Genomic DNA, 114,128 nt, shown 5'->3' with positions numbered 1-114,128 from the left:
GCACCGCGGCGAGCAGCAGGAAGATCCGCTTGAGCGCTTTCACCGGACCCACACGATCGGCGAGTTTGCCGCCCCACATGTTGCCGGCCGCGACCGACACGCCATAGGCGACCAGCACGATGCTGACCTGCGCAGGCGTGAAGCCGGTGATCTGTTCGAGCAGCGGCGCCATGAACGTGAACGCGATCAGCGAGCCGCCGTAACCCACCGCGGTCATCGCATAGACCAGCACGAGACGCGGCTGCGCGAGCACGCCGAACTGCTTGAGCAAACCGGCCGGACGCGTATGCGCGAGATTGCGCGGCACGAACGCGAGCGCGCCGAGAAACGCGATCAGGCCGAACAAGGCGACGATCAGAAACGTCGCGCGCCAGCCGAAGTGCTGACCGATGAAGGTGCCGAGCGGAATGCCCGCGACGAATGCCACGGTCATCCCGCTGAACATCGTCGCAATCGCGCTGGCCGCTTTCTCTTTGGGCACGAGTGTCGTCGCGATGATCGAGCCGACCGAGAAGAACACGCCGTGAGCGAGCCCGGTCAGCACGCGCGCGACGATCAGCGCTTCGTAACTGGGCGCGCGCCATGCAACGAGGTTGCCGATCGTGAAGAGCGCCATCAGTCCCGCAAGCAGCAGCTTGCGCGGCACGCGCCCGGTCAGCGCGGTGAGCAACGGCGCGCCGACCGCGACGCTGAGTGCATAGAGGCTCACGAGCAGGCCGGCGGACGGCAGGCTGATCGCAAGGTCGGAAGAGATCGTCGGGATCAGTCCGACGATCACGAATTCGGTCGTGCCGATGGCAAAAGCGCTGATGGTCAGCGCGAGTAACGCGAGTGGCATGGTGTCCTGTATGGCATCGAAGAAGATGGGCGCCAGTGTGGACTCTTTACTTTTGCGGAAAAACTCGTCTATAAACGAATCTGTTTTGATTTCAAGTCAACAATGAAAATCACTCTGGATGAGCTGCAGGCTTTCGTCAGCGTCGTCGATTCCGGCTCGATCACGGCCGCGGCGGAGCAACTGGGGCTGACGATTTCGGCGACGAGCCGAACGTTGGGAAGGCTGGAAGAGAAGCTGAAGACCACGCTGCTGCGCCGTACGACGCGCCGCCTCGAATTGACCGAGGAGGGCCGCGCGTTTCTCGCGGACGCGCGCGCGATCATCGCGTCGGTCGAGGGGGCGGAGGAACAGATGGCCGCGCGGCGCGAGCGGCCTTCGGGACGGCTGCGCGTGGACGCGGCAACGCCGTTCATGCTGCATGTGATCGTGCCGCTCGTGCAGGGTTACCGCGAGCGTTATCCTCAGGTCGAGCTGGAACTGAACAGCAACGAAGGGATCATCGATCTGCTGGAGCGGCGCACCGACGTGGCGATCCGCATCGGCGCGCTGAAGGATTCGACGTTGCACGGCAAGCCGGTGGGGCGCAGCCGCGTGCGGATTCTGGCGAGCCCGGCTTATCTGGAAGCGCATGGGCATCCGCGGCGCGTGGAAGACCTCGCAAAGCATGCGCTGCTCGGTTTCAATCAGCCAGAAGGGCTCAACGTCTGGCCGATACTCGGTCCCGACAGGGAACCGTATCGCATCGCACCGGCGATCTTCTCGTCGAGCGGCGAGACGCTCAGGCAGCTCGCGCTGGCGGGCACGGGCATCGTCTGTCTGTCCGACTTCATGACGGCGCGCGATCGCCACGACGGCACGCTGGTGCAGCTGTTTCCGCGCCAGACCCAGGAGGTCCGGCAGCCGATCAACGCGGTCTACTACCGCAATACCGCGATTTCCGCGCGGATTGCGTCGTTCGTCGACTATCTGATCGAGGCGGTGCGCGGCACGGAGTTCGAGCGGTAGCGCGGGCTATGGCACGATCCGCAACGTCACCGTCACCGCGAACGTCACCGCGCACGCGGCGCCGCGGTCGACGCGCGGACGATCAGCGCCGGCTCCGACGAAACCCGCATCGGCACATCGTCGGCGCCGCGTTTGGCCTGCCCATACGACGACTCGATCAGCTCGCGCAACAGCTCGACCGCCAGACCGGCGACCTCGACGGTCGGCACCGCCACGGTGGTCAGCGCGGGACGCGACTCGCGCGCGAGTTCGATGTCGGTCACGCCAACCACCGACAGATCGTCGGGCACCCGCAGCCCGAGGTCCGCGGCCGCGTGCATCGCGCCGAGCGCGGGCAGGTCGTTGGTCGCGAAGATCGCGGTCAGTTGCGGGTCGGCTTCGAGCAGCGCGCGCGCCGCGACGTAGCCGCCGTGGATCGTATCGACCGCGTGCCGTACGCGGTTCTTCGTGACGCCGGCCGCGCGCAGCGCATCGACGAAACCCTCGTAGCGCGCCGCGTGTATCCCCGACGCCTTGCTGCCGACGATCGCGCCCATCCGCCGATGACCGAGTTCGAGCAGGTGCTTGCCGGCCAGCTCGCCGGCCAGCCGGAAATCGACCGCGACGCACGGCAAACCAGGCGGCTCGTTGGGCCGCTCCCACATGCACAGCACGACCGGCGTGCCGCGCGCTTCGGTTGCGTGCAGGTCCACCAGATCGAGGTTCGCGTTGGTCACCAGCACGCCTTCCGACAGCGTGCCGGCGATCTGGTCGAGATACGCGCGGCCGGTCGTCGGATCTTCGTTCGTATTGCAGATGATCACGAAGTGGCCGCTCTTGCGCGCCGCGCGTTCGACCGCGAGCGCGAATTCCGGATAGAACGGGTTGGCGATGCTCGACACCATCAGCGCGAGGGTCGGCGCGCGGCCTTCGGCGAGCGCGCGGGCGGCCAGATGCGGCCGGTAGCCGAGGGCTTCGACGGCGTCGAGAACCCGCTGGCGGGTCGCCGCGCCGACCCGGCCGCGGTTGCGCAGCACGTTGGAAACCGTCGCCGGCGTGACGCCGGCATGACGCGCGACTTCGTTCAGTGTGGGCATGATGATCAATATTTGGGATGGTTGTCCGGCATTTGCATCGCGGCGCAAGGCGCGGCAACATCTGTCGCAACCAAACATACAAACGATATCGGAGACAGACCAACGATCGCTTGCGATCGATTTTTTTGGTCTCGCTGATTAAGCGCTTAATCTCCGACTTCGGGCCGATTAAATCACGGAGTCGATGCAAATGGCGAGCATTTCGTTACGAGGCGTGCAGAAGGCGTATGGCGACGGCGCGGCGGTGATCCGCAACGTCGATCTCGACATCGGCGAGAACGAGTTCTGCGTGTTCCTGGGGCCGTCGGGTTGCGGGAAGTCCACGCTGCTGCGGATGATCGCCGGCCTCGAAGACGTGAGCGACGGCGACCTGTCGATCGGCGGGCGCATCGTCAACGACGTGCCCGCCGCGCAGCGCGGCGTCGCGATGGTGTTCCAGAGCTATGCGCTGTTTCCGCACATGACCGTGTTCGAGAACATGGCGTTCGGTCTGAAGCTCGCGAAAACCCCGAAAGACGAAATCGACCGCAAGGTGCGTGAAGCCGCGCGCATTCTGCAACTCGAAGCGCTGCTGGAGCGCCGGCCCAAAGCGTTGTCGGGCGGCCAGCGGCAGCGCGTCGCGATCGGCCGCGCGATCGTGCGTGAGCCCGGTGTGTTCCTGTTCGACGAGCCGTTGTCGAATCTCGACGCGACGCTGCGCGGGCAGACGCGGGTCGAGATCGCGCGTTTGCATAAGCAGTTCGCGAAGGCGAGCGTGGTCTACGTGACGCACGATCAGATCGAAGCAATGACGCTCGCCGACAAGATCGTGCTGCTGCACGCCGGTAAGGACACCGAACGCTACGGCAGCATCGCGCAGATCGGCGCGCCGCTCGAGTTGTATCACCGCCCGAAAAGCCGCTTCGTGGCTGGCTTCATCGGTTCGCCGCGAATGAATTTCCTGCCCGGCGAGATCGCGCAGATCGACGCGCAAGGGGTGCTGGTGACGCTCGATCACACGGCCGAAACCGTGCGCGTGCCGGTCAGCGGCGCGCGCCTGCAACGCGCGCAGCCGGTCACGCTCGGCGTGCGTCCCGAACATCTGGAATTCGTCGATGCAGCGAGCCTCGCAGCGCCGGGCGCGGCGCGCGACGGCGTGCTCACGCGCAGCGTGTCGCTCGTCGAGCAGCTCGGCGAACACAGCTACGTGCACCTCGATCAGCCCGGCGGCGGCGCGCTGATCGCAAAGGCGCCGGGCGACACGCGCCTCGCGCCGGGCGAGCGCGCGAGCCTGCGGGTGCCGAGCGGGGCCTGCCATCTGTTTACCGAAGACGGTTTCGCGGCGGCGTCGCTCGAAGCCGTCGAACACTACGCTTGAAGAACCTTGGGGACATAGGATGCGTGTTGGAGTCTGTTATTACCCGGAACACTGGCCGGAATCGATGTGGGAAGACGACGCGCGCCGCATGAAGGCGCTCGGCATCGAACAGGTTCGGATTGCAGAATTTGCGTGGAGCCGGATGGAGCCGACGCCCGGCGAATACGACTGGGCCTGGCTCGATCGCGCGGTCGACGTGCTCGGCGCGGCCGGTCTGAAAGTGGTCATGTGTACGCCGACCGCGACGCCACCGAAGTGGCTGATCGATCGTCATCCGGAGATTCTGCCGGTCGGCGCCGATGGCCGGCCGCGCGCGTTCGGTTCGCGGCGTCACTACGATTTTTCGTCACCCGCGTATTTCGAAGCGTCGCAGCGCATCTGCACTGCGGTGGCCGAACGCTACGGCCAGCATCCGGCGGTCGCTTTCTGGCAGACCGATAACGAATTCGGCTGTCATCACACGGTGGTCAGCTATTCGCAGGCCGCGCTCACGCGTTTTCGCGAGTGGCTGAAGGCGCGTTATCAAACGATCCAGGCATTGAACGAAGCGTGGGGCACGGTGTTCTGGAGCATGGAGTACCGCAGCTTCGACGAGATCGACGCGCCGGTTGCGACCGTCACCGAGGCGCATCCGTCGCACCGGCTCGACTATCGCCGTTTCGCGTCCGACGAAGTCGCGCGCTACAACCGCATGCAGGTCGAGATCATCCGCGCGCATTCGCCGGGCCGGCCGGTCGCCCACAACTTCATGCAACTGTTCACGGAGTTCGATCACTACAAGGTCGCGGCCGACCTCGACATCGCGACGTGGGACAGCTATCCGCTCGGCGCGCTCGAAGAGCAATGGTTCGCGCCCGAGATCAAGGCGCGCTGGCTGCGCAGCGGTCATCCGGATTTCGCGTCGTTCAATCACGACGTGTATCGCGGCATGTCGAAGTTGCCGTTCTGGGTGATGGAGCAGCAGCCCGGCCCGGTCAACTGGGCGATGTGGAATCCGGCGCCGCTGCCGGGGATGGTGCGGCTGTGGAGCTGGGAAGCGTTCGCGCACGGCGCGGGCTGCGTGTCGTATTTCCGTTGGCGCCAGGCGCCGTTCGCGCAAGAGCAGATGCACGCGGGGCTGAATACGCCCGATAACCGCCTGGACGTCGGCGGTAACGAAGCGGCGCAAGTGGTCGACGAAATTCGCACGGTGCTTGCTTCGAATGCCGACGCGAACGCGTCGATCCGCTCGAAAGTCGCGCTGGTGTACGACTACGAAGCGAAGTGGCTGTTCGAGATCCATCCGCAGGGCGCGGACTTTCACTATCCGCGTTTCGCGTTTGAGTACTACTCGGCATTGCGCGCGCTGGGCCTCGACGTCGACGTGGTGCCGGTCGATGCATCGTTCGACGGCTACAGCCTGATCGTCGTGCCGCCGCTGCCGGTCGTGCCGGACGATTTCGGCGCGCGGCTCGCGGCGTCGGGCGCGCAGGTCGTGTTCGGGCCGCGCACCGGGTCGAAGACGGGCGACCTGCGGATTCCGGCCAACCTGCCGCCCGGTGCGTTGACCTCGGTGCTGCCGGTGCGTGTGTGGCGGGTCGAGTCGATGCGGCCGAACGTGACCGAAGCGGTCGCGCTCGCGCAAGCGGGTTCCACTGGCGGCCTCGCGCGTCACTGGCGCGATTTCATCGACAGCGATTCGGCCGGCGCACTCGACGTGCGCGCGCGTTTCGCGGACGGTCATCCCGCGTATGTGCGCGGCGGCGCGTTCCACTATTTCGCCAGCCTGTTCGACGATGCATTGACGGTGCGGTTGTTCGAGCGAATCGCGCGGGAAGCGGGCCTCGCCACCCACGCGCTCGGCGACAGCGTGCGGATCGGCCGGCGCGGCGCGCTCACTTACGTGTTCAACTACGGCGCCGATCCGTACACGCTCGATAACGTTGCCGACGACGCTTTTGTGGTCGGCTCGCGCAAGGTCGCGCCGCAAGGCGTTTCCATCTACCGTTCGTGACGCAGGTCCGGCCGCGTCGATTTCCACGCAGTAACGACAACGACGTACATAACCGCGAAATATAGGAGACAGTCAGAATGAAACTGAAACCACGCAAGATTCTGTTGGCGCTCGCGATGGCCGCGGTGGCGGCGGGCACCTGCGTCGTCAGCACCGCGCAGGCGGGCACGCTCGCGCTGAACATCGCGTACAAGGGCGCGAGCCAGCGGGCGGTCTGGCAGCAGGTGGTCGACGAGTTCAAGAAGGCGCATCCCGGAATCGACGTGAAGGTGTCGTTCATCGACGAAGAAGCGTACAAGGTGCAATTGCCGGGCTGGCTGTCGACGGTCGCGCCCGACATCGTCAACTGGCACGACGGCGAACGGATGGCGTACTACGCGCAGCGCGGGCTGTTCGAGGATCTGAGCGGCGACTGGCAGAAGAACGGCTGGAACCAGATGTATGCGTCCACCAAGGAGGCGTCGTCGTATAAGGGCAAGCAGTATGCGGCGCCGACCGTGTATTACTCGTGGGGAATGTTCTATCGCAAGGATCTGTTCGAGAAGGCCGGCATCAGGAGCGAACCGAAAACCTGGGATGAATTTCTCGACGCCGCGAAGAAGCTGAAAGCCGCCGGCATCACGCCGATCGCGGTGGCGGGGCGCGACGCGTGGACCCTGGCCGGCTGGTTCGACTATCTGAATCTGCGGCTGAACGGCAATGCGTTCCATCAGAAGCTGATGGCCGGCGAAATTCCGTACACCGATCCGCGCGTGAAGAAGGTCTACACGACGTGGAAGCAGCTGATCGACGACGGCTACTTCATCAATAATTCGCTGTCCTACGATCTCGACGCGGTGCAGCCGTTCCTGTTCCAGGGCAAGGCCGCGATGATGCTGATGGGCACGTTCATCACGGCCGGCTTCCCGGAGAACGTGCGGCCGCAGATGGGCTACTTCCAGTTCCCGATCATCGATCCGAAGGTGCCGACCGCCGAAGACGGTCCGGTCGAATCGCTGCATATTCCGTCGAAAGCGAAGAACAAGGCCGACGCGCATACCTTCCTCGCGTTCGTCGAAACGCCGGAGATCGGCGCGCAACTGGCCAAGGGCCTGGGCTCGCTGTCGGCGAACAGCAAATCGCCGGAGCCCGACGAGCCGATTTCGAAGATCGGTTTCCAGATCCTGTCGAATACGAAGGGCGGCATCGCGCAGTTCTACGATCGCGACATGACCAAGGAGATGGCCGACGAAGGGATGAAGGGGATGCAGCAGTTCATGTCCGACCCGTCGAAGATCGACGACATCCTCGCGCAGCTCGAACAGACGCGCCAGCGGATCTACAAGAAGTAACTACGAGAAGTGCGCGGCGGCCGCGCGGACGTCGGCGGGCGGCCGTCGGCGGTTGCCGGAGGGCGCCGGTCGCGGTCGCGGTCGCGGGTGGTCGCGTTGCAACTGATTGTATTGGCTTGATCGGATCGGGAGATTGATCGTGTCGCATTCCGTTAGCCGGCAAACTGTCGGCGGTCCTGTGGAACCCGGCGGGCCGAGCCTGCCCGCGCCCGGCGGCGCGCTGCCCGGCGCATCGAGCGCGCCGCGCCGGCGCGGTCCGACGCCGACCGCGCGGCGGCAGCGGCGCGCCGCGTTCCTGTTTCTCGCGCCGGCCTGCTTCATGGTGGCCGTCTACGTGGTGTGGCCGATCCTCTCGACGATCCGTCTGAGCTTTTTCAACTGGGACGGCATGACCGAGCCGAGCTTCATCGGTCTTGCCAACTACGTCGAACTGTTCCATACGCCGACCTTCTATACGGCGCTCAGGAACAACCTGATCTGGCTGGTGCTGTTTCTGCTCGCGCCGCCGATGGGGCTCGCGGTCGCGCTGTATCTGAACCAGGCGGTGGGCGGCATTCGCATCGTCAAGTCGCTGTTCTTCGCGCCGTTCGTGTTGTCGGGCGTGGTGGTCGGGCTGATCTTCTCGTGGTTCTACGACCCGACCTTCGGCCTGCTCGCGATGATTCTCGGCCACGGCGTGCCGGTGCTCGGCGATCCGCGCTACGCGACGTTCGGCATCGTCTTCGCGGCGCTGTGGCCGCAAACCGCGTACTGCATGATCCTTTATCTGACTGGCCTGACCGCGCTGAACGCGGAGCAGATCGAAGCGGCGCGGATGGAAGGCGCGCGCGGCTGGTCGATGCTGTGGCACGTGATCCTGCCGCAATTGCGGCCCACCACGTTTATGGCGATCGTCGTCACGATCATCGGCGCGTTGCGCAGCTTCGACCTGATTTCGGTGATGACGGGCGGCGGTCCATTCGAGAGCTCGACGGTGCTCGCTTATTTCATGTACGACCAGGCGATCAAGTACTACCGGATCGGTTATTCGGCCGCGATCGCGGTGGTGCTGTTCGCGATCATGCTGGTGTACATCGTCTACCACCTGCGGCGGATGCTGCGGACCGAGCAATAAGGAGCCGCTGATGTTTCCCATTCCTATCGATAAATGGAAGCCGGCCACGCGCCGCATGTACAAACTGACGTTGCCGATCGCGCTGCTGATCTGGCTGCTGCCGATGATCGCGGTGCTGGTCACGTCGGTGCGTTCCACCGAAGAGTTGAGCGAAGGCAATTACTGGGGCTGGCCGAAGCACTTCGCGATGTTCGACAACTATCGCGAAGCGTTGACCACGTCGCCGATGCTGCATTACTTCTGGAACAGCGTGCTGATCACGGTGCCGGCGGTGGTGGGCTCGATCGCACTCGCGGCGATGGCCGGTTTCGCATTGGCGATCTACAAGTTTCGCGGCAACTCGACGCTGTTCGCGACGTTCGTCGCCGGCAATTTCGTGCCGATCCAGGTGCTGATGATTCCGGTGCGCGATCTGTCGTTGCAACTGGGGCTGTTCAATACGGTGAGCGCGCTGATCCTGTTTCATGTGTCGTTTCAGACCGGCTTTTGCGCGCTGTTCCTGCGCAACTTCATCAAGCAGTTGCCGTTCGAACTGGTCGAGGCGGCGCGCATCGAAGGCGCGAACGAGTGGACCGTGTTCTTCAGAATCGTGCTGCCGCTGATTCGTCCCGCGCTCGCCGCGCTGACGATTCTGGTGTTCACGTTCGTGTGGAACGACTATTTCTGGGCGTTGTGTCTGACCCAGGGCGACGATGCCGCGCCGATTACCGTGGGCGTCGCCGCGTTGAAAGGGCAGTGGACCACCGCGTGGAATCTGGTTTCCGCCGGGTCGATTCTGGCCGCGTTGCCGTCGGTCGCGATGTTTTTCGCGATGCAGAAGCATTTCGTCGCCGGCCTGACGTTTGGCGCGACCAAGGGCTGATGCCTGGCAGCTTCTATTAGCGGATATGGACCGGCTCACGGTTGACCCGCTGCATCGCGACACGCAACGCGGCGCGCGCACTATCGAGCGGCCGCTTGCCTTCGCTCGGCGCGCTCGCGAGCGCGGCGGCCGGCGCCATCCACGGATGGGCAAACGCGACGACAGTCGCACCTTTTGCGTAAGCGTCGCTGGTGGCCGCGGCAATCGCCGCGTAGCACGCATCCGTCTCGCCGCTTCTGAACGTCGCCCACACCTGCGGCACGTGCACGATCTCCACCGACGCGCGAGCTTCGCTCGCATGCGCGGCGAACAGTTTCCGGTTCGATTCGAGCGCGGCTTCGGCCGCGCATAACACGACGATTTTTCCGCCGTTCCCCGCGGACCCGGCTGCCGACGCCGCCAACGCGGCATCCGCTCGAATCACCGGCACCGGCGAATGCGTTATTTCCGCCACCACCGGCCCCAGAGTCGCGCAAGTGACGACGACCGCATCGGCGTCGGCCGCGAGTTCGAGCAGACAGGCGCGGGTCTGTTGTTTCAGTTCGGGCGTGAACGTCCCCGCGCGTTCGATCGCTTCACGCAGATCGACCCGCACCGTATGGCGCAGATCGTCGGACGCTACACCCAATTCGGTCGCGGCGTGTTCGAATACCTGCCTGTTACCGTCGATCGTGTGCAGAAAGGCAATGCGCATGGCTGTCAGTTCCGGTGAAGTTCAGTGAGTCGGTTGGTGGTCGGATTCATTGCGTCATTCAATGCATCGAGCCCGCATTGTTCCGATCTCGCCCCGCCTTAACAAGGCAACTTTTCCTACCGGTATCACGGCTACCCGCCTTGGCCCGCAAATAAAAACCGGCCTTCCCGATAACGGGAAGGCCGGCAAATCACTACCGGTGACAACGCCAGTCGTCAGGCCGGATCAGCGTACTTCAGCGTCCACGAGAACGTGCGGTTCGCGCCACCCGACAGCGCGAACGGATTCGTCGTACACGCGAAATTGCCGTGCAACTGGCCGATCGGCGTTGTGGACAGCGGGTTCGTGACGCCGTTCACGGTATCGAATTGCGACAGCGCGCAAGTGTCGAAGCCGGTCGTCGCGTAACTGGTCGCCGGGCTGTTCGTGTAGTTCACCGAGACGCCGTCGCTATTGGCCTTGCTGTTCTGGAAGTCCGCGAACGACGTGTAGTCCGTTTCGACCGCCAGATTGCCGGTCAACGTGGCCGAGCTCAGCGTATCGGTGCGCGTCATCGTGCCGTGGCTGAACGTCATCACCGTATGCACCTGCAGATCCAGATCGGTCGTGTAGGCGGCATTCTTCGTCGCTTGACGGAACTTGGTCGTGTCGAACGTGACGACGACCTGACCATTGCTTTCCTGCACGTTCAGGTTCTTGTAATACGTGACCGGAATATAGGTCTTGCCGCTATAGGTGACCTGCGGAATCAGCAGCGCGTACGCGAGGTCGGTCGTGCCATAGGCGAGATTGTCCGAAGCCGGCGCCGGGTAATACGGCGTGAACGAGTTGTAGTCCGGCGCCTGGCTCAGGTTCAGGTTGATCACGCGCCGGCCGTCGCGCACCGTGATCAGCGCCGCGCTATACGGATGCGCGGTGTCGGTCGGCTGGTTGTACCAGGTCAGCGTGTAATGCGGTTTGGTGTCGAGATAGGCCTGCATCTCGGCATCGGACAGCGGCGCCTTGCCGTTGAAACCGAGCTTGTCCCACCACGCGTTCACATACATGTACTGGTGCAGCAGGCTGAAGTTCTCGCCCATCACCCGCGGTTTGCCGCGATACGTGTCGGTGCCCCGGCCCTTGACCCACATGTTCACCGACGGCGTCGGCAGTGTCGGGTCGTACCAGAAGTTGCTGAAGCGCAGCGCCGATTTGTAGATGTACGTATAGGCGACTTTCATTTCCTGATCGGTCAGCACGCCGGCATTGGCGGCCGCGGTCAGCACTTCCATGAAGGCCGAGTCGCCGTACGGGCCGATCGAGCGGCCGTAGTTGAAGCCCTGACCGTTGGTGTTCAGCTGCGGCAGAATCAGATCGACCGATTTACGCAGATACGATTTCAGCTCCGGTGTCAGGTTCGCCTGATTGCCCATTTCGAGCGTGCGTTCAGTCACTTCGCCGATCAGCAGCGTGCTATAGCGGTCGTAGCGCGCCTGATCGTAATAGGTCGTGTGCGTGTTCGACGCTTCGTCGGAGAAGCCGCCGCTCGAATCGTTGCGGATGTGTTTGGTGAGCGTATAGAGCAGTGCGTCGCGCGCGTTCATCGTCGCGACGCTTGCGTCGGTGGTCGACGAGAACGTCGGGTTGCTCCAGCCGAGCTTCTGACGCAGGCCGGCAATCCCGTACGACACCGCGTAGTAGTTCTGCGCGGTATTGAGCGACGCGACGTCGATCGGCGTGCCGGCGCTCGGGCAGGTGTTGGTTTTGCCGCTCGCGTCGGCGCCGAACATATCGCAGAAGGTCAGGCGGGTTTGCAGCGTGCTCAGCATCGCGTCGCTGAACACCTCGTTCAGCATCCCGTGCGCCTGGAAGTTGTTCAGCGCGACCAGATAGTAGTACTCGCCCCAGGACGTATTCGCGTACGTGTAGTTGGCGCCGCTCGACTGCATCATCGCGGTCGTGATCTTCTGATAGGTGGCCAGATAATCCGCGTAAGCCGGATCACCTTTCGTTTTCATATCGATCAGGATCCACGACAGACCGAGTGCGAGCTTGCCGGGCAGGAATTTGTCGCCGGTGTTCGTATCGAGCACGTGGACCGGACTGCCGTCGCCGAGATCCATCACGACCTGGGTGAAATCCGGCGATTTGCGGATCAGGTCGAACAGCGCTCGCATTTGCCCCATCATCGTGATCGGAATGCCGGCCTCGGGCGGCACGCTGGTGTCGGCCGCGCCGTAGACGATGCCGTGCAGCGAAATGGCGCCGTTTTTCGACGGATCGGACGCAGCAGGGGGCGCGCTGGAGGAGGGCGGGTTCGCCGTCGCGGACGGAGCGTTCTCGTGCGTGCTGCCGCCGCAGCCGCTGAACAGGAGCGCGGTGGCCGCGCCAAGGGCAAATGCAAGCGTAGTTTTTTTCGGTGAAAGCATTTTGTCTCCAGATTTATTAATTAATGCTGTGGTGATCGAGTTTCTAATTTTGGTGATTTTTATTTAGCTCCTTTTTAATAATTTCCCTTGGCTGTTGGTGATTCTCTGCTAAGTGTTCATTTTCAAAACATCAGTCATCATATGACTTTGGGGGGGATAAGCGAAACGATCCTTCTGCGACGGGCCTATTAAGCCCCGAGGTTGCATCTGCCAAATCTCATACGAGCCCCTTTGTTGCTGGCCCTTTGGCGCAATTAGGTCGCTGCGGCGCACCATCGCAATCCGGTCAACTTCTTCCCGTGAAACATGATGTAAGTCGTAGGAGATCATATCTCAAACGGAATTGCAAGCAGCGTCAAAAGCGCGGATGGTGAAGATATGAGCCGCCCAGAGGTGGGGGCAGCCACGCATAAGACCTTCGCGGGCGCTTTCAAAGTTAATGATTTTGGGGGCAATTGTGCTCGTAAATGCTCGGTCGATTTTTGATTTGAAGATTAGTTAGGGTGACGAAGCATCGAGACAGCCGCGCAGCACATCGTTGCTTTCGTCTAGATCGCGGCTTGATTCGAAATCTATTACACGGTGGGGCGTTTTCGAACCGGCGGGAGGTTGAAGTTAAACGTTTTCCATCATCGGGCGGACGCGCGACCGACGCAAAAAATTAGCTAGGATTCCTCGATTTCGAGGCCGTCGGATGCACCGTGCGCCGGCCCGCGAGCCGGGTCCGCCGCCGTTCCGCTAAGATACGGCCCGCCATGCATTTTTTAGAACAGAAGGAGTGGTTTCAATGATCCAACCGAGCAACGTTTTCAAGGAAAATCTCGCCCAGATGCCGGCGATCGACGGCATTGCGCGCATCGATCTGGTGGATGGCGCGGGCGCCGTGGTCGCCGGCATCGAGAACAAGCCGGGCAAACAGGGCTCGCTCGCGGTGTACAACTACCTGCACGGCGCGTTCGGCACGCTGGACGCGAAGGCCGCCGAACATGGCCTCGCGCTGTTCGCCGAGCATACGGCCGACGCGCGCAACCGCCCGGGCGCGCATCCCAACATCGACATCCTGCTCGCGATCGCCGCGGGCGGCGCACCGCTGCGCATCGTCGTCGTGCCGGCGGTCTAAAGCCTGTCGTAGCGTTTTTCCAGGCGGCAGGGTAGACGTTTTCCTGCTGTCGCCGCGACCTCGCCTATGCCCAAGGGACTGGGTCGCGGTCTCTCTAACCGGTTTCGGTAAAAAATCCTTGTTTTTCAAAGACCTCGGATTGGCTTCGGATTTGGCTTCTATTCGACGAATTGAAAAGCCGGCGGCCGGCGCACACTGATTTCGTGCCATCGCGCCTTTTCGCCAGGAGCCTCAGATGTCTTCCCGCCACGACAAATCCCACCCGTTCGACGCCGACCTGCCGGACTACGGCGGTGAGCCCGTGAATTGCCCGTCGTCGCCCGGTCCCGACGCGGACGCGATGCGCGAGCTGAAATGCGGCTCGGAAGCGATCCTGCGCCTTGCGACCGATACGCATGCGGCGGTTGCGCGCAGCGATGCGGCCGGTGCGGAGGCCGCGCGCCAGGCACTCGAGAAGCAGTTGACGCTGACCACCGATCTGATCGACCAGTTGCTGTTCGGCGCTCCCGACCGCTCCACGCTGCATTGACCCACCGCGCGGCGACCACCGCATTCACCGTATTCCTCCGTTTCCGGAAACTGACATGAGCACCTTGACGGTCATTCTTTGCATCTGGGCGATGCTCGCGCTGTGCGCGGTCCTGTTCATCCGCGGCGCGAGTCCGCGCGTCGAGCGCGAGATTGCGCGGCCGAAATCCCGCCCGTCGCGCTATTCGATCGCCGAGTAACGGCCCGGGAGCCACGGGGTAACATGAGGTGCGCCGGCGCTCTCCGGCGGCACCGACGATGTTCCCTCCGGAGGTTCTCGTATGGACACACATTCGATTCTCGGCATGTTGCATGCCGAAGAGGCTTTGCTGGTTTCCATCGTGCGGTCGCTGCCGGCAGACCTCAAACGCAGTATCGCCAACGACTTCCACGAGCAGGCGCTGCTCGCCGAAACCTCGCATCTAGAGCCAACCACCGACCGCGAAGCCAGCGACGCGTTCAAGACTCACGTCCGGCGTCTGTCGAACATGCTTGCTTCGTTGTCTTGACGAAAGCGCGTGCCGCGCGGGCAAAACTGAACCGAGCCCCTGCGGCACGCCATCCCACGCTCCGCCGCGCTTAATAGGGGCAGCTTAAGGTTGACTTAAGAAAGCGCCCCTAGGCTTCCCCCAGCCTCATGCAGCGTTTCATGCATTGTCTGGAAACGCTGATTCAACGAAACCACCTCGTCGTGCGTGCCTCGCGTGCATGCGGCGGTCGACGCTGTCGTTAATCAATGCCTCTATCTGTAGCTCGCTTCCTGCCGGGGCGTGCCAGCAAGGTCATTGCTGTGTGTGCAATGAGCTCGGTGTGCGCGGCTTATCTGGTATCTCATCCACGCGCGTGGCGCGACGAAGAACCCGACGTATCGCTGGTCAGCAAGGACTCGACGAGGGTCGGCGCGCGCGCGCCGGATCCGGCGGCGGCGCCCACCGGCGCGACACCCACTGCTCCTGCCGCGCCGGCACCGGCCGCTCCGCTACCGCCGCCATTCACGGTCAAAACGGCGCCGATCGAGCGCACCTTTGCGGCGGCCGCGAAGAGCATCGGCGTCGATGCGGGCACGACGGCAATTTTGTCGCGCGCGTTTCATGACGAACTCGATCTGTCGCGCGACCTCAAACCAGGCGATCGCGTCAGCGCGGTATTCGACAACGCCGCGGCCAATTCCGCTAATCCCGCCAGCCCCACCAGTTCCACCAGTTCCACCAGCAAGGAAAACGACCGCCCGGCCGCCCGCGAGCCGCTCGCGGTGCGCATCGTGCGCGGCGCACAGACCCATGACGTGTTTCTCCACAAGGACCTGAGCGGCAAGCCGTTTTACTACTCGAAAGACGGCGTGAGCGCCGGCCCCGTGTTCGAGCGCTATCCGCTCAACTTCACCCGAGTGTCGTCGGAGTTCTCGTTGCGCCGCCTCGATCCGGTTGTGCATCGCTGGCAAAGTCACGACGGTGTCGATCTGGCCGCGCCCACCGGCACGCCGGTACGCGCGACCGCGCGCGGGGTGATCCGCTTTATCGGCCATCAGACCGGCTACGGCAACGTGGTGAAGATCCAGAACCCCGCGCCGTATTCGACGACGTTCGCGCACCTGTCCCGTTTCGCGAAAGGTCTGCGCAACGGCAGCCACGTGAAGCGCAACGAGGTGATCGGCTATGTCGGCGAAACCGGCTGGGCGACCGGGCCGCATCTGCATTACGAGGTTCACGTGAACAACGTGCCGCGCGATCCGCTGAAGGTCGATCTGCCGCAGAAAACCACGCTTGATGGCGATCAACTGAAGCACTTCGAAGCGCGCGTCGCGCAATTGACCGCGCTGCTGTGAGCGCGTTGCCGTCTCAGCTTTGCGACATCCCTGTCCGCACCAGGTAAGTGCTGCCAACCCTGCCAGGGCGCCGGCAATTCTGACCGGCGCGGCCTGCAACCCTTGCCAGCCAGCCCACGCTCGGGTTTTCCCATGCGCGCCGAAACGACGTGGGCGACGCCGACCGCGCGTGTCGCCGTCGCGCGAGGCGTCTCAATTCCGATGCATCGCCTGCGCCTGATCGCGCGCAGCGCCCCGTTCACCGGCAGCGGTCCTTGCCTGGCAAGGCTTTGACCCGTGATGGCATAGCCATTGCGATAACCGCCTCACAAGAACTACAGCTTGCAGCCGGACACAAACGAAGTGAATAAATGCCGACAGCAGCAGACGTCTTCGTGATTCGCGCTCGGGGAGGAAGACGCGTGTTACGAGGTGCGGCGGGGCCAACATAAAGCGGCTGTCGATAAAAACGGCGACGCGAGCGGGCGATACGGCAGCAGATATCGGCCACTCGCGATCGCGACGGCGTAAAACGATGACCTCGCCGATTTTTTTTGTCCTTCGGACGACGCTGAATTCGTTGCGTTCGCGCTGCGCCGCGTGGGCGGGGGCAAGAGCGAGCGAGGGCGAGCGGTAGCGGTCGAAACGGCGCGCCCTCCCGCGGATCCGCCGCGGTGCGCTTGCGCGTATCGGCTGCTTGCGCGCCGGCCGGCGGGCTGCGAAGATCACGCTAACGCTGCTGCCGTTCCCGACTCTCCGCTGTTCCTGACATGCATGCTCGTTCGAGCGATGCGGCTCGACGCCATTCGCGGGCGTTCGCGTCGTGTTGCGCGGGCCGGCCCGCGAATGCCCGCGCAGGATCGCTTACTACGCATGCATGCATGCGCCGTCCGGGGAATTCCAATGTTTGCGTCGAGCCCGCTTTCCGCCTTGCTGCACCACGCGAGCCTGTGGCTGCAAGCGTATGCGCTCGTGCTGGTGATGATGGGTCTCGGCGCGTTGCTCGAGCGTCGCTGGCCGGCCACCTTGCTGCAATCGCGCGCGGGGCAGCGGCTGAACATGGCGTATGCGGGTTTCTATATCGCGCTCGTCGAAGCGGTCAAACCGCTGACCGCGGCGGCCAGCGTCGCGATCGTGAATGCGTCCGGCGGCGGCATGGTGCCGCTGGTGTCGCGCGGGTGGGGCGCGCTCGCGTCGTTCGTGATCGTGCTGCTGACGATCGATTTTCTCGAATACGCGTTTCATCGATTGCAGCACACGTGGCCGCTGCTGTGGAAGCTGCATTCGCTGCACCATAGCGCGGTGGATTTCAACGTAACGATCACGTTACGGCATCACTGGCTCGAAGTGCTGATCAAGGGTTGTCTGCTTTATCCGATCGTCGGTGTGCTGTTCAAGGTCGAGCCGTGGATCGTAGGTGCCACGTCGTTCGTGTTCATGTTCGGCAATTACTTCGCTCACCTCAATCTGCGCGTGGACCTCGGGCGCTACGTCACATGGGTCAACAATCCGCAGTATCACCGTCTGCATCACTCGATTCGCGCCGAGCATTTCAATCACAACTTCACGCAGTTGCTGCCGCTGTGGGATCACGTGTTCGGCACGCGCTGGGTGCCCGCGAAACACGAGTGGCCCGCCACCGGTCTCGACGACGGCACGCAGCCGCGTTCGCTGCTCGGCGCGTTCAGCTGGCCGCTGGGGCAGCACGCGGTGAGCGCGGCGGCGCCCGTTCACAAGCCGGTCGCGGCCCATCGAGCGGTGGCGACGCCGGCTCATGCATCGGTCGCGGTGTCCGCGCGAAAACCGGTAGTTGTACTGGAGAAGAAAGAGAAGTAACGCGCGGGCTACGCCGGCCGGGTGCCGCGTACCGCGTTGCCGCCCAGCAGCGACACGATCAGCGTCGCGATCACGAGCACGCACAACGCGACGCGCAAGCCGAGTAGACCTGCGCCGAAGCCGATCAGCGCCGGCCCGATCAGAAAACCCGCATAACCGGCCGTGGCCGCCATCGACACCCCGACCGCGGGCGTCGCGCTCGTGCGGCCCGCCGCGCTGAAAATCACCGGCACGATGTTGGCGAGGCCGAGACCGACCAGCGCGAAGCCGATGCACGCGGTCAGCACCGTCGGCAGACTCAGCACCAGTGCGAGTCCGGCCAGCGCGAGCAGACCGCCGAGCGCGACCACCCGGCTCGAACCGAAGCGCCGCACGGACGCGTCGCCGGCGAAACGGCAGGCCGCCATCGAAAACGCAAACGCCGAGTAGCCGATCGCGGCGACGCTGGCCTGCTGGTTGAGCGTGGAGCGCAGATACACCGCGCTCCAGTCGGCGATAGCGCCTTCCACCAGCATGCAAAGAAACGCGAGCATGGCGAGTTTCATCACGCCGCTGTCGGGCCACGCGAAGCCGCTCGACGCGGCCGCTGCGCGCGGACCGATGTCGCGCAGCGCCAGCACGGCGGCCGCCATGATCAGGACAGCGATGAAAATATCCGGCGCGAGCAGGCCGCCCACGACCCCCACGCCGCTTTTCTGCAGCAGCGCGCCGGTCGCCGCGCCAAGCAGGCCGCCGGCACTCCAGGCCGCATGAAACGACGACATGATCGGCGCGTGCCAGCGCGCTTCGAGCGCGCTCGCGTGGCCGTTCATCGATACATCGAGCGCGCCGTTCGACGCGCCGAGCACGAACAGCACGCCGCACAGCGTGACCATGCCGGGCGCGAGCGCGGGCAACGGCAACGCGATCGCAAAGGTCACGCCGAGCAGCGCGGTCGCGCGGCCGCTGCCGAAGCGCGGCGCGAGCCGTCCCGCGAGCGGCATCGCGACGATCGCGCCGAGCGCGAAACAGAACAGCGCGAGACCCAGCGACGCGTCGCTGAGCGCGAGGCTTTCCTTGATGCGCGGAACTTCGACCGCCCACGCGCCGATGCCGAAACCGTTGGCGAGAAATACGCCGAGCGTCGCGATGCGCTCCCTGACGAGTGCGTTCATGGGCGTGCCACCAGTACGTTGCCGCAGACGCTTTGCAGACTCGCGATTCGCGCGGCCGGTACGTCGGCTTCGATACACAGATAATCGACCGCGCTCGCCGCCGCCACCGCGAACGGTGCTGCCGTCAGCAGTTTTTCCGAGGTCAGCGCGATCGCGAGCTGGCCGCTCGCCTTGACCATCGCGCGCTTCAGTTCGGCATCCTCAGCGTCGAATGCGGCGACGCCTTCGACGGGATCGAACGCGCAGGCGCCGAGAAAACACAGGTCGGCGCGAATCTGCTGGATTTGTAGCAGCGCGGTCGTGCCGAGCGAGCCGGCCGCGCCGCGCGCGAGGCGGCCGCCGATCAGGATGACCTCGAAGCCGGGCCGGTTCAGCAGGCGCGCGCCGGCTTCCGGCGAATTCGTGACGACGGTCAGTTCCGCGTCAGCGGGCAGCGCGTCCGCGATCGCGATGTTGGTCGAGCCGGCGTCGAGCAGCACGATCTGCTTCGGACGCACGATCGACACCACCGCGGCGGCCAGCCGGGCCTTGCGGTCGACCGCCTCGTGCATGCGCAGCGCCGCCGGTTTGTTGGAGGGCGACAGTAGCAACGCACCGCCGTACACGCGCTTGCACAGGCCCTGGTCGGAAAGCTCGCGCAGGTGGCGGCGTACGGTGTGCTCCGAGGTCTGCAGTTCGGCGGCGAGTTCGGCCGCCAGCACCCGGCCGTGCGCGCGCAGCCGTTCAAGAATCAGCGCTTCGCGCTGTTCGGGCAAGAGCCCGTTTATCGCTTCCTGCCGGGTTCGCTGCATTGCCGTGCCTCGCTGTCTGGGATAATCGATCATAAACGAGCATAAAGTATCGTAAACGATCATGGCTGGCAAGCGGGCCGCAAAATCAGCCGGGGCGCGTTCCCGCGCGCGTTGCCGCCCGCCCAAACACCAGCCAGTCGAGCAGCCAAACCACCACCAGCGTCAGCCCCATCAGCGGAAACACGAGACCGAGCAGCACGAGCCCGGCTTTCCAGCCGCGCATCGGCGGTGCGCCGCGTTCGCGCGACGGCGCGCCGAGTGCGCCGAGCGCGAGTTGTGGCCGGCGCTTCCACCACATCACGAAGCCGGTCACCGCGAGCGCGCCGAGGCCGAGCGAAATCAGCGCGCACAGTAACTGGTTCGCGACGCCGAAATAGCGGCCCATATGCAACGACGTGCCGTACGACACCGCCTTCGCGATCGCGCCATAGTCGTCGTAGCGGATGTCCTTCAGAATCGCGCCGCTGTACTGATCGATGTAAAGCGTGCGTTCATCCTTGGGATTACCAGGGAAATACGAAATCGTATAGACGCCGGTGCCGGAGTTCGGCAGCACGATGTTGTAGCCGTCCGTGATGCCGAGCGATGCGGCAAGCGCGACGATCTGGGCGAGCGATAACGGCGTCGGTGTATCCGCTTCGGTCGTGGCCGGCAAGCCGGAAGAGGGCACGCGCGAATTGCTGGCGGCCCACGGCTTGAGCGGCAACGGCAGATCGTCCATCACCATGCCGGGCATCGAATCCATCTCGGCGTGACCGGTATGAGCGGCATGTGCATCGTGCCCGGTGTCGGCGGTGGCCGAGCCGGACTGCTGCGCGGCGCCGGTAGGCGCAGTGTGACCAGCGTGCTCCGAGCCCGCGCCCGGCAAAACCGACCGCAATGGCAACCCGCCCCACGCGCCCGGCGGCGCGCCGAGCTTCGTCGCGGTCGCGAACGCCTTGAACTGCTGGCCCCACGAACCGGTCCACGGCAACCCGCTCAGCACGAACGCGAGTGCGCCGAGCGCGAGCCAGATGCCGAGCACCGCATGGACGCTTTTCCACAGCGGCCGTCCTTGGAGCGCGAAGCGCGGCACCAGCGCGCCGCGTACGCTGGCTTTGCCGCGCGGCCACCACAGCGCGATGCCGGTGCCGAGCATCACGAGGGTCCAGCAGGCGGCCAGCTCCATCAGCAATTCGCCGGGTTTGCCGAGCAGCAGCTTGCGATGCAGCATCCGCACCACCTGCATGAAGCGACGCTCGACGCTCAGCGTGCCCAGCGCGTCGCCGGTGTACGGATTCAGATAGACGCTTTGCTGCGTGCCGTCCGCGAGACGAAACACGAATTCCACGCTGCGGCGCGGATCGTTGCCGATCGCCGCGGTGGTCGCGGTCGCGTCGGCCGGCATCGCCGCGCGCGCCTTTGCGAGCAGCGCGTTGTGCGAAAGCATGCGCACCGCCTGCGGCGCGACGACCAGCTTCTGCGGGTATAGCAGCGGTTCGAGTTGCGGCTGGAAGCAGTACAGCGTGCCGGTGATCGCCAGTACGAGCAGAAACGGCATCACGAAAAGGCCCGCGTAAAAGTGCCAGCGCCACAGTGTTCGATAGCCGGGATGGACCGCGCTGGTAGCGGTGTGGGCTGTCGTCGTGTGGTCGGCGCGCGAGCGTTCGGTGGTTGGAGTCGTGGACATGAGATTCTCGTCGGACGGAAAAGCGCGCATCGTTCGATGCACGCGGATCGATTTACAGCGCGACTGCTACGTGGCTAGATTCGCGGCTAGATGCGCAGCTTCGCTTCCAGATAGAACGTGCGGCCCGGATACGGGTGATAGACGAAGTAACGCGCATCGAACAGGTTGTCGACGCCGATACCGATCTCGCTGAGCTTGGTCGGCTTGAACGTGAACTTCGCATCGGCCACCGTATAGCTGCTGGTGCCGCCGAATACGTTCGGATTCGTGTCGGTATTGGTGAGCGTGTTGTACTGGCGGCCCGAATAACGCGCCGCGAGCGTCAGCGCCGCGCGTGCGTCGAAGTGATAGGTCGCGGCGACATTCACGCGCCACAGCGGAATCCGGTAGAAGTACTTGCCGACCGAGGCCGGGTTTTGCGCGTTCTCGAGAATCTTCGACTGCGTGTACGCGACGTTGGCGATCAGATCGAGACCGCGCACGAACACGTCTTCGCCGGAATAGCTGGTTTCGACGCCGCGCGAACGAACCTTGCCGATGTTCTGGAAGTTCGTCACGTTCGGGATCACTGTTGTGTCGGTCTGACTGAAAATCGTGTTCTTCACGTCGTCCTGAAACAGCGAGAAGCGAAATACGCCATTCCAGTGCGCCCATTCGGCGGTCAGTTCTTTCGACAGCGCGTTTTCGGGTTGCAGATTCGGATTGTTGTTGACGATCGCAAAGCCGTTGATTTGCCCCTGGAACAACTCGCTGACCGTCGGAAAACGGTAAGCACGCCCAATCGATGCGCGCAAGGTCAGATCGTCGCTGACGTCGAACGACAGCGATGCTTTCGGCGAAAAGTGCTGCTGGCTCACATCGCTGTACCGCAGCGTCGTGCCGGGCAGCGACTGCGCGCCGTCGTACGCCTGCCAGTCCTCATAGCGCACGCCGTAGACGAGCTTCCAGCGCGGCAGGAAGCGCCATGCGTCCTGCGCGTAGAGCGCCTGGGTCTGGGTCTTGCCGGCGAAGCCGTTGGCAAACGCGTTGGCGGCGCCGTCGCGCCAGTTCAGCGTGGTGTAGCTGCGGTTGTCGACGAAATAGTTGTCGTAGTGATAGCCGAAGCTCAGCGCGTGATTCGCGAGGCCGGCCTCGTGGTTCGCCGGCGTATACGTGCTGCGCAGATCGAGCGTTTTCCAGCCGGTGCCGTCGCCGAACAGCACGGTGCCGGGACCGTTGTTCGGGCCACCCGCATTCGCGGTGCGCGCGACACTGTTGCTGACGTCGTAATACGACGCGATCGCTTCCGCGTTCCAACCGGTCGCGTTACGCGTTTTCAGCGCCAGCCCGTACAGCCAGTTCTCGCTGTAGCCGCGGCTCGGCGCCATTGCGGCCGCCGGAATCGTGTAGTGATAGCCGTTGATCGACACGTTGCCGCTATAAACCGGATTGCCGTCGGCATCGCGCAGGAACGTCGAGGTTGCGCTGTCGTAGGTCTGATGCCAGTAGCCGAGCGTGAACGCGCCTTGCAGCGTCGGCGTGAAGTCGTACTGCATCTTCAGCTTGAACTGGTCCTGCACCGTATGTTCGATGCCTTCCCCGTTCACGCCGAGCACGGCGGTCGGCGTATTGGTCTGGTTGTTATAGAAGTACGCGCCGCTGACCGGCGTGTCGCCGGCCTTCGCCGGCATAGTCGATTTCGCGAGGGTTGCGAATTGCAGGGGCTGACTGGTGCTATCCAGATGATTGACGCCGAGCCGCCAGGAGAACTTGCCGACTTTGTCGCCGATCGACGCGCTCGCCGACGCGCCGTTGAAATTGCGGTTCACGCCGAACAGGCTGAAGTGCTGCGTGAATCCCTTGACGTCGGCGTTCGCTTCGAACTGCTGCGGCATGCGTGTGCTGATCAGTACCGTCGCGCCGAGCGAATTGCCCGGATAAAGCGCGGAAAACGGTCCGTAGATCACGTCGACCTGCTGGATTTCCTCGGGCGACACCATCGACCAGCGCGGCGGAAACGCATAGCTATTGCCGAGCAGGTTGCTCAGCAGCATGCCGTCCGCGTACACGAGGCCGCGCGCGCTTTGCGTATTACTGGTGCCGCGTACCGCGATGATCGAATTCAGATCGCCGATAAAGCGCTTGCGTACCGCGAGATTCGGCATGTACTTCAGCACGTCTTCGGTATTGACGACGTTCCAGCGCGAGAACTGTTCGCGCGTGACGGTTTCGACGGAGGCCGGCAGATTCGGATCGAGCGCGCGTGGCGCGGCGGTGGTGGAGGCACTCGCGTTGACGCTGACGGCTGGCAGCGTGGTGTCGGTTTGTGCGTCGTGGGCGTGCGCGTGGGTGGCGGCGAGCATCGGCACGAGGGCCGGCAGAAGCGCCGACACCGGCGCGCTCCAGCGGGACGGGCGCCCTAGCTTCAGCGCGTGAGAAGTGGAACAGGTGGAACGGCCGGCGTCGCGGTGGGCGTGCAGCGGGAGCCTTCGCGGGGCGAAGTTGAACATGGGTGTTTCCTTGATGCATTGAACAGACGATCGCGGGCCTCGTCGGCGGTAGCGACGAAAACGCGATCAGGACTGGCAGAGCTCAGGAAACGACAGGTGGGGCGCGTGGGCGTCCCGACGGGAACGCGCCGAGCGGCGTGAAGCGGGTGGACAGCGTGGGCGGCACGGTGCCGGTCAGCAGCAGCGCGGCTGGCGGCGAGGTGGCGGCGAGCGTCGGCATTGCGACGTGATGCTGGAGCAGATTGCAGTAGCCGCAAGCGCCGAATGCATCGTCGTGGCTCAGATGCACGGGCGCGGGGTTCGCGTGACTGGCGACGCTCGTGATGGTCGCGCTGTTCGCATCGAACGCGCCGGCCGGATGATGCGTCGAGCAGAGCGGCGCAAGCGGCTCCTGCGCGCGAGTTGCTTCGAGCAACTGACTGACGAGCGGCGCGCACACGACCAGCCACATGGCGACGAGGCCAAGCCAGGCAGTCAGGCGGTTGCGGGAGCGTGCGGTCATGATGGTCGAAAGAGAGACGGGGGCGATTCTAGCATCGCCGCGCGCCGGCGTCTGCGTGGCCGGCACTACGCGTTTGCCGCAAAATAGTTAAGCCAACTGATTAACGGCGACCGCTAGCCCGCACCGATGCTGACCGTGCGCGTCACATCGACGACGGACAGCCGGATCGCATCGATCAACGCGCGCGCGGCCGGCGACGGCGTGCCGGCCGCGCGCATCGTCAGGCCGATGTCACGCCGGGTGTTGTGCAGCGGCACGTTGAGCACCGCCAGTTGGCCGGAGCGGATCTCGTGGTGCAGCTGCTGCGCGGACAGCGCGGCGGCCATATCGGTGCCGAGCAGCAGCCCGCGAATCACCGCGAGGTCGGCGGTTTCGACCGTCGGCAGCGGCGGCTTGACCTTCAGCCGCTTGAATTGCGCTTCGAACAGCGCGCGCGCCGGTGCATGGCTGCGCGGCAAAATCCATTGCGAGTCGCGCAGTCCCATGATGGTCAGATTGGCAATCCGCGTGAGCGGATGATCGCGACGCACCAGCACCACCATGTCTTCCGACATCAGCCGCTCGTTTTTCAGTCCGCTCGTCGCATCGTTATCGCGCAGCGCGCCGAGAATGAAGTCGATGTCGCCCGCGCGCAAACCGGCGACCAGCGTTTCATACGAGCTTTCATCGGTGACCACGCGCACGCCGGGATGCTCGGAGGTCATCCGCGCAATCGCTTTCGGCAGGATCAGCGTGCGGCCGAGCGGCAATGCGCCGACCGTCACCGAGCCCTGAATCTTGCCGTGCAGCGCGGCGATATCGTCGGGCACGTGACGCAGTTCGTTCAGCGCGCGGCGCACGTGCAGCAGAAAGGTTTCGCCCTCGGCGGTCAGCAGAATGCCGCGCGGGCTGCGATGAAACAGGCTCAAACCCGAGCCGCTTTCGAGCACGCGAATCGCGGTGCTGACCGCCGGCTGGCTGATGCCGAAGGTTCTCGCCGCGCTCGGCATATGCCGGTGGCGCGCGAGCGCGGCGAACAGTTGCAGGCGTCGCGTGTTCAGCAGATAAGCGGGCAACGTGCCTTCCGCAACGGGACGGCGCCGCGTCTGCCGGGCCGCGCACCACTGCGCGAGTTCTTCGAGTTCCACGAAGATGCGCTCGCAGCGCTGCAGCACCGCGCGGCCGACGGGCGTCGGCAGCATCCCCGTCGGAGCGCGATCGAACAGCGGCTCGCCGAGCGCGAGCTCGAGTTCCTGGACCGAACGGGTGACCGCCGACTGCGCGCGAAACAGCGCGGCGGCCGCGCGCGTCGCGCTGCCCATGTCGGCGACGAGCCGGAACGCGCGCAGATGCGCCAGATTGAGCAGGTCTTTGCTGGTGATCGACAGCGGCGCCCTGGCGGGCTCCTGACCGCTGTCGGTCGAAATGATCTCGTCGGTCATGTGGCGTCCGCGAGCAGATGCAACGACGGCAGCGACAGCTGCTGGCGATACGAGTCACGCAGCAGCGTGCGCGACACGCCGAGCCATTGCGCGAGTTGCGCTTCGACGAGCCGCTGACTGGGCGACAGTTTGCCCGCGAGAATTGTTTCGCGTAAGGACTGGACAATCGCCGGCTGGGTCGTCTCGTTCATTGTGGTATCGCTCTTCGGAAGCACCGAAGTATAGCCACCCGCGCAATGCTGCACCAAGACTAAAAAACCGCGTTGCGAGTTGTTTTCCGGGCCATCTGTTTTATTTATCGAAGTGCGTTGCTGGCGCGTTCAGCAACGGGCCAGCTGGCCGCGCCTGGGATACCGCTCAGGCTATGCGCAGCGGGCTCGCGGCTCTGGCGCCGGTGCCGTGAAACGCCCGTTGGTGGGGTTTTCACTGGTTAATCGGGCTTTCTGTGAGGTTTACCCGGGCTTCCGGTATCGAGGCACAATTCCTATCTTTGTATCCAACACGGTTGCGCCGGCTAGCGCCGCAAAGCCGCCGGCCTATCTGATTGGCAAGCAGCACGAAGTGAACGACGAGAGCGAAATATGGCAAGGATCATTGGCGGTATCGGCACCTCCCACGTACCCACGATCGGGTTGGCGTTCGACAAGGGCAAGCAGAACGAGCCGGCGTGGGCGCCGCTGTTCAAGGGCTATGAGCCGGTCGCGAAATGGCTCGACGAGCGCAAGCCCGACGTGATGGTGATGTTCTACAACGACCACGCGAACAGCTTCTTCTTCGACTGCTATCCGACCTTCGCGCTCGGCGTGTCGGCCAATCACGAATTCGCCGACGAAGGCGCGGGCAAGCGTCCGCTGCCGGACATCGCCGGCCATCCGGATCTGGCGATTCACATCGTCGAGCAACTGGTCGCCGACGAATTCGACCTGACCGTGTTCCAGGATCGTCCGCTCGATCACGGCTGCAATTCGCCATTGTCGCTGATGCTGCCGCATGAAGGCGGCTGGCCGATGTCGCTGGTGCCGCTCGAAGTGAACGTGCTGCAATATCCGCTGCCTACCGCGAACCGTTGCTACCGGCTCGGCCAGGCGCTGCGTCGCGCGATCGAATCGTTCGAGCAGGACCTGAAGGTCGTGGTGGTCGGCACAGGTGGCTTGTCGCACCAGGTGCACGGCGAGCGCAGCGGCTTTAACAACACCGAATGGGACATGGAGTTCCTCGACCTGATCGTCAACGATCCGGAACGTCTGGCCGCGATGAAGCACGTGGACTTCGTGCGCCTGGGCGGCGCGGAGAGCGTTGAAACGATCATGTGGCTGGCAATGCGCGGCGCGCTCGGCGGCAAGGTTCGCGAACTGCACCGCAACTACTATCTCGCGACCAGCACCGCGATGGCCGTGACGCTTTACGAAGAAGAGGTCGCTCGATGAATCCGCAACTGGTTGGCATCGAAGAACTGACGGGTACTTACCCGTTCGATATTCGCCAGAGCATGAAGGCGATGCGTATGAACCGCTTTTTCTGGCAGATGCGCGAGGCGTCGGCGCGCGCGCTGTGGCTCGAAAACCGCAGCGCCGCGTATGACGCGGCCGGCCTGACGGCCGAGGAACGTACGCTGATCGACAACACCGACTGGATCGGCATGATCCGTTATGGCGTGTGTTTCTTCGTGCTCGAGAAGTTCGCGCGGGTCGTGAAGATCACCAATCTCGCGGTGTATGCGAGCATGCGCGGCGAAACGCTCGAAGCGTTTCTGAAGACGCGCAAGGTGCCGGACGCTGTTTGAGCACGGCAAGCCTTAATGCCCGCCGGTCGATCCGGTAAGCGCTATTTCAGAGGTTCTTTCGCAACACCAGGCAAAAGCCGGGCTCGATCTAGCCCGGCTTTTTTTCGTCTGGAGAACGGCAATTGCGGCGGCGATTCGACAAGCGCGGCGCAACGCCATACAGTCTGCAACGTGATTGCCCGGCAACGCGCCATCCCGGCGCGGCGGGTCACCTGCAGGAGAACGCACCATGGCATTAGAAAAAGTGGCACTCGTCACCGCGGCGGGCAAGGGTATGGGCGCGGCGATCGCGCGGCAACTCGCGGCCGACGGTTACCGCGTCGCGCTGATGTCGCCGTCCGGCGGGGCGGTGCAACTCGCCGCGGAGCTTGGCGGTTTCGGCTTCACCGGTTCGGTCACCGAGCCGGCCGATATCGACCGGTTCGTGCAGGATACGTTGCACAAGTTCGGTCGTATCGACGCGGTCGTGAACAACACCGGCCATCCGCCGAAGGGCGATCTTCTCGCGCTCGATGACGAGCAGTGGCACCTCGGGCTCGACCTGATCGTGCTGAACGTCGCGCGCGTGTTGCGCCGCGTGACGCCAGCGTTTCTCGCGCAGGGCGGCGGCGCGGTCGTGAATATTTCGAGCTTCGCGGCCGATGCGCCCGAGCAGGCGATGCCGGTGTCGTCGGCACTGCGCGCGGCGTTGAGCTCGTTTACACGGCTGTATGCGGACCGCTACGCGAAGGACAACATCCGGATCAATTCGGTGCTGCCGGGCTTTATCGATAGCTGGCCGGAAACGCCGGAGATCGTTGCGCGTATTCCGGTCGGGCGTTTCGGCAGGACGGAGGAGATTGCCAGGACGGTCGCGTTTCTGCTGTCGGATGGGGCCGCCTATATCACCGGGCAGAACATTCGGGTCGACGGTGGGATCGTGCGGGCGCTGTGAGCGCGGGTGGCCACCTTGTGATCGCTGCGATTGGGGATGCGCCGATCACTGACTGGACTCCTCGATGCCGCTTTGCGCATGGACGCACGCATTCACGCCCGCATTCACGACTAGCGTCGCGGCATCCGCAAGCGGCTTTTCCTGCATCCGCATCGCGCGTTCCCGGACCACCGCGGGCGCAGCGCGAACCGGCGGGAACCGGTGCGGTTCAGCCGCCGGCGACACCCGCCGGTTCGCCGCCGGCAATCATCAACAAGCGCGAAGGCAGCGCGGCGGGATTGCCAGGTTTGAACCAGCTCATCTCCGGGATCCGCGAATCGGTCAGGTAGATCGAACCGTCCGGTCCTTCCGCGAAAGTGTCCGGCCAGCGCAAGCCGGGCTCGTGCAGCAGCGTGACCAGCGACTCGCCGTCCCACACCTTCACCGCGTGTTCTTCGACCGCGCTGATCAGCAGACGGCCGGCACGGTCGAAATGCAGGCCGTCGGCGGGGCCGTGCTCGAGTACCTTGTCGACTCGCCGGCCCACTTCGTCGCATGACAGCGCGGGATCGCGCAGCGCATCGGTCGGCACCCGATACAGCGTTTTGCCTTTTACCGCCTGCCAGAACAGATATTGGCCGTCGCGGGTCAGCGCGATGCCGTCCGCCGAGAATTCCACCCCGCGTCCATCGGGACGCCGTAACGGCGCGCCGTTCGCGTGGACGGTGACGCTGGCGTCCATCTGGGTCGACGGATGGCCGTCGAGCACCCGGCGCATCTGGCCGCTGCCGAGATCGATTACGACGAGCGCGCCCTGGGTGCCGGAATCCGTGATGTACGCGGTAGTTCCGTCGGGGCTGATGCGCACGTCGTTCAGATAGCTGCCCTGACGCGCGATGTCGGGCGCAAACGCGATGCACTGAGCGACGCTGTCCGTCGCCAGATCGATGCGCACGAGTTTCGGCGCGCCGGGCACGACGAACGCCTGGGCTGGAGCGCCGGGGTCCAGCACCCACAGGTTGTTTTGCGAGTCGCAGAACATCGCCTGCACGCAGACCCAGCGATCGTGCGGACTCAACTGATCGCGTTTGGCGTTGCGCCAGCTATTCCAGCGATCGTCCGGGTACGGGCGCACGTCGCCTTCCGCCGTCAGCACGCCGACCGAAATCGGGGCGTCTTCGGTCCAGCGCGGGAAGTTGACGAAGATCCGGCCGTCGTGGGCGACGGCCACGCCGGTCACCTGGTGGGCAAACGACGCGATCTCGCGCAGATGCAGCGACGAGTCGTGCTCGCCGCTGGCCGCTGTCGATGCCGGCGCCGCGGTAAGCGGCACCCGCTCCGCGGCGGATGACGGGGTGGTGCTTTTCATGGCTGTCTCCGTTCAGGGTTAGACAGAGGTAATGAGCAATACGGATGCCGTGGGTAATGGCGCTTCGAAGTTCTCAAACTTTGCCGCCATTCATGCTAATCGTCGTGCTTTCGCATGAGCAGAGAATGGGCGGTTATGCAATAGGGAAACCCGAGTTGCCGGTCGGTGCGAGGCGACCCCGGCGCTTGCAAACGCCGCTTGTGCAGCGTGTCCTCCTACGCAACACGAATCAGTCTTCGGCCGGCTGCGGACCGGCTGGGCCGATCGCGCAAGACCGGCAAATCTGTCTCTCAGGGTTTGTCCCGGCGCGGGTTAGGCACGGCACTGTCAGCCGTGCGCTACACCGCTCTTTTAAAAAGAAAAAATAATGCTCGCGTCTGAGGAATGTGCTAGAAATAACCATTGCACGCGCACGAGAATTAGCCGCACGGGGCAAGTAAATTTTTCGGCTTTCACAACTCTCAATTCGGCCGCGAGGTGGATCATGAGAACAAGAACGTTCTTGGGGATCGGGGTGGCGACAGTCGCCTCGGCGCTGACGCTCCACGCGTATCCGGCATGGGCCGACGGACCCGAAGCCGCGTATGCGTCCGAAGACGAGGTGCCGGCCGGCTCGCTCGGTGCAAACGAATATCAGGTCAACGCCGACGGCATGAAGGAAGATCCGAAAGCGAAGATGTCGGATGTGGCGCGCGCGTATCGCAATGGCTATCTGAATCGCGGCAAGCAGGATCAGGCCGATTATCAGGCGATGATCGACTCGCGTAACCACGGTCAGCGGCAACCCGCGAAGACCGACGTCGCGCGGGTCGACGTGCCGCCGCTGCCGGCCGGCGTGCCGGAAGACGACAATTCGAAATACACGAGTATTCCGCCGCAGCCGCGCCAGTACGCGCAGCGCCAGGTACCGCAGCAGCCCGTGCAACAACCGCCGCAACAGCGCTATCAGCAGGCTTACCAGCAGCCGCAATACGCGCAGCCGGCCATGCCGATGCAATATCAGCAGGCGCCGGCTTACGCGCAGATGCAGCCGCAAATGCAGCCGCAGATGCAACCGCAGATGCAACCGATCTACGCGGACAATCAGCCGATGTACGTGCGGCAGGACTATGCGCCGCCGCCGGTGCAATACGTGCCGGTCTACCCGCAGGCGCAATACGATGAAATGCCGGTCGTCGAAACGATAATGCAGCCGGTTGCGCCGGTCGCGTATCAGGTTTACCGGCCGCCGGTTTATTGGGCGCAGCCGCAGATGTATGCATACCGGGCGCCCGTCGTCGGTTATCGCGTGTGGCGTTGAACTGCCGGGCGGTTGTCGCGCGTTAAATAGCGGCCGCCGTAATGAAGACCCGGCAATTTAATAATCGATAAAAGTACTCGGCCCGGTACGACTGTACCGGGCCGAGTACTTTGTGCGAGCCGTTCGCGGTTGTGACGGATGGCAGCGCATCAGTGCGCTTTTTTAATGTCCGCTGCCGCCGCGGGTGCGCACGTTCAAGCGGTTTTGCACGCGTCTGACTCCGCGCACCGAACGGGCGGCATTGGTCGCGCGTTGTACCTGCGAGCGGTGCGGTACCCAGCCGGTCAAGGTCACGACGGCCTGGTGCGACTGTACGTGAATGCCGCTTGCGGGCAGGTTCGGCGTGCGGTTCAGCGCGCGGCGCACTTCGCGCACGAGTTCCGCATCGGAGCGGTTTCGAAATGAAGATGTCGCGACCGATGGATTCGCCGCGATCGTCTCGACCGGCGGGGCGCCACTGGGTTGCGCATTCGCATAGCCTGCCGCGCCCATTGCGATGGCGGCTGCGGCAATCGCAGCGATGATTCTCGCGCCGTATATTCTCACCTGACCTCCTGTAGCGATTGTTGGACGCTGCGAGCGGGCGCTGCCGTCAGCGCGTCATCCCGCGCATGCGCTCGACGTGATCGTCGAGCCGAGCGGCCGAATCGGCGAGGAACTTGGCGCGCGCATCGAGATGGAACACCGCGAGGGTCACCACCAGAATCACGATCGCGGCCGGAATCACCGCCGCCGCCAGCCGCTCGGGCCGGATGCCGCCGGCCGCGCCGCAAATCGAGTCGGCCGGGAAGTTCGCCGCAGCCATGCCAGTGTAGTGCATGCCGCTGATCGCAACACCCATGATCAGTGCGGTGGCGATGCGTTTGTACGTCACGTACTGGCGCTCCGCGGTTCGCATGCGCAGCGTGTAGGCGCTCCACAGCGCGGCGGTCGACGCGGCAATCGCGATCACGATCGACGCGGCCAGAAGCCCCGGGTCGTAGTGAATCGCGGGCGTCATCAACATCGCGGCCATGCCGACGTAATGCATGCTGGCGATGCCGATCCCCATCAGCACGCCGCCGGCGAACAGCCGAAGGACGCCGAGGCGTTTGCGCGTGACGATCTGCAATGCGAACCACGATACCCAGACTGCAATGAACAGCGAGTAGAGCGTGATGCGCAGATCGTAGCCGACTGGAATGTTCAGCGAGAACGACAGCATGCCGATGAAGTGCATCGACCAGATACCGACGCCCATCGCCAAGGCGCCGCCGGCGAGCCAGAGCTGGCGCGTTCGCGCATAAGCGAGCAGGGAGATCCGGTCGGCGAGATCGAGTGCGGTGTAGGAGGCGAGAGTCGCAATCAGCACGGAGACCGCGACCAACCACAGGTTATAGGTACTTTGCATAGTCGATGGCTTGGAGCGCCTGTTTAGTGATTATTTTCGGCCGCACGGATTTCCGCTGCCAACTACGCGTATCGGAAGTCCGGTCTCGCATACCGCATTGGCCTGTGCGGCGGGTGTTCACTATGTGCTTTTTCTTGCGCCGGACCTTGAACGGCTGGTACGGATCTGCTGCGACGGACTGGCTGCACGACGCACTCGCCGAAAGTCCACTCCCCGGGGCGTTTCGGACGCCGTGTCGTACCGCTTCGTCACCGCAAGCGGGTTCGCAAAAAAGTACTGTCGAGTGTAATACAGCCCGGTCGAATGTTAATTGACGAATTCAGGCATTAAAAAGGCTTTTTTTAGAGTGATGCCGGATGCATTCGAAAAACATGCGGGAAAATGTTAGTGGTTGCTTAAAAGGGCTTACTCGGCAGGTGCGGGAATGCTTTTGCGGATTTACTCGATTAAACGACCGCGAGTAGATCAAATGCTTACGTTTGGTTTTATTCGTGCAATCGAAGATTGCTTGAGGAAATAAAGGCGCTAGTTTTCTTCGCTCAAAAGCTTATCCGCGGTTACGACGGTGCAGTACTCGCCGTGGAGGTTGGCTAGCGACATGGCTTGCCGATGGTCCGGAGACTCTACCCCATGGGCCGTCGTAGCTGTGATCGAAGAATTGCGGCCAGTACGGGCAGACCCACGATAGCCATCCGAAGAGCCTGTATGATGGCGGGCTCGCATCCGGACCGGCCCCGCGTCAAAGCCGCGTCGCCCGGACACCAACGATCCATTCACGATGACCCAGAGGAAGACCGCCATGACGGCAGCAACGCAATTCGACCAGGTTTCCGTTGTCAAACGAGCCAATGTGTACTTCGACGGCAAGTGCGTGTCGCACACCGTGCTGTTCGCCGACGGCACGCGCAAGACGCTCGGCGTGATCCTGCCGGCCACGCTCAACTTCGGCACCGACGCGCCGGAACTGATGGAAGTGCAGGCAGGCAAATGCCGCATCCGCCTCGACGGCAGCGACGAATGGAAAACCTACGGCGCGGGCGAGTCGTTCTCGGTGCCGGGCAAGAGCCGCTTCGATATCGAAGTGGTCGAAACGCTGGATTACGTTTGCAGCTATCTGTAAGCGGCTGACATAGAGCACGTGCGGTGGTGTCGACGCCGCCGGCACGTGCCTGTTGGCAGGAACAAGTCAGCTGGCACACGTGCGCTTCGCGCAGCGCATCGGATTCTATTGGCCTCGATATCGCAGGCTTCACCGGTCTTTCGAAAACGCCGGATTTTCCGTAACGATAGTTAGCAGGAAATCCATTACCGCTCTGACCTGAGGCGAACGGCGCAGGTCACGATGAACCGCGATCCAGATATCCCGCGAAAACGGCGCGCTGTCGCAGTCGACACGCTGTAGCTTGACGTCGCTATCGCCGAGAAAACAGGGAAGACCCGCCACGCCGGCTCCCGCCAGCGCTGCCGCGAGATGTCCGTTGATATCGTTGATTTCGCAAGCGATAGATCTTCCTTTTACCGCGCTCATCAACCACTTTTGCTGCGGTATCTGCGCAAACCGGTAGTCGTAGGTGATGAATTCCCATGCAGACGGATTGTGCAGCTGGGGATAATCGCGGCTCGCATAGAAGTCGAACGGCATGCGGCCGAGTTTGCGTGCCACGCTCGTTGCTTCTGTGGGCCGAACCAGCCTCAGCACGATATCGGCTTCGCGCCGGCTGAGGGACACCTGGCGTGCCTCTCCAGAAACGGACAACTGTATGCCGGGATGAGCGCGGCGGAATTCGGCCAGATGCTTTCCCAGAAAAGTGGCGACCATCACCGGCGGCGCACTTAGCGCGACCTTGCCGCTCAATGGAGAACGGCTAGCGTCAAGAAAGCGCTCGACCGCGTAGGCATTTTCTTCCATTCCCTGGGCCAGTTCGAACACGCGCTGGCCTACGGGCGTGAGTTTGCAGGCTCGCGGAAGGCGTTCGATCAGCCGGGCGTTGATCTCCTCCTCGAACGCGCTCAAACGCCGGCTTACCGTCGCGTGATCGACGCTCAAGCTGCGCGCCGCTCCTGAGAGCGTGCCGATCCGGGCTACAGCCAGAAAATGGCGGGCATTTTCCCAATCGAACATCTGTGCGTTTTCTCAAGGTTGGGTTGCGGTTATACGGAATATTCGCACAAAGACGATACGCCTAACATCGGCAGTTACTTCAATCGTTAGGGCGATTCCGATGAGTACTTCCATGAGCCGCGAGCAACGCGGCACATTGACCGCGGCCGGATTGGGATTCGTTGTCGTTCTGCTTGACGTCAGCGCGGTCAACGTCGCGCTGGGCGCATTGCGATATCGCTTTGCCACCGATATCTCGGGCCTTCAATGGGTGGTCAACGCCTACACGCTGGCCTTCGCATCGCTACTGCTTACGACCGGGACGTTGGGCGACCGCCTTGGAGCGAAGCGCATTTTCGCTATCGGATTCGTCGTCTTCACGTTGGCATCGATTGCGTGCGGATTGGCTAACACCTTGTCGTGGCTGGTGGCCGCACGCGTTATCCAGGGCATCGGCGCGGCACTGCTGGTGCCGAACTCGCTAGCAATGTTGCGCCAGGCGTTTCCGGATACGGAACAGCGAAATCGCGCGGTGGGCTGGTGGGGCGCATTAGGGGCCATTGCGCTTGCGGCGGGTCCGGTGCTGGGCGGCTTGCTCGTCACCCAGGTCGGCTGGCGGAGCATTTTTCTGATCAATCTTCCGATCGGTGTTGCGGGCGTGGTGCTCGCTATCCGCTATGCGGCAGCGGCGGTCACGACGCCGGGCCGAGGTATTGATTTTCCCGGACAACTGACGGCTGTTTTCGTGTTGATCGGCGTGACCGTATCTCTTACCGAAGCGGCCCAGCTTGGCTGGCATCATCCACTGGTATATGGCGGGCTGCTTGTCTCAACGGCTTTCACGATGCTGTTCCTATGGCTGGAGTCGTCTAGCGCCGAGCCGATGTTGCCGTTGCAGCTGTTCCGGACGGCGACCTTTTCGACCGCGACCGTGGCTGGCGTCATCGTCAACTTTGCCTATTACGGTTTGATCTTTGTTTTTAGTCTTTTCTTCCAGCAGGAGCAGCTGTTGTCCGCCCAGCAAACCGGGTTTGCATTCCTGCCGATGACGGTTGTTTTAATGGGCGTCAATATTCTTGCTAGCCGGTTGCTCGGACGACTGGGTGCGAAGCGGCTCATGATCGCCGGCATGTTGATCGCGGCGTCCGGTTATCTGCTGTTATTGCCGGTCAGTATCAGCGGCTCTTACTGGACGCTGGTTGTCCCGATGGTGATCGCCGCAAGCGGCATTGCCGTAATAGTGCCCACCATGACGAACGTGACGCTCTCGTCGGTGGCCGGCTCACGCTCGGGGATCGCGGCGGGAATCCTTAATTGCGCGAGACAGATCGGCGGACTGCTAGGGGTGGCCGTATTCGGATATCTGGTGCGCGATAGCCGTCCTGACGCATTTTTGCGTGGGATGCATTTATCACTGACGATCGCGGCGACGACTCTATTGTGTGGCGCAGTAATGTGTTTGTATGGAATTGCGGTGCACAGGCAAGTATCCAGCGAGGCGAGCTGCAAGGCGCTGGGTTCCGGCAGTTGAGTACTTTTTTGGCCGACGTGTGTCGGCATGTCGAGCGCCAATCCTGTTCTGACCCGGCCGCCGCTCACAGACTTTGCAGCAACAACACACACGCGTTGGCGAGCGCATGCGTGAGCCAGGTACTGACCACCGGTCGCCCATTGCGCTTTCGCAGCAACGGGCAACCGCCAATAAACCCAACGCCGCTTACTCCGCGCCTTCAGCGACGATCTGTTCGATCGCCTGCACGAATTGCTCGACCGGCTGTCCGCCCGTCACCAGAAAGCGCCGGTTGAAAATGATCGACGGCACCGACTGCAAACCCATTTCCTGATTGTTCTTTTCGGCTTCGCGTACCTCGTCGGCATACAGGTCGCTCGTTAGCACCTCGCGCGCTTCGACGCCGTCGAGACCGACCGACTGCGCCGCCTCGACCAGCACGTCGTGGCTGCTCGGGTCCTTGCCGTCCGAGTGATACGCGCGCAGCAGCGCGAGCTTCAGCGGCAACTGCGGACCCTTGAGGCCGGCCCAATGCAGAAGACGGTGCGCATCGAAGGTGTTGTAAGTGCGTGTGCGCGGGCCGAAATCGAAGCCGACGCTCGCGCCGCGTTCGCGGATCATCGCCTGGGTTTCGGCGATCTGCTCGGGTGTGCGGCCGTATTTCTTGCCCAGATATTCGACGATGTCCTCGCCCTCGGGTCCCATCTGCGGATTCAGTTCGAACGGATGCACGGCGATCTGCGCATCGACGCTGTCCCGCAGCCGCTCGAGCGCGAGCTGTAGCGACGAGAGGCCGATCGCGCACCACGGGCACGCGATGTCCGAGACGAAATCGATGGTGAGCTGCTGTTTCATGGCGGTTCCTGACTGAATTGAAATGCGTTGCGCCCGGCTGATCCGGGCGCGACGAATAGCGGTAGCGTAACGTGAATCGCGGCCCCGTGCAGACCGCGCGAATTGGAGCGCAAGACCCGGAGTGTTTCCGCGCCGCCGTGCTCGTACACTAAAGTCTGTTTACAAATGGAAAGCACGGGCGACGGACCCGGCCGCCCCTCGAACCGACGATGACCTCACACCACCCAGCAACCACCGCGCTCCCCGCCGCACCGCAAACCGACCAACGCACCGGCCAACCGATCGAGCGACGCGTCAACGCGCTCGACTGGCGTCGAATCGAGCACGACCTCGACCAATACGGCTGCTCGGCCGTGCCGCAACTGCTGACGCCGAGCGAATGCGACGCGCTGAGCGCCCTCTATTCACGCGACGACCTGTACCGCAGCCGCATCGTGATGGCGCGTCATGGCTTCGGCCGCGGCGAATACAAGTACTTCGCGTACCCGCTGCCGCCGCTGATCGGCGCATTGCGCGGCGCGTTCTATCCACATCTCGTGCCGGTCGCGAACCGCTGGAACCGCGCGATGGCGATCGACGTGCGTTATCCGCCGGACCACGAAGAGTTCATCCGCCGCTGCCACGACGCGGGCCAATTGCGGCCCACACCGCTGATGCTGCAATACGGCGAGGGCGACTATAACTGCCTGCATCAGGACCTGTACGGCGAACACGTGTTTCCGCTGCAGGTCGCGATCCTGCTGTCGGAGCCGGGCCGCGACTTCACCGGCGGCGAGTTCGTGATGACCGAGCAGCGTCCGCGCATGCAGTCGCGCGCCGAAGTCGTGCCGCTCGCGAAGGGCGACGCGGTCGTCTTCACCGTCAACAGCCGGCCGGTGCAGGGCACGCGCGGCCCGTATCGCGTGAATCTGCGCCACGGGGTGAGCCGCTTGCGTTCCGGTCACCGGCACACGGTCGGCATCATCTTCCACGACGCGCAGTAGCGCCAGTGGCGATGGCGCAACGCCGCGCGCCGTGAGACGATTCATTCCATCATTCCAGCGACTTTCGCCGCGCGCGCTTCCCCTCCGATGGAAAACCTGCTCAAGAAACTCGATCTCACATCGCTACGTCTGTTCGTCGCCGTTTGCCAGGAACGCAATATCGCGCGGGCGGCCGAGCGCGAGTTCATCGCGTCGTCGGCGGTGAGCCGGCGCATCGCGGAGATCGAGGCGCTAATCGGACTGCCGGTGATCCAGCGGCAGTCGCGCGGCATTACCGTGACGCCGGTCGGCGAAACCGTGCTGCGTTACGCGCTCGCGATCCTCGGCAACATCGAGCAGATGAGTGCGGAGTTGTCGCGCTTTTCGTCGGGTGTCAAAGGGCGCGTGCGGGTGGTCGCGAATCTGTCGTCGATCGTGCAGTTTCTGCCGGAGGACGTGGCCGCATTCGGCCGCGCATATCCAGATGTATCGATCGAACTCGAAGAAGAAAACAGCTCGGACGTATTGCGGCTCGTCGCCGAACACGGCGCGGACTTCGGCATCTGCAATCCGGTCGCGGGCAGCGAGGCATTCGAGCAGATCCCGTACCGCCAGGACCGGCTCGCGGTGCTGGTGCCGGGCGCTCACCGGCTCGCCAACGCGACCCGGGCCGGCTTCGACGAACTGCTCAACGACAGCTTCGTGGGCCTGCGCAGCGAAAGCGCGCTGACGCGTCTGCTCACGCAGCAGGCGGCGGCAGCGGGGCGGCAACTCGACGTGCGCATTCGCGTGAGCAGTCTCGACGCGCTGTGCCGGATGGTGCATGCGGGACTCGGCATCGCGGTCGTGCCCGAGCAGATCGGACTGCTCTATGTGAATACGCTCGACGTGCGGCTGCTATCGCTCACCGATGCGTGGGCCGAGCGGCATTTGATCATGATCTTCAACGCACGCGAGCAGTTGAGCGCGAGCGCTGCCGCGCTGGTCGCGTTTCTCGGCAATCTGCCTGGCAAGCAATCCTGAGCGGCATTTCCGCGTGGCGCTGTCATGCGGGCCGCACCGCTTGACCTCGCCCGACCTCGTCCAAGGCCTCGCGAAACGAGACGGCAGCGTTGCCGCACCGGCACTTCGGCATCGACGTTGCGCGCCGTATAGTGAGCGCAAGGAGAATGCATCGATGAGCGATACGATTCGTTTGGACGGCCGCGTGCTGTACCTTTCACAAGAACCGGCGGTGATCGAAGCGCAACTGGCCGGCCAGAATTTCACGCGCGAGAGCGCGGGGCCGTTGCGCGATAACGTGTCGACGGACGAGATCACGCCCGTGACCGTGATGCTGACCTACGACGAACGTCTCGGCCAGTATCCGTACGTCGGCTTCAAGGCCGGCGAGCGCATGCCGATCGGCCGCAATGCGGTGAAGGACGGCGGCTTTCGCGTGACGGTGGCGGGCAAGCGCTACGGCAAGGGCTCGTCGCGCGAATCGAGCCCGCTCGCGGAACTGTCGGCGGGCATCCGGCTGATCGTCGCGGAAAGTTTCGAGCGCATCTATCAGCAAAATTGCGACAACATCGGCATTCTGACCACGACCGATTTCGCGGTGCTCGATCGCCTGCTGGCCGGCGAAGATGTACCAATCGACGAATTCCTCAAGGGCCGCGACGCGCTCACCCAGCAGATCATCCGCAGCGGCGGTCTGCTCGCGTACAGCCGTTTCGCGGACTGGCCCGCGCCGGGCACGCAGCGCGCGGCGCAGGCGAATGCCGGAGCAAATCCTGGTGCGAATCCCAGTGCGAATTCCGGTGCGAAAACCGCGCCGAAGACGCTGGTCGAGAAGATCATCGACCGTCATCTGCATCCGGGCACCGCGAGCGCTGAGCGCGGCGACGGCGTGTTTATCGCCGCCGACTGGCGCTTCAGCCACGACTATTTCACCGGCATGTGCGCGCATCTGATGCACCGTGCGTTCGGCAAGCCCGCGCCGTTGCATGCGCCGGATCACATCATCGCGTTCCAGGATCATCTGGTGCTCGCGCCGCAGAGTATTCCGCACGTGCGCGACGGTCTGCTGCCGGGCGTCGCGAATCTGATGGAAGGACATACGTCGTTCTCGCGCGACTATCCGGTGCGCTCGCACGGCGCGCTCGATGGGCTGCCCGGTTCCGAGGGCATCTGTCACGCGCTGATGGCCGAGCAGTATGCGTTGCCGGGCCAGGTCGCGTGCGGGACCGATTCGCACACGCCGCATTCGGGCGCGCTCGGCTGCCTCGCGTTCGGCGCGGGCGCGACCGAGATCGCCAACAGCTGGGTCACCGGTTACGTGCGCTGCAAGGTGCCGGAGACGCTGCGTATCGAGATCGACGGCCGTCTGCGCGATGGCGTCACCGCGAAGGACGTGGTGCTGCATCTGCTGCAAATGGATGCGATCCGCTCGGGCGGCGCGATCGGCCTCGTGTTCGAATACGGCGGCGCGGCGGTGCGCGCGATGTCGATCGACGAGCGCGCGACGCTCACCAACATGGTCGCCGAACTCGGCGGCTTTACCGGCATCGTCGAGCCGGACGAGCGCACGGTCGCATTCCTGAAGGAGCGGCGCGGCATCGATTTCGCGCTTGAAAGCTGGATGAAAAGCGATGCGGGCGCGAGCTATCGCGACATCATTCGCATCGACGCGAACCAGATCGAACCGATGCTCGCGCGTCCGGGCGACCCCGGCAACGGCGTGCCGGCGCCGCGGCTCGACGAGGACGTCGCGATCGATATCGCGTACGGCGGCTCGTGCACCGCGGGCAAACGCGAGGACTTCGATTTCTACCACGAGGTGCTGCACTGGGGTGTCGAGCGCGGTATTCGAGTGCCGGAAGGTACGCGGCTGTATCTGCAATTCGGCACGATGGCGGTGCGCGAGTATTGCGAGCAGCAGGGCTATCTGCCGGTGTTCGAGCGCGCGGGCGTGACGCTCGTGATGCCGGGTTGCGGCTCGTGCGCGAACTGCGGACCGGGTCAGTCGGCCAACGACAACGATGTGACGATCAGCGCGATCAACCGCAATTTCCCGGGCCGTTCGGGGCCGGGCGACGTGTGGCTCGCGAGTCCGTTCACGGTCGCGGCGAGCGCGCTGGCCGGAAAAATCACCACCTTCGAACAATTGAAGCGCGCGCACGGCTAGAATGCTGGCCGGATTCCGGCCGGGCAGTTTCGTAGTGCGTGCGACGCGCGATGAGCCGCAAGGCCGGCAGAGAACCGGCCACGGCGAACCATGTTTTTTTGCATGGGACAGCGTTGCATGAGACCGGAGTTAGCGCGATTGCGTGGGACCGGAGTAGGTGCGAAAGCACCAACTCCGGATCGACATGCTGAAGCACCGGCTCCGATCGACAGCTTCGACACAGGAGACAAACAAGAATGGCACCCCCAGATCACCCGGCGTCCGTCGCGCGCAGCGGCGGCAACGCGGCTCGCGCCACCGGCGCGCCCACTCACTCAGCCACGCTGACAGAGGCCGCCGCACTGAGCGCCGGCGGCATCTCCGCGCGTCTTGACCGCTTGCCCGCGACCCGTTCGATCTGGAAGCTGGTCGTGCTGCTGAGCCTCGGCTTCTTCTTCGAACTCTACGATCTGCTGTACTCCGGCTACGTCGCGCCTGGCCTCGTGAAAAGCGGCATCCTGACCGCGACCACGCATGGTCTGTTCGGCTCGACCGGCGTCGCGAGCTTTATCGCCGCGCTGTTCAGCGGCCTCTTTATCGGCACGATCGCGTGCGGCTTTCTCGCCGATCGCTTCGGACGCCGCGCGGTCTTCACGTATTCGTTGCTGTGGTACACCGCCGCGAACGTCGTGATGGCCTTTCAGGAAACCGCGACGGGTCTTAATTTCTGGCGCTTCGTCGCCGGTGTCGGCATCGGTGTCGAACTGGTGACGATCGGCACATATATTTCGGAACTGGTGCCCAAGCAGATTCGCGGCCGCGCGTTCGCGTGCGAGCAGGCGGTCGGTTTCACCGCGGTGCCGGTGGTTGCGTTTCTTTCCTATCTGCTCGTGCCGCGCACGCTGTTCGGTCTCGACGGCTGGCGCTGGGTCGTGCTGATCGGTGCGCACGGCGCGCTGTTCGTCTGGTGGATTCGTCGCGAGTTGCCGGAAAGCCCGCGTTGGCTCGCGCAGCAGGGACGGCTGGACGACGCCGATCGCGTGATGCGCGCGCTCGAAGCCAAAGTGCGCCGCGAATACGGCCGCGAATTGCCTCCGCCCGCCGCGCCGGTGCCGGTCGCGCCGCGCGGCAGTTTCCGCGACATGTGGGTGCCGCCGTATCGCAGCCGCACGCTGATGATGACGATCTTCAATATCTTCCAGACGGTTGGCTTTTACGGCTTCGCGAACTGGGTGCCGACGCTGCTGATCAAACAGGGCATCACGATCACGACGAGCCTGATGTATTCGAGCGTGATCGCGCTGGCCGCGCCGATCGGTCCGATCATCGGGCTCTTTATCGGCGACCGCTTCGAACGCAAGACGGTGATCGTCGTGATGGCCGGCGTGAATGTCGTGTGCGGGCTGTGGTTCAGCCAGGCATCGGGCGCGGTGCTGCTGGTGAGCCTCGGCGTGTGTCTGACGCTGGCCGGCAACATTATTTCGTACAGCTACCATGCGTATCAGACCGAGCTTTTCCCGACCAGCATCCGCGCGCGGGCAGTGGGCTTCGTCTACTCGTGGAGCCGTTTTTCCGCGATTTTCACCGCGTTCATGATCGCGGCGGTGTTGCGCAACTTCGGCACGACCGGCGTATTCGTGTTCATCGCGGGCGCGATGCTGATCGTGATGCTGGCAATCGGCTTGATGGGTCCGCGCACGAAAGGGCTCGAATTGGAGAGGATTTCCAAATAACGAGCGACGGACCCGACAGCGTTCAGAGTCTGCTTGCCTGACGTGGGTAAGCAGACCTTATAGCCAGCGCCAGATGCCGGCGGCCCATCCGGCGAGCGGCATATGAGCCCAAGTCGCGACGAGCCACACCACCACGCCGCCCGCCAGCGCGTGCATTCCGAAGCCGCCCAGCCGCGCGCGGCCGGCGGCGATCGCCGCGAACGGCAGATAACTCGTCTTCGCTTCCCACGCGGGCCACAATTCAGGTTGCAGTTGCCGCTTCTTGCGGTCTTGCAACGCGGCGCCGGCCAGCGCGAGGACGATGATCGCGCCCGCGAGCAAGAGGTTCCGGGTGGTCGGCAGCACGGCGAGATGACAGAAGCCCCATAGCGCGAACGCCCACATCATCGGGTGACGGGTGATCGCGAATACGCCGCGCGCCGTCTCGGGCAACGCAGCGGGGCGGCCGCCGGTCGGCAACGCCGGATTGCGGATCAGAGAACCCATCAACAGGATCGACGCGAGCAACATCAGCACGGTCGCCACTGCCCATAGCGTGTCACCGACCGCCCATAGCGGCGCGGAGACGGGCGCCCGGCGGAACGCCATCACCATCCAGCCGAATGTCAGGATCGCAATCAGCGAATACAACCCCTGGAAGCCCCGTTCGCCGATCGCGCGAACCACGCCCGCGCGCAGCGGATGGGACAGAAGAAAGTGGCAACCGACAAAGGTGACTGCCGCCACGACAAGTGCGTCGATGCTTCCCATCAGCCTGGCTCCTCGAGTGAGATCGTCGTCGACCGGGTGCTGGGGAGAATACTACTTCGGGCGACGCGGCGACTGCGTCAGGTGACGGTGGGCGGCGAAGAGGGACTCGAATCCGCGTTTTCCGCGGGACTTCGCGTCCGGCGAATCGAATGAGTTCCTGCTATCTGCGGTCACCGTCTGTCGTATCACGACAATTCTGTCGTTTGGATTGCATTCTGGCCCGGACCGCCTATAACGCTGCATAAATAACTCTGTCCGTATTCAAGGGAGAGGGTCATGTTCGCAATCGTGAGAGGTGTTCGGTTCCTGTGGCTGGTCCTTGTGCTCCTGTGTATTCCGCGCATTCTCTATGCACAGGGGACGCGTATGGAAGTCATTCCATTCGAGTCGATGACGCTGACAGACGAGGCGTTCCTTGCAGGAAGCGAAGACGGCAAGCACGTGACGATAGCCGGTGAATTGCGGCTGCCTCGAGCTGGAACGGACAGGCTGCCCGCGGTCGTACTGCTGCACCCGTCCGGAGGTATTGGCGGTCAGGTTACGGACTGGGAGCAGTGGTTTCTGTCATTGGGTGTTGCCACTTTCGTTGTCGACAGTTTCACGGGCCGAGGGATAACAACCACGATCAATGACCAGAGTCAGCTCGGCAGACTCGCGCAGATAGAAGACGCATATCGCGCGCTCAGCCTTATTTCCAGGCACCCTCGTGTCGACCCGAGCCGCGTGATGCTGATGGGTTTTTCTCGCGGCGGGCAAGGCTCGCTCTATGCGAGCATGATCCGCTTCCAGAAAGCGCATGCCGATGCGGCCACGCCGGGATTCGCAGCCTATGTTCCGCTTTATCCGGACTGCAGTGCTCACTACCTGGATGACGATAACGTTGCGAAGGCGCCCATTCGCATATTCCATGGAAGCGCGGACAACTATGACCCAATTGCACCGTGCAAGGCCTATGTAGAACGGTTGAAGGCCAAGGGGGCGGACGTCGAGCTTACCGAGTTCGCCGGGGTCAATCATATTTTCGACGGGCGCGCCTTCGCACATCCAACACCGCTTCCGAAAGCGCAAACCGTGCGCAACTGTGCATGGGAAGAACGCAGTGCGGGGCAATTGCTGAACGTCAAAAGTAACCTGCCGTTCTCCTATACAGACCCATGTGTCGAACGAGGCGTGATAATCGGGTACGACGAGAACGCGACGGAGCAAACGAAAAAGGCAATCGCCAATCTGGTTACCACTACGCTCAAGCCGACCCCGGCCCCGGCACCTGCCCCGTAATTGCGGCCAGAGCGGCGGAAATAGCATCGCGTCAAGCGGCCGGCGCCGTTCGTGTGGCCCGCGCGGGTCTAGTCGGCGCGGCGCGCCTGTGGCTGGAGAGCGCGATCGGGATGAAATCTAGAACAACTGCTTCTGTCCCGACATCAGCGTCGTGAAATCGTCGCGCAGCAGCGGCAGAATCGCGTCGGCGACCGGCTGCAACTGTTTGCTCAGATAGTGCTCGTAGTCGATCGCCGAACGCAGCGTTTCGAGCGGCTCGGGTCCAGCGACCGTGATCACGTAACTGATCCAGCCGCCGTTCTGATATTGCAGCGGACGGCCCTGCTTGCGATTGAAGTCGTCGGCGACCCGTGCCGCGCGCACGTGCGGCGGCACGTTGCGCTCGTACGCGTCGAGCGGCCGGCGGACCTGCTTGCGATAAACGAGCCGGTCGTCGAGCCGGCCCGCGAGCGTATCGCGCACATAGTCGCGCACGTAGTCCTGATACGGCTGCTGCCGGAAGATGCGCCCGTATAGCTCCTGCTGGAATTGCTGTGCGAGCGGTGTCCAGTCGGTGCGTACGGTTTCGAGCCCCTTGTAGACGACGTCCTCGCTGCCGTCCGGCAGTACGGTAAGACCGGCGTAGCGCTTCTTGCTGCCTTCCTCGGCGCCACGCACCGTCGGCATGAAGAAGCGCCGGTAATGCCGCTCGAATTGCAATTCGAGCGCGCTGGCGAGCCCGAAACGCGCTTGCAGTCTGTCCCGCCATGCCGCGTTGATATGCTCGACGAGCGCGCGGCCGATGCGCGCGGCGTCGGTCTCGTCATGCGCATGTTTGAGCCACACGAAAGTCGAATCGGTGTCGCCGTAGATCACCTCGTAGCCCTGCGCCTCGATCAATTCACGCGTCGTATGCATGATCTCGTGGCCGCGCATCGTGATCGACGACGCGAGGCGCGGATCGAAAAAGCGACAACCCGTCGAACCGAGCACGCCGTAGAACGCGTTCATGATGATTTTCAGCGCTTGAGACAGCGGCTTGTTGTGTTCGCGCTTGGCCGCTTCGCGCCCTTGCCACACCTGCGCGACGATCGACGGCAGACAGTGGCGCGTGCGCGAGAAGCGCGCGCCGAGAAAGCCGGGCACCGAGTGCTCGTCATCGGGATGGAGCATCCCTTCGACCAGACCGAGCGGGTCGATCAGGAACGTGCGGATGATCGACGGATACAGGCTCTTGTAGTCGAGCACCAGCACCGAATCGTAGAGGCCGGGGCGCGAATCCATCACGAAGCCGCCGGGGCTCGCGGCGCCGGCGACGTCGCCGAGATTCGGCGCGACATAGCCCTGCCGGTGCATTCGCGGCATATACAGATGCGTGAACGCGGCGACCGATCCGCCGCTGCGATCGGCGGGCAGGCCGGTGACGGTCGCGCGTTCGAGCAGGAAGCGCAGCAGCTCGGTCTTCGCGAAGATGCGCGTGACGAGTTCGCAGTCTTTCAGGTTGTAGCGCGCGAGTTCGGGCTTGTCTTCGTCGAAGCGGCGCTGGATTTCGTCCATGCGCTGATACGGGTTGTCGATCGCCTTGCCTTCGCCCAGCACCGAACGCGACACGTATTCGAGGCTGAACGACGGAAAGCTCCACGTTGCCGAGCGCAGCGCCTCGATGCCGTCGATGATCAGCCGGCCGGCCGCGCCCGCGAAAAAGTGATTGCGCGTGACGCCGTGCTCGCGCCATTCCATCACGGCTGCGCCACGGCCGATTCGCAACGGCACGCGATACTGCTCGGCATGCTGCTGCAATACCTTCAGATCGAACTGCACCAGATTCCAGCCGATGATCGCGTCCGGGTCGTGCCGCTCCATCCACGCGATGAATTTCTCCAGCAGTTCGGCCCGGGTTTCGCAGTACTCCAGCTTGAAATCGAGGTCGCGGGCTTCGGCGTTCGGCGGCCCGAGCATATAGACCTGGCGTTCGCCGCAGCCCTCAAGCGCGATTGAATACAACTCGGCGTGTGCGCTGGTTTCGATATCGAGCGAAACCAGCTTCAACGGCGGCCGATAATCGTTGGCGGGTTTCAGTTCGCTATTCAGTAGCGGGCCATTTTGTTGCGGCTCACCGCCGAAATACACCGGCGCGGTGATGAAGCGCTCCATCATGTAGCGCTCGGGCGGCTGCACGTCGGCTTCGTAGACGTCGACGCCGCCTTCCCGCAGGCGCTTTTCGTAACCCTTCAGCTGGCGATATTGCGGGCAGTAAAGGCCCATCACCGGGCGATGCTGGAAGTCGCGCAGATCGAGCGGACGCAGATCGAGCGGGGCGTCGCGGCGCAGGATCGTTTCCGCGCGCTCGCGATGTTCGACGGGGACGAACGCGACCGACGGCTGGGGGCGCAGACGGATGTGGCGCGGCCCGCTGTCCGTGGCCAGCCAGAACTCGATTTCCGTGCCGGCGGGGGTGTCCCGCCAATGTCGGGTCAGAATGAAACCCTGCTCAAACTCAGTCAACTTTTACCTTTCTGGCCGCTTGATCGCCTGGCGGGATTTTACCGCCGCGGCGCCGCAACGAAGATCGAGCAAGATCGGCTAGGCAGGGGCGCGAACCATCGGCGAACATAGCGCAACTCACACGATCCAGACCATGCTAGTTCACGCTAATGCTGTCACCGCCTATACCCGGCGCTTCGAGGCCACGCTTGCCTACATCGACGCAAACCTCGACGGCGATCTGTCCGTCGATGCGCTCAGCCGCGTCGCGAACTTTTCGAAGTTTCATTTTCATCGGCAGTTCGCCGCGTATGTCGGGGTGCCGGTCGCCCGCTACGTGCAACTAACGCGCTTGCGCCGAGCCGCCCGCCGGCTCGCCGCGCGCGAGTCCTGCACCGTACTCGATACCGCCGCCGATGCGGGCTTCGATAGTCCCGAAGCGTTTAGCCGGGCATTCAAGCGCTCGTTCGGCGTCGCGCCGAGCGCGTTCCGGCAGCAGCCGAGCTGGCAGGTCTGGAGTGCGAACTTTGTCGTCCCTTATCTTTCGAGGAAACTGAACATGCAGGTACGAATCGTCGATTTTGCCGACACGCGGGTTGCCGCGTTGGAACATGTCGGGCCGCCCGGGCTCGTCAATGAAAGCGTGCGCAAATTTATCGATTGGCGCAAGCAGAGCGGGCAATCGCCGCCGGCGTCGAATCGAACCTTCGGCATCCCGCGCAGCAATCCGGATACCACGTCCGGAGAAGATTTCCGCTTCGAAATTTGCGGGGAGATCGACGAGCCGGTCGTGCCCAATGCGTTCGGCGTGCGGGAACTCGTGATTCCGGGCGGCCGCTGCGCGGTGGTCCGGCATTCGGGCTCGACCGACCATATCGGCGAGACGATCTATCCGATCTACCGCGACTGGCTACCCGGCAGTGGCGAAGAGTTGCGCGATCAGCCGCTGTTTTTCGACTATCTGAGCGTTTTTCCGGAGACGCCGCTGGATCAGTGGCAGACCGATATCTATATTCCGTTGGTGTAGGCGGCAGGCGCGGCCGTTGCGAAAGCGAAATTAGCGAACCATGCGCGATTTTGCCGGACTGCTAGACTGGAAATTGCCGTGCAATCGATGAAGGGAGGCAAACATGACAACCGTCTATGTCGTGAAGACCGGCGAGAAATTCCTCTGCACCGCGGAGGACGGCGATATCGGCATGGCGCCGGAAATCAGGGAAGCCACGTCGTTTCGCTCGTATGAGGAAGCAACCAGGGTCGCGAAGCAGCACGCCGATCCCGGCTACGAAATCGTCACCGTCGACGTCGCGAGCCGCTCAGCGGGAACTCACTCCTAGGTGCCCGGAACCTCTTCATCATCGTTCGTTCCTGCCTTCGCGATCGGGTTGAGCGCGAAGGCAGAGGTACGAGCTTGAGACGTTCTGCGCGCGTCGCCGGGTTGCCCGTTGCAGGACGCACGGGCATCTTATTCGACGTCGCGCGCGGCAAACACCTCCTTTGCGGCGAACAACGCATTCAGGGCCGCCGGAAAGCCCGCATAGAGCGCCATCTGCATGAACACCTCGACGATCTCGTCGCGGGTGCAGCCAACATTCAGCGCTGCCTCGATATGAATCTTCAGTTGCGGTTGTGCGTTGCCGAGCGCGGCTAGCGCCGCGATCGTCGCAATCTCGCGGGCGCGCAGATCGAGTTGCGGGCGACTATAAATGTCGCCGAAGCCGAATTCGATCAGCATGCGGCCGAAGTCCGGAGCAATCGGCGCGAGCGCGGCGACTACCTTTTCTCCGACCTCGCCGTCGATCTGCTTCAGCTTTTGCCAGCCCTGCGTGTAACGGTCCTCGTTTGTTTGCGTGGTGTTGATTCCGGTATCCATGACGGGTCGTTTTCCTGTTGATGAGGTTGGAAACTGTCGTCATGTCGTGTCGCGTTTCTGGCCGTGTTTTTCGCCGCGCTCTCGTACCAGCCGATCTTGTCCACGATTGCGGCGAGATTGGCCTGCAGTTCGGCGATATGTGCGAGGACCGCGTCCCGATGTCCGGTCAGCATTTCGCGGCGCGCACCATACGTCGAGTCGCCTTGCGCGCGTAGCTCGGAGAAAGCCTTGATCGAAGCTATCGGCATTCCCGTCGCCTTCAGGCGCATCACGAATTGCAGCCAGTCCAGATCGGCGGGCGAGTAGAGGCGGTGTCCGGCATCGGTGCGCCCGACTGCGCGCAGCAGGCCCGCCTGCTCGTAGTAACGCAGCGTATGCGCGGAAACACCGGTAGCCGCGGCCACCTGACCGATCGTTAGCGATTTCGACATGACGGACCTTAGGTTAGGAGTTAGAGTGCACTCTAAGTCAAGGGGGAGTTTGTGTCAGCTTTTCTGGTCGTTGGAGATGCCTGCCAGGGGTGACACGCCAATTGACCGCTGATTTCCCGCCGACGATCTCCGATAGCTCAATCAGAGTGAGGGGCGAATACTTTTGTGTCGTGAAGGAGTCGGAGGACGGAAGTCCGCTTTGAGAGCGGAAGAGAAACGGTCAATTGCCATTCGCTCGACCGAAGCGGTCGGGTTCTCTCGAGAATTCCGAAAAAATTGTCGGTCAGGGTTCGAGCCTCTTTGGCGGATTTCACGTTCGACAAAGAGCCTCACATCGGCGCCGGCCCGGCACGTCGCTGGCGGGATCTGAAGGCGAACCCGGAGCTGGTGCAAGACACGGGCCGCAGCGGCCCGTAACCCAATGGCTTTGGATTTAGTGGCGTCAATGCGAGTCTGGTATTTCGTCGACTTTGATTCCAGCCCGCCTAAACCTGCTCGACAACTGACGCCCTTCCGTGGTTATTGGAATTGCCCACGAACCGTTCGAACACATTACTGGTAATCCGATCAACAACCGCCATGCTTTCGGCGCGTGGATCCATCAGAACCCGAGCCCAGTCGGTCGTAGCGGCATTAAAGACAATCCCCGGCTGCACGCCGCTTTCAACCGTCCTTTCAAGCACGCCAAAAACCCCACGGCCGCCGACATCCCAGCCGTCGAGCACGGCAGTCCTTCCAAGCACATGAAAACCATTCGGCGTCGGCGGCAAACCATCGACTTCGTATCCGACCAGCCGATCTTCCGCACCCAGGATATCGCCGTTGTTCAATCGCGTGCCGGCGAGTGCCCAGTGACCCGCGTCCTCGATCCGGAAACCCACCGCCGGGCGTTCCTTCTTGATCCAGCCACCCCGTAGCAGGTGCCATTCTCCCCACCAGCCACCGCCATAGCCGTAACTGAGTCCGATCAGATCGCTTTCGTCGTAGCCGGGCCAATTTTCCGCGAGCCGGATCATCCGCAAGTCGGGTGAGGCCGAGTCGCCGCGCGCAAATTCGACAGGCCGAAAGCAGGTGTTGCCGCTGAAGATCGCGTGGTGTCCACCGTTGGCAATGAAAGCGGCGGTTCGCTCGCGCATGCTCCTGCTCCAGTACTCATGATGACCGACGCTCAGCAGACAGCGATACTGGCTCAGATCGAGCCGCTCGCCGTCGTCGAGATCCAGGTCGGTGTAGAAGTCGCAGGCGATGTTCTTCGTCTGCAGCCAGCGCACGAACTTCGCGTCCCAATGGGGAAACTGCTGACGCGGGGAATGAGGATCATAGGGATCGGCCGGCTCGCCGAATTGTCCGCCGAAGCCGCCGCCGGGTCTGAGCAGCGTCACGGTCGTGATGCGTTTCTTCCGGCGAACAGGATCGTGATAAAAGCCGCCAGGGCCGATCGAGTTATATGCGTGATACGTCGCCACTGGCACGATATAAGCGATCGGCGCAGAGGGTCGTGTAGGGCGGGCAACCAGCATTGCCATGCTCTTGCTGTCCGGCGGCAGCCCGTATATGGGCTCGCGCTTCGCGCACCGGCGCCCGAGCGGGTCCACGGGTTCGCCGTTAGCGCGCACCTCGTAAGCCACCGCGGCATACACCCCTGTCGACGCATCGTCGCGATCGAAGCGAAACCGGAAGCTCGGCCATCCCCATACGCCGTCGCGATCCGGCGCGACTCGCCCCCGCGGCGAGGTGAGAATCCATTTGCCGTTCGCCTGGTCGCATGCGATCGCGCCGTGTTCTTCCACGCGGATGCCGCAGTCATAGACGAGCGGTTCTTCGATACCTTGCCGGTAAATCGCGATCGAAAAGCGCCGGCCCGGCTCGACGGCGAGTTCGAAAACGCCGCCTGCATCGTAGGCGGGCGCGAGCGGATATAACCTCATTGGTTGCTCCTCACATCTTGATCGTAGCGGCCGTTTTCCAGCTGAAGCCGCTGAAACCGGTCAGTACATCTATCTGATGAAAGCCCGTCTAACTGCTACGCAGTGCCAGGGTAACCGCAGGTGATCGCCCGCGCGTCAAAGTGCAGGTCCCATTACGTTGCCGACGTCACGGTGTTCGACGCGTTCCTGCCTAGAGCCCCAATGTCTGCGCGCGGCGTTTGTTGCCGAGTACGTGAACGCGAAAACGCTTCGCCACGAATTGCGCGGCGCAACTGAGCACCCGCGGGTGATCGAGCGTGTGCCGGATCGCCGCGGAGAAGCGCTTTTCGCGCACGGCCTCGGTGACATCGACCCAGCGAAGCGAGGTCTCGAGGGTGCGTTGCCGATGCTCGCACGCGTCGGCTAACCGTCCGGACAGCGCGTACGATGCCCGGAAGCGCGCGTTCGCATCGAGCATGCCGAGCAGCGCGCGCCGGTCCGCGGCTTTGTCGGTGGAAAGCGAATCGCCTCGTCTGCGATAGTGGTAGCCTAGGGCCGGATAGACGAGCATTTGCGCATCGCGTTCGACCAGCACGCGCAACAGCAGATCGAAGTCTTCGGCGGAACGAACCCGCGCGTCGTACCGAAGTCCGGTGAGCAGTTCCGTTTTGATCATCGGCTGCAGATAGCCGAGGTTCGGCGCATTGACGAGCGCGACCGCATCGAAGGTTTTCTCGGCGGTCAGTCCGAGCAGCGAATAGCCGGTGAGCGAGCCGCTTTCGTTCATGATCAGCAGATCGTCGGCGACGATCCCGGCGCCGGTGGCCTCGGCTTTTGCGAGCAACGCCTCGAGGCGTCCGGGCGCGAAGCGGTCGTCGCTGTCGAGGATCGTGATCCAGCGCCCGCGCGCACGATCGAGCGCCCGATTACGCGCGATCGAAGGCCCGGCGTTGGTGGCGGAAGTTAGCAGAACGATGCGTGGATCGCGGGCGGCAGCGGCCTGGACTATCTCGACGCTGGCGTCGGTCGATGCATCGTCCACCACGATGAGTTCCCAATCGGCCACGCTTTGTCTCTGCACCGACTGGATCGCTTCTTCGATCCAGTTCGCGCCGTTGAAGTTGGCCATCACGACGGTAACGGAGGGAGCCGCTATTGCAACCGTCGTACGAATCGTGGCTTGCTCGTTGTGATCGCAACCTTCTTGAGGTTCCGCGGATACGAGATTTTCGCCTTGTGAGCTCATAGTCTTTAGTCTGATGCAAGGTTGCAAAGATCGGCGGTTCAGCGTTGTGCTGAAGATCGAACAGGCAGCCGTAACGCGGGAATTCGGCGACAAAGCTTTCGCGGTCGCACTACACCAGTAAAGCAGACGAAGCCATGCTGAGTCGACAGAATTTCGATGTTCTCAGTGCGCCTCCTCGCATATGGAAGGACGATGTGCGAACAACTCCGCCGGACACGTGGGGCATGTCTCGCCAGCACAGTGAAACCAACGTATGAGAGATTTGCCCTACTTATAAGCTTAATGGCGCGTAGAAGATATATGGGGCCAATGCTTCCACCTTTTGTGCCAGGTGCACCGCCGCATGCTGGTCGTGTGAATCGAGTCTGACGGTCTTCTTCGCAGTCCGGCAACGAGCATAAAAAAAGGGCGTTTCAAACGAAACGCCCCTCGGAATGCAGCCTGAAACTACAGGCTAATCAAGCCTCCAGTGCCAACGTCGCAAACGTCGCGAGCCAATGCTCGCCCATATAATCGCCGGCCACATGCGGTAATGCGCTCTGCAAATGAAGCTCGGCTGCATCGAGCAATACCTTCGCACGAATGTCCCCCGCAGGCAGCGCCCGCGCGAGAGACCTTTGGCACCACGCGCGACTCAGATTCAAGCCATCGAGATGCGCGATCTTGCCGTCGCTGCGATCGGTGACGGTGACCGGCGTGAACAACGTCGCCGGCTGTTTCGCGCCGAGATCCGGTAGGAAGCGCCCGAACCAGTTGGCAAAATGCGCAGACGGCAGCACGCGCCGCATCATCTCCGCTTCCATCAGCGACGGCGACAAAAACTCGTCCCCGGCCGGCTCCCACGCCTGACACGCGACGTCATCGAGAAACCATCGCTCCGCAGTACTCACGATCAACGCATCGAGCGAAGTGCGCGATGTTTGCCGCGCGAAATCGAGTGTCAGCGAAAGCGCGAACGCCATATTGAAATGCGTGCCGACACGCAGCGGATAAGTCGCCTTCGGCAAGAATTCCTCGAAGCGTTCGACGAACGCTTCAGTGAGCGGCGCAAACGTTTTCACCCAACGCGCGGCCTCGGAAATCTTCAGCGCTTCGAGCTGCCCGCTCAGCGCGAGCAGCCACGCCCAGCCGTACGGCCGCTCGAAACCACGATTGAGCGGCAGATCGAGATACGCGCGCTCGCCGGCGACGTTCGCATCGGTAATGTGTTCATCGACCACCGCGACGATGCGCGCCGCTTCGGGCAGGTCGGGAAACCGTTCGAGCAGATGCAGGATCAGCCAGTAGCCGTGCACGCAGGAATGCCAGTCGTAGCTGCCGTAAAAGATCGGATGCAACGCGCGCGGACCTTGCACGTCCTGCGGACCGGCGAGCGAGTGGGTAAGCTTGTTCGGATATTCGCGCGTCAGATGCGCGAGCGCGAGGTTGGCAAATTTCGACGCGAATTCGCGGGTGAGCAGAGTGGTCATCGGCGGGGCCTCGCAAACGGAAAGCAAACAGAAAGCAGAAAGAAAGCAAACCGAACGGCAGTCGGATGCCGGCGCGCGGTAGCGGGACAGGCACCAGGCAGGCAACAGGATAGTAAAGCACGCGCATCGGCCCGGCTTGGCCCGGTTCACGCAGCAGGTTACCCCGCATCCACCCCCGCCGCGGTCAACAACCGCAATTGCTCCAGCAGCTTTACCGCCGGACTGGGCAGAATGCCTTGCCGCCGCCGGAACGCGGTCAGCGTGCGCCGCCCGACCACCCCCGGCACCGCGAGCGTATCGAACACGCCGGCCTTGCTCTCGGTCACATACATCGTCGAGGCCATCCAGCTCAGAAAGCCCGAGCGCGCGACCAGACTCTTGAGCGTCGTCACCGAGCGGGTCTCGACGACGATATTCGGCAGTCCCAGGCCGCGCTCGGCGAACACGCTTTGCATATGCTCGAACGGCCCGGTGCCGCGCGGCGGAATCGCCCAGCGTTCGTTCATCGTATCGGCGAGCGTGAGGTCGGGCTTCGCGCGCAGCGGATGATCGAGCGCGGCGACCACATAGCTCGCGTCTTCCCAGCGGCAATCGGTGATCGCGGTGATCTCGTCGGTATCGGGCATGGCCCGGCTGAGCGCGAGATCGATTTCGCGTTTGACCAGCGCATCGGCGAGCCGGTCCCACACGCCCTCGATGATCTCGACGTGCAGATTCGGCCACTTGTCGAGCACGCCGCTGACCGCGAGCGGCAGCACGAGGCTCGCGATGCTGCCCACCGCGCCGACCCGGATCGTGCCGCGCGCGAGCCCGCGCATCGCATCGATTTCCTCGCGCGCCTGTTCGGCCTCGCGTTGCAGCAGGATCGCGTGCGGCAGCAGCGCCTCGCCGACCGCGGTCAGATGCATGCCACGCGAGTGCCGCTCGAACAGCGGCGCGCCCACCTGTTCCTCGAGCCGGCGGATGGTCCGGCTCAGCGCCGGCTGGGTAATGTGCAGCGCGTCCGCGGCCCGCCCAAGGCTGCCGCTTTCGACGATCGTCGCAAACGCCTGCAATTGCTGGAGGTTGTAAGTCATGCCAAAAGGTAATGCCTTTTGGCAGATTCGGCAATTTTCGGTTACCCCTAGGCGACCAGATAATCAGCTATCGAATTCAGGCGCTCACAAGACAGGAGACATCACATGACAGGCAGCGCGCCGCAACACAATCACGCACAGGCAGTTCAATCGCGCCCGCAGGCAGGCAGCCCGGGCGCCGCGCAATGGACCGTTCGCGACGCGGTGGTCGACTTCGCGCGCCGCGTCGGCATGACGTCGATCTTCGCGAACCCCGGCTCGACCGAGCTGCCGATGTTCCGCGATTTCCCCACGGATTTCCGCTACGTGCTCGGCTTGCAGGAAGCGGTGGTGGTCGGCATGGCCGACGGCTACGCGCAGGCGACCGGCAACGCGGCGTTGATCAACCTGCACTCGGCGGCGGGCGTCGGCAACGCGATGGGCAACATCTTCACCGCGTTTCGCAATCGCACGCCGCTGGTCGTCACCGCCGGTCAGCAGGCCCGCTCGATCCTGCCGTACGACCCGTTTCTCGCCGCGACCCAGGCGACCGAATTGCCGAAGCCCTATGTGAAATGGAGCATCGAGCCGGCGCGCGCGCAGGACGTGCCGCTGGCGATCGCGCGAGCGTACGCGATCGCGATGCAGGAGCCGCGCGGCCCGGTGTTCGTGTCGATTCCCGCCGACGACTGGGATCAGCCGGCCGAGCGCGTGCCCGAGCGCGAAGTCGCGCACGTCACGCGTCCCGATCCGGCGATGCTCGAGCGCATCGGCGCGTTGCTCGACGCGTGCGAGCGGCCCGCGTTCGTGGTCGGCGGCGCGGTCGATCGCGCGGACGCGGCCGATGAAGTCGTGCGGCTCGCCGAGCGCCATCGCGCGCGGGTCTACGTCGCGCCGATGACCGGGCGTTGCAGCTTCCCGGAAACGCATCGGCTGTTCGCGGGCTTCCTGCCGGCGATGCGCGAGCGCATCGTCGAACTGCTCGGCGCGCATGACGCGATCTTCGCGATCGGTGCGCCGGCGTTCACCTATCACGTCGAAGGCAACGGGCCGCACGTGCCGCCGGGCGCGCAGCTGTGCCAGTTGATCGACGATCCGGCGGTGGCGTCCTGGACGCCGCAAGGGATCGTCGCGGTCGGCAACGTGCGGCTCGGCGTGCAGGACCTGCTCGCGCGCGCGGCGCCGGCAGAGCGGGCGTTGCCGGCGCCGCGCGAGGTGCCGCCGCGCGCGCTGCCGCCGGTGGCCGGCGAACGGATGTCGGTCGCATTCGCGTTGCAGACGCTCGCCGAAGTGCGCGATCCCGACGGCATCGTCGTCGAGGAAGCGCCGAGTTCGCGGCCCGTGATGCAACGCTATCTGCCGATCCCGCGCGCCGGCAGATTCCTGACGATGGACAGCGGCGGCCTCGGCTACGGGATGCCGGCCGCGGTCGGCGTCGCGCTCGCGCGGCCCGGCGAACGCGTGATCGCGCTGATCGGCGACGGCTCCAGCATGTACTCGATCCAGGCGATCTGGAGCGCCGCGCAGCTGCGCTTGCCGATTACCTTCGTGATCCTGAACAACACGCGCTACGCGGCGTTGCAGGACTTCGCGCCGGTGTTCGGATTCGGCCCGCACGAGCCGGTGCAGGGCACCGATCTGCCGGGGCTCGACTTCGTGACGATCGCGGCGGGGATGGGTTGCCCTGGCGTGCGGGTCGACGCTGCGGCTAAACTCGCCGACGCGTTGCGCGCCGCACTCGCGGCCGGGCCTTTGCACGATGGCCCGACGCTGGTCGAGCTGGTCGTCGCGTAACGGGCTGCGCGTCGCGCGTAATTTCCGACAACATTAGATGGGAGCGGAGCAGGTGCTGAGGCACGCGCCGCGCCCGACAAAGGACACATACGATGAAAAATGTCTCGATGCTGATCGCCGGCGAACAGGTTCAGGCGCGCAACGGCGCAACCTTCGAGCGCCGCAACCCGCTGGACGGCGAAGTGGCGACGCGCGCGCCGGCCGCGACGGTCGAAGATGCGGTGGCCGCCGTCGATGCCGCCGCCGCCGCGTTCCCGGTCTGGTCCGCGCTGGGCCCGAGCGAGCGCCGCGCATTGCTGACCAAAGCCGCGCACGCGCTCGAAGCGAAGGCCGACGCGTTCGCGGCGGCGATGGCCGCCGAGACCGGCGCGTCCGGCATCTGGGCCGGCTTCAACGTGCACCTGGCGGCGGCCGGCCTGATCGAGGCGGCCGCGCTGACCACGCAGATCGCCGGCGAGCTGATTCCGTCCGACGTGCCCGGCAGTCTCGCGATGGGCGTGCGCCAGCCGGCCGGCGTGGTGCTCGGCATCGCGCCGTGGAACGCGCCGGTGATCCTCGCCGTGCGCGCGATCGCGCTGCCGCTCGCGTGCGGCAACACGGTCGTTTTGAAGGGCTCGGAGATCTGCCCGGCGACCCACGGCCTGATCATCGAGGCGATGCAGGAAGCCGGCTTGCCGCGCGGCACCGTGAACTTCGTGACCAATGCGCCGGCCGACGCCGCGCGCATCGTCGACGCGATGATCGAACATCCGGCGGTGCGCCGCGTGAACTTCACCGGCTCGACCCGCGTGGGCCGCATCATCGCCGAGACCTGTGCGCGCAATCTGAAGCCGTCGGTGCTCGAACTCGGCGGCAAGGCCCCGCTCGTCGTGCTCGATGACGCGGACATCAGCGCCGCCGTCGACGCAGCCGTGTTCGGCGCGTTCGCCAATTCCGGGCAGATTTGTATGTCCACCGAACGAATCATCGTCGACGACAGCATCGCCGACGCGTTCGTCGACAAGCTGGCCGCGCGCGCTCGCGCACTGCCGCTCGGCGATCCGCGCAACGGTCCGGTCGTGCTCGGCTCGGTGGTCGATATGAGCACCGTCGAGCGCTGCAACGCGCTGATCGACGATGCGCTCGCGAAGGGCGCGACGCTGGTGTGCGGCGGCCGCAGCGAAACCACGCTGATGCCGGCCACGCTGCTCGATGGCGTGACGCCCGAGATGCGTATCTATCGCGACGAATCGTTCGGCCCGGTCAAGCCGATCGTGCGCGTGAGCGGCGAAGAGGCTGCGATCGCCTGCGCGAACGACAACGAATACGGGCTGTCCGCCGCGGTGTTCAGCCGCGACACGGCGCGCGCGCTGAACGTCGCGAAGCGCATCGAGTCGGGCATCTGCCACGTGAACGGACCGACCGTGCACGACGAAGCGCAGATGCCGTTCGGCGGCGTGAAGTCGAGCGGCTTCGGTCATTTCGGCGGCAAGGCGGGGATCGCGGAATTCACCGATCTGCGCTGGATCACCTTGCAAACGACCCCGCGTCACTACCCGTTCTAACCAGGAGAGCGCGATGCGAGACGCTATGGATATTGCAATTCTCGGCGCGGGCGCAATGGGCTCGCTGTTCGGTGGGCTGCTGGCCGAGGCGGGCCATCGCGTCACGCTCGTCGATATCGACGACGCGCACCTCGACGCGATTGCCCGCGAGGGCTTGCGCGTGACGACGGACGCGGGCTCGCGAATGGTTGGGAGTCTTAAAGGCTGCCGTCCCGAACAGGCCGCTGCCGCGCCCGAGCTGCTGATCGTCTTCACGAAGACGATGCACACCGACGCGGCATTGACCTCCGCGCGAGCATTGCTCGGCGAGCACACCGCGGTGCTGTCGCTGCAGAACGGCCTGGGCAATGTCGAACGAATTGCTCGCCACGTGCCGCGCGAACGCGTGATGGCGGGCATGACCACATGGCCGGCCGACAAGCCGGGCGCCGGCGAGGTCAGCTCGCACGGCGCCGGCGAAATCCGGCTGATGAGCGCGGACGGCGAACTGCACGCGCATGTGCAGCGCACCGTCGATGCATTGAATTCGGCCGGCCTGAACAGCGTCGCCGATCCGAACGTGTGGTCGGCGATCTGGGAGAAGGTCGCTTTCAACGCGGCGCTCAATAGTCTGTGCGCGATGACCCAATGCACGGTCGGCGAGCTGACGAATCTGCCGGACGGCGAGGCGCTCGCGCTGAAGATCGTCGCCGAGGTTGCGACGGTCGCGTGCGCGAACGGCGTCGCATTCGACGAAGCGCATGTGATCGACAACGTGCGCTTCGCGCTCGCGAATCACCGCGCGCATCGGCCGTCGATGTTGCAGGACGTGCTGGCCGGCCGCAAAACCGAGATCGAAGCGATCAACGGCGCGGTCGTCGCGGCCGCGCACGCGAAGGGCATCGCCGTCCCGACCACCGAATGTCTGCTGCAACTGGTACGGCTGGTCGACGCGCGCGGCCCGCGTTGACGCATGAAATCCGGCGCGCGTGCAAGCCGCGCCGGCGACACCGATAACGATAAAAAAAAATCGATAAACGCGCACGCAGCGCAAACATGGAGACAAGCTCATGAATTACGTTCCTCCCGCCTCGGCCGCCTCGGGCGCGCCTCACGACGCGGCGCTCGCCGGTATCTCGCGCGGCGGCAGCGCGGTCGATATCGGCCACGCGCTCGACGACGGTCCGTACACGCTGTTGCAGAAAATCGCGGTGGTGCTAGCGGCGCTGTCGATCGTCGTCGACGGTTTCGACAGTCAGCTGATCGGCTTCGCGATTCCGACGCTGATCAAGGAGTGGGGCATCACGCGCAACGCATTTGCGCCGGTGGTCGCGGCGGGGCTGGTCGGAATGGGGATCGGCAGCGCGTTCGCCGGCCTGTTCGCCGATCGCTTCGGCCGCCGTTGGGCGGTGATCGGCAGCGTGCTGGTGTTCGGCGTCGCGACCTGTGCGATCAGCCTCGCGCCGAACGTCGCGGCGATCGCGGCGCTGCGCTTCATCGCGGGGCTGGGGATCGGCGGCGCGCTGCCGAGTTCGACCACGCTGACCGCCGAATTCACGCCCGCGCGCTTTCGCACCTTCGCGGTGACCGCGACGATTCTGTGCGTGCCGCTGGGCGGGATGGTCGCCGGGCTGTTCGCGGGCCAGGTGTTGCCGGTGTACGGCTGGCGGGGTCTGTTCGTCGCGGGCGGGGTGCTGCCGCTGCTGCTGGCGCTCGTGCTGCTGTTCGCGCTGCCGGAATCGCCGCGCTTTCTTGCGCGCCGTCCGCGCCGCTGGCCGGAACTCGTGAAGCTGCTGCGCCGGATGCAGCGCGACGTGTCGGCCGATGCGAGCTTCACCGACGTGCGTGAGCAAAGTGCGGAGAAACACATCGGTTTTACCGCGCTGTTCCGCGACGGCCGCGCGCGCGACACCGTTGCGATCTGGGGCGCGTTCTTCATGTGCCTGCTTGCCGTGTACGCGGCGTTCAGCTGGCTGCCGTCGATGCTGACCAGCGAGGGCTTTAGCGTCGCGATGGCGGGCTACGGTCTGAGCGCGTACAACCTGGGCGGTGTGATCGGCGCGGTGCTGTGCGCGCTTGCGATCGGCCGCTACGGTTCGCGCTGGCCGCTGCTGCTGTGCTGCGCGGGCGGGGTCGCGAGTGCGTGGCTGCTGCTCGGCGTGAACGCGACGCAACACTCCACGCTGATGATCTTCGGCCTCGGCCTGCATGGGCTGTTCGTCAACGCGGTGCAATCGACGATGTACGCACTGTGCGCATACGTCTACACGACCGGCGTGCGGGCAACCGGTACCGCGTCCGCACTCGCGGTCGGCCGCCTCGGCGCGATCCTCAGCGCGTTCGCGGGCGCGGCGGTGATTACGGCCGGCGGCGCGTTCGGCTACCTGCTGATGCTCGGCATCGCGATGGTGGTCGTGTTGATCGCGCTGGCGGTCGTGCAGCGCCATATACCGCGCAGAGGCGGCGCGAGCGCGCGCTGAGCGATACGGCGGTCCGGCGGTCCGGCCGCGGCACGACGCCCGCGCCGGGCGCCGGTCAGTTGGGTTTGATGGCGGGTCTGCGGCACAGCTTCTGATTTAGCTGCCGCCGCCGCGGATGTAATCCGGCAACGCCAGTGCGTTCGGCACGGGATTGCCGGACGCGTCGGTCGGCAGATACTGGGTCTGAAACGCAGTGAACATCGCGGCGAAGCCGTCGGCGCGCTGCACGATTACCGCGCCATCCTGGAACGCGCCGTTTTCGTCGTAGTGCGGACCGCGCGGATTGCCCTGATTCATGTGGGTTTCGTGCAGGCCGTCCTTTTTCGGCAGGAACAGAAAGCCGAAGCCGTAAACCACGATGCCCGCGGTGGTCGGGGTCCAGAAGTCGCGGTTATGCAGCTGACCGCTGCCGTTGTCGTACGGCAGGCTTTCGGCCGGCTGGCTTTCGTCGATCGTCAGAATGCCGTTGACGATGTCGTTGACGTCGGCGCGGTTGCCGTTCTCGTCCTTGTATGGAATCGGCCGCATTCTGCGGATGTCGAGCAGGCTGCTGTCCTGGAAGTAATCGAGGCGTGGGAAGCCGCTGGTGTAGAGACCGGGAGCGAGAGCCGTTAGTTTGGCGGTCAGCGGATCGGTGAAGTTCAGGTCGGCGTAGAAGTACACATCGTCGCTGCCGTTTTTACCGGGCTGGGTCGATGCCGAATTCACGACGAGGTTGAATGGTTTGTTGTCGTTGGCGGTGACCGTAATGACGTAGTGCGGACTGCCCACATACGAATCCTTGAAAGGCGCGGCGCGCAGTAAATTCCCTTTGAACATGCAGTATTCGTTCATGGCTGGAAAATCCTGGTCGGTGTGGAGCGGTGGCGGATGGAGGCAGCTTCGGATCGCGCAATCTCTGTGCCTCGGCAGGCGACCCGCGGGCCGCCCCTGCGCTACAGGATAATCCCAAGCGTCCGCGCGGTCGCATCGAACGCCGCTTTCGCCTTGCTCACTATCTCGTCGATTTCCGGCCGGCTGATCACCAGCGGCGGCGACAGCAGCATCCGGTCGCCGGTCGCGCGCATCACCAGATTGCCGTTGAAGCAGAAATCTCGGCACAGCGTGCCGACTTCACCGCCATTGTCGAAGCGCTTGCGGGTGCGCGGCTCCAGCGCAAGCTGGACGCCGGCAACCAGACCCGCACCGCTGATCTCGCCGACGATCGGATGCCCGGCGAACGTCTCACGCAGCCTGTTCTGAAGGTACGGACCGGTATCCGCTTTCACGCGCTCGACGATCTTCTCATCGCGCAGCAGCTTCAGATTCGCGACGGCAACGGCAGCCGCCACCGGATGCCCCGAATACGTCAGCCCGTGATTGAACTCACCGTGCTCGATCAGTGCGCGCGCGACGCGCTCATGCAGCCCGACCGCGCCCATCGGCACATAACCGCTCGTCAACCCCTTGGCCAGCGTAATCAGATCCGGCTCGAAGCCGAAGTACTGATGCGCGAACCATTCGCCGGTACGCCCGAAGCCGCCGATCACTTCGTCCGCGACCAGCAGCACGTCGTATTTGCGGCAAATGCGCTGGATTTCCGGCCAATAGTTTGCCGCCGGGAAAATCACGCCGCCGGCTCCCTGGAAAGGCTCGCCGATAAACGCGGCGACATTGTCCGCGCCGAGCTCGAGAATCTTCTGTTCCAGTTGCCGGGCCCGCTCCAATGCGAATTCTTCCGGCGTCTGATCGCTCGCCGCTTCGCCGAAGAAATACGGCTGATCGATATGCACGATGTTCTCGACTTTCGACGGCATCTGCTCATGCATATACGCCATCCCACCGAGCGTGCCGCCCGCGATCGTCGAGCCGTGATAAGCGTTCTTGCGCGCGATGACGAACTTCTTCGCGGGGCGGCGTTGCGTCGCCCAGTATTGGTGGACGATGCGCAGCACCGTGTCATTGCCTTCCGAACCGCTGTTGCAGTAGAAGAAGTGATTGAACTGCGCGGGCGTCAATTCGGCGAGCAGTGCGGACAGTTCGATCACCGGCGGATGCGTGGTCTTGAAGAACGTGTTGTAGTACGGCAGTTCCTGCATCTGCCGATACGCGGCGTCGGCGAGTTCCTTGCGGCCATAGCCGACGTTCACGCACCATAGTCCCGCCATTGCGTCGATGATCTTGTTGCCGTCCGAGTCCCACAAATACACGCCGTGCGCTTTGACGATCACGCGGCTGCCCGCGCGGTTCAGCGCGCCCATATCCGAGAACGGATGGAGATGGTGCGCGGCATCCAACGCGCGGTAGTCGGCGGTGCTGCGCGCGGTCGCTTTCAGTGTCTGCTTGCTCGTGCCCACGATCTGCCCGGCGTCCGGCGTCGTTGCGAATGCGACTTCCTCGGTCTTATAGCTCATATAGCCTCCGGTTTTCGTTTGAGATCCTGATTAGCCGTCCACGCTCACACGTGCAGCAGCAAATGCCGGCGTTCCCACGAACTGATCACGCGGAAAAACGCTTCGTATTCGGTCTCTTTCAGCGCGAGATACGCACGGACGAACTTCTCGCCGAGTACTTCGGCAATCGGCTCGCACGCGCTCATCAACGACAGACCGTCTTCGAGATTGCGCGGCAATTGATACGGCAACGCATAGCCGTCGCTCGTCAGCGGTTCGGTCGCGGTGAGTCGCTGCGTAATGCCGAGATAACCGGCGGCCAACGTCGCGGCAATCGCCAGATACGGATTGCAATCGACGCCCGGAATGCGGTTCTCGATGCGGCGCGCGACCGGCGCCGAATACGGCACCCGGAAGCCGACCGTACGATTGTCGTAACCCCACGCGACGTTGATCGGCGCGGCCATGAAGCGCGACAGTCGGCGGTACGAATTGATGTATGGCGCGAAGATCGGCATCAGCGCCGGCGTGTATTTCTGCAAGCCGGCGATATAGCCGGTAAACAGCGAGGTCGGTTCGCCATCCGCGGCAGTGAACAGATTGCGGCCGGTTTCGAGGTCGACGAGACTCTGATGCATATGCATCGCCGAGCCCGGTTCGCCTTCCATCGGTTTGGCCATGAACGTCGCGTACATCTTGTGACGCAGCGCGGCCTCGCGCACGGTGCGCTTGAACAGAAACACGCTGTCCGCGAGTTTCAGCGGATCGCCGTGCATGAAGTTGATTTCCATCTGCGCGGCGCCGACTTCGTGAATCAGCGTGTCCACTTCGAGTTCCTGTACGTCGCAGTACTCGTAGATGTCTTCGAACAGCGGGTCGAATTCGTTGACCGCTTCGATCGAATACGCCTGGCGGCCGGTTTCCGCGCGGCCGGTACGACCGACCGGCGGTTGCAGCGGCAGATCGGGATCGCGGTTCATATCGACCAGATAGAATTCGAGTTCCGGCGCGATCACCGGCTTCCAGCCGCGCGCGTGGTACAGGTCGAGCACGCGGCGCAGCACGCAGCGCGGCGAAATTTCGACCGGCGTGCCGTCGAAGTGCACGCAATCGTGGATCACCTGGGCGGTTGGATCGACCGCCCACGGAATCATCCGGATCGTGCTCGCGTCGGGTACGCATACCATGTCGGGGTCGGTAACGCCGGTCAGCGAATCGCTTTTTGGATAGTCGCCGGTCACGGTCTGGACCATCACCGCTTGCGGCAGACGCATCGACTCGCCCGATTCGAACTTGCTGCGCGGAATGATCTTGCCGCGCGCGATACCCGCCATGTCCGGGATGATCGCTTCGATTTCGGTCACGTGATGCTTTTTCAGAAATTCGTCGATGTCATGCATGATTGTTCTCTCTGTGTTTGATGCGCGAGCCGGTTAGGCGGGTTTGTCTTGCATAACGAACAGGCGTGCCGATCCAGCGCCGGCGATCGAGTCGACGGCGTTCGGATTGGCGTACGGCGCTATCGGAAAACGCGCAGGCGAGTCAAGGCCAGCGCAAATCGACGCAACAACGCGCAGCGCTTATTGGGCTGAGTGAAATGGATGCGATTTAATCCGTAGTCGCGACGTACGGCTATCGGCCGGCAGCGCGCGGACGCAAGCAACTCGCTCGCGAGTCAACGCGACTCAACGCGAACAAGCGCGAGTAAACGGATCAATCGAACCGCGAATGAGATGACGGAAGGGAGGCGCTACGGCAGCAGCGAAGCGACTTCGTCTGTGCGCACGGCGATAAATGCACGGGCGGACAGCACGTTACGGCGCCGTACCGAACGACGCGACAGGACTGTGATGACGGACAGGAAGCGGCGAAACGCAAGGCTGCCGCTGCTGCCGTCGGCGCTGGCGCCGTCAATGCACATACTGCGTGCCTGACTGCGATTCCAGTTCACCAAAGGGCCTCGGACTCTCACGATGACACTCGACTGCGTTGTTGAGGGAAGTATTGAGCGCTCTGTTTCGAATCCGTAGCGGACCTGGAAGAAACAGCACGCGGGTCGATCGCTTTAAACCGCTGCGAGACGTTTTCGCTGCACGGCCAAGAATCTGATGATACGTAATGCAGAACTTATTTCAGTGCTTAAGCGGCGTGCGCGAGCCGATCGACCTGTAGGAAGCATATACGAGCTATAAATGCCGTCAATTTATTTTTATTTTTTGGCAATCCGGCATCGCGCGCGATGCCGGATGGATTCTGTCGAACTCGCGCCCGATTGCGGCGCGAATTGCGCTTATTTCGCGAGCCGCGCGCGGATCGTGTATTCGCCTTCGTGGCCCTGGTCTTCGAGCATATGCGCCATCGCGGTATTGAAGTCGGGCGGCAACGGTTCGACCGGATAACCGCGCTTTTCCCATGCGTCGAGGCCGCCCTTCAGCGCGCGAACGTGATGAATGTTCTTGCGATGCAGCTGTTTGACGATGCGCTTGGCCGTCGCTTCGTTCGGACATACGCAATAGACGACGATCGGCCGCTTCAGATACTCCGGATGAATCGGCTCGGGCGATTCGAGATCGAGCGGACGCGCGCCGGCAATCCGGTGCGATTCCTTTTCGCGCACGACACTCGGCCGCGCATCGAGAATCAGCGGCGGTTCGTTCGACTTCATCATTTCGTCGAGCTGCTCGGGCGAGATGCGCGTATGCGCGAGCCAGCGGCGAAACTGCAAACGGCGCAGCCAGCGATACAGCAAAGCCGCCGCGAAGATCACCGCGAACGTATCGACGATCGTGCCGCCGTTGTGGCGCACGGCCAGTATCAGTTGCACGATCTGATCGTGCAGAGCGCCGCCGCCGATCACCCACACGCTGGCCCACAGCGTCGCGCCGACCAGGTCCCACCACAGGAACACGCCGACGCCGATCGCGGTGGTGCCGAGCAGCGGCGCGGAAATCAGACCGAGCCCCGGCAGGAACTTGGCGACCGTCAGGATCGGCGCGCCGTAGCGTTCATAGGTATTGCGCGCGACCCGCACGGTGGTGTCGAGCGACAGGGAGAAGCGCACCAGATAGTTCAGCAACCGGCGGCCATACGCGCGGCCGGTGAAAAACCAGAGCGAGTCGGCCAGCAGCGTCGCGCCGACGGCCGCGAAGATCACGTTCGGATACGAGGTTTGCCCCATCGCGGCCATCGTGCCGCCGAGGACCAGCATCGGCGCGGCCGGAATCGGCATGCCGAGCTGCGTGACGAGCACGCTCATGAAGACGGCCCAGACGCCGAGAGACGCTGGAATAGCAATCGGGAAATGCCACACTACCGCGCTCCTGACAAAGCAATGAGAGAAACCGCAATCGGTCCGCGCCCGGCCGCTGGACGGCCATGCGACGCGTACGGCAATGCGGGGGCAAGCCGGGCGCGTCGGCGCGAAAGACGGATTTAAGCACAGGTAGCGGGTCGGTGTCGTGAAAGACCGTGAAAGGCTGCGGGTAAGGTTGTTGAAGGGCTCGGGTGGCTCAGGCATCGGCGGCCGGATCGTAAGGCACCACCTGCTCATGCTCGTCCGCGTGATTGCGCGCGACGATCGCCCGCGCGACCGCGTGCGGTTCGAGATTGAACGGCTGATGCGGGACGCCCGGCGCAATGAACAGAAAGTCGCCCGCCTCGGTAATCACCGACTCGCGCAGCCCCGGGCCGTAGCGCGTCTCGACCCGGCCTTCGAGCTGATAGATCGCGGTCTCGTAGCCGGCGTGAAAGTGCGGCTCCGCATGGCCGCCCGGCGGCACCACGACCATGTACATCGACAGCCCGGTAGCGCCCGCGGTCTGCGCCGAAATGCCGACGAAATACGGCAGCCGCTGCGCGGTCGCCATTTCGCGCTCCGGACGCACCTTGACGACGGCGGCGCGCGGGTCGGGAATCACGTTTGCCATGCTCGCTCCTCGGAGAGTCGCCGCGCGGCGCGGCGGCTGGCGGCCGGCTCGCAATCGCGGACCGACTAGTCGAGTGTAGGCGCCGGCGGACGCGCTGGAGGGGCGGATATCGGACGTTATCGAGCGTGGCGGCGTTGCTACAATGAACCGCTACAAGTACACCCATCACGGAGACAGCGAATGGCAACGCTTCAGCCTATCAGCCGCTACCCGGTGCCCGAGCCGAGCGAGTGGCCCGCCGATATCAGCGCCCGTATTCTCGAAGTACAGGAAAAAGCCGGCTTCGTGCCGAACGTGTTTCTGACGCTCGCGCATCGGCCCGACGAGTTTCGCGCGTTCTTTGCATATCACGACGCGTTGATGCTGAAAGAGGGCGGCCTCACGAAGGGCGAGCGCGAGATGATCGTGGTCGCGACGAGCGGGGTCAACGACTGTCTGTACTGCGTGGTCGCACACGGCGCGATTCTGCGCATCTACGAGAAGGCGCCGCTGCTCGCGGATCAGGTCGCGGTCAATCATCGCAAGGCCGATATCACCGAACGTCAGAAGGCGATGCTCGATTTCGCGCTGAAGGTGTGCCGCGCCTCGGGCACCGTCGACGAAGAGGACTTCCAGGCGTTGCGCGGCCACGGTTTCACCGACGAAGACATCTGGGACATCGCGGCGATTACCGCGTTTTTCGGCCTGTCGAACCGGATGGCCAACGTGATCTCGATGCGGCCGAACGACGAGTTTTATCTGATGGGGCGGGTGCCGAAGGCGGCGGCGGAGACAGCGAAGCCATAACGACTTCGCGGCGAACCGGGCGCCGCGTGCCGGATTGCTTCGGTTTGCGTATCGATAGCGTGAATCACGCGGCCGCCGGCTCCGACGCGCGCGGCTCACGCGTGTCCACCGCGCGATCGTCGATCGGAAAATGCAGCAGCGCCGCGAGCAGTCCGGCGGCGATCGTCGCCGCCCATAACAGCGAATACGAGCCGGTCAGATCGAACACGAGGCCGCCGAGCCATGCGCCGAGAAACGAGCCGACCTGGTGGCTCAGAAAGCACACGCCAAACAGACTGCCGAGGTGGCGCACGCCGAACACCCTGGCGACGAGCCCGCTCGTCAGCGGCACCGTGCCGAGCCACGTGAGGCCCATCACCGCGGCGAAGATCACGACCGACACGGTGCTCTTCGGCAGCAGGAAAAAGACGCCGATCGTCGCGCTGCGCAGCAGATACAGCCAGCCGAGCACGTGCTGCTGGCGGAACCGCCCGCCGAGCCAGCCGCATGCCCAACTGCCCGCCATGTTGAACAGGCCGATCAGCGCGAGCGCGGTCGCGCCGAGTCCGAGCGGCATATGGCACAGCGTCAGATATTCGGGCAGATGCGTCGCGATGAACGCGAGCTGGAAACCGCAGGTGAAAAAGCCGAGCGTCAGCAGACGGTAGCCGCGATGGCGAGTCGCTTGCGCGAGCACTTCGCGCAGCGGCGCGGCGGGTGTTTCCTGCGGCCGGGTTGGACGATCAGCCGGCAACGGAGTTGGCGTCGTCGCTCGCGGCTGGGCCTGGGTCCGCGCGCGGCGATCGAGCACGATGCCGAGCGGCGCGAACAGCAGCATTACGAATGCGAGCGCGAACAGCGACGTCGCGATTCCCGCGTGCAGCCTGATCCCTTGCACGAGCGGCACCATCAACACCTGGCCGGCCGAGCCGCCGGCGCTGACGAGCCCCATCGCGATGCTGCGCTGCTGCGGCGTCGCAATCCGCCCGACCGCCGGCAGCACGACGCCGAATGTCGTGCAGCTGACCCCGACCCCGACCAGCAGGCCCATCCCGATCACCAGCCACGCGCCGCTCGGCGCGACCGCCGACAGCGCGAGCCCGGCCGCGAAGGTGGTCGCGCCGAACGCGACCACCGGCGCCGAGCCGTAGCGGTCCGCGGCGGCGCCCGCGAACGGTTGAGCGAAGCCCCATACGAGGTTGTGCAGCGCGATCGCGAACGCGATCTGCGTCACCGGCAGACCGCGGTCGAATGAGAACGGGCCGATGAACAGGCCGAAGGTCTGGCGGATGCCCATCGCCGCGCTGAGGATCAGCGCGCCGGCGACGATCACCAGCGTGGTCGTGTGCGCACGGAGGGCGAGGGAGGGTCGCTTGCTGCGGTTGGTCGACATGGCGGGTTCTCCTTGAACGCCATCGTCGCAGTGCGCCGCGTGCGCGGCAAAGGAAAAGTCTTCGCTGACAGGTGAGCGTGGCTCACCTATGCGGGTGGGTCGCGCCGCCGTCGCTGCCGGTGTTGGGGTTGTCATTGACTTCGGCATTGGCTTCGAGATTGCCGCCGCTCGCCGCCGACCTCGCGAACGGCGCGGCCTCGCCGACCAGCCAGCGTTTGAAGTCCGCCAGCTCGGGGCGGCGGATCGCGCTGTCGGCGTCCTCGGCGCTGACCAGCCAGTACGCGGTGCTCGACGCGACCGTGCCCGCGCACGCCTCGACCAGCGCGCCGCTCGCCAGATCGCTGTCGACCAGCGGTTTGCGCCCGAGCGCGACGCCCAGACCCATGCTGGCCGCCTCGAACGCGAGCTGGATCGTGTCGACGCGCAGGCCGCCCGCGGCATCGATGCCGCTCGTGCCGGTGCCATCGAGCCACGCCTGCCAGTCCTCGCCGGCGGTGTTCACGTGAATCAGCGTCGCCTGTCGCAGGTCGATCTCGCCGCCCGCGTCGCGCAGTGTCTGGCGATACGCGGGGCTGCAGACCGGCACGAACTGCTCGTCGAACAGCCGCGTCCACGCGGTGCCGGCGACCGGCGCGCGGCTCATGCGGATCGCGAAGTCGAAGCCGTCGACCGGAAACCCGACCTGCCGCGACGACGTATCCACGCTGACGTTCACCCGCGGCCACCGCGCGCGAAAGCCGGCGAGACGCGGCAGCAGCCAGCGTGACGCGAAGGTCGGCGCGCAACTGAGCGCGATCGGCCGGTCGGCGCGATGCGTCGGCAGTCGCTGGGTGCCGATCGCGATCAGCGAAAACGCTTCGGAGACGTACGACAGATAATCGGCGCCGCTCGCGGTCAGCGAAATGCCGCGCGGCTCGCGCACGAACAGTTCGACGCCGAGCGCTTCCTCGAGCCCGACGATGCCGTGACTGATCGCGCTCGGCGTCACGTTCAGTTCGGCGGCGGCGAGTTTGAAACTCTGATGCCGGCCGGCCGCTTCGAAAAAGCGCAGCGCGGGCAAGGGGGGCAGGCGAAGCGGCATGGCGGTGTGGGTGGCGGTGGTGTGTCGCGCAAGCATACCGTGCGGCGCCGCCGGTCGGACGCGCGGGGCGGGGAAAGAATTTTCCCTTGCATGTGTCGATTTCCGCTCGCTTCATACGTCGTTATCTAAGAGCACGGCACGCATCGGCGACCGCTTGCCCGTCGTTTTCGAGAGCTTCATTTCTCACCCGATTTCTCACAAGGAGATGGCTGATGACTGACGCAAACGCATCTACACAGACGCAAACGCAAACGCTGAAACCGGCCCGCGAACTGGCCGACTTGCCGCCGCGCTTTCCGGGCGAAAGCGCCGCATATCGCCGTGCGCGCAACGACCTGCTGGCCGCGGAAATCGAGTTGCGCCGCCACATCGAGCGGGTCGCGGCGCAGCGCCGGGCGCTCCCGCCGGGCGGTCTCGTGCCCGAGGACTACCAGTTCGACGGCGAAGCCGGACCGGTCACGCTGTCGCAAATGTTTGGCGCGCACGACACGCTGGTCACCTACAACTGGATGTTCGGCCCGCGACGCGCGCGGCCGTGCCCGATGTGCACGTCGCTGCTGAGCGCGTGGGACGGCGAAATGCCCGACATCCTGCAGCGCGTCGCGTTCGCGGTGATCGGCCGCGCGCCGCTGGAGAAACTGCTGGCGTTCAAACAGGAGCGCGGCTGGCGGCATCTGCGGATCTATTCGTCGGGCGGCAACACCTTCAATCGCGACTATGCGGCCGAAGACCCGGCCGGCGACGACAATCCGGCGGTCAACGTGTTCACGCGCACCGGTGGGCAAGTGCGGCACTTCTGGGCCGAGGAGATGGGGCCATCGACCGCCGACCCGGGCCAGGATCCGCGCGGCGCGCCCGATCTGATGCCGTTGTGGACGATTCTCGACATGACGCCCGGCGGGCGCGGGACCGACTGGTATCCGAAGCTCGCGTATTGAAACTGGCGAACGGCGCGGGGGGCGACCGCGAGGTTCGCCAGCTACGAGTGCGTCTCCGTCGCCTGCCGCTGCGCCAACGCGGTCTGCAAAAAACCGCCGACCGCGCCGGAGCGCATTGGCCGGCTGAACAGATAGCCCTGCACCGCGTGCGCGCCAAGTGCTTTCACGACATCGGCCTGCAGCGGCGTTTCGAGCCCTTCGACCACGCATTCGAGCCCCAGGTTGCGGCACAGGTCGATCACCGACTTGATGATCTTCTTCGACGCGCTGTTGGTATCGACGTCGGTCACGAAGCTGCGGTCAATCTTGATCGCGTCGAACGGCAGCCGGTGCACGTAGCTCAGGCTCGAATAGCCGGTGCCGAAATCGTCGAGCGACACGCGGCAGCCGGCCTGTTTGAGCATCGTCAGCGCGCTGGCCGCCTGCTCGAAATCGCGCGTCAACGCGGTCTCGGTGATCTCGAACGTCACCCGCTGCGGCGACACCCCGCTCGCCGCGACGATGTCGATCAGCCGCCGCGCGCGGGCCGACGTCGAAATGTCGACCGCCGACAGATTGAACGACAGATACAGATCGGCTGGCCAGTGCGCGACTTCGCGCAGCGCCTGGCGCAGCAGTACGTCGGTGAGGCTCAGGATGAGCTCGGTACGCTCTGCAATCCGAATGAATTCCTCGGGCCGCACCATGCCGAGCCGCGGACTGTGCCAGCGGCCCAGCGCTTCGAGACCGATCGGGCGTTGCGTGGGCAGGTCGTAGATCGGCTGGAATTCGAGGAACAGCTCCGCTTCGAGGTCCGCGTGGCGCAGCTCCTGGGTGACGAGACTGAGGCGCCGCATCCGCGTTTCATGTTCGGTCGAGAAGATCACCGGCTTGCCGCGGCGGTTTTCCTTGCCGACATACAGCGCGGCGTCGGCGCGCTCGAACACCTGCTCGACCGTCGAGCCCGCGTCGGGAAACGCGGCCCAGCCGATCGTGCCGGTCAGTTCCGCGACGTTGCCGGCGAGCTGGTAGGGCCGGCTGAGCGCATCGCAGATGCGCTGCCCGAGTTCGACCAGCGCATCGTTCGACAGCTTCTCGCACACCAGTACGCCGAACTCGTCGCCGCCGAGCCGCGCGAACAGCAGCGCCGGCTCGCCGAGCGCGAGCAGACGCGCGCCGACTTCCTGCAGCACGAGGTCGCCGCTCGCGTGGCCATAGATATCGTTGACCTGCTTGAAACCGTCGAGATCGATCACCCCGACATTGAAACTGCCGCCGCGCGCGGCCGCCTGCTCCGCCATCGCGCGCAGCGACGCGAAATAGCTGCGCCGGTTCGGCAGGTCGGTCAGGCTGTCGATGCTGGCGAGCCGGAAGTTGTCGTCGCTGAGCCGCTGCGTGTTGAGCTGGCTGGTCTGCAACTCGCGCTGTGCCTGAATCGCGTCGGTGAAGGTGCGCCAGTATTGCAGGATCACGACCGCGAGCGCGACGCCGACCAGTGCCATATCGACGGCCATCGCAATGAAGACCGGATCGCCGGTGCTGATCAGATAGCCGCAGAAGCTTAGGATGACGATGCACAGCAACAGCAGCGCGGGCACCCGCAAATGAATCAGACAGAACACGCTGCCCACCAGCGTGGTGCTCATATAAAACGCGACCTGCGCCTGCTGGTATGCGCTGCCGTACGGCAGCAGCAGGATCGACCAGCAGCTGAAAGCGAAGCCGAACAGCCCGACCACCCACACCAGGCTGCGCATTTCGCCAACGGCCCGTTCGGTCGTCAGCGGACGGCGCCGCAGCAGCCACCAGCGCGCGCAGCGGTACAGGCACGCGCCGCCGAGCCCGAGCGGAATGTACAGCGACAACCACAACGGCGCGCTGGCCAGATGCGTGATAGCGACCGACGCGGTGTTGACCAGCAAAATGAAATAGAGCAGCGGGACCTGCCGGCTGAAGGCCTGAAATTGCGCACGCATCAGCTCGGCGTCGACTGCCGGGACCGATAGCATCCGTTTCAATCTTGGTGGCCGCACCATCTTCATCCCTTTAAACGTTTGGGCGCTCAGCGCAGCTTTTTATATCGGCTGATGGCGGACTAACTTGAGCAGGATTGATCGTCGGAGCGCGGCAAACCGGGCACCTGGATAAAGCGGCACGAGATCGGTAAGTACTACCTGGCTCGCGCAGCTGATGCGGCGTGGCAGTCAGTCGTTTATGCCGGACTGCAACTCGTCGGGAGCCGCGATCAAAGAGTGGGACATGACAGCACGCGTTGCGGCGCCATCGGTGTGCCGGGCTGGCCGTTCGGCGCGGGCGTGCCTTGCGGCGGCGTCGAAACGAGCCTCACCGTATCGGCACCCGCATTCGCGAGCACGTATTTTTCCGCGCTGTTATCCGGCTGCCAGTAAGCGCGATAGACGCTGCCGTCGCCGAACACGAGCAGCCTGCCGTGAATTTTTTGCGCGCCTTTGATCAGATCGACCGGTTCCCCGGCGCGCAACGCAAAGCCCTGCAATGCGCCGGACTGGGTTGCACCGGCGAGGGTTGCACAGGCGTTGTCGTCCGCGACGGCGGCACGCGGCGCGAACGCGGTGACGAGCATCGCGAGCATCGTGCCCGAGGCAAAGCGGCGAGTTCTCACTTTTTTATTTCTGCGAAAAGTTAACCTGAGCTGATCGCGCAAAGAACGCGCCTGAGTGTTCTCTCTTAGTCTTGCGGCTTGCCGGAACCGCCGATGGCTCGCCGCGAGTCGCGCTAAAGCACTGAAATTGCAACGGATTGTGATGCGCGGCAAAAACGCGCGGGAGCGCGCGCGCACATAAGCCCTCGATTCTTATGGCAGTTTGCTTCTCAAAAACGTCAAATCGAGGCCCCGCCGTTGATACAAGCCTTACACCAAGGGTTTGCGCGAAAGTGGGGCTATGCGTTAGTGTGTCGGTCCCGGCGCCTCAGAAGGGCGCCGATTCCATGATTACCATACGGGAAGTGCTATGAACAAACAGGAACTGATTGATGCAGTCGCCGCAGCGACGGGCGAAAGCAAAGCGGCCACCGGCCAGACCATCGACGCAATCGTCGAAGCAGTGACCAAGGCCGTCGTGAGCGGCGATACGGTGCAACTGGTTGGTTTCGGTTCTTTCTCGACCGGCGCGCGCGCAGCACGCGTGGGCCGTAACCCGTCGACGGGCGAGGAAATCCAGATCGCCGCGGCCAAGACGGTGAAGTTCACCGCGGGCAAGGCGTTCAAGGAAGCTGTCAACGCGTCGTAATGCAACGCGCTTCACGCCGGACCGAGCCTTCGCGGTGCGCTGCGCAGCCTGCTGCGAAGCGTGCACAAGCGAGGCGTCGGGCGTGAAGAATCACGCGCTGCGCAACGTCGGCGGAACGATCTCCGCTCGTTGGCGCGGCGCGTGTGCGTCGCATGAACTCAGTTCGCGCGACGCTTGCGGGTCGCCTCGGCGAGCGTGGCCAGCACCGGTTCGGTCTGCGCCCAGCTCACGCAGGCATCCGTAATCGATACGCCGTGCCGCAGCGGCACCCCGGCCTTCAGATCCTGACGGCCTTCTTCCAGATGACTTTCAAGCATCACGCCAATGATGCGGCGCTCGTGCTGCGTCAGTTGTCGCGCGATATCGTTTGCCACTTCGATCTGGCGCGTATGCGATTTATTCGAATTCGCGTGCGAGCAATCGATCATCACCTGTTCGCGCAGTCCCGCTGAACGCAGCGAATCGCAGGTCGCCTGCACCGCCGCCGCGTCGTAATTCGGACCCTGCTTGCCGCCGCGCAGAATCACGTGCGCATCGTCGTTGCCGCGCGTTTCGAAGATCGCGGCCATGCCCATTTTCGTCATCCCCATGAATGCGTGGCTCGCGCGCGCCGCGACGATCGCGTCGGCCGCGACCTGCACGCCGCCATCGGTGCCGTTCTTGAAACCGATCGGGCAGCTCAGACCCGATGCGAGCTGGCGATGACTCTGGCTCTCGGTCGTGCGCGCACCGATCGCGCCCCACGCGATCAGATCGGCGATGTACTGCGGACTGAGCAGATCGAGGAATTCGGTCGCGGTCGGCAGACCCAGACCGTTGATATCGATCAGCAGTTGCCGCGCGAGACGCAGGCCTTCGTTGATGCGGAAGCTGCCGTCCAGCCGCGGATCGTTGATATAGCCTTTCCAGCCGACCGTCGTGCGCGGCTTTTCGAAGTACACGCGCATCACGATCAGCAGATCGTCCTTGTAGTGATCGGCGGCGGCTTTCAGCTTGCGCGCGTATTCGATCGCCTGGTCGTGATCGTGGATCGAGCACGGGCCGGTGATCAGCACGAGGCGGTCGTCGCGGCCGTGCAGGATGTCGGCGATTTCGACGCGGGTTTTTTCGACCAGCGTTTGCACCGCCGGCGGGACCGGCAATTCGTCCTGCAGCAGCGCCGGCGAAATCAACGGCCGCACTGCGCCGATGCGCACGTCGTCGATGCGCGTGGTGTCCTGGGTAGCGTCGGCCGAGCCGACTTCCTGATCGTGCAACGGGTTGTCGAGGGCGCTCAAGATAATCTCCGCAATCGGTGGTTGGGGCGGCGTGGCCGCCTGCCGGCGCGCTGCGTCGCGATGAGGGCGCGCGGGCGCTGCATGGGTTTGACGTGGGCCGTGCGTTCGCTGCGCCGGACTTCGGGCGATGCTCGATCGGATGCCTTGGCGTGAGGCCGGACAATGAGCCCGGCATGAAGCTGGCGGGGGCGCGCACGGCTGCGCTGGCGCGATTATGACACCCGCGCGCGGCGATCGGCGCGCGGGCTGGTTCAGAGCTTGCGAATCAACTCGATCGCGGCCGCCGGGTTGCGTTCCTTGAAGCCGCTGATCACATACAGATAGACGTCGCGCGCGCTCGATTTGGCGGGCGGCTCTGCGCAGGTTTGCAGATCGGCAGGGGTGGTGCCGGCGGCTAGCTGGCGCGCGCGTTCGGCCCATGCGTCGAGTGCCTTGGTCGAATAGCCTTTGGCTTGCTTGTCGCTGGTGCCCATGATGCGCGCGTACACGAACGGCGCGGTGAGGTCGGCGATCTGCGGATAGTCGCTGTCGCCGGCTAGCACCACCGCGGTCTGATACTTGCGCGCGAGCGCGATGAAGTCCGGTGTCCTGAACGATTCGTGACGCACTTCGAGCGCGTGGCGCAGCGGCTGTCCTTCGATGCTTGCCGGCAGCAGTTTCAGGAAGGCTTCAAAATCGTCGGGATCGAATTTTTTGGTCGGCGCGAACTGCCAGTTGATTGGGCCGAGTTTCTGTTTGAGCAGCAGCACGCCGCTCGCGAAGAAACGCTCGATCGTTTCACCCGCTTCGGCGAGCACCCGGCGGTTGGTCGCATAACGGGGCGCTTTCAGCGAGAACACGAAGTCGTCGGGCGTTTCCGCGTACCACTTCTCGTAGCTGGCCGGTTTTTGCAGGCCGTAGAACGTGCCGTTGATTTCGATCGACGTCAGTTGCCGGCTCGCGTATTCGAGTTCGCGGCTTTGCGTGAGGTCGTCCGGATAGAACGGGCCGCGCCACGGCGCGTAAGTCCAGCCGCCGATGCCGATCCGGATGCGGGGGGAGGAAGGTGACTTCGCAACGGGCTTCTCGACCGGCTCGTCGACTACCTTCTCGCTTCGCGTTCTGCTTGGCTTCGCGCTTTTCGCTGCGGGCACTTGGACTCTCCTTCGCTGCTGCGGGCAAGCCGGTAGATTAGCTGCTTTTCGCGCGGCGCGCGGCCTTGCGTGTGCCGGTTGCGCCGGTTTTGCCGCTGCTTGCAGCCGCCGCCGCGCTGGCCTGCTCGAACCGCCGGCTCGCCTGCGCCACCTCCATCCGGAAGCGCTGCAACGCGGCGACCTCGAGATCCGGCGGCGTCAGCGCGATCCACAGCACGTCGATCAGCTGATCCGCGGTCGCCTCGATATCGATCTGCCGGTTCGTCAGCGTCGCGTCCCACAGCACGTGTTCCATCGGCCCGAACACCATCGAACGCAGCAGCCGCAGCGGCATGTCCGCGCGAATCTCGCCGCTCTGCTGGCCGTGCGCGAGCACCCGCATCAGCGGCGCGGTGTAGCGGCGCTGCAATTCGGTCAGCGCCGCACTCAATTCGTGATGCCGCGCGCGCCCCTCCGACAGCACCAGCGCGCACAGATCGGTGCCGTTCACCAGCATCAGCCTCAGATGCATTCGCACGATGAACGCGAACTGCTGGCGCACGCTGCCGTCGCGCGGCAGGCCGGCTTCGATCGCGTCGATGATCTCGTCGTACCAGTCGCCGATCACCCGCGCGCACAACTCGCGCTTGCCGCGAAAGTAGCTGAACACCGTGGCTTCCGAAATGCCGACGCGCTGCGCGATTTCGGCGGTCGTCGCGCGTTCGTAGCCCTTCTCGGAGAACACGTCGCGCCCCGCCTGGAGAATCTCCTTCACGCGCTGCTGCGACTTGCGCCCGGCCGGCTGGCGGCGCGAGGCGGGAAGTCCGGCGCTCTCCGGCGATGAAATATGAGTGGCAGTCAGATTTGTCATGGAGAAAAGGGCGGAACGGAGGGCCGACGATGCCCGTGAACGCGATCCTATCATCAAACTGAGCGCGGTACGGCGGCTCCGCATGATTTCTGAGTAACACTCAAAAATACCTATTGACGCTTACGTCAATCTGGCGTGAAATGCGCGTTGACACGATTGATGATGCGCGCGCCGACTGGCCAGAGCCGAACGGCCGCCCCCGAACCCTGGAGACACCGCAATGCCCAATCTGCCCGGTTTGCAATTCCCGCTCGGCGAAGAAATCGAAATGCTGCGCGACAGCATCGCGTCGTTCGCCGCCAAAGAGATCGCGCCGCGCGCGGCGGAAATCGATCGCACCGACCAGTTTCCGATGGATCTGTGGAAGAAGTTCGGCGACCTCGGCGTGCTCGGCATGACCGTCGCCGAGGAATACGGCGGCGCGAACATGGGCTACACCGCGCACATGATCGCGATGGAGGAAATCTCGCGCGCGTCGGCGTCGGTCGGCCTGTCGTACGGCGCGCATTCGAACCTGTGCGTGAACCAGATTCATCGCAACGGCACCGCGCAGCAGAAGCAGAAGTATCTGCCCAAGCTGGTGTCGGGCGAGCACGTCGGCGCGCTCGCGATGAGCGAGCCGAACGCGGGCTCCGACGTGGTCAGCATGAAGCTGCGCGCGGAGAAAAAGGGCGACCGCTACGTGCTGAACGGCACCAAGATGTGGATCACCAACGGCCCCGATTGCGACACACTGGTCGTCTATGCGAAGACCGATCCCGAAGCGAATTCGCGCGGCATTACCGCGTTCATCGTCGAGAAGGGCATGAAAGGTTTCTCGGTTGCGCAGAAACTCGACAAGCTCGGCATGCGCGGCTCGCACACCGGCGAACTGGTGTTTCAGGACGTCGAAGTGCCGGAAGAGAACATCCTCGGTCAGCTGAACGGCGGCGTGAAGGTACTGATGAGCGGCCTTGACTACGAACGTGCGGTGCTGGCCGGCGGACCGACCGGCATCATGGTCGCGGTGATGGACGCGGTCGTGCCGTATATCCACGACCGCAAGCAGTTCGGCCAGTCGATCGGCGAATTCCAGCTGATCCAGGGCAAGGTCGCCGATCTGTACACGACGTTGCAGGCGTGCCGCGCGTATCTGTACGCGGTCGGCCGTCAGCTCGACACGCTCGGCAACGAGCACGTGCGCCAGGTGCGCAAGGACTGCGCGGGCGTGATTCTCTATACCGCCGAGAAAGCCACGTGGATGGCCGGCGAGGCGATCCAGATTCTGGGCGGCAACGGCTATATCAACGAGTATCCGGTCGGACGTCTGTGGCGCGACGCGAAGCTCTACGAAATCGGCGCGGGCACCAGTGAGATTCGCCGGATGCTGATTGGGCGCGAGCTGTTTGCGGAAACGATGTGAGGCGAGCTTGCCCAGCGCTAAAAGCTCCTGAAAAACGCCACTCGTGAGAAGCCACAACATGCCGATCATCGAATCAAAGCTGAACCCGCGCTCGGACGAGTTCCGCGCGAATGCGGCGGCGCTCGACGCGCTGGTCGCCGATCTGCGCGCGAAAATCGAACAGCTCGCGCAAGGCGGCGGTGAGGCCGCGCGCGACAAACACACGAGCCGCGGCAAGCTGCTGCCGCGCGAGCGCGTCGCGCAACTGCTCGACCCGGGCACGCCGTTTCTCGAACTGTCGCAACTGGCCGCGTACGGGATGTACAACGACGACGCGCCGGGCGCCGGCGTGATCACCGGAATCGGCCGGATCGTCGGGCAGGAATGCGTGATCGTCTGCAACGACGCGACCGTGAAGGGCGGCACCTACTACCCGGTCACCGTGAAGAAGCACCTGCGCGCGCAGGAAATCGCCGCGGAAAACCGTCTGCCGTGCGTGTACCTGGTCGACTCGGGCGGCGCGAATCTGCCGAATCAGGACGACGTGTTTCCCGACCGCGATCACTTCGGCCGCATCTTCTACAACCAGGCGACGCTGTCGGCGGCGGGCATTCCGCAGATCGCGGTCGTGATGGGCTCGTGCACCGCGGGCGGCGCGTATGTGCCGGCGATGAGCGACGAATCGATCATCGTGAAGAACCAGGGGACGATTTTTCTCGGCGGCCCGCCGCTCGTGAAAGCGGCAACCGGCGAAGTGGTCAGCGCGGAAGACCTCGGCGGCGGCGACGTGCATACGCGGCTGTCGGGCGTCGTCGATCATCTCGCGCAGAACGACGCGCATGCGCTCGCGATCGCACGCAGCATCGTCGGCAATCTGAATCGCGCGAAGCAGGCGCCGCTGGTGTTGCAGGACCCGAAGCCGCCGCGCTACGACGCAAAGAGCATCTACGGCGTGATTCCGCTCGACACGCGCAAGCCGTTCGATATCCGCGAGGTGATCGCGCGCATCGTCGACGATTCCGCGTTCGACGAGTTCAAGGCCCGCTACGGCACCACGCTCGTGTGCGGCTTCGCGCATATCTGGGGCCATCCGGTGGGGATCGTCGCGAACAACGGCATTCTGTTTTCGGAGTCCGCATTAAAGGGCGCGCACTTCATCGAGCTGTGCGCGCAGCGCAAGATTCCGCTGGTCTTTCTGCAGAACATCACCGGCTTCATGGTCGGGCGCAAATACGAGAACGAAGGGATCGCGCGCAACGGCGCGAAGATGGTGACCGCGGTCGCGACCGCGAAGGTGCCGAAGTTCACGGTGATCATCGGCGGCTCGTTCGGCGCCGGCAACTACGGGATGTGCGGCCGCGCGTATTCGCCGCGCTTCCTGTGGATGTGGCCGAACGCGCGCATCTCGGTGATGGGCGGCGAGCAGGCCGCGTCGGTGCTGGCCACCGTGAAGCGCGACGGTATCGAAGCGAAGGGCGGTTCGTGGAGCGCGGAAGAAGAGGACGCGTTCAAGCAGCCGATCCGCGAGCAATACGAGCATCAGGGCCATCCGTACTATGCGAGCGCGCGGCTGTGGGACGACGGCGTGATCGATCCGGCGCAGACCCGCGACGTGCTCGGTCTCGGCCTGTCGGCGGCGATGAACGCGCCGATCGAGGACACGCGTTTCGGCGTGTTCAGAATGTGACGCGGCGCAACGGAGACTGCCCATGCAATACGAAACGCTGAAGTTCGAGATCGCCGGCCCGCTCGCGACCGTCACGCTCAATCGCCCCGAGGTGCGCAACGCGTTCAACGAGACGATGATCGCGGAACTGACCGCCGCGTTCACCGAACTCGACTCGCGCGACGACGTGCGCGCGGTCGTGCTCGCCGCGAACGGCAAGGCGTTCTGCGCGGGCGCCGACCTGAACTGGATGAAGAAAATGGCCGGCTACTCGGACGCGGAAAATCGCGCCGACGCGATGCGGCTGGCGAACATGCTGTCGGCCGTCTATCGCTGCAACAAGCCGGTCATCGCACGGGTGAGCGGCGATGCGTACGCGGGCGGGATGGGCCTGATTGCCGCGTGCGATATCGTCGTCGCGGTCGATAGCGCGCATTTCTGCCTGTCGGAGGCGCGGCTGGGCCTGATTCCGGCGACGATCGCGCCGTACGTGATCCGCGCGCTCGGCGAACAGGCAGCGCGGCGCTACTTCGTCAGCGCCGAAGCGTTCGACTGCGCGACCGCGCTGCGCCTGGGCCTCGTCAGCGAAGCGGTCGGCGCGGACCAGCTCGACGCGGCGGTCGCGCAACTCGCGCAAACGCTGTGCGCGAACGGCCCGCAAGCGGTGCGCGCGTGCAAGCGGCTCGTGCAGGACATCGCCGGCCGCGAGTTGAGCGACGCGCTGATCGAAGACACCGCGGCGCGCATCGCGCAAACGCGAGCCGGCGCGGAAGGCCGCGAAGGCGTCGCATCGTTCCTCGAGAAACGCCCGCCGGGCTGGCGCAACTGACGCGCGTCACGTATCACCATCGCCCGCTACCGCCTAATAACATCGAGACACTCATGTTCAACAAGATCCTGATTGCGAACCGCGGCGAGATCGCCTGCCGCGTCGCGGCGACCTGCAAGCGGCTCGGCATCGCGAGCGTGGCCGTCTATTCCGACGCCGACGCTAACGCGAAACACGTCGCCGCCTGCGACGAAGCGGTGCATATCGGCGGCTCGACCGCGGCGGAAAGTTATCTGCGAGTCGAGCGCATCATCGAGGCCGCGCGCGCAACCGGTGCGCAAGCGGTCCATCCGGGCTACGGCTTTCTTTCGGAGAACGAAGACTTCGCGCATGCATGCGAGGCGGCCGGGATCGTCTTTATCGGTCCGCCGGTCGAGGCGATTGCCGCGATGGGTTCGAAGGCGGCCGCCAAGGCGCTGATGCACGCGGCCGCGGTGCCGCTCGTACCCGGCTATCACGGCGACGATCAGGACCCGCAGCTGTTGCAGCGTGAAGCGGACGAGATCGGCTACCCGGTGCTGCTGAAGGCGAGCGCGGGCGGCGGCGGCAAGGGTATGCGGGTGGTCGAGCGCGGCGCGGATTTCGCGGCGGCGCTGCTGTCGTGCAAGCGCGAAGCGGCGAGCAGCTTCGGCAACGACCGCGTGCTGATCGAGAAGTACTTGATGCGGCCACGCCACGTCGAGGTGCAGGTGTTCGCCGACCGGCACGGCGGCGCGGTCTATCTGTTCGATCGCGACTGCTCGGTACAGCGCCGTCACCAGAAGGTGCTCGAGGAAGCGCCGGCGCCGGGGCTCGACGCCGGCGTGAAGCGCGCGATGGGAGAGGCGGCGGTGGCCGCCGCGCGCGCGGTCAACTACGTCGGCGCGGGCACGGTCGAGTTCATCATGACGCCGGCCGGCGAGTTCTATTTCATGGAAATGAACACGCGCCTGCAGGTCGAGCATCCGGTTACCGAGATGGTGACCGGGCAGGATCTGGTCGAATGGCAATTGCGGGTCGCGGCGGATGAGCCGCTGCCGCTCACGCAAGATCAACTGAAGCTCGACGGCCACGCGATCGAAGCGCGTATTTACGCCGAGCATCCGGCGCGCGGCTTCCTGCCGTCCACCGGTACGCTCAAGCATTTGCGCATGCCGGAAGGCGTCGAGTTCGCGATCGACGCGGCCGGTCTCGGAGAGCCGGGCCGCAAGGCGCCGGTGCGGATCGACAGCGGCGTGCGCGAGGGCGACACGATCACGCCGTTCTACGACCCGATGATCGCGAAGCTGATCGTCCACGGCGCGTCGCGCGAGGAAGCGTTGGCGCGGCTCGCGCGCGCGCTGCATGCGTGCGAGGTGGTCGGGCCGCATACGAACGTCGAGTTCCTGCAACGGATCGTCGCGAGCGAGCCGTTTGCGAGCGGCGAACTCGACACCGGTCTGATCGAGCGGCATCACGATGCGCTGTTCGCGCCGGTGAAAAAGCCGTTCAAGGAGGCGCTCGCGCTCGCGTGCGCGGCGCTGCTCACGCGCGAGGGCGGTAGCGCGCACGGGGCGTCGCCGTGGGAGGCGCTGTCGCATTGGCGGCTCAATAGCGGTTATACGCAGACGCTCGGCTGGCGCGTGATCGGCGACGATGCGAATGACGCGGACAACGCCGGCTTCAATGTGATATTCGCGCGCAATGGCGATACGCAAACGCTCGAACACGACGGCACGCGCGATGGCTTCACGTGGTCCGAAGGCGCGGGCGAACATGAATTCCGCGCGACCATCGGCGATGCGCGGGTGGCGGGCCGGGTGTTCGTCGACGGCGACCGCTTCCACGTGTTCTGCCACGGCGAAACGCTCGCGTTCGAATGGCAGAACCTGCTCGCCCACGCGGCCGATGCGGAGCACGGCGAAGGACGCCTGACCGCGCCGATGCCGGGCAAGGTGATCGCGGTGCTGGTCGAACCGGGCGCGGTGGTCGAGAAGGGCGCGCCGCTGCTGGTGATGGAGGCGATGAAGATGGAGCACACGATCGGCGCGCCGGCCGCGGGCAAGGTTGCCGAGGTGCTGTACGGCGTCGGCGATCAGGTCGCCGACGGCGCGCAGTTGCTGGTGCTCGACGTGGAGTGATTGGCGCGCGGTGACCGACGCGCGGTGACCGACGCGCAATGAATCAGCCGAGGCGAATCAGCCGAGCCGCGCGTAGCCCGCCGCGCGCGCCTCGTTTTCCAGTTCGCCGATGCGCGCGTAGTCGGTCAGCGGCAGCGTGGAAAACCCCGTCAAGCGCAGGCGCCTGGCCCGCTCGGGCCGGCTCGCGAGGCTCTCGTGCAACGCGTCGCGCAGCGCGTCGATCGTCGCGCGCGGCACGTTCGCCGCGGCGATCAGCGGCAAGCCCGGCGACGCGGCCGTCATGCCGATCGCACGCAGCCGGTGCGCGAGTTCCGGCAACACATCGCCGACGAACGCATAGGTTACGCAATCGATCGCGGCGACGTCCGCGCGATTGTCGACGAGCGCGCGCAGCGAGCCCAGATGCGAGCCGGTGCGCAGCACGCCGCCGAAGAACATGCCGGCGCGCGCGAGCGGCGCGACCGCGTGCCGGAACGCGTTCATTCCGCTGTTCGAATCGTCCTGGTTGTAGGCGGCGCGCGCGCCGCGGCAGGCGGCGAGCGTATCGAAGCGGGCGTCCGCGCGCGTGACCAGCACGCTCGAATAATGCGCGCCGACGCAGCCGGGCGCGTCGAAGCACGGCGTTGCGATCAATTGCACCTGCTGGTGCAGCCCCTGCATCAGCGGATAGCCGCAGGTCTGCGAGATCAGCAGGTTCGGCCGCCGCCAGAAGCCGTGTAATTCCTCATCCGGTTCGACGATCCGGCATGCGGGCTTGACCCGCCGCAGCACGTCGTCGAGCCACTCGCGCCATTCGAGGTCGAGCGCGGGCGTTACGTTGTACATCGGCAGGGCGGCAATCCAGCTCATGGGCGAGAGTGTGACACGCCTAATGTCTGACCATCCTGAACTCGTCGAGGCCGAGCCGCACCGACTCGGTCGGCACGAACTTCCAGCGCTGCGCGGCGACCGACAGGATTTCGTCCTGCGCGTCCTCGAACGCGACCAGCAGGTCCTGCTTGCGGTTGCTCGCCGCGCCGCAGAACTCCATCAGTGCCTCGGCGCTGACTTCGAAAATCTGCGCACGATCGTCGCAGCACACCCGGAACGCGACCGTCGCGCACTCCGTCACACAGGGGCGAAACCCTTCATCGACATAGACCGACATGGCGAACTCCTTCGGACGCCTGAATCGACAGAATGACAAACCGTAAGTGCCGGGTATGTGGGAGAACCGGCATTGACGGCTAATTGCCCGCCGCCGCGGTGCGCGCGACAAGCGGAACGCTGGCTGAAAGCGCGCCAGAAACTGGCCGCACGGCTCGCGGGAGCCGGGGCCAGGACCGCGGTGGGGAACCGCGGCCTGAATGAAACCGGCAGCAGTTGCAACGCTACCGGTCGTGGCGGAGCGCAGCCGTTGGCGGCTGCAAATACGGCAGTGGCACTGCTCGGCAAATGCTTAAATCAGTACTAAAAAAACGCTGAAAACGATGCGCGATATTCGTAAAACCGTGCGCGGATCCAATTGGGCATTCACTGCCCGGCATAGGTTCCGCGTTCGCTCGTCGAGCCATTCTCCTAACAAATCGCGACCCATGCACGGCCTCGCGGGCGGCATCGGTATCCAGGTTGGGAGCTTGCTGCGAACACGCGCAGGTATCCACTTTACGATCGTCGCGCGTTTCGTGCAGGAGATGAACTCGGGGCGCACCGGAGGGCCGGTGGAAATTGGCCTGTGCCGCGGCCCGGTAAGTGGCGCGCAACCGCGGTAGTGAGAGGTCGGGTACGCGAACGCGCGTACTCGTGCAGGACGTTTGCTGCGGGCCGACACGTTGCCGGATCGGCCCGCAGCGATCTCACTCTTTTGCGTCGACCAGGGGCCGGGCGGCCGGCAGTTGGGTGGCCCGCGCGGTGGAGAAGTTCAGACGCCGGATCAGCCGTCCCAGCGTGGTCGCCTGAACCAGCAGGCTGAACACGACGACCAGATACGTGACGCCGATAAACATTTCGCGGCCGTGGAATTCGGGCAACGACAGTGCGAGCGCAATCGAAATGCCGCCGCGCAATCCACCCCATGTCAGCACCAGCGTGGAGTGCGGATTGAGCCGGCGGAAATTCTGCAGCGCGAGCAGAGGAATCGCGACGCTGACCCCGCGCGCGAGCAGCACCACCGGAATTGCCGCGAGCCCGAGCCAGACGATCTGGATATGCAGCGACAGCGCGATGATCTCGAGCCCGATCAAACCGAACAGCACGAGGTTCAGCAGTTCGTCGAGCAGGTCCCAGAAATTGAACAGATGCTCGCGGGTCTTTTCCGACATCGACGTCAGTGCGCCGTGATTGCCGATCACGAGCCCGATGATCACGACCGCGAGCGGCGCCGACACGTGCAGCGCTTCGGCCAGACTGTAGCCGCCGGTCGCGAGCGCGAGCGTGATCAGGATTTCGACCGGATAGCTGTCGATCCCGCGCAGCAATAGCGACGCGCCGAAGCCGAGTACCACGCCGAGTCCCAACGCGCCGACCACTTCGCGCAGCAGATCGAGCGCGATCGCGCTGCCGGAAAATTCGTTCGCGCCGGTGGCGAGCCCGACCAGCGTGACGAACGCGACGACCGCGGTGCCGTCGTTGAACAGCGACTCGCCGGTGATCTTGGTTTCGAGGCTTTCGGGCGCGGCCGCGCGCTTGAGCACGCTGAGCACGGCGATCGGATCGGTCGGCGAGATCAGCGCGCCGAACGCGAGACACCACAGCAGGCTGACCGGATGGCCGAGCCACTGCGCCGCGTAATAGAAGCCGAAGCCGACCACCGCGATCGAGATCAGCACGCCGACGGTCGCGAGCATCAGCACCGCGCGCCGTTGCGTGCGCATCTTCGACAGATCGACGTGCAGCGCGCCGGCGAACAGCAGCAGACTGAGCAGCCCATGAAACACGATGTCGGCGAAATCGACCTGCACGATGATCTTGCGCGCGGCGGCCGGCAGCGGCGGATAGTAAAAGCCGAGCGCCGAAATGCCGAGGCACACGACGAGTCCGACCGCGGTAATGCCGAGCGTGTCCGGCAGCTTGATGAAGCGATAGTTGATCACGCCGAACAGCGCGACGATGGTGAACAGCGCACCGGTAATCTGAAAGATGCTCATTGTGCGAGGAGGACCGAAGAGAGGGCGCGACGGCCGGCCCCGGGCAGGGCGGCGACGCGTTCGAATTAGAAGGGGCTCACGCGGAGTACGGCTCGCCGGCGGGCGCCATCGATGTCCGATGGCTGCTTTCGGACATTTCAAATGTCGATCGAGTTCCGGGCGATTATTTGAGTCGGCAAGTACTTTTTATTTCAAGATATTTTTATTTTGAGACTGGTTCGCGCCGCACTCGTTGAGTACGATTGATGGCCGCGGCTGTCGAACGCCGCTCGATGCGAAGTGCAGCTTGCTTCGGCGGGGGTGCCGTCACCGTATGCGTTGGCTACACGGCGCGCAGTAGCGGCCGATGTCCGTTGTGGTTATGAATTTGTAATAAATTTCGTTGACGGATCAAATTTCGGTTTGATAAAGCTTGTGCAAATCGCAATGAATTTTGAAGCGTATTTTTAATCGACGGAACATTAATGCGAGGGCAGGGAAACCCCTAGTCGTAATTCTGAATCTAATTGACAATTTTTAACAGTATTTATACGGGAATGATGCAGCATGACCCCATGGCGAAAGGCGGTTGTGCAGCACGGCGGAGGATGGAGAACAGGTATGGAAAAAACATATCGCTATCGGGGTTTCGACATCGTAGTCAACGCATTGCGTCTCGGGGATGACGTCGGCCGCTGCGACACCACTGCGCCCGCGTATATGGCCGGGGTCAAGCTGAGTGCGCAGCTGCCCTCAGGCGAGTGGTCGACGGCTTTCCGGGCGGGGCCGGTGCCAGGGCGTATCTCGGCGGATCTTCGCGAAGTTTTCGTAGCCGGATTCGCGGCCGCCACCAGGGTGATCGATGACGTGGTCGGTGTGATGGGCGACGCGCTGGTTGTTCAGGCAGCATGAGCAGACTGCATGAGCAGACCGCATGAGCAGGCCACGTGAACCGGAAGCGCGCAGCGGCATGCTCTTCATGTTGGAAGTGCCGGGACGAAGCCGGTCCCGGTGATGCGCAGGCAGGTATAACAATTAAAGCTGTTGTTTGAATCCCGCCTTCCCCTGTGCGGGATTTTTTTTGTCCGCGCTTAAATGCGCGAGCCAATAAATTCCCGGCATCAGTGTCGGACAATCTTTGCACTGTGCGGCTTCACACATAAAACAACAGATTTAACCTTCTTTACACCGACCCGTCAGCTTGATCGATATAGTGCGCTTTGCATTTCGAAAGCAACCACAAAGGGGTCGTCTCTCGTTCGGCACGCAATCAGGTCAATAAAGATTGCCTGCCGTTCCCGCAATTGTTTATGTGGGTTCGATGAGTGCGGATGCGAGGGTGATTGGCTGGGGAAAAATGATTATTTGAAAATCGCTGTGGCTTACCGGCATGTTCTCTATTGCCGGCAACGCGCTGTCGAATTGCGCCGGTTAGACCGGCGCAACCGGTTCACACGAACCCGGCTCGATCACGGCGCCGCGTAAAGCGTCAACTGGGTCGCGACCGACTGAACGCCCGGCACCTTCGATGCGGCGTCCTGAGCGATCTGTTCCTGCGATTCGTCGAAGATCGTGCCTGCGAGGATCACCTTGCCGGTGCGGGTATTGGCGAACACCGCGATATCGGTGTCGTTCAGGCCTTTGGTCTTGAACAGCGTCTCGCGCACCTTCTTCGCGAGCGCGTGGTTGGCCGCGCGGTCCGCGTGCATTTGGGCGCGCAGCTGTTCTTTAGTCGGGGCGGCGGCGTCGCCGGCGGTTGCCGTGGCGGCCTGTACGAGCGCGGCCGACGAGAGCAGCACCGCGAGTGCGCCCTTGAGCAGGTTGTTGCGAAGCGTCATGAAATCACCTGTTGGCTTGAGTGACGAAGATGTCGTGAGTGGGTGTTGCCCGATCCGAAGCGTAGGTGCTGCCCCGGTTCGCGTCTATCAGACGTTCGGTGGGCCACCCTATACCTGGGGCGACGACAACTCATACCTACGGTTATCGACTGAATGCCGCCGCGAGGTTGCGCCTGTCGCGAAGTATCGATAGCAGCAGCGCCGCCAGCGCGCAAACCGCGATCAGCGCGATCAGTGCGCCGCGGCCCATATGCACGAGCACCCAGCCGCCCACCGCGGGAAAACCGAACGCGCCGAGCGAATACGCGACGATGAACCACGTCAGCGCCGCGTGACGATGCAGCGCGTCGGAATCGTTGACCGTCTGTTCCTGAATCACCGGATAGGCAAGCCCGTACCCGGTGCCGAACAACACCGCACTGACCGGGTGAAACATCGTGTGGTACGGCACCGCGAACATCGCCGCGACGCCGAGCACCATCAGCACCAGCACGAGTTTGGTCGTAAGGCCGCGCGGCGAACTGATTACGAGCCGGCCGAGCAGCCAGCGCGCGACGATCACCGTCACCGTGTAGAAGCTGAAGAACGTGCCGGCGTGCGATGCGGTGCCTTGCACCAGCGACATCTGGAACGTCAGCAGACCGGAGAACACGCACGCGCACAACGCGATCATCGCGATCGAATAGGCGGCGCGCGTGCGCACGACCGCGCCGGTATTGAACACCCACGGCTTTTGCGGGTGCGAGTTCGCTCGCGGCGAGAAGCGCGCAAACAGTTCGAGCAGCAGCGATGCAATCATGCACAGGCCGGCGACGATCAGCAGCACCGCGCCGACCGTCCAGTGCAACGAGCGGATCGCGAGCGCGGCCAGCGCGGGGCACGCGCCGATGCCGACCATCTGGACCGTGCCGAAGCGCATGAACCACACGCCGCGATCGGATTGCGTGGTTCGTTCGGCGAGCGCCATCGGCGCGGCGAGACTGAACGCGCCCCAGCCGAAGCCGACCAGGAAGCCGGGAACGATGCCGCCCGCGCTCGCGGGGAGCGTCACCGTGAAGGCCGCGATACCCGCACCGAGGCACAGCGCGCCGAGCGCGCTCAGGCGCGCGGCGCCGATGCGCGGCGCGAACCAGTCGACCAGCGGAAAGCTCACGAAGGTGCCGATCACCGCTTCGGCCAGTGCGGTTCCGGTGTCGAGATCGGTGCCGCCGATCGAGCGGAAATGCATCGACAGCAGAAAGGTCGCCCCATAGCCGCTCGCGGTGAGCAGCGTGCCGAGAATGACGAAAAGGGCATTGAATGGTTGCATGCGCCGAATGCTTCTGATTGACGAGGGTGGGCGCCCGCGCGAGCGGCCGGTAGCCCGGATATTAATCCGCCGCCCGGCGCTCGGGCCGTGCGTGGCTCGCGATTAATACCAAGGTATTAGTTCGTCATCCGAAGGCCTCGGAATGGCTATCCGCGCGAAGACTACGTTGCGGCCGGACTTCTTCGTAGACTTCAGTGACCGGAAACACGCGACATGCGTGACGCGCGACAGTCGCGAACCGGCAACATGGGAGTGGTCCGTGATGAGTCTGGATGCGTGCGGAGCGGCGCTGGCGGCGGTCGGAGCCGACGGCGGTGGCCATCGGGAGAGTGGGCGCGCGGTACCGCGAGCGCGCGCCGTGAGTGCCGTGAATGCCGTGAGTACCGTGAGTACCGTGAGTGCCGGCGGCGCGCCGGATGCGTTCGCCGCGGATAGCGCGGCTTGGGTGCGAGATCCGTGGCGGCAGGTGGTGCTCGATCTGTGCCGTGCGCCGGCCTTCAGCGTCGGTGCGCCGTTTCGCGCCCGCGCGCGACAGCCGGAACCCGCGCGCTGTTGGCCGCCAGGCGCGCGGCAGCAGACCTCCGGCAATGGCACGGTCACGGTGGTCGAGCGCCTCGCGGACTACGCGTTCGCATTGTCGTGGAGCGATTCGACGCGTTGTCACTATCGCGAACAGGTGTGGAAACGCGCGCTGGCGAAAAAGGCGGGGATCTGTGCGCTGTCCGGAGCGAGCATTCGCAAAGGCGACGCGGTGTTCCGGCCGGAAGACCGGCGCTATCGCGATCCGCTGAATGCCGGCGCGATGATTCTGGCCGCGTCGCTCGACAGATGGGACGCCAACGCCGATCCGCAATGAGCGATTGCGCAGTGAATAACCCAGGCGCATCGAGCTGGACAGACAAACTCAGTATATGGGATTCGGCCTTTGATCATCGGGCCGGCGCAGGGTCATTCCAATACCAAAGTACTAGAGCCTCGCGCGGATGCCCGATGTAAGCTTCGATCGTGGCGATGCGGGTGGGAGCGGCATCGCGCGCGGCGGCTGAGAGACCGCCGGCTCAACGAATGACTCAGGCATTGAAGTCCTATTTACACTGACAGGTGTCGATGATGGTTCAATTCGCAAAACGTATCGTCGCGACGATTACCGCAGATGCTAGCCACTGACACCGCGTTGGCGGCTGCCCCATGCGCGAACGGCATCTCGGGTGTCGTTTATGTGGTCGATGACGACGACTCGGTGCGCGACTCGCTGGAGCTTTTACTGCGCTCGATCGATCTGCAAGTCGACGTCTTCCGCTCCGCCGAGGAGTTTCTTGCGGCGCCCAAAAGCGCTGGGCCCGCGTGTCTCGTGCTGGACGTGCGCCTGCGCGGACAAAGCGGACTGGCATTGCACAAATCGCTGTTGACGAAAGAACGCGCGCCGCTGCCGGTGGTTTTCATGACCGGCTATGCGGATATCGCGATGACCGTCGAAGCGATGAAGGCCGGCGCGATGGACTTCCTCACCAAGCCGTTTCGCGATCAGGACATGATCGACGCGGTGATCGCCGCGTTGCAGCGCGACGCTCGCCGCGTCGAAGCGGATAGTTCACTGATCGACGCGCGTCGGCGCTGGGACGCGCTGACGCCCCGCGAGCGCGAGGTGCTGATCAACGTCGCGTCCGGTTTGATGAACAAACAGATCGCGGCGCGCATGCGGATTGCGGAAGTCACGGTGAAGATTCACCGCGGCCAGGCGATGCGCAAGATGAACGTGCGCTCGGTGGCCGACCTCGTGCGGCAGGTCGTGGCGCTCGGCGTCGACCCGGGCGGCCAGTAACGCGCGACACTGCACAGCGCCGTGCGGTGCTGTGCTGTGCACCTCGACGCTCACGCCAATCCCAGAACTTTCTGCCTTCCGGTCGCGCTATTGCGACCGCCGTACCCGCATGGAATAATCTCATCTCAAAATTCCCGGCAGGCCAACGAGCCACCTGTACGCCGGCCTTGGCGATTGTCTGGAAAACCGGCGCCTGGCTCTGAAGAATCCAATAATGATGGGATTGGCCATTGATCTCGGCGTCGTGCTCGATGCGCTGTCCGTGCTTGCCTGGACCGCGCTGCCCGACGGCCGTGTCGATTTCGTGAACCGACATTGGCGCGCCTACACCGGGCTCGATCTCGCGGCGTCGTCGGACTCGCAGTGGCAGAACGCGGTGAGCGCCGACGACCGTCCCGGACTCCTGCAGCAGCACGCGGCGCTGCTGGAGTCCCAAAAGCCGGCCGAAATCAGCGCGCGTCTGCGGCGCTTCGACGGCCAGCTTCGCTGGTTCGTCATCCACATCAATCCGCTTCACGACGCCGACGGACAGCTCGTGCGATGGTGCGCGACCTGCACCGACGTCGACGATTTGCAGCGCGCGCAGGCCGCGGCCAAACAAGGCGAACTCGATCTGCAGTCGATCGTCGACAGCATTCCGGTGCCGGTCACGGTCACGTCGCCATGCGGTGAAGTGGAAGGGCAGAACCGGCTCGCGCGCGATTACTTCGGCAAGTCATACGAAGAACTGCGCTCGTGGCGCAGCGACGACGTCGTGCATCCGGACGATCTGCCGGCCACGATTGCCGCGCACGCGGCCTCGCATGCGAACGGCACGCCGTATAACGTCGAGAATCGCCATCGGCGCGCCGACGGCGTGTATCGCTGGTTCAACGTGCGCGGCTTTCCGCTGCGCGATCGCGACGGCGGCATTGTGCGCTGGTTTCTGCTGTCGATCGATATCGAGGACCGCAAGCGCGCCGAAATCACGCTCGCGGAAAGCGAGCGCCATCTGAACGAGACGATCAACGCGCTGCCGGCACTGGTGTGGTCGGCGCGCGTCGACGGCACCGGCGAGTTCTATAACCAGTACTACCTCGATTATCTCGGCCGCAGTCTGGACGAAGTACGCGACTACGAGTGGACCAAGGCGGTCCATCCGGACGATCTGCCGGGTCTGATCACCGCGTGGAACCAGATCATGGAAAGCCGGATGCCGGGCGCGGCCGAGGCACGGATGCGGCGCCACGACGGCTTGTACCGCTGGTTTCTGTTTCGCACGAGTCCGCTGCGCGACCAGCATGGCAACGTCGTCAAATGGTATGGGATCAATATCGATATCGACGATCGCAAGCGCGCGGAGGAAGAGCTGCGGCGCAGCGAAGCGTTTCTCGCCGAGGGGCAGGCGCTGGCGCGGATGGGCAACTTCTCATGGCATGCGGATAGCGGCGAGATCGCGTGGTCGGAGCAGCTCTATCACATCTTCGAATTCGAACCCGGCAGCACGGTGACGCTCGAGCGGATCGTCGCGCGTTATCACCCGGAGGACGTCGCTCTCGCGACCCAGGTGATCGAACAACTGTATCGCGGCGACACCGATGTCGAGAGCCAGTACCGGCTCTTGATGCCGGACCGGTCGATCAAGCATCTGCACCTGCTCGCGCATCGCGCGGCGGATCGGCCGGGGCGTCGCGAGTATGTCGGCACCGTGCTCGATATCAGTCAGCGGCGCCGCTCCGAAGAAGCGCTCGACAATGCGCGCGCGGAACTCGCGCATGTGTCGCGCGTGATGAGTCTCGGCGCGTTGACCGCTTCGATTGCGCACGAAGTGAACCAGCCGCTCGCGGGCATCGTGACCAACGCGAGTACCTGTTTGCGGATGCTCGCGGCCGTGCCGCCGAATCTCGAAGGCGCGCGGGAAACCGCGCGCCGCACGATTCGCGACGGCAATCGCGCGGCCGACGTGATCGCCCGCCTGCGCGCGCTGTTCAGCCGGCGCAGCGCGACGATCGAGGCGATCGACCTCGGCCACACCGCGCGCGAAATCATCGCGCTGATGCAGCACGACCTCGACCGCGCGCGCGTGATCGTGCGCACCGAGTTCGCGGACGGTTTGCCGCTCGTCGGCGGCGACCGGGTGCAGGTCCAGCAGGTGATCATGAATCTGCTGCGCAATGCCGCCGATGCGATGAACGGCGTCGAGGACCGGCCGCGCCGCCTGTGGGTCAGAACCGAGGCCGAAGCGGACGGGATGGTGCGTCTGACCGTGCGCGATTCGGGCGTCGGCTTCGATCCGCGCGATGTCGAGCGGCTGTTCGACGCTTTTTATACGACCAAGGACGACGGCATGGGCATCGGTCTCGCGGTGAGCCGTTCGATCATCGAAAGCCAGAGCGGCCGCCTGTGGGCCGCGACCGTAGGCGACGGCCCGGGCGCGCTGTTCGGTTTCTCGATTCCGGTCTACCGCCGCTGAACGCCGCGCGCCTCTATACATACCACCGTATGATGGACGCGCGCGGTTGGGTCCGTAATCATGGACCTGCGCGCTGGAAGATGGATTTGATTTATTACGCAGTGCAAGGCGAGTTCCTGACTGCGCTGCCAGCAAAGTTTTTCTATTTGAGTGAATACCCAGGTATCGGGGACCGGCCGCTCTGCGTCACGCCTGCGCGCGCAGCGCAGGGGACGGGGCGGCCGTCCCGGCGAGACTTGATTGCGGGCAACCATGCTGGTAACGTTGATCGATGATGATGAAGCAGTGCGGGAGTCGCTTCCTGATCTGGTGAGAGTGTTCGGATATGCGGTCAATGTGTTCTCATCGGCGGAAGCTTTTTTCGCGTCCGAAGTCGTCGATCAAACCGATTGTCTGATCCTCGACGTCAATATGCCGGGTATGGGCGGGGTCGGGCTCTTTCGCGAGCTGCAACGGATCGGCAAGCCGGTGCCGGTGGTCTTCATTACCGCCCACAAGGACGAAGCGCTGCGCGCGCGCCTGCTCGCGCAAGGGGCACGCGAGTGCCTGTTCAAACCGTTCAGCGACACCGCGCTGCTCGCGGCGCTGAAGGCCGCGCTGGATAACAACTGAGGCTGGATGAGAACGCAAAGTCGCGCGCTGCTGCGAGGCGAGAAAGAGGAATGACGTGCCTCAACGTGGAGTAGGTCAGCAGGCTGTGCCTTCGAGCGGTTCGCAAGCCGAGCCGCTCGTGTTCGTCGTGGACGACGACATTTCCGTGCGCGAATCGCTGGAATTACTGCTGCGCAGCGCGGGTCTGCGCGCGCGTATCTTCGAGTCGGCCGAACAGTTTCTCGCGACGCCGCGCGTGTTTGTGCCGAGTTGTCTGGTGCTCGACGTGTCGCTGCCGGAAGTGAACGGCCTCCAGTTACAGCAACGCATCGCGGCCGACCGGCCCGACATGCCGATTATTTTCATCACCGGTTACGGCGATGTACCGATGACCGTGCAGGCGATGAAAGCCGGCGCGGTCGAATTCCTGACCAAACCATTCGACGACGAAACCCTTCTACAGGCGATTCGCGACGCGCTCGCGCGCAGCCGCGACGCACTCGATTGCCAGCTCGAACTGCGTGACGTGCGGGCCTGTTACGCGACACTGACCGCGCGCGAGCGCGAAGTGATGGCGCTGGTGGTGTCCGGTCTGCTGAACAAGCAGATCGGCGGTGAACTCGGGATCAGTGAGATCACGGTCAAGATGCATCGCGGCAAGGTCATGCAGAAAATGAATGCGCAGTCGTTGCCCGAGCTGGTCAATCTGGCCGCGAAGCTGGGTTTGAAACCGGCGCGCAAGCGGTAGTGTTCGCAGTTGCCGTTGCGCGTTGTCTCGCCGCTATACGTCCGTATAGTGCGCTACACCGATCGCCGTATAGTGCGATCGCTCTCCTGAAGTTACGCTTCTCTCCGGTTCTCGCAACCAGGACCTAAGCGCTGCCATATGAGTTGGCCACAGCGCTTGTTGAGGAAAGCGAAAGACTAGTCGAGAACTTTCGGCTCTCACTACTTTTCAGGAGATTGGATCGTGTCGGAACAGATTAACGAACGTCGTCGCCAAATTCTTGGTACGGGCCTCGCAGGCGTTGCGCTGGCGGGTGCGGGGTTGAGCGAACTGGCGCGCGCGCAGTCGGCGGCCGTGGCGACGGGCGCTGCGTCGTTCGGCGAAATTCGTCAGGTTCAGGCCAATGGGTTGAGCATCGGCTATGTCGATGCCGGGCCGCAAGACGGTCCGGTCGCGATCCTGCTGCACGGCTGGCCATACGACATCTACAGCTTCGCCGAGGTCACGCCGATCCTCGTGCAGGCCGGCTACCGGGTGCTGGTTCCTTTTCTGCGCGGCTACGGCTCGACGCGCTTCGTGTCGGCGGACACGCCGCGCAACGGCCAGCAAGCGGTGGTCGCTGTCGATGTGGTCGGGTTCATGGATGCGCTGAAGGTGAAGCAGGCGGTGATCGGCGGCTTCGATTGGGGCGCGCGCACCGCGAATATCGTCGCCGCGCTGTGGCCCGAACGATGCAAGGCGCTGGTGTCGGTGAGCGGTTATCTGATCGGCAGCCAGGCCGCCAACGAAAAGCCGCTGCCGCCGCAAGCCGAACTGGCGTGGTGGTATCAGTTCTATTTCTCGACCGCGCGCGGCGAATTGGGCTATGCGCAAAACCGTAACGAATTCAACAAACTGATCTGGCGCCTCGCATCGCCGCAATGGCATTTCGACGATGCCACGTACGAGCGCACGGCGGCCTCGTTTGCGAATCCGGATCATGTCGCGGTGGTGATTCACAACTATCGCTGGCGTCTGGGTCTCGTGCAGGGCGAGGCCAAATACGACGAGATCGAGAAAAAGCTTGCGCTGTCGCCGCCGATCGCGGTTCCGACCATCACGCTCGAAGGCGACGCCAACGGTGCGCCGCATCCGCAACCGGCCGCCTATGCAAAGAAGTTCACCGGCAAATACCAGCACCGCAATATCGACGGCGGGATCGGCCATAACTTGCCGCAGGAAGCGCCGAAGGCATTCGCCGACGCGATGCTGCAAGTCACGCGTCTTTAATTGGGAGTGCGCACGATGAAACTCTTGCGCGTGGCGGCGCGGCGGCTCGCGTCGGTGGTGCTGCTCGCCGCGTTCGCGGCTCACGCTGCTGTCGCGGCGGCAGCGGACGGCGCTGCAACCGGTGCCGCGTCGCCGATCTACGGCGTGACGATTCCGCCCGGCTATCGCGAATGGCAGATGGTGGCGCCCGCCGCGGAAGCGGCGCCGCTGGACGAATTGCGTGTGGTGCTGGGTAATCCGGTGGCGATCGCGGCGATCAAAAACGCGACCCAGCCGTTTCCGGATGGGACCATTCTGGTCAAGCTGGCCTACAGGAAGAAGCAGTCGGACGAATTCGCGCCGGCGACCGTGCCGGGCGAAGCGACCACGGTCCAGGTGATGGTGAAGGATTCGCGTCGCTATGCATCGACCGGTGGCTGGGGTTTCGGGCGCTTCATTAACGGCATGCCCGCCGATCTGGCCCAGCATCAGACCTGTTTTGCGTGCCATGCGGCGCGGGTGAAAGAGCGTGATTATGTATTCACGCGTTATGCGCCGTGAGCTTCGGCCTGTTTTATTGCTCGCTCTGCTGCCGCTGATATTCGTTGTGCTTCATCCGCATATAGTCGGCGCGGCTTACCTCGTGCAATTGGCGCGGATACTGTTCGGTCGCATCGAACCAGTTGGCGAGACGTTTATCGAGGCGCGCGTTCGGCGGGCTCGACAGCGCGTCGAGATAAGCCTCGATCGCGAGGTAATAGCGCATCGTGTTGCGTTCGACCAGCCCGCGCACGCCACCGACATAGTTCGGTTCATTGGTCGACGGATCGCTGGTGGACGAGAAGCCGACCTTGTCGCTGCCGATCGTTGCCAGATAGGTCTTCATCGCAAGCCGTCCCGCCGTGCCGTAACCGTACGCGTAGGTCAGGTGAATGAAAGTGCGGTTCTCGCCCACCGGGATCGCCTCCAGCACGATCTTGTAGTCTTTCGTGCTCAGCGGCCCGGTCGCGGCGGACAATTCCACGCGCATATAGTCGGCGCGGCTTTCCGCCGATCGATAATTGAATTGCACGCGGTACGACGAGGACAACGATTCCTCGGTTTTCTTGCCGATATTCACCGCGAGCACGGTGCCGTCGGCTGTCGTGGATGCGTGGCAGTACTTGGTGTTCAGATGCAGGATCAACACGTCGCACCAGTTGGCCGGGCCTTGAGCCGGGTCGTTCAGCGCGCCGCTGACGAGCGCGAACGGATGATTGAGCACGCCGTAAATATTGCCGTCGAGTGCCGACGGCAGTTCCACCGATTCGAGGTAGAGCGGGCGCTGAAACTGGTTCTGCGCGAGCTGCTGCGTCAGGCTCTGATATTTTTCGCGCAGGCTCGCGGCGCGGTCCTGCGCGTGCGTGAGCGCGCTCTGAAATAGCAAACAGAACGTCGCGATCATCATCGTGAGCCACCTCTGCCATGTGCGGCGGGTGCGGCACGTGCGGGCCGGAAATTTCGCGAGCGTATTCATGACTATCCTCCTGCGTTGACCCGGCGGCGGCAAGCGCGCGTGACTCACTCGGGCGCGTGACTCACCCGGGCGCGTGACTTAGCCGATTACGCAGGCGTGAAAACCACCGCGCCATGTTCGGCAACCTGCGCGAAGGTCCGCACGAAACGGTAGGTCTGTCCTTCGATGACCAGCTCGTTCAGTCCCGAGCGGGTCGCCTCCAGCATCGCGTCGACCACGCTGTTCTGAAGGGCCGCGCAGCGTTTCAGTTCCGCATCGGGCTCGCCGGGCTCGCCGAGATAGACGTTGCTGTTGCCGCCCTGAGTGCGGACCAGGATCAGGCTCTTGCCTTTATCCAGCGAAAGCTCCAGGTATTCGGCAAGCGTCGATGCCGCCTCCGTGGCTATATCGGTCGGGACGCGAGAGGACGGGTTCATGATGGGCCTTTGTGGTCTTAGGCGGCGTTGCGCTCAGGTGCACCCAGGTGCGCTCGGGTGCGCTGCGGGCCGCGTCGATCCGCCGGACCCCACGGTAACCGGCGGGCGCACATCACGAAGATTATCAGTCCGGCACGGTTCCGGGGGCGCGATCGAGAATGCGCAGCTTGTCGGCGATATCGGCCAGCGGATGACCCGCCGCGCGCAGCTCGTTCACCAGCCGGTGCGCGCTCGCCCGGCACTGCGCGAGCGTCTCGTGCAGCCGCGGCTCGCTGTGCAGGCCGCTTACCGCCTTGTCCAGCTCGGCCGCCGGTTCGCTCAGCAGCGCGGGCACGACCTCGTCCGGTGGAATCAGCGAGCCGTGGCTCAGCAACTGGGCGGTCCAGTCGCATCCGTACAGCAGCGCGCGCCGCTCGCTGCGTTGCGCTTCGTCCTGCTCCAGCGCGGCGAGGCTATGCGGGCTCTTGTGGATCGACGCGCGCCAGGTCGCGAGGATCTCGGCGCGCAGCCCGGCGATCGCTTCCGCGAGCGCGGTGCTCTGTCCGCCCGCGACCAGCCGGCGTTCATCGAGCCGGTCCACGCGGTCCCGGTAAGCTTCGAGGAACGACTGCCAGTTCAACGGCAGTTCGGTGGTCTCGGAGAACGCGCGGCGCAGCTCGCCCAGTTCGCCTCTGATGTCCTGCAGCGACTGCGCATCGGCGAGCCGGGCTTCGAATACTTCGTGGGCCGTCACCATCTGCCGATGCAGCGGGAACAGCGGATTGTTGTGACGCCGTTGCAGGTGCCGCTCGGCCGCGCCGGGCTCAGTGCTCCATTGCCAGTTGGGCAGCGCCTTCGCGTCGAACTCGACCGCGTCGATCATCGGCCGAAATAGCGCGAGCCCCTCTTCGGTCGCATGGCGGAAGCAGTCGGCCAGTTTGTAGTCGTTGCCTTGCAGGTCGGGGTTCTCGCTGCCGGCATACGGCGAATCCGGTGCCAGCCGCAGCAGGCTGGTGGCGAGGAAAAACTCCGTCGGCAGTTCCACCGGCAGGTCCTCCAGCCGGAAGCTGCGCTGTTGAGCGGACAGGAATTCGACGGAACGCGCGAGGCGGTTTTCCAATTCGAGCAGCGCGTCGATCCGCGCGCCGGCCGACGGCTGCCGGGTATCGGCCAGCAGGCAGAACGATTCGCGCACCATCCGGGCCGCGATCGTGCCGTGTTTCTCGGCAAACAGCCAGAACCACAGCGCCAGCTGGTAGCCGCGCACGCCGTCGCGGGCGAGCGTTGTCATTTCCGGCGCAAAGCTGATCCCGTGCGCCGCCCAGTTCGCGAACGGCGGCGCGTCCTCGCTCAGGTACATATCCAGCAGCTGCTTTAACGACTCATGGGTATCGGCCGGCCAGTTGCGCGTTTCGTCCTGCCGCTTCTCGGTCTTCCAGAGTTTCCAGGCCATGTTCAACCTCGCAAAGATGGGCGGGATGCGCGTTGGCAAAGATACTTGCACAGTCGGTAAGGGGCGTAAACCGGCGTTTAACCTTGGCCGTCCCAACCAGGTGCTGCGGCCCGCGGGCGTTCAAAACGGGTCGAAACGCTCCGCCAGTGAAGCGGAATCGCGCGGCGCCGGGCCGCCATGATTCTGGCTTTGCCCGCCGCCCGGGCGGCATCGCCTATCCATCAGAATTCCTGAAGGTATCTATCAAAACTATGATCTTTGTTTGTAGGGCCGATTCGGTCATAGTGCTTGAAAGCCGCCTTCCCGAAGCCTCGACTCGACTGCGTGAATAGCATGGTGAAAATGCCGACTCCGGAATACCTCGATCATCCGTTGCGAACCGCGTTGGCGGAAGAACTGCACGCGCGGCCTTTTCTGAAACTCGCCGAAGCGGTTTCGCTGATTCACTACGCGGTCTATGCGGAACACAAGCCGTCGCTGCACGAGACGTTGCTGCAGTCGCTGTGCCGCGACACCGGCATCGCCGCGCCCGCGGAAGGCGCGACGCACTATTCGGTGCAGTCGCCGTGCGGATGGCATCTGAAGTGGGAGCGCCACACCGAGTTCTCGACCTTCACGTTCGTTATCCCGCGCAGCGACGGCCAGGCGTTGTTCAGCGATGCCGCGATTCAAGGCATTCCCGCGCACTGGTTCGCGCAGCTCGCCGGCAGCCGGTTCGTCGCGGCGCGCATGGAACTGCTCAGCGGTGACGCGACGCAGGCGGCGCACGGGGCGCACGGGGCGGTCCGGCAATGGTTCGATGGTCCGATCCTCGTCGGCAGCAACGTGCTCGGCGGCGGTCAGGTGTTTTGCGACTGGCGGGTACGCGCGGACGGCTTCATGCGCTTTCTCGTCATCGACGACGACTTTCGCGAGGAGCAGGGCGGCCGGCTGTTGCAGCGGCTCTACGAGATCGAAACGTACCGGATGATGGCGCTGCTCGCGCTGCCGGTCGCACGGCAGATGAGTCGCGAGCTGGATGAGATTCACGGCGCGCTTCAGGACCTGATGCAACGGATGGAAGCGCGCGGCGCGGCGGGTAACGACGCGCAGTTGCTGGTCAGCCTCACGCACCTTGCGGTGCGGGTCGAATCGTTGTCGGGGCAAGCGGGACGTTTCAGCGCGTCGCGCGCGTACGAAAAGCTGGTGCTGGCGCGCATCAACGAGTTGCGCGAAGAACGGATCGAGGGCATGCCGACGATCCAGGAGTTCATGGAGCGGCGTTTCGCGCCGGCGATGGAAACCTGCCGCAGCGTGTGGGCGCGCGAGGAAGTGCTTGCAGCCCGGATCGCGCGCGCGGTGGACCTGTTGCGCACGCGCGTGAATCTCACGCAGGAAAAGGACGTCACGCGCCTGCTCGGCGGGATGGAGCGCACCGCGCGTAACCAGCTGCATCTGCAGCATGCGGTGGAGGGGCTATCGGTAGCGGCGATTTCGTACTACGTACTGTCGCTGGCGGCCGCCGCTTTCAAGGCGCTGCATGTTCTCAGTCTGCCGATCGAGCCGGAACTAGCCGAAGGCCTGTTGATCGGGCCGGTCGTGTTCGCGGTGATCGCGATTACGCGACGCACCCGCAACCGCCTGATCCGGCGCAGTGCCGGCGAAGAGAGCCACGGCATGCAGCCTTTGAAGCAATCGGTTTGAAAGCGCCGGCCGCCGTAGCGAAAAGAAACCCGCGAGGCGGCCGGCGCTCCCCAGCCGTTCAGTGCGCGACGACCAGCTCGCCGTCGTCGCTTCGTTCTCCGACACGAATCGCCAGCACGGCCAGCATCGCCGCCGCGAGCGGCACCGCCAACGCCAGATAGAAGCCGCTCGGCCCGCCGTGCGTGAGCACGGTGCCGCCGACCGCGGAGCCGGCAATCGCGCCGACCCGGCCCATGCCGATTGCCCAGCCGGTCGCGGTGGCGCGCAACGTCGTCGGATAGGCGCTCACCACCAGATAGTTCAGCGCGATCTGCTGACCGCCGATGCCGAGCCCGGCCGCTCCCGCGAGCACGAACACGAGGCCCCACGAAGTCCCTGCATAAGCGAGCCCGACGGCAATCGCGATACCGAGGCCGAGCAGCACGATCAGCAAGCGCCGGGTGTTCACCTTCGGCAGCAGCATCGACAGCGGGATCGCGCAGACGATGAACACCGCGTTCACGATCACCGTGCCCAGCGGCGCCTGCGTGACCGGCAGGCCTGCCGTCTTCAGCACGGTCGGCAGCCACGACAGGAACATGAACCACGCGACCCAGTTGCACAGATAGACGATCCAGATCGCGCCGGTATTGCGCGCGTTGCCGTTGCTGAACAGCGCGGCAACGCTGGCGCGCGCGGTCGATTCGGGAAGCTGGAACGCGGTGTCCGGCGGCACCGCGACGCTGACGATCCGGCGCAGCGTTTTGACCACGCGCTGCGCGCTGTCGCGGCCCGGTCTGCTGACCAGGTATTGCAGCGATTCCGGCAGCGCGAAATACAGCACGACGAGCAGCAGCAGCGGCGCGCCGCCGCCGACCACGAACACGCCTTGCCAGCCGATCACGGGCAGCATCCGCGCGGCCAACAGTCCGCCGAGCATCGCGCCGGCGGGCAAGCCGAGCAGCACGCCGGTCATGATCGCGCCGCGGCTGCGCGCCGGGCCGTACTCCGCGGCGAGCGACAGCAGCACCGGCGTGCAGCCGCCCATCCCGAGACCGGCGATGAAGCGCAACGCGAGAATCTGCCAGGTGCTGGTCGCGCCGGCCGTGAGCAACGACGCGATCGCGAAGATCGCCACGCCGCCGAGCAACGCGGGGCGGCGGCCGACCCGGTCGCCGATCAGGCCCAGCGTCATCGCGCCGATCGTCATGCCGACGATGCCGGCGCTCAGGATCGGCGCAAGATCGCCGGGCCGCAGGCCGAATGCCGCGACGATCGCCGGGCCGGTAAACGCGATGGCCTGCGTGTCGAAACCGTCGAATACCGCGGTCAGAAAACAGAGAAGAAAAATGGCCCATTGATACGGTCGAAGCGGTTCGCGATCAATGAGTGACGAGAGGTCGAGAGGCTTATTCAAAATGTCTCCATGCACGCGCGAGGGCGTTGCTTTTGTTTTTCAAGATGGGCGAGTGAACGCAGCGTATGGGAGCGCGCTTCATTTCGCCAATACCGATTTCATCTGCTTTCATATCGCCGCGGTATCGAGTCGCCGGGGCCTTGGTGGGCCGGCCTCTGGGCTGCGGTGCAGGTTACGGTCCGGGCTGCCGCCGAGGCTGCTGCCGGGGGCGACGCGCGAATCGATCGCTAACGGACTGTCAGATAAAGTGCAGTTAAATGCATTGCTAAATGCCTGTTTAACGAGGCATTGGCGTTAACGCGCACTTTACTTCCTTTTTGCTGCTCGCTAGAGTGCAGCAACACAGCTGTAAGCAGTTCGTTGGCCGCAATAAAAAGTCCGGGATTACCGATCTCGACAATTCAAGCCGGAGACCTCCCATGAAAATTTCGTCATCCCTGCAGCGCGCGGGCCTCGCACTGCTGTGCTCGGCCGCTTTGACCGGGGCAGCGCAGGCGCAGACAGCCGCCGCGAATCAACCTGTACGCGTCGGCGTGATGTTGCCGTTTACCGGCACTTATGCGCCGCTCGGCGTCGCCATCGAGAATGGCTTCAAGCTGTACGTGCAGGAGCAGGGCGGCAAACTGGCGGGGCGTCCGGTCGAATACGTGCGGCTCGATGACGAGTCGGATCCGTCGAAAGCGGCCGAGAACGCGACGCGTCTCGTCAAGCGCGATCACGTCGATCTGCTGCTCGGCACCGTGCATTCGGGCGTGGCGATGGCGATGGCGAAAGTCGCGAAAGATACCAACACGCTGTTGATCGTGCCGAATGCGGGCGCGGACAACGTGACGGGGCCGCTGTGCGCGCCGAATATTTTCCGCACGTCGTTTTCGAACTGGCAGCCCGCGTATGCGATGGGCAAAGTCGCCGCGTCCAAGGGCGCGAAGCACGTGGTGACATTGACGTGGAAATACGCGGCGGGCGAGGAGTCGGTGCGAGGCTTCAAGGAAGCGTTCGAAGCGGCCGGCGGCAAGGTCGACGAACAGTTGACCGTGCCGTTTCCGAACGTCGAATTCCAGTCGCAACTCACGCAGATCGCGGCCGCGAAGCCCGATGCGGTGTACGTCTTTTTCGCCGGCGCGGGCGCGGTCAAATTCGTCCGGGATTACGCGGCGGCCGGTCTGAAAGACAAGATCGCGCTGTACGGTCCGGGCTTTCTCACGGACGGCACGCTCGATGCGCAGGGCAGCGCCGCCCAGGGTCTGCTGACCACGCTGCACTATGCGGACGGCCTGACGCTGCCCAAAGATCAGAGCTTCCGCCTCGACTACGCGAAGACCTACAAGCTGCAGCCGGACGTCTACGCGGTGCAGGGTTACGACGCCGCGCAACTGCTCGCCGCGGGTCTGGTCGCGGTCAAGGGCGACATGTCACAACGTGATGCAATGGTGCACGCGATGGAGCGCGCGAAGATCGACAGTCCGCGCGGCGCGTTCGTGATGTCGAAGGCGCACAACCCGGTGCAGGACATCTATCTGCGTCAGGTCAAGGGCAACGAGAACCATCTGCTGTCCGTCGCGGCGAAGGCGCTAGCCGACCCGGCACGCGGCTGTTCGATGAACTGACGAAGGCCGCGCCATGTCTTTCGCGACGTTCCTCGTCCAGTGCCTGAATAGCGTGCAGTACGGCATGCTGCTGTTTCTGGTGGCCAGCGGATTGACGCTCGTGTTCGGGATCATGGGCATCATCAATCTCGCGCACGGCAGCTTCTACATGATCGGCGCATATTTCGCCTTCACGCTGACCTCGTTGACGGGCAATCTGTTCGTCGCTTTGCTGCTGGGCGTCGTGCTGTCGCTCGCGATCGGCTATCTGCTCGAATGGGTGTTCTTCAGTTTCCTGTACGAGCGGGACCATTTGCAGCAGGTGCTGATGACCTATGGCCTGATCCTGATCGTCGAGGAACTGCGCAGCATCCTGGTCGGCGACGACGTGCACAGCGTGCCGGTGCCCGCGATTCTGTCGGGCTCGATCGAGATCGGCAACGGAATGCTTTATCCGGTGTACCGGCTGTTCGTGTCGGGCGCCTGCATTGTGCTCGCGGCCGCTCTGTACTGGCTGATCCGCAAGACGCGCGTGGGCATGGCGATCCGCGCCGGCGCGTCGAACCGCGAGATGGCGCAGTCGCTGGGTATCAACATCACGCTGTTGTACCGGGTGGTGTTTTCGCTCGGCTTCGGCCTCGCGGTGATTTCGGGGATGCTGTTCGCGCCGGTGTCGACCGTGTATCCGGGCATGGGCAGTCAGATGCTGATCATCTGCTTCCTCGTCGTCGTGATCGGCGGCGTCGGTTCGGTTGCGGGGGCGCTGGTGGCCGCGCTGCTGGTCGGCTTCGTCGATACGTTCGGCAAGATGCTGTGGCAGGACGGCGCTGGCCTCGCGATCTATCTGCTGATGGCGCTGATCCTGCTATGGCGGCCGGCCGGTTTGCTCAAGCGAGGCTAACAACGATGGCAAAAACTTTTCTCGCGACGCGCCCGCACGGCAGCGCGCCGGGCGCTTCGTGGCCGCAGCGCTTGCGGTGGCCCGCTTGCGTGGCAGTGCTTGTCGCGCTGGCACTCGTGCCGCTGCTGAGCGGGGGCGGTTACACGATCGAGCTGCTGTCGAAGGTGATGATCGTGGCGATCTTCGCGTTGAGCCTGCAGTTGCTGGTCGGCTGCACGGGGATGGTCAGCCTCGGCCACGCGGCGTTCTTCGGCGCGGGCGCGTATACGACCGCGCTGCTCGCGCCGGAGGCCGGCGCCGCGAACCTGCTGGCGATGCTGGCGGTGTCCGCGGTGGTGGCGCTGCTGCTCGCGTTGATCATCGGCGCACTGGTTCTGCGTACGCGCGGCATCTATTTCATCATGGTGACGCTCGCGTTCGCGCAGATGCTGTATTACCTCGTGCACGACGGCAAGGGGTTCGGCGGCAGCGACGGCAGCTATATCTACTTCAAGCCGGTGCTCGGCGTGTTCGGCTGGAAGTGGCTCGACACCGCCAATGCCGGCCACTTCTACTGGTGCGTGCTCGCGGTGCTGGTGGCAACCGTCGCGCTATTGCAGCTGACGATGCGCTCGCGCTTCGGCCACGCGCTGACCGGCATCAAGCATAACGAGCAGCGGATGACCGCATCGGGCTATCCGGTGTTCTTCTACAAACTCGCGAGCTTTGCGATTGGCGGTTCGCTGGCCGGCATTGCCGGTTCACTCTATGCGTTCCAGTACGGCTACGTGAATCCCGAACTGTTCTCGTGGCGCCAGTCCGGCGATGTCCTGCTGATGGTGATTCTCGGCGGCTCCGGTTTCGGCGGCGCGATCACCGGCGCGCTGGCGTTCGTGCTGCTGAGCGACTGGCTCGCGGAACTGACCAAACACTGGCAGCTGTTATTCGGAGTTCTGATCATCGTGGCCGTCGCCGGCATGCCGCACGGCATCTCGGGCTTCGCGGCCACGCTGTGTGCGCGCTTCGAGCGCGGCCGCGCCGCTCGCGGCGGGTCGAACGAGGGGGTGGGACCGGACGAGGAGAGTGCCGCGTGAGTGAAGATAAAAACAGCAGCAGCAGCGCCGCTGCCGGCGAGCGTCGCGACGGTCTGCAGGCCGTTGGGTTGACGAAGCGTTTCGGCGGCCTCGTGGCGGTGCGAGACGTGTCCGTCAGCGTCGACATGGGCACGGTCCATAGCGTGATCGGCACCAACGGCGCGGGGAAATCCACGCTGATCAACCTGCTGTGCGGAGAATTGACGCCCACCTCGGGTGACGTGAAGCTGCACGGACAGTCGGTCGGCAACTGGCCGCAACGGCGCAGAGCGTGTGCCGGGATCGGCCGCACCTATCAGCGCAACAACGTGTTTGCGCCGCTGACGGTCCGGGAAAACTGCCGGCTCGCGGCCCAGGCGCATGAACCGCGCGCATGGCGGGTGCATGAAGCCGCGAGCCGGTGCGCGGTCAGCAACGAGCGTGCGAGCGAAGCGCTCGAACGCACCGGCTTGACGCAATACGCGCAGCGGCTCGCGGGCACGCTGTCTCATGGGCAAAAGCGTCAGCTCGAAATCGCGATGTGTCTCGCCGGCCGCCCCGACGTGCTGCTGCTCGACGAACCGCTGGCCGGCATGGGTCCGGAGGAAACCTCGCGCGTGCTCGATCTGCTGAACGAGTTGCGTCCGACCCACGCGATTTTGCTGGTCGAGCACGACATGGATGCGGTGTTCGCGATCTCCGACCGGGTCACCGTGATGGTCGACGGCGCGGTGATCGCTTCCGATACGGCCGCGGCCGTCAAGGAAGACCGCGCGGTACAACACGCCTATCTGGGAGCCGTGGATGCGCACTGAGCCGCAATCTGCAACGCCGCCGCTGTTGTTGCAGGCGACCGGCGTGAACGCGTGGTATGGCTCGAGCCATGCGCTGCGCGGTGTCGACGTGGGCCTGCGCGAAGGCGAAACGCTCGCGCTGATGGGCAGAAACGGGATGGGCAAGTCCACGCTGATCCGCAGCCTGCTCGGGCATATCAGAACCCGCAGCGGGCAGATCCGCATCAACGGTATCGATGTGTCGTCGGCGCGGCCGCACGTGGTGGCCCGCATGGGTGTCGCGTATGTCCCGGAGGGGCGCGGCGTGTTTCCCAATCTGTCGGTGAAGGAGAATCTGCTGCTGGCCGGACGGCCCGGCGCCGACGGCAGCCGGCAATGGACGCTCGAACGGGTGCTGGAGACGTTTCCGCGTCTGCAGGAGCGGCTCGCCAATGGCGGCGCACAACTGTCGGGCGGCGAACAGCAGATGCTCGCGATCGGCCGCGCGCTGATCACCAACCCGCTGTGCGTGATTCTCGATGAAGCGACCGAAGGCCTTGCGCCGAAGATCGTGCAGGAGATCTGGAACGTGATCTCGGTGATCCGGGCCAATGGGATCGCGACGGTGATCGTCGACCGGAATTATCGGGCGGTACTGGAGCAGGCCGACCGCGCGCTGATTCTGGAGAAGGGATGTGCGGTCGCGAGTGCGCCGGCCGCCGAGATTGCCGCCGACGGCGCTTTATTGCAGCGCTACCTAGGGGTGTGATTCCGCGCTCCGCCAGCTGCTTTACTGATTTCCCAGCTGTCTCATGCTTGCCACGCCGCGGCATCCAATTGCGCGAAAACTTGCGATATATGACGGGTTTCGTGAAATTTGACCACTTGCCAGATGCATTTCAAGCATTATAGTGCTGATATATGCAAAACAGGCTTGGAAGATGAAGCGGACAGACTCCACGGACAGTGAAATTCCCTCTGGCGATGAACCCGGGGCCGACGCGCCGCGCGGCGCGCGCGACCCCTTTCTGGCGGCGATGGGCGATCGCGTGCGGCTGCTGCGCGCGCGGCGCGGGATGACGCGCAAGGCGCTGGCGGTCGAAACGGGTCTGTCCGAGCGGCACCTGGCCACGCTGGAGTCGGGCGCCGGCAACCCGTCGATCCAGGTGCTGCGGCAACTGGCGGCGTCGTTGAACTGCTCGCTCGCGGAAGTGATCGGCGACGTGACGACGTTGTCCGCCGAATGGCTGTTCATTCGCGAGCTTCTGCAAGGGCGCGACCAGTCGGCGTTGCGCCGCGCGCGCTCGGCCCTCGCCGATCTGTTCGAGCAGACGCCGGCCGATCCGCACCGCAACGACCGCGTCGCGTTGATCGGTTTGCGCGGCGCCGGAAAGTCGACGTTGGGCAAGATGCTCGCGCAGGAGTTGAAGAAGCCGTTCGTCGAACTGACGAAAATCATCGAGCAACTGGCCGGCTGCCCGCCGTCCGAAATTCATTCGCTGTATGGCGCGAGCGCGTACCGGCGCTACGAACAGCGTGCGCTGGAGGCGGTGATCGCCGAGCATCCGAGCGTGGTGATCGCATCGCCCGGCGGTCTGGTGTCGGAGTCGGCGACCTTCAATACGCTGCTCGGCCACTGCTTTACGGTCTGGCTGCGCGCGACGCCTGAGGAGCATATGCGCCGCGTGATCGCGCAAGGCGACATGCGGCCGATGTCCGGCAATCGCGAGGCAATGGACGATCTCAAACGAATTCTGGCCGGGCGGGGCGAACTCTATGGCCGCGCCGATATGAGTTTCGACACCAGCGACAAGACCCTCGCCGACGCATATCTGCAACTGCGCGACCGGATCGCCGCGCATCTCGGTGCGGAGGCGCCGCAGAGTTAGCAGGCGAGCTCCACCGCGCTTTCGCCCTCATCTTCGGAAACCGACGCTCGCGTCGGTTTTTTTCGTCCGTCGCCGTCGCCGGGGTGAGTCCTGCGCGGCAAAATAAACGGCGAATATGAACAAAACTTCATGAAAATCTTGTCAGAATAGCAAAAAAGCGCACATTACTGCACACTCCGTTTATTATTACAAGTCGAAAGGTTGACCGGGCGAAGACTCGGCGACAGCACTTGCCGGCATCTGTACCGGCAGGAACGCACAAAAACAACGGAGGTGACAAATGAAACTGCAGCATTGGGTGGCCGCGGGGTGTTGCGCATTGAGCGTGTCGGCGTACGCTAAAACCAGCATCACGTTGTTCGGCATCATCGACAACGGCATCGAATATGTATCGAACGCCAATCCCGCCGGCGACAAGCTCGTGCGGATGCCGGCGATCACCGGCGAACTGCCGTCGCGCTGGGGCCTGCGCGGCTCGGAGGACCTGGGCGGCAATCTGCAGGCGGTGTTTACGCTCGAAAGCGGCTTCAACGCGCGCGACGGCGAACTGGGCCTCGCGCACCGGCTGTTCGGCCGCCAGGCATGGGTCGGCCTTTCCAGTCCATACGGACAACTGAGCTTCGGGCGGCAGTACACGATGACCTCGTGGGCCAATAAGGATTCCGATATTCTCGGCCCCGACATCTTCGGCTCCGGCGCGCTCGACCCCGCTTACGCGAATGCCAGAAGCGACAACGCAATCGCGTACAAGGGCACTTTCAATGGACTCACGCTCGGGGCGACCTACTCGTTCGGCCGCGAGAATTCGGCGCACGGCACTACGCCGCGGCAAGGCCCCTGTCCTGGCCAGGTCGCTGGCCAGGTCGCGGGCCAAGGCGCTGGCGAGGTCGCGGGCTCGCCAACGCAATGCCGGCAGTGGTCGGCGCTGCTGAAGTACGACGCCAGCAACTTTGGCGTGGCGGCGGCCTACGACGAGCAACGCGGTGGCGGCAGCGCGGCGGCCAACTTCTTCGATGGAATCGAGCCGGTCCCGCTGACCAACGCGGCCGACAAGGATATCCGCATGCAGTTGAACGGCTGGGCCAAGCTCTACGGCCTCAAAGTCGGCGGCGGCTGGGCCGGGCGCCGCGTGAGGCCCGATTCGCCGGCAATCGCGAACGTGTACGCCGATCTGTTTTATCTGGGCGCGTCGTATCCGGTCACGTCGTCTTTGATCGTCGACGGCCAGGTCTTTCGCGTGGTGAATGCGCGCCACAACACCCGCGCCACGATGGGCACGCTGCGCAGCACCTATCTGCTGAGCGCGCGCACGGCGGTTTATCTGCAGGGCGCGTATCTGGCCAACAGCGCGCAGGCCGCTTACACGCTCAGCACCGGTGGCGGCGGCACGACGCCCGCGAAAGGCGCTTCCCAGCTCGGCATGGCGGCGGGCCTGCGGCACAGTTTCTGAGCCGGCTCGCGGGCCGCGCTACCGGGGCCCGCTCAATCGCGATGCGCCGGCTTGCTCAGGTCATCCGTCTCCAGCCAGGAAGGGCGTTCCGCGTACATCTCGTCGATCAGGCGTCTGACCAGGTCGATGTAGATCGAATTGTCGTTGACGCGATGATTGAAGATCACCGGCGAGGTCGCGCGGTCGCTGTCGAGCAGGCGGTAATGCACATCCTGGCGCACCTGCCGCGCGGAAGCCGGCACCACGCAGACGCCGAACTCGGCGGCGACGAGACCCAGCGCGCTCTGGATTTCGCGCACTTCCAGCACTTCGCCGACCTGCACGCCATGACCGTGCAACACGTTCAATACCTGGTCGGCGAAGCCGGGACGCGGCTCTTTCGGATAAACGATCAGCGTCTGGCCGGCCAGTTCGGCCATCGGCAGCGGGCCCGCGTGCTGGGCCATCGGTGAGCGGATCGGCACCACGACGGCGAGGCGCTCTTCGCGCAGCACGATGCCGGCGACGTTCGGATCGTTGTGATGCACGCGGCCGAAGCCGATGTCGATGCGGCCTTCCTTGAGCGCGTCGATCTGCTGCATCGACATCAGCTCGACCATCTGGATATCCAGCTCCGGCGCGTTCTGGCGCAGCTTGCGCAGCAGCGTCGGCAAGCCGGCGTACAGCACGGAGCCGACGAAGCCGATCGACAGCACGCTGCGTTGATGCAGGCCGACATGGCGGGCGGCGGCTTTCATCTGTTCGACGCGCCCGAGCACCTGCATCGCCTGTTCGTAAAGCAGACGGCCGGCGTCGGTCATCCGGACCGGGCGGGTGTGGCGAATCAGCAGCGCGACGCCGATCTCCTCCTCGAGCAACTGAATTTGCCGGCTGAGGGGCGGTTGCGCGATGTTCAGCAGCTCGGCGGCGCGTGTGAAGTTTTTTTCACGTGCGACCGTGACGAAGTACCTGAGCTGGCGGATATCCATGGTTTCTGTCTCCGATTGGTAATCAGGGTTTTCAATACCTACTTCATATGTTGCGATGCGATATCCCGAATAAACTCGGGCTTCGCGCAGATTCGATATTTTATAGGTATTGAAGACGATCCAAAAAGTATTGGACGCTAGAAAAGCTGGCAGGTATAAATCCATGCAACATAGTTCATTCTGCAGGATTGGCGATGACCCACCCGACCATCGAACGCATCGAAACGAGCCTCGTCGATCTGCCGACGATCCGCCCTCACAAACTGTCGGTCGCCACGATGTACGGGCAGACGCTGATGCTGGTGAAGGTCTATTGCAGCGATGGCGTGGTCGGCATCGGCGAAGGCACGACGATCGCCGGAATGGCGTACGGCCCGGAAAGCCCGGAAGCGATGAAACTCGCGATCGACGCGTACTTCGCGCCGGCGATGATCGGCAAGGACGCAACGCGCATCCAGGCGCTGATGGCGCACCTGGGCAAGCTGGTCAAGGTCAATCATTTCTCGAAGAGCGCGCTCGAAACCGCGCTGCTCGACGCGCACGGCAAGCGCCTGGGCGTGCCGGTGAGCGAACTGCTGGGCGGGCGCCGCCGTGAACGTCTGCCGGTCGCGTGGACGCTCGCCTCGGGCGATACCGCGAAGGACATCGCCGAAGCCGAGCACATGCTCGAAGTGCGCCGCCACAACGTCTTCAAGCTGAAGATCGGCGCGAAGGAACTCAAAACCGATATCAAACACGTCGCCGAGATCAAGAAAGCGGTCGGCGAGCGCGCGGCGGTGCGTGTCGACGTCAACATGGCGTGGAGCGAAACCCAGGCCGCGTGGGCGATTCCGGCACTGGCCGACGCGGGCTGCGATCTGGTCGAGCAGCCGGTTGCATCGGCTGCCGCGCTCGCGCGCCTGATGCGCCGCTTCCCGGTCGCGCTGATGGCCGACGAAGTCCTGCAAGGCCCGGACAGCGCATTCGAAATCGCAAAGAACGGCGGCGCCGACGTGTTCGCCATCAAGATTGAGCAGAGCGGCGGCCTGTTCGCCGCGCAACGCGTGGCCGCGATCGCCGATGCCGCCGGCATCGAACTGTACGGCGGCACGATGCTCGAAGGCGCGTTCAGCACGGTTGCGTCCGCACATCTGTTCGCGAGTTTCGCGAACCTGCAATGGGGCACCGAACTGTTCGGCCCGCTGCTGATCACCGAAGAAATTCTGACCCGGCCGCTGGACTACAGCGACTTCGAACTGACCGTGCCGAACGGCCCGGGTCTTGGCATCGAACTGGATGAAGCGAAGGTCAAGCGCTTCACTCGCGATGGGCTGATGAAAGTCACGAAGTGACGCCCACCCGCCCGCCAATTAACACCTCCTGATTGAGGAGACGCTGACCATGCTTTTCCACGTACGAATGGACGTCAACCTGCCGGTCGACATGCCGGCGGACATCGCCAACGACATCAAGACCCGCGAGAAGGCTTACTCGCAGGACCTGCAGCGTAGCGGCAAGTGGCGCCATATCTGGCGTCTGGCCGGCGAATACGCGAACTACAGCATCTTCGATGTGGAGAGCAACGCCGAGCTGCACGACATCCTGGTCGGCCTGCCTCTGTTTCCGTACATGAAGATTTCGGTGACACCTCTGTGTCGTCACCCGTCGTCGATTCGGGACGACGACATCTGAGCCCAGTGGCGAGACCACGCC

102 protein-coding genes (1 of these 102 running past the window's edge) are annotated in these 114,128 nt (G+C 64.1%); 54 read left to right on the top strand and 48 right to left on the bottom strand.

The features are described 5' to 3' along the window. Positions 1-838, bottom strand: the 5' portion of a protein-coding gene (locus tag LJ656_RS25950; protein WP_230512385.1) for an MFS transporter. It extends 365 nt beyond the left edge of the window; the window shows 838 of its 1,203 coding nt (coding positions 1-838); it begins with the start codon at positions 836-838; the stop codon falls past the left edge of the window. Between the two features lie 102 nt (positions 839-940). Here LJ656_RS25950 and LJ656_RS25945 point away from each other — a divergent pair, with 102 nt between their 5' ends. Continuing rightward, a complete protein-coding gene (locus tag LJ656_RS25945) occupies positions 941-1,843 on the top strand; it encodes a LysR family transcriptional regulator (protein WP_230512384.1) in 903 nt (300 codons plus the stop codon). Positions 1,844-1,887: 44 nt separating this feature from the next. Here LJ656_RS25945 and LJ656_RS25940 read toward each other — a convergent pair whose 3' ends face one another. Further along, positions 1,888-2,919, bottom strand: a complete 1,032-nt coding sequence (locus LJ656_RS25940; RefSeq protein WP_230512383.1) for a LacI family DNA-binding transcriptional regulator — start codon at positions 2,917-2,919, stop codon at positions 1,888-1,890. A gap of 190 nt (positions 2,920-3,109) precedes the next feature. Between LJ656_RS25940 and LJ656_RS25935 the strand changes: the two genes are divergently transcribed. The 5 genes from LJ656_RS25935 (at position 3,110) to LJ656_RS25915 (ending at position 9,576) form a co-directional block, all read left to right on the top strand. Beyond that, positions 3,110-4,276 (top strand): ABC transporter ATP-binding protein, encoded by a 1,167-nt coding sequence (locus LJ656_RS25935; protein WP_230512382.1) that lies wholly within the window; start codon positions 3,110-3,112, stop codon positions 4,274-4,276. A gap of 19 nt (positions 4,277-4,295) precedes the next feature. Then, on the top strand, positions 4,296-6,269 hold the full coding sequence (locus tag LJ656_RS25930; protein WP_230512381.1) for a beta-galactosidase: 1,974 nt from the start codon (positions 4,296-4,298) through the stop codon (positions 6,267-6,269). A gap of 116 nt (positions 6,270-6,385) precedes the next feature. After that, complete coding sequence (locus LJ656_RS25925) at positions 6,386-7,600, top strand: ABC transporter substrate-binding protein (protein ID WP_486651237.1); 1,215 nt, start codon at positions 6,386-6,388, stop codon at positions 7,598-7,600. 139 nt (positions 7,601-7,739) lie between these two features. Beyond that, complete coding sequence (locus LJ656_RS25920) at positions 7,740-8,714, top strand: carbohydrate ABC transporter permease (RefSeq protein WP_425606011.1); 975 nt, start codon at positions 7,740-7,742, stop codon at positions 8,712-8,714. A gap of 10 nt (positions 8,715-8,724) precedes the next feature. Beyond that, the gene (locus tag LJ656_RS25915; RefSeq protein ID WP_230512378.1) at positions 8,725-9,576 is read left to right on the top strand and encodes a carbohydrate ABC transporter permease; all 852 of its coding nucleotides are present in this window, start codon (positions 8,725-8,727) and stop codon (positions 9,574-9,576) included. 16 nt (positions 9,577-9,592) lie between these two features. Here the strand turns inward: LJ656_RS25915 and LJ656_RS25910 are convergent, their stop codons facing one another. Both LJ656_RS25910 and LJ656_RS25905 read right to left on the bottom strand, forming a co-directional pair. Further along, the gene (locus LJ656_RS25910) at positions 9,593-10,270 is read right to left on the bottom strand and encodes an arylsulfatase (protein ID WP_230512377.1); all 678 of its coding nucleotides are present in this window, start codon (positions 10,268-10,270) and stop codon (positions 9,593-9,595) included. A 215-nt stretch (positions 10,271-10,485) separates the two neighbouring features. Then, positions 10,486-12,678 (bottom strand): hypothetical protein, encoded by a 2,193-nt coding sequence (locus LJ656_RS25905; RefSeq protein WP_230512376.1) that lies wholly within the window; start codon positions 12,676-12,678, stop codon positions 10,486-10,488. A gap of 787 nt (positions 12,679-13,465) precedes the next feature. Here LJ656_RS25905 and LJ656_RS25900 point away from each other — a divergent pair. From LJ656_RS25900 to LJ656_RS25880, 5 genes are all read left to right on the top strand, one after another. Further along, positions 13,466-13,798, top strand: coding sequence for a DUF2322 family protein (locus LJ656_RS25900; protein WP_230512375.1), 333 nt, complete (start codon positions 13,466-13,468; stop codon positions 13,796-13,798). Between the two features lie 235 nt (positions 13,799-14,033). After that, positions 14,034-14,327: a hypothetical protein gene (locus LJ656_RS25895; protein WP_230512374.1), complete on the top strand. Its 294-nt coding sequence runs from the start codon at positions 14,034-14,036 to the stop codon at positions 14,325-14,327. 55 nt (positions 14,328-14,382) lie between these two features. Continuing rightward, complete coding sequence (locus tag LJ656_RS25890) at positions 14,383-14,526, top strand: hypothetical protein (protein ID WP_230512373.1); 144 nt, start codon at positions 14,383-14,385, stop codon at positions 14,524-14,526. An 81-nt stretch (positions 14,527-14,607) separates the two neighbouring features. After that, positions 14,608-14,835, top strand: a complete 228-nt coding sequence (locus LJ656_RS25885; RefSeq protein ID WP_230512372.1) for a hypothetical protein — start codon at positions 14,608-14,610, stop codon at positions 14,833-14,835. 290 nt (positions 14,836-15,125) lie between these two features. After that, the gene (locus tag LJ656_RS25880; RefSeq protein ID WP_230512371.1) at positions 15,126-16,151 is read left to right on the top strand and encodes a M23 family metallopeptidase; all 1,026 of its coding nucleotides are present in this window, start codon (positions 15,126-15,128) and stop codon (positions 16,149-16,151) included. 192 nt (positions 16,152-16,343) lie between these two features. Here LJ656_RS25880 and LJ656_RS25875 read toward each other — a convergent pair whose 3' ends face one another. Then, positions 16,344-16,859, bottom strand: a complete 516-nt coding sequence (locus LJ656_RS25875; RefSeq protein WP_230512370.1) for a hypothetical protein — start codon at positions 16,857-16,859, stop codon at positions 16,344-16,346. 174 nt (positions 16,860-17,033) lie between these two features. Between LJ656_RS25875 and LJ656_RS25870 the strand changes: the two genes are divergently transcribed. After that, positions 17,034-17,966, top strand: a complete 933-nt coding sequence (locus LJ656_RS25870; protein ID WP_230512369.1) for a sterol desaturase family protein — start codon at positions 17,034-17,036, stop codon at positions 17,964-17,966. Between the two features lie 8 nt (positions 17,967-17,974). Here the strand turns inward: LJ656_RS25870 and LJ656_RS25865 are convergent, their stop codons facing one another. The 7 genes from LJ656_RS25865 to LJ656_RS25835 all read right to left on the bottom strand — a co-directional run bounded on the left by LJ656_RS25865 (position 17,975) and on the right by LJ656_RS25835 (position 26,183). Beyond that, positions 17,975-19,120, bottom strand: a complete 1,146-nt coding sequence (locus tag LJ656_RS25865; protein ID WP_230512368.1) for an MFS transporter — start codon at positions 19,118-19,120, stop codon at positions 17,975-17,977. Next, a complete protein-coding gene (locus LJ656_RS25860) occupies positions 19,117-19,911 on the bottom strand; it encodes a DeoR/GlpR family DNA-binding transcription regulator (RefSeq protein ID WP_230512367.1) in 795 nt (264 codons plus the stop codon). Before LJ656_RS25860 ends, LJ656_RS25865 begins: the two co-directional genes overlap by 4 nt. An 85-nt stretch (positions 19,912-19,996) precedes the next feature. Continuing rightward, a complete protein-coding gene (locus LJ656_RS25855) occupies positions 19,997-21,580 on the bottom strand; it encodes a PepSY-associated TM helix domain-containing protein (protein ID WP_230512366.1) in 1,584 nt (527 codons plus the stop codon). A gap of 86 nt (positions 21,581-21,666) precedes the next feature. Continuing rightward, a complete protein-coding gene (locus LJ656_RS25850; protein WP_425606013.1) occupies positions 21,667-23,922 on the bottom strand; it encodes a TonB-dependent receptor in 2,256 nt (751 codons plus the stop codon). Positions 23,923-24,151: 229 nt separating this feature from the next. Beyond that, the gene (locus tag LJ656_RS25845; protein ID WP_230512364.1) at positions 24,152-24,571 is read right to left on the bottom strand and encodes a DUF2946 domain-containing protein; all 420 of its coding nucleotides are present in this window, start codon (positions 24,569-24,571) and stop codon (positions 24,152-24,154) included. A 113-nt stretch (positions 24,572-24,684) separates the two neighbouring features. Continuing rightward, entirely contained in the window at positions 24,685-25,992 is a 1,308-nt protein-coding gene (locus LJ656_RS25840; RefSeq protein WP_230512363.1) for a LysR substrate-binding domain-containing protein, read from the bottom strand. After that, positions 25,989-26,183 (bottom strand): GntR family transcriptional regulator, encoded by a 195-nt coding sequence (locus LJ656_RS25835; RefSeq protein ID WP_230512362.1) that lies wholly within the window; start codon positions 26,181-26,183, stop codon positions 25,989-25,991. The genes LJ656_RS25840 and LJ656_RS25835 overlap by 4 nt, the downstream gene beginning before the upstream one ends. A gap of 390 nt (positions 26,184-26,573) precedes the next feature. Between LJ656_RS25835 and LJ656_RS25830 the strand changes: the two genes are divergently transcribed. The 3 genes from LJ656_RS25830 (at position 26,574) to LJ656_RS25820 (ending at position 28,709) form a co-directional block, all read left to right on the top strand. Then, entirely contained in the window at positions 26,574-27,419 is an 846-nt protein-coding gene (locus LJ656_RS25830) for a gallate dioxygenase (RefSeq protein WP_230512361.1), read from the top strand. Then, positions 27,416-27,775 carry a protocatechuate 3,4-dioxygenase gene (locus LJ656_RS25825; RefSeq protein ID WP_230512360.1) on the top strand — a complete coding sequence of 120 codons (360 nt, stop codon included), beginning with the start codon at positions 27,416-27,418 and terminating at the stop codon, positions 27,773-27,775. The genes LJ656_RS25830 and LJ656_RS25825 overlap by 4 nt, the downstream gene beginning before the upstream one ends. Before the next feature lie 229 nt (positions 27,776-28,004). Then, positions 28,005-28,709, top strand: a complete 705-nt coding sequence (locus LJ656_RS25820) for an SDR family oxidoreductase (RefSeq protein WP_230512359.1) — start codon at positions 28,005-28,007, stop codon at positions 28,707-28,709. Between the two features lie 208 nt (positions 28,710-28,917). Here the strand turns inward: LJ656_RS25820 and LJ656_RS25815 are convergent, their stop codons facing one another. After that, positions 28,918-30,057, bottom strand: a complete 1,140-nt coding sequence (locus LJ656_RS25815; protein WP_230512358.1) for a major royal jelly family protein — start codon at positions 30,055-30,057, stop codon at positions 28,918-28,920. Positions 30,058-30,541: 484 nt separating this feature from the next. On the opposite strand from LJ656_RS25815, the gene LJ656_RS25810 reads away from it, so the two are divergent. Further along, a complete protein-coding gene (locus LJ656_RS25810; protein ID WP_230512357.1) occupies positions 30,542-31,357 on the top strand; it encodes a hypothetical protein in 816 nt (271 codons plus the stop codon). A 162-nt stretch (positions 31,358-31,519) separates the two neighbouring features. On the opposite strand, the gene LJ656_RS25805 is transcribed toward LJ656_RS25810, so the two are convergent. Together LJ656_RS25805 and LJ656_RS25800 are read right to left on the bottom strand one after the other, a co-directional pair. After that, complete coding sequence (locus tag LJ656_RS25805; RefSeq protein ID WP_230512356.1) at positions 31,520-31,903, bottom strand: BON domain-containing protein; 384 nt, start codon at positions 31,901-31,903, stop codon at positions 31,520-31,522. A 46-nt stretch (positions 31,904-31,949) separates the two neighbouring features. Continuing rightward, positions 31,950-32,747, bottom strand: a complete 798-nt coding sequence (locus LJ656_RS25800; RefSeq protein ID WP_230512355.1) for an MHYT domain-containing protein — start codon at positions 32,745-32,747, stop codon at positions 31,950-31,952. Between the two features lie 799 nt (positions 32,748-33,546). On the opposite strand from LJ656_RS25800, the gene ppnP reads away from it, so the two are divergent. Next, positions 33,547-33,867, top strand: a complete 321-nt coding sequence (gene ppnP / locus LJ656_RS25795) for a pyrimidine/purine nucleoside phosphorylase (protein WP_230512354.1) — start codon at positions 33,547-33,549, stop codon at positions 33,865-33,867. Positions 33,868-33,996: 129 nt separating this feature from the next. Here the strand turns inward: ppnP and LJ656_RS25790 are convergent, their stop codons facing one another. After that, positions 33,997-34,869, bottom strand: coding sequence for a LysR family transcriptional regulator (locus LJ656_RS25790; RefSeq protein WP_230512353.1), 873 nt, complete (start codon positions 34,867-34,869; stop codon positions 33,997-33,999). 112 nt (positions 34,870-34,981) lie between these two features. On the opposite strand from LJ656_RS25790, the gene LJ656_RS25785 reads away from it, so the two are divergent. After that, a complete protein-coding gene (locus LJ656_RS25785; RefSeq protein WP_230512352.1) occupies positions 34,982-36,379 on the top strand; it encodes an MFS transporter in 1,398 nt (465 codons plus the stop codon). A 186-nt stretch (positions 36,380-36,565) separates the two neighbouring features. Here the strand turns inward: LJ656_RS25785 and LJ656_RS25780 are convergent, their stop codons facing one another. Continuing rightward, positions 36,566-37,213 carry a DsbA family oxidoreductase gene (locus LJ656_RS25780; RefSeq protein WP_230512351.1) on the bottom strand — a complete coding sequence of 216 codons (648 nt, stop codon included), beginning with the start codon at positions 37,211-37,213 and terminating at the stop codon, positions 36,566-36,568. A gap of 209 nt (positions 37,214-37,422) precedes the next feature. On the opposite strand from LJ656_RS25780, the gene LJ656_RS25775 reads away from it, so the two are divergent. The 4 genes from LJ656_RS25775 to LJ656_RS25760 all read left to right on the top strand — a co-directional run bounded on the left by LJ656_RS25775 (position 37,423) and on the right by LJ656_RS25760 (position 43,056). Continuing rightward, entirely contained in the window at positions 37,423-38,196 is a 774-nt protein-coding gene (locus tag LJ656_RS25775) for a 2OG-Fe(II) oxygenase (RefSeq protein ID WP_230512350.1), read from the top strand. 87 nt (positions 38,197-38,283) lie between these two features. Next, positions 38,284-39,198, top strand: coding sequence for a LysR family transcriptional regulator (locus LJ656_RS25770; protein WP_230512349.1), 915 nt, complete (start codon positions 38,284-38,286; stop codon positions 39,196-39,198). 154 nt (positions 39,199-39,352) lie between these two features. After that, positions 39,353-41,344, top strand: a complete 1,992-nt coding sequence (locus LJ656_RS25765) for an aconitase family protein (RefSeq protein ID WP_230512348.1) — start codon at positions 39,353-39,355, stop codon at positions 41,342-41,344. 236 nt (positions 41,345-41,580) lie between these two features. Next, complete coding sequence (locus LJ656_RS25760) at positions 41,581-43,056, top strand: MFS transporter (RefSeq protein ID WP_230512347.1); 1,476 nt, start codon at positions 41,581-41,583, stop codon at positions 43,054-43,056. 57 nt (positions 43,057-43,113) lie between these two features. On the opposite strand, the gene LJ656_RS25755 is transcribed toward LJ656_RS25760, so the two are convergent. Continuing rightward, on the bottom strand, positions 43,114-43,806 hold the full coding sequence (locus LJ656_RS25755; RefSeq protein WP_230512346.1) for an NnrU family protein: 693 nt from the start codon (positions 43,804-43,806) through the stop codon (positions 43,114-43,116). 276 nt (positions 43,807-44,082) lie between these two features. Between LJ656_RS25755 and LJ656_RS25750 the strand changes: the two genes are divergently transcribed. Then, positions 44,083-45,084 (top strand): dienelactone hydrolase family protein, encoded by a 1,002-nt coding sequence (locus tag LJ656_RS25750; RefSeq protein ID WP_230512345.1) that lies wholly within the window; start codon positions 44,083-44,085, stop codon positions 45,082-45,084. 117 nt (positions 45,085-45,201) lie between these two features. On the opposite strand, the gene LJ656_RS25745 is transcribed toward LJ656_RS25750, so the two are convergent. Next, entirely contained in the window at positions 45,202-47,568 is a 2,367-nt protein-coding gene (locus tag LJ656_RS25745; RefSeq protein WP_230512344.1) for a DNA polymerase II, read from the bottom strand. Between the two features lie 133 nt (positions 47,569-47,701). On the opposite strand from LJ656_RS25745, the gene LJ656_RS25740 reads away from it, so the two are divergent. Both LJ656_RS25740 and LJ656_RS25735 read left to right on the top strand, forming a co-directional pair. Then, entirely contained in the window at positions 47,702-48,574 is an 873-nt protein-coding gene (locus tag LJ656_RS25740; RefSeq protein ID WP_230512343.1) for an AraC family transcriptional regulator, read from the top strand. Between the two features lie 103 nt (positions 48,575-48,677). Next, the gene (locus tag LJ656_RS25735; protein WP_230512342.1) at positions 48,678-48,884 is read left to right on the top strand and encodes a hypothetical protein; all 207 of its coding nucleotides are present in this window, start codon (positions 48,678-48,680) and stop codon (positions 48,882-48,884) included. A 128-nt stretch (positions 48,885-49,012) separates the two neighbouring features. Here the strand turns inward: LJ656_RS25735 and LJ656_RS25730 are convergent, their stop codons facing one another. From LJ656_RS25730 to LJ656_RS25705, 6 genes are all read right to left on the bottom strand, one after another. Then, a complete protein-coding gene (locus tag LJ656_RS25730; RefSeq protein ID WP_230512341.1) occupies positions 49,013-49,420 on the bottom strand; it encodes a carboxymuconolactone decarboxylase family protein in 408 nt (135 codons plus the stop codon). Next, positions 49,354-49,851 carry a MerR family transcriptional regulator gene (locus tag LJ656_RS25725; protein WP_230512340.1) on the bottom strand — a complete coding sequence of 166 codons (498 nt, stop codon included), beginning with the start codon at positions 49,849-49,851 and terminating at the stop codon, positions 49,354-49,356. The genes LJ656_RS25730 and LJ656_RS25725 overlap by 67 nt, the downstream gene beginning before the upstream one ends. Before the next feature lie 485 nt (positions 49,852-50,336). Further along, a complete protein-coding gene (locus LJ656_RS25720; RefSeq protein WP_230512339.1) occupies positions 50,337-51,779 on the bottom strand; it encodes a N,N-dimethylformamidase beta subunit family domain-containing protein in 1,443 nt (480 codons plus the stop codon). Between the two features lie 190 nt (positions 51,780-51,969). Next, positions 51,970-53,004: a glycosyltransferase family 2 protein gene (locus tag LJ656_RS25715; RefSeq protein ID WP_268998787.1), complete on the bottom strand. Its 1,035-nt coding sequence runs from the start codon at positions 53,002-53,004 to the stop codon at positions 51,970-51,972. 458 nt (positions 53,005-53,462) lie between these two features. After that, entirely contained in the window at positions 53,463-54,473 is a 1,011-nt protein-coding gene (locus LJ656_RS25710) for a DUF2891 domain-containing protein (RefSeq protein ID WP_230512337.1), read from the bottom strand. A 158-nt stretch (positions 54,474-54,631) separates the two neighbouring features. Beyond that, positions 54,632-55,549 carry a LysR family transcriptional regulator gene (locus tag LJ656_RS25705; RefSeq protein WP_230512336.1) on the bottom strand — a complete coding sequence of 306 codons (918 nt, stop codon included), beginning with the start codon at positions 55,547-55,549 and terminating at the stop codon, positions 54,632-54,634. A 105-nt stretch (positions 55,550-55,654) separates the two neighbouring features. Between LJ656_RS25705 and mdlC the strand changes: the two genes are divergently transcribed. The 4 genes from mdlC to LJ656_RS25685 all read left to right on the top strand — a co-directional run bounded on the left by mdlC (position 55,655) and on the right by LJ656_RS25685 (position 61,325). Further along, positions 55,655-57,322, top strand: a complete 1,668-nt coding sequence (gene mdlC / locus LJ656_RS25700) for a benzoylformate decarboxylase (protein WP_230512335.1) — start codon at positions 55,655-55,657, stop codon at positions 57,320-57,322. 92 nt (positions 57,323-57,414) lie between these two features. Then, positions 57,415-58,866 (top strand): aldehyde dehydrogenase, encoded by a 1,452-nt coding sequence (locus LJ656_RS25695; RefSeq protein ID WP_230512334.1) that lies wholly within the window; start codon positions 57,415-57,417, stop codon positions 58,864-58,866. Between the two features lie 25 nt (positions 58,867-58,891). Then, positions 58,892-59,815, top strand: coding sequence for a ketopantoate reductase family protein (locus tag LJ656_RS25690; RefSeq protein WP_329958902.1), 924 nt, complete (start codon positions 58,892-58,894; stop codon positions 59,813-59,815). Positions 59,816-59,915: 100 nt separating this feature from the next. Beyond that, positions 59,916-61,325, top strand: coding sequence for an MFS transporter (locus LJ656_RS25685; protein WP_230512332.1), 1,410 nt, complete (start codon positions 59,916-59,918; stop codon positions 61,323-61,325). Positions 61,326-61,421: 96 nt separating this feature from the next. Here LJ656_RS25685 and LJ656_RS25680 read toward each other — a convergent pair whose 3' ends face one another. The 6 genes from LJ656_RS25680 to LJ656_RS25655 all read right to left on the bottom strand — a co-directional run bounded on the left by LJ656_RS25680 (position 61,422) and on the right by LJ656_RS25655 (position 67,623). Further along, entirely contained in the window at positions 61,422-62,159 is a 738-nt protein-coding gene (locus tag LJ656_RS25680; RefSeq protein ID WP_230512331.1) for a DUF2278 family protein, read from the bottom strand. A 101-nt stretch (positions 62,160-62,260) separates the two neighbouring features. Continuing rightward, the gene (locus tag LJ656_RS25675) at positions 62,261-63,718 is read right to left on the bottom strand and encodes an aspartate aminotransferase family protein (protein ID WP_230512330.1); all 1,458 of its coding nucleotides are present in this window, start codon (positions 63,716-63,718) and stop codon (positions 62,261-62,263) included. Between the two features lie 44 nt (positions 63,719-63,762). Then, entirely contained in the window at positions 63,763-65,097 is a 1,335-nt protein-coding gene (locus LJ656_RS25670; protein ID WP_230512329.1) for a glutamine synthetase family protein, read from the bottom strand. 350 nt (positions 65,098-65,447) lie between these two features. After that, entirely contained in the window at positions 65,448-65,651 is a 204-nt protein-coding gene (locus LJ656_RS25665; protein WP_083654698.1) for a hypothetical protein, read from the bottom strand. A gap of 336 nt (positions 65,652-65,987) precedes the next feature. Then, on the bottom strand, positions 65,988-67,007 hold the full coding sequence (locus tag LJ656_RS25660; protein ID WP_230512328.1) for a VTT domain-containing protein: 1,020 nt from the start codon (positions 67,005-67,007) through the stop codon (positions 65,988-65,990). 199 nt (positions 67,008-67,206) lie between these two features. Beyond that, positions 67,207-67,623 carry a cupin domain-containing protein gene (locus LJ656_RS25655; RefSeq protein ID WP_230512327.1) on the bottom strand — a complete coding sequence of 139 codons (417 nt, stop codon included), beginning with the start codon at positions 67,621-67,623 and terminating at the stop codon, positions 67,207-67,209. A gap of 180 nt (positions 67,624-67,803) precedes the next feature. Here LJ656_RS25655 and LJ656_RS25650 point away from each other — a divergent pair, with 180 nt between their 5' ends. Beyond that, positions 67,804-68,409: a peroxidase-related enzyme gene (locus LJ656_RS25650; protein WP_230512326.1), complete on the top strand. Its 606-nt coding sequence runs from the start codon at positions 67,804-67,806 to the stop codon at positions 68,407-68,409. A 64-nt stretch (positions 68,410-68,473) separates the two neighbouring features. Here the strand turns inward: LJ656_RS25650 and LJ656_RS25645 are convergent, their stop codons facing one another. Both LJ656_RS25645 and LJ656_RS25640 read right to left on the bottom strand, forming a co-directional pair. Next, positions 68,474-69,781, bottom strand: coding sequence for an MFS transporter (locus LJ656_RS25645; protein WP_230512325.1), 1,308 nt, complete (start codon positions 69,779-69,781; stop codon positions 68,474-68,476). 82 nt (positions 69,782-69,863) lie between these two features. Then, on the bottom strand, positions 69,864-70,862 hold the full coding sequence (locus LJ656_RS25640; RefSeq protein ID WP_230512432.1) for a LysR substrate-binding domain-containing protein: 999 nt from the start codon (positions 70,860-70,862) through the stop codon (positions 69,864-69,866). A 212-nt stretch (positions 70,863-71,074) separates the two neighbouring features. On the opposite strand from LJ656_RS25640, the gene LJ656_RS25635 reads away from it, so the two are divergent. Continuing rightward, complete coding sequence (locus LJ656_RS25635) at positions 71,075-71,800, top strand: DUF899 family protein (protein ID WP_230512324.1); 726 nt, start codon at positions 71,075-71,077, stop codon at positions 71,798-71,800. Positions 71,801-71,841: 41 nt separating this feature from the next. On the opposite strand, the gene LJ656_RS25630 is transcribed toward LJ656_RS25635, so the two are convergent. Then, the gene (locus LJ656_RS25630; RefSeq protein ID WP_230512323.1) at positions 71,842-73,815 is read right to left on the bottom strand and encodes a putative bifunctional diguanylate cyclase/phosphodiesterase; all 1,974 of its coding nucleotides are present in this window, start codon (positions 73,813-73,815) and stop codon (positions 71,842-71,844) included. A gap of 209 nt (positions 73,816-74,024) precedes the next feature. Continuing rightward, on the bottom strand, positions 74,025-74,420 hold the full coding sequence (locus tag LJ656_RS25625; protein ID WP_425606008.1) for a hypothetical protein: 396 nt from the start codon (positions 74,418-74,420) through the stop codon (positions 74,025-74,027). A gap of 349 nt (positions 74,421-74,769) precedes the next feature. Here LJ656_RS25625 and LJ656_RS25620 point away from each other — a divergent pair, with 349 nt between their 5' ends. Further along, positions 74,770-75,048, top strand: coding sequence for an HU family DNA-binding protein (locus LJ656_RS25620; protein ID WP_013092091.1), 279 nt, complete (start codon positions 74,770-74,772; stop codon positions 75,046-75,048). A gap of 158 nt (positions 75,049-75,206) precedes the next feature. On the opposite strand, the gene LJ656_RS25615 is transcribed toward LJ656_RS25620, so the two are convergent. From LJ656_RS25615 to LJ656_RS25605, 3 genes are all read right to left on the bottom strand, one after another. Continuing rightward, positions 75,207-76,325, bottom strand: a complete 1,119-nt coding sequence (locus tag LJ656_RS25615) for a 3-deoxy-7-phosphoheptulonate synthase (RefSeq protein WP_329958900.1) — start codon at positions 76,323-76,325, stop codon at positions 75,207-75,209. Between the two features lie 251 nt (positions 76,326-76,576). Further along, positions 76,577-77,458: a DUF72 domain-containing protein gene (locus LJ656_RS25610; RefSeq protein WP_425606007.1), complete on the bottom strand. Its 882-nt coding sequence runs from the start codon at positions 77,456-77,458 to the stop codon at positions 76,577-76,579. 37 nt (positions 77,459-77,495) lie between these two features. Further along, positions 77,496-78,308, bottom strand: a complete 813-nt coding sequence (locus tag LJ656_RS25605) for a TetR/AcrR family transcriptional regulator (protein WP_230512322.1) — start codon at positions 78,306-78,308, stop codon at positions 77,496-77,498. Positions 78,309-78,528: 220 nt separating this feature from the next. Here LJ656_RS25605 and LJ656_RS25600 point away from each other — a divergent pair, with 220 nt between their 5' ends. The 4 genes from LJ656_RS25600 to LJ656_RS25585 are packed head-to-tail and all read left to right on the top strand — an operon-like array spanning position 78,529 to position 84,283. Further along, the gene (locus LJ656_RS25600) at positions 78,529-79,710 is read left to right on the top strand and encodes an isovaleryl-CoA dehydrogenase (RefSeq protein WP_230512321.1); all 1,182 of its coding nucleotides are present in this window, start codon (positions 78,529-78,531) and stop codon (positions 79,708-79,710) included. 58 nt (positions 79,711-79,768) lie between these two features. Beyond that, complete coding sequence (locus LJ656_RS25595; RefSeq protein WP_230512320.1) at positions 79,769-81,376, top strand: carboxyl transferase domain-containing protein; 1,608 nt, start codon at positions 79,769-79,771, stop codon at positions 81,374-81,376. 22 nt (positions 81,377-81,398) lie between these two features. Beyond that, the gene (locus tag LJ656_RS25590; protein ID WP_230512319.1) at positions 81,399-82,184 is read left to right on the top strand and encodes an enoyl-CoA hydratase/isomerase family protein; all 786 of its coding nucleotides are present in this window, start codon (positions 81,399-81,401) and stop codon (positions 82,182-82,184) included. A gap of 53 nt (positions 82,185-82,237) precedes the next feature. Continuing rightward, positions 82,238-84,283, top strand: coding sequence for an acetyl/propionyl/methylcrotonyl-CoA carboxylase subunit alpha (locus tag LJ656_RS25585; protein ID WP_230512318.1), 2,046 nt, complete (start codon positions 82,238-82,240; stop codon positions 84,281-84,283). 57 nt (positions 84,284-84,340) lie between these two features. Here LJ656_RS25585 and LJ656_RS25580 read toward each other — a convergent pair whose 3' ends face one another. The 3 genes from LJ656_RS25580 to LJ656_RS25570 form a co-directional block, all read right to left on the bottom strand. Then, positions 84,341-85,132, bottom strand: coding sequence for a phosphate/phosphite/phosphonate ABC transporter substrate-binding protein (locus LJ656_RS25580; RefSeq protein WP_230512317.1), 792 nt, complete (start codon positions 85,130-85,132; stop codon positions 84,341-84,343). A 19-nt stretch (positions 85,133-85,151) separates the two neighbouring features. After that, a complete protein-coding gene (locus tag LJ656_RS25575) occupies positions 85,152-85,430 on the bottom strand; it encodes a DUF1488 family protein (RefSeq protein ID WP_230512316.1) in 279 nt (92 codons plus the stop codon). A gap of 688 nt (positions 85,431-86,118) precedes the next feature. Next, complete coding sequence (locus LJ656_RS25570) at positions 86,119-87,408, bottom strand: cation:proton antiporter (protein WP_230512315.1); 1,290 nt, start codon at positions 87,406-87,408, stop codon at positions 86,119-86,121. 600 nt (positions 87,409-88,008) lie between these two features. Between LJ656_RS25570 and LJ656_RS25565 the strand changes: the two genes are divergently transcribed. Continuing rightward, positions 88,009-88,299: a hypothetical protein gene (locus LJ656_RS25565; RefSeq protein WP_230512314.1), complete on the top strand. Its 291-nt coding sequence runs from the start codon at positions 88,009-88,011 to the stop codon at positions 88,297-88,299. A gap of 557 nt (positions 88,300-88,856) precedes the next feature. On the opposite strand, the gene LJ656_RS25560 is transcribed toward LJ656_RS25565, so the two are convergent. After that, positions 88,857-89,225, bottom strand: coding sequence for a BON domain-containing protein (locus tag LJ656_RS25560; RefSeq protein WP_230512313.1), 369 nt, complete (start codon positions 89,223-89,225; stop codon positions 88,857-88,859). Positions 89,226-89,367: 142 nt separating this feature from the next. Continuing rightward, a complete protein-coding gene (locus LJ656_RS25555; RefSeq protein WP_230512312.1) occupies positions 89,368-90,534 on the bottom strand; it encodes an MFS transporter in 1,167 nt (388 codons plus the stop codon). 385 nt (positions 90,535-90,919) lie between these two features. Between LJ656_RS25555 and LJ656_RS25550 the strand changes: the two genes are divergently transcribed. The 7 genes from LJ656_RS25550 to LJ656_RS25520 all read left to right on the top strand — a co-directional run bounded on the left by LJ656_RS25550 (position 90,920) and on the right by LJ656_RS25520 (position 97,935). Then, on the top strand, positions 90,920-91,390 hold the full coding sequence (locus LJ656_RS25550) for a DUF3331 domain-containing protein (RefSeq protein WP_230512311.1): 471 nt from the start codon (positions 90,920-90,922) through the stop codon (positions 91,388-91,390). Between the two features lie 297 nt (positions 91,391-91,687). Continuing rightward, entirely contained in the window at positions 91,688-92,356 is a 669-nt protein-coding gene (locus tag LJ656_RS25545; RefSeq protein ID WP_230512310.1) for a response regulator transcription factor, read from the top strand. A 217-nt stretch (positions 92,357-92,573) separates the two neighbouring features. Next, complete coding sequence (locus tag LJ656_RS25540) at positions 92,574-94,808, top strand: PAS domain-containing protein (RefSeq protein WP_230512309.1); 2,235 nt, start codon at positions 92,574-92,576, stop codon at positions 94,806-94,808. Between the two features lie 252 nt (positions 94,809-95,060). Then, positions 95,061-95,420 carry a response regulator transcription factor gene (locus LJ656_RS25535; RefSeq protein WP_230512308.1) on the top strand — a complete coding sequence of 120 codons (360 nt, stop codon included), beginning with the start codon at positions 95,061-95,063 and terminating at the stop codon, positions 95,418-95,420. Positions 95,421-95,475: 55 nt separating this feature from the next. Next, positions 95,476-96,147: a response regulator transcription factor gene (locus tag LJ656_RS25530; RefSeq protein ID WP_230512307.1), complete on the top strand. Its 672-nt coding sequence runs from the start codon at positions 95,476-95,478 to the stop codon at positions 96,145-96,147. A 222-nt stretch (positions 96,148-96,369) separates the two neighbouring features. Next, positions 96,370-97,395 carry an alpha/beta fold hydrolase gene (locus LJ656_RS25525; RefSeq protein WP_230512306.1) on the top strand — a complete coding sequence of 342 codons (1,026 nt, stop codon included), beginning with the start codon at positions 96,370-96,372 and terminating at the stop codon, positions 97,393-97,395. 15 nt (positions 97,396-97,410) lie between these two features. Beyond that, the gene (locus LJ656_RS25520; protein WP_230512305.1) at positions 97,411-97,935 is read left to right on the top strand and encodes a cytochrome P460 family protein; all 525 of its coding nucleotides are present in this window, start codon (positions 97,411-97,413) and stop codon (positions 97,933-97,935) included. A 13-nt stretch (positions 97,936-97,948) separates the two neighbouring features. Here LJ656_RS25520 and LJ656_RS25515 read toward each other — a convergent pair whose 3' ends face one another. The 3 genes from LJ656_RS25515 to LJ656_RS25505 form a co-directional block, all read right to left on the bottom strand. Then, entirely contained in the window at positions 97,949-98,818 is an 870-nt protein-coding gene (locus tag LJ656_RS25515) for a hypothetical protein (RefSeq protein ID WP_230512428.1), read from the bottom strand. A gap of 158 nt (positions 98,819-98,976) precedes the next feature. Beyond that, complete coding sequence (locus LJ656_RS25510) at positions 98,977-99,306, bottom strand: hypothetical protein (RefSeq protein ID WP_075297822.1); 330 nt, start codon at positions 99,304-99,306, stop codon at positions 98,977-98,979. Positions 99,307-99,430: 124 nt separating this feature from the next. Continuing rightward, a complete protein-coding gene (locus tag LJ656_RS25505; protein ID WP_230512304.1) occupies positions 99,431-100,738 on the bottom strand; it encodes a tryptophan leader peptide in 1,308 nt (435 codons plus the stop codon). 342 nt (positions 100,739-101,080) lie between these two features. On the opposite strand from LJ656_RS25505, the gene LJ656_RS25500 reads away from it, so the two are divergent. After that, positions 101,081-102,421, top strand: coding sequence for a DUF3422 family protein (locus LJ656_RS25500; RefSeq protein ID WP_230512303.1), 1,341 nt, complete (start codon positions 101,081-101,083; stop codon positions 102,419-102,421). 58 nt (positions 102,422-102,479) lie between these two features. On the opposite strand, the gene LJ656_RS25495 is transcribed toward LJ656_RS25500, so the two are convergent. After that, positions 102,480-103,817, bottom strand: coding sequence for an MFS transporter (locus LJ656_RS25495; protein ID WP_230512302.1), 1,338 nt, complete (start codon positions 103,815-103,817; stop codon positions 102,480-102,482). Between the two features lie 419 nt (positions 103,818-104,236). On the opposite strand from LJ656_RS25495, the gene LJ656_RS25490 reads away from it, so the two are divergent. The 7 genes from LJ656_RS25490 to LJ656_RS25460 all read left to right on the top strand — a co-directional run bounded on the left by LJ656_RS25490 (position 104,237) and on the right by LJ656_RS25460 (position 111,468). After that, complete coding sequence (locus tag LJ656_RS25490; protein WP_230512301.1) at positions 104,237-105,424, top strand: ABC transporter substrate-binding protein; 1,188 nt, start codon at positions 104,237-104,239, stop codon at positions 105,422-105,424. A 13-nt stretch (positions 105,425-105,437) separates the two neighbouring features. Then, on the top strand, positions 105,438-106,304 hold the full coding sequence (locus tag LJ656_RS25485; RefSeq protein WP_230512300.1) for a branched-chain amino acid ABC transporter permease: 867 nt from the start codon (positions 105,438-105,440) through the stop codon (positions 106,302-106,304). A gap of 5 nt (positions 106,305-106,309) precedes the next feature. Beyond that, on the top strand, positions 106,310-107,377 hold the full coding sequence (locus tag LJ656_RS25480) for a branched-chain amino acid ABC transporter permease (RefSeq protein ID WP_230512299.1): 1,068 nt from the start codon (positions 106,310-106,312) through the stop codon (positions 107,375-107,377). Continuing rightward, positions 107,374-108,171: an ABC transporter ATP-binding protein gene (locus LJ656_RS25475; protein ID WP_230512298.1), complete on the top strand. Its 798-nt coding sequence runs from the start codon at positions 107,374-107,376 to the stop codon at positions 108,169-108,171. Before LJ656_RS25480 ends, LJ656_RS25475 begins: the two co-directional genes overlap by 4 nt. Then, complete coding sequence (locus LJ656_RS25470; RefSeq protein ID WP_230512297.1) at positions 108,161-108,898, top strand: ABC transporter ATP-binding protein; 738 nt, start codon at positions 108,161-108,163, stop codon at positions 108,896-108,898. The genes LJ656_RS25475 and LJ656_RS25470 overlap by 11 nt, the downstream gene beginning before the upstream one ends. 172 nt (positions 108,899-109,070) lie before the next feature. After that, complete coding sequence (locus LJ656_RS25465) at positions 109,071-110,018, top strand: helix-turn-helix transcriptional regulator (RefSeq protein ID WP_230512296.1); 948 nt, start codon at positions 109,071-109,073, stop codon at positions 110,016-110,018. 280 nt (positions 110,019-110,298) lie between these two features. Continuing rightward, a complete protein-coding gene (locus LJ656_RS25460) occupies positions 110,299-111,468 on the top strand; it encodes a porin (RefSeq protein ID WP_230512295.1) in 1,170 nt (389 codons plus the stop codon). Between the two features lie 32 nt (positions 111,469-111,500). Here LJ656_RS25460 and LJ656_RS25455 read toward each other — a convergent pair whose 3' ends face one another. Beyond that, a complete protein-coding gene (locus tag LJ656_RS25455; RefSeq protein WP_230512294.1) occupies positions 111,501-112,436 on the bottom strand; it encodes a LysR family transcriptional regulator in 936 nt (311 codons plus the stop codon). Positions 112,437-112,630: 194 nt separating this feature from the next. Between LJ656_RS25455 and LJ656_RS25450 the strand changes: the two genes are divergently transcribed. Both LJ656_RS25450 and catC read left to right on the top strand, forming a co-directional pair. Next, on the top strand, positions 112,631-113,767 hold the full coding sequence (locus LJ656_RS25450) for a muconate/chloromuconate family cycloisomerase (RefSeq protein WP_230512293.1): 1,137 nt from the start codon (positions 112,631-112,633) through the stop codon (positions 113,765-113,767). Positions 113,768-113,816: 49 nt separating this feature from the next. After that, positions 113,817-114,107: a muconolactone Delta-isomerase gene (gene catC / locus LJ656_RS25445; RefSeq protein ID WP_230510515.1), complete on the top strand. Its 291-nt coding sequence runs from the start codon at positions 113,817-113,819 to the stop codon at positions 114,105-114,107. The last annotated feature ends 21 nt before the right edge of the window (positions 114,108-114,128 follow it).

This window comes from Paraburkholderia sejongensis (genome assembly GCF_020880815.1).
Classification (GTDB): Bacteria; Pseudomonadota; Gammaproteobacteria; order Burkholderiales; family Burkholderiaceae; genus Paraburkholderia; species Paraburkholderia sejongensis.
This window is presented reverse-complemented; position numbering and strand designations above follow the sequence as displayed.

Excerpts from the sequence above, each read along its gene's own strand:
- LJ656_RS25640 (WP_230512432.1), bottom strand. The coding sequence starts at position 70,862 with ATGCCGCTTCGCCTGCCCCCCTTGCCCGCGCTGCGCTTTTTCGAAGCG.
- LJ656_RS25715 (WP_268998787.1), bottom strand. The coding sequence starts at position 53,004 with ATGAGCTCACAAGGCGAAAATCTCGTATCCGCGGAACCTCAAGAAGGT.
- LJ656_RS25775 (WP_230512350.1), top strand. The coding sequence starts at position 37,423 with ATGACCTCACACCACCCAGCAACCACCGCGCTCCCCGCCGCACCGCAA.
- LJ656_RS25845 (WP_230512364.1), bottom strand. The coding sequence starts at position 24,571 with ATGACCGCACGCTCCCGCAACCGCCTGACTGCCTGGCTTGGCCTCGTC.
- LJ656_RS25785 (WP_230512352.1), top strand. The coding sequence starts at position 34,982 with ATGAGCCGCGAGCAACGCGGCACATTGACCGCGGCCGGATTGGGATTC.
- LJ656_RS25695 (WP_230512334.1), top strand. The coding sequence starts at position 57,415 with ATGAAAAATGTCTCGATGCTGATCGCCGGCGAACAGGTTCAGGCGCGC.
- LJ656_RS25890 (WP_230512373.1), top strand. The coding sequence starts at position 14,383 with ATGAGCACCTTGACGGTCATTCTTTGCATCTGGGCGATGCTCGCGCTG.
- LJ656_RS25740 (WP_230512343.1), top strand. The coding sequence starts at position 47,702 with ATGCTAGTTCACGCTAATGCTGTCACCGCCTATACCCGGCGCTTCGAG.
- LJ656_RS25515 (WP_230512428.1), bottom strand. The coding sequence starts at position 98,818 with ATGATCGCGACGTTCTGTTTGCTATTTCAGAGCGCGCTCACGCACGCG.
- LJ656_RS25810 (WP_230512357.1), top strand. The coding sequence starts at position 30,542 with ATGAGAACAAGAACGTTCTTGGGGATCGGGGTGGCGACAGTCGCCTCG.
- LJ656_RS25710 (WP_230512337.1), bottom strand. The coding sequence starts at position 54,473 with ATGACCACTCTGCTCACCCGCGAATTCGCGTCGAAATTTGCCAACCTC.
- LJ656_RS25855 (WP_230512366.1), bottom strand. The coding sequence starts at position 21,580 with ATGTCCACGACTCCAACCACCGAACGCTCGCGCGCCGACCACACGACG.
- catC (WP_230510515.1), top strand. The coding sequence starts at position 113,817 with ATGCTTTTCCACGTACGAATGGACGTCAACCTGCCGGTCGACATGCCG.
- LJ656_RS25835 (WP_230512362.1), bottom strand. The coding sequence starts at position 26,183 with ATGAACGAGACGACCCAGCCGGCGATTGTCCAGTCCTTACGCGAAACA.
- LJ656_RS25825 (WP_230512360.1), top strand. The coding sequence starts at position 27,416 with ATGAATCCGCAACTGGTTGGCATCGAAGAACTGACGGGTACTTACCCG.
- LJ656_RS25905 (WP_230512376.1), bottom strand. The coding sequence starts at position 12,678 with ATGCTTTCACCGAAAAAAACTACGCTTGCATTTGCCCTTGGCGCGGCC.
- LJ656_RS25670 (WP_230512329.1), bottom strand. The coding sequence starts at position 65,097 with ATGCATGACATCGACGAATTTCTGAAAAAGCATCACGTGACCGAAATC.
- LJ656_RS25815 (WP_230512358.1), bottom strand. The coding sequence starts at position 30,057 with ATGAAAAGCACCACCCCGTCATCCGCCGCGGAGCGGGTGCCGCTTACC.
- LJ656_RS25560 (WP_230512313.1), bottom strand. The coding sequence starts at position 89,225 with ATGACGCTTCGCAACAACCTGCTCAAGGGCGCACTCGCGGTGCTGCTC.
- LJ656_RS25470 (WP_230512297.1), top strand. The coding sequence starts at position 108,161 with ATGCGCACTGAGCCGCAATCTGCAACGCCGCCGCTGTTGTTGCAGGCG.
- LJ656_RS25540 (WP_230512309.1), top strand. The coding sequence starts at position 92,574 with ATGGGATTGGCCATTGATCTCGGCGTCGTGCTCGATGCGCTGTCCGTG.
- LJ656_RS25460 (WP_230512295.1), top strand. The coding sequence starts at position 110,299 with ATGAAACTGCAGCATTGGGTGGCCGCGGGGTGTTGCGCATTGAGCGTG.
- LJ656_RS25580 (WP_230512317.1), bottom strand. The coding sequence starts at position 85,132 with ATGAGCTGGATTGCCGCCCTGCCGATGTACAACGTAACGCCCGCGCTC.
- LJ656_RS25680 (WP_230512331.1), bottom strand. The coding sequence starts at position 62,159 with ATGAACGAATACTGCATGTTCAAAGGGAATTTACTGCGCGCCGCGCCT.
- LJ656_RS25450 (WP_230512293.1), top strand. The coding sequence starts at position 112,631 with ATGACCCACCCGACCATCGAACGCATCGAAACGAGCCTCGTCGATCTG.
- LJ656_RS25720 (WP_230512339.1), bottom strand. The coding sequence starts at position 51,779 with ATGAGGTTATATCCGCTCGCGCCCGCCTACGATGCAGGCGGCGTTTTC.
- LJ656_RS25595 (WP_230512320.1), top strand. The coding sequence starts at position 79,769 with ATGCCGATCATCGAATCAAAGCTGAACCCGCGCTCGGACGAGTTCCGC.
- LJ656_RS25675 (WP_230512330.1), bottom strand. The coding sequence starts at position 63,718 with ATGAGCTATAAGACCGAGGAAGTCGCATTCGCAACGACGCCGGACGCC.
- LJ656_RS25780 (WP_230512351.1), bottom strand. The coding sequence starts at position 37,213 with ATGAAACAGCAGCTCACCATCGATTTCGTCTCGGACATCGCGTGCCCG.
- LJ656_RS25840 (WP_230512363.1), bottom strand. The coding sequence starts at position 25,992 with ATGACCGACGAGATCATTTCGACCGACAGCGGTCAGGAGCCCGCCAGG.
- LJ656_RS25900 (WP_230512375.1), top strand. The coding sequence starts at position 13,466 with ATGATCCAACCGAGCAACGTTTTCAAGGAAAATCTCGCCCAGATGCCG.
- LJ656_RS25790 (WP_230512353.1), bottom strand. The coding sequence starts at position 34,869 with ATGTTCGATTGGGAAAATGCCCGCCATTTTCTGGCTGTAGCCCGGATC.
- LJ656_RS25800 (WP_230512355.1), bottom strand. The coding sequence starts at position 32,747 with ATGCAAAGTACCTATAACCTGTGGTTGGTCGCGGTCTCCGTGCTGATT.
- LJ656_RS25605 (WP_230512322.1), bottom strand. The coding sequence starts at position 78,308 with ATGACAAATCTGACTGCCACTCATATTTCATCGCCGGAGAGCGCCGGA.
- mdlC (WP_230512335.1), top strand. The coding sequence starts at position 55,655 with ATGACAGGCAGCGCGCCGCAACACAATCACGCACAGGCAGTTCAATCG.
- LJ656_RS25870 (WP_230512369.1), top strand. The coding sequence starts at position 17,034 with ATGTTTGCGTCGAGCCCGCTTTCCGCCTTGCTGCACCACGCGAGCCTG.
- LJ656_RS25770 (WP_230512349.1), top strand. The coding sequence starts at position 38,284 with ATGGAAAACCTGCTCAAGAAACTCGATCTCACATCGCTACGTCTGTTC.
- LJ656_RS25750 (WP_230512345.1), top strand. The coding sequence starts at position 44,083 with ATGTTCGCAATCGTGAGAGGTGTTCGGTTCCTGTGGCTGGTCCTTGTG.
- LJ656_RS25635 (WP_230512324.1), top strand. The coding sequence starts at position 71,075 with ATGACTGACGCAAACGCATCTACACAGACGCAAACGCAAACGCTGAAA.
- LJ656_RS25925 (WP_486651237.1), top strand. The coding sequence starts at position 6,386 with ATGGCCGCGGTGGCGGCGGGCACCTGCGTCGTCAGCACCGCGCAGGCG.
- LJ656_RS25590 (WP_230512319.1), top strand. The coding sequence starts at position 81,399 with ATGCAATACGAAACGCTGAAGTTCGAGATCGCCGGCCCGCTCGCGACC.
- LJ656_RS25860 (WP_230512367.1), bottom strand. The coding sequence starts at position 19,911 with ATGCAGCGAACCCGGCAGGAAGCGATAAACGGGCTCTTGCCCGAACAG.
- LJ656_RS25940 (WP_230512383.1), bottom strand. The coding sequence starts at position 2,919 with ATGCCCACACTGAACGAAGTCGCGCGTCATGCCGGCGTCACGCCGGCG.
- LJ656_RS25465 (WP_230512296.1), top strand. The coding sequence starts at position 109,071 with ATGAAGCGGACAGACTCCACGGACAGTGAAATTCCCTCTGGCGATGAA.
- LJ656_RS25730 (WP_230512341.1), bottom strand. The coding sequence starts at position 49,420 with ATGGATACCGGAATCAACACCACGCAAACAAACGAGGACCGTTACACG.
- LJ656_RS25585 (WP_230512318.1), top strand. The coding sequence starts at position 82,238 with ATGTTCAACAAGATCCTGATTGCGAACCGCGGCGAGATCGCCTGCCGC.
- LJ656_RS25600 (WP_230512321.1), top strand. The coding sequence starts at position 78,529 with ATGCCCAATCTGCCCGGTTTGCAATTCCCGCTCGGCGAAGAAATCGAA.
- LJ656_RS25655 (WP_230512327.1), bottom strand. The coding sequence starts at position 67,623 with ATGGCAAACGTGATTCCCGACCCGCGCGCCGCCGTCGTCAAGGTGCGT.
- LJ656_RS25830 (WP_230512361.1), top strand. The coding sequence starts at position 26,574 with ATGGCAAGGATCATTGGCGGTATCGGCACCTCCCACGTACCCACGATC.
- LJ656_RS25505 (WP_230512304.1), bottom strand. The coding sequence starts at position 100,738 with ATGGCCTGGAAACTCTGGAAGACCGAGAAGCGGCAGGACGAAACGCGC.
- LJ656_RS25565 (WP_230512314.1), top strand. The coding sequence starts at position 88,009 with ATGGAAAAAACATATCGCTATCGGGGTTTCGACATCGTAGTCAACGCA.
- LJ656_RS25620 (WP_013092091.1), top strand. The coding sequence starts at position 74,770 with ATGAACAAACAGGAACTGATTGATGCAGTCGCCGCAGCGACGGGCGAA.
- LJ656_RS25915 (WP_230512378.1), top strand. The coding sequence starts at position 8,725 with ATGTTTCCCATTCCTATCGATAAATGGAAGCCGGCCACGCGCCGCATG.
- LJ656_RS25895 (WP_230512374.1), top strand. The coding sequence starts at position 14,034 with ATGTCTTCCCGCCACGACAAATCCCACCCGTTCGACGCCGACCTGCCG.
- LJ656_RS25500 (WP_230512303.1), top strand. The coding sequence starts at position 101,081 with ATGCCGACTCCGGAATACCTCGATCATCCGTTGCGAACCGCGTTGGCG.
- LJ656_RS25455 (WP_230512294.1), bottom strand. The coding sequence starts at position 112,436 with ATGGATATCCGCCAGCTCAGGTACTTCGTCACGGTCGCACGTGAAAAA.
- LJ656_RS25850 (WP_425606013.1), bottom strand. The coding sequence starts at position 23,922 with ATGCTCGCCGCCACCCACGCGCACGCCCACGACGCACAAACCGACACC.
- LJ656_RS25725 (WP_230512340.1), bottom strand. The coding sequence starts at position 49,851 with ATGTCGAAATCGCTAACGATCGGTCAGGTGGCCGCGGCTACCGGTGTT.
- LJ656_RS25765 (WP_230512348.1), top strand. The coding sequence starts at position 39,353 with ATGAGCGATACGATTCGTTTGGACGGCCGCGTGCTGTACCTTTCACAA.
- LJ656_RS25865 (WP_230512368.1), bottom strand. The coding sequence starts at position 19,120 with ATGAACGCACTCGTCAGGGAGCGCATCGCGACGCTCGGCGTATTTCTC.
- LJ656_RS25570 (WP_230512315.1), bottom strand. The coding sequence starts at position 87,408 with ATGAGCATCTTTCAGATTACCGGTGCGCTGTTCACCATCGTCGCGCTG.
- LJ656_RS25545 (WP_230512310.1), top strand. The coding sequence starts at position 91,688 with ATGCTAGCCACTGACACCGCGTTGGCGGCTGCCCCATGCGCGAACGGC.
- ppnP (WP_230512354.1), top strand. The coding sequence starts at position 33,547 with ATGACGGCAGCAACGCAATTCGACCAGGTTTCCGTTGTCAAACGAGCC.
- LJ656_RS25705 (WP_230512336.1), bottom strand. The coding sequence starts at position 55,549 with ATGACTTACAACCTCCAGCAATTGCAGGCGTTTGCGACGATCGTCGAA.
- LJ656_RS25820 (WP_230512359.1), top strand. The coding sequence starts at position 28,005 with ATGGCATTAGAAAAAGTGGCACTCGTCACCGCGGCGGGCAAGGGTATG.
- LJ656_RS25885 (WP_230512372.1), top strand. The coding sequence starts at position 14,608 with ATGGACACACATTCGATTCTCGGCATGTTGCATGCCGAAGAGGCTTTG.
- LJ656_RS25735 (WP_230512342.1), top strand. The coding sequence starts at position 48,678 with ATGACAACCGTCTATGTCGTGAAGACCGGCGAGAAATTCCTCTGCACC.
- LJ656_RS25930 (WP_230512381.1), top strand. The coding sequence starts at position 4,296 with ATGCGTGTTGGAGTCTGTTATTACCCGGAACACTGGCCGGAATCGATG.
- LJ656_RS25555 (WP_230512312.1), bottom strand. The coding sequence starts at position 90,534 with ATGCAACCATTCAATGCCCTTTTCGTCATTCTCGGCACGCTGCTCACC.
- LJ656_RS25910 (WP_230512377.1), bottom strand. The coding sequence starts at position 10,270 with ATGCGCATTGCCTTTCTGCACACGATCGACGGTAACAGGCAGGTATTC.
- LJ656_RS25945 (WP_230512384.1), top strand. The coding sequence starts at position 941 with ATGAAAATCACTCTGGATGAGCTGCAGGCTTTCGTCAGCGTCGTCGAT.
- LJ656_RS25630 (WP_230512323.1), bottom strand. The coding sequence starts at position 73,815 with ATGGTGCGGCCACCAAGATTGAAACGGATGCTATCGGTCCCGGCAGTC.
- LJ656_RS25645 (WP_230512325.1), bottom strand. The coding sequence starts at position 69,781 with ATGTCGACCAACCGCAGCAAGCGACCCTCCCTCGCCCTCCGTGCGCAC.
- LJ656_RS25490 (WP_230512301.1), top strand. The coding sequence starts at position 104,237 with ATGAAAATTTCGTCATCCCTGCAGCGCGCGGGCCTCGCACTGCTGTGC.
- LJ656_RS25880 (WP_230512371.1), top strand. The coding sequence starts at position 15,126 with ATGAGCTCGGTGTGCGCGGCTTATCTGGTATCTCATCCACGCGCGTGG.
- LJ656_RS25935 (WP_230512382.1), top strand. The coding sequence starts at position 3,110 with ATGGCGAGCATTTCGTTACGAGGCGTGCAGAAGGCGTATGGCGACGGC.
- LJ656_RS25485 (WP_230512300.1), top strand. The coding sequence starts at position 105,438 with ATGTCTTTCGCGACGTTCCTCGTCCAGTGCCTGAATAGCGTGCAGTAC.
- LJ656_RS25575 (WP_230512316.1), bottom strand. The coding sequence starts at position 85,430 with ATGTCGGTCTATGTCGATGAAGGGTTTCGCCCCTGTGTGACGGAGTGC.
- LJ656_RS25510 (WP_075297822.1), bottom strand. The coding sequence starts at position 99,306 with ATGAACCCGTCCTCTCGCGTCCCGACCGATATAGCCACGGAGGCGGCA.
- LJ656_RS25650 (WP_230512326.1), top strand. The coding sequence starts at position 67,804 with ATGGCAACGCTTCAGCCTATCAGCCGCTACCCGGTGCCCGAGCCGAGC.
- LJ656_RS25690 (WP_329958902.1), top strand. The coding sequence starts at position 58,892 with ATGGATATTGCAATTCTCGGCGCGGGCGCAATGGGCTCGCTGTTCGGT.
- LJ656_RS25480 (WP_230512299.1), top strand. The coding sequence starts at position 106,310 with ATGGCAAAAACTTTTCTCGCGACGCGCCCGCACGGCAGCGCGCCGGGC.
- LJ656_RS25520 (WP_230512305.1), top strand. The coding sequence starts at position 97,411 with ATGAAACTCTTGCGCGTGGCGGCGCGGCGGCTCGCGTCGGTGGTGCTG.
- LJ656_RS25535 (WP_230512308.1), top strand. The coding sequence starts at position 95,061 with ATGCTGGTAACGTTGATCGATGATGATGAAGCAGTGCGGGAGTCGCTT.
- LJ656_RS25760 (WP_230512347.1), top strand. The coding sequence starts at position 41,581 with ATGGCACCCCCAGATCACCCGGCGTCCGTCGCGCGCAGCGGCGGCAAC.
- LJ656_RS25685 (WP_230512332.1), top strand. The coding sequence starts at position 59,916 with ATGAATTACGTTCCTCCCGCCTCGGCCGCCTCGGGCGCGCCTCACGAC.
- LJ656_RS25755 (WP_230512346.1), bottom strand. The coding sequence starts at position 43,806 with ATGGGAAGCATCGACGCACTTGTCGTGGCGGCAGTCACCTTTGTCGGT.